The organism is Arenibacterium sp. CAU 1754 (assembly GCF_054482635.1).
In genome coordinates, this window is sequence record NZ_JBTLRG010000001.1 from 1223128 (window position 1) to 1335435 (window position 112308).

111 protein-coding genes, 1 other RNA gene and 1 pseudogene (2 of these 113 cut by a window edge) are annotated in these 112308 nt (G+C 60.7%); 48 read left to right on the forward strand and 65 right to left on the reverse strand.

Translation table 11 applies throughout. The annotated features are described in order from the left end of the window. Both ACXYMO_RS05955 and ppk2 read right to left on the reverse strand, forming a co-directional pair. Positions 1 to 1124, reverse strand: the 5' portion of a protein-coding gene (locus ACXYMO_RS05955; protein ID WP_458877898.1) for an MATE family efflux transporter. The gene continues 226 nt to the left of window position 1, outside the view; 1124 of the gene's 1350 nt are visible here — the first part of the coding sequence; it begins with the start codon at positions 1122 to 1124; its stop codon lies off the left edge, out of view. Between the two features lie 140 nt (positions 1125 to 1264). Then, complete coding sequence (gene ppk2 / locus ACXYMO_RS05960; RefSeq protein WP_458877899.1) at positions 1265 to 2143, reverse strand: polyphosphate kinase 2; 879 nt, start codon at positions 2141 to 2143, stop codon at positions 1265 to 1267. Positions 2144 to 2389: 246 nt separating this feature from the next. Between ppk2 and ACXYMO_RS05965 the strand changes: the two genes are divergently transcribed. After that, the gene (locus tag ACXYMO_RS05965) at positions 2390 to 3265 is read left to right on the forward strand and encodes an alpha/beta fold hydrolase (protein WP_458877736.1); all 876 of its coding nucleotides are present in this window, start codon (positions 2390 to 2392) and stop codon (positions 3263 to 3265) included. A gap of 12 nt (positions 3266 to 3277) precedes the next feature. On the opposite strand, the gene ACXYMO_RS05970 is transcribed toward ACXYMO_RS05965, so the two are convergent. Both ACXYMO_RS05970 and ACXYMO_RS05975 read right to left on the reverse strand, forming a co-directional pair. Continuing rightward, complete coding sequence (locus tag ACXYMO_RS05970) at positions 3278 to 3856, reverse strand: hypothetical protein (RefSeq protein ID WP_458877737.1); 579 nt, start codon at positions 3854 to 3856, stop codon at positions 3278 to 3280. Between the two features lie 123 nt (positions 3857 to 3979). Then, the gene (locus ACXYMO_RS05975; RefSeq protein ID WP_458877738.1) at positions 3980 to 4588 is read right to left on the reverse strand and encodes a carboxymuconolactone decarboxylase family protein; all 609 of its coding nucleotides are present in this window, start codon (positions 4586 to 4588) and stop codon (positions 3980 to 3982) included. A gap of 155 nt (positions 4589 to 4743) precedes the next feature. Here ACXYMO_RS05975 and parE point away from each other — a divergent pair, with 155 nt between their 5' ends. The 4 genes from parE (at position 4744) to ACXYMO_RS05995 (ending at position 8790) form a co-directional block, all read left to right on the forward strand. After that, entirely contained in the window at positions 4744 to 6699 is a 1956-nt protein-coding gene (gene parE, locus ACXYMO_RS05980) for a DNA topoisomerase IV subunit B (RefSeq protein WP_458877739.1), read from the forward strand. Positions 6700 to 6988: 289 nt separating this feature from the next. Beyond that, the gene (locus tag ACXYMO_RS05985) at positions 6989 to 7546 is read left to right on the forward strand and encodes a hypothetical protein (protein WP_458877740.1); all 558 of its coding nucleotides are present in this window, start codon (positions 6989 to 6991) and stop codon (positions 7544 to 7546) included. A 71-nt stretch (positions 7547 to 7617) separates the two neighbouring features. Continuing rightward, positions 7618 to 8022, forward strand: a complete 405-nt coding sequence (locus tag ACXYMO_RS05990; RefSeq protein WP_458877741.1) for a PaaI family thioesterase — start codon at positions 7618 to 7620, stop codon at positions 8020 to 8022. A gap of 78 nt (positions 8023 to 8100) precedes the next feature. Further along, positions 8101 to 8790 (forward strand): hypothetical protein, encoded by a 690-nt coding sequence (locus ACXYMO_RS05995; protein WP_458877742.1) that lies wholly within the window; start codon positions 8101 to 8103, stop codon positions 8788 to 8790. Here the strand turns inward: ACXYMO_RS05995 and ACXYMO_RS06000 are convergent, their stop codons facing one another. The 6 genes from ACXYMO_RS06000 to proS form a co-directional block, all read right to left on the reverse strand. Beyond that, positions 8791 to 9189, reverse strand: a complete 399-nt coding sequence (locus ACXYMO_RS06000; protein ID WP_458877743.1) for a c-type cytochrome — start codon at positions 9187 to 9189, stop codon at positions 8791 to 8793. Positions 9190 to 9204: 15 nt separating this feature from the next. Continuing rightward, the gene (locus tag ACXYMO_RS06005; RefSeq protein WP_458877744.1) at positions 9205 to 9621 is read right to left on the reverse strand and encodes a c-type cytochrome; all 417 of its coding nucleotides are present in this window, start codon (positions 9619 to 9621) and stop codon (positions 9205 to 9207) included. A 132-nt stretch (positions 9622 to 9753) separates the two neighbouring features. Continuing rightward, positions 9754 to 10737, reverse strand: a complete 984-nt coding sequence (locus ACXYMO_RS06010; RefSeq protein ID WP_458877745.1) for an Ldh family oxidoreductase — start codon at positions 10735 to 10737, stop codon at positions 9754 to 9756. Between the two features lie 12 nt (positions 10738 to 10749). Next, complete coding sequence (locus ACXYMO_RS06015; RefSeq protein WP_458877746.1) at positions 10750 to 11430, reverse strand: ABC transporter ATP-binding protein; 681 nt, start codon at positions 11428 to 11430, stop codon at positions 10750 to 10752. After that, positions 11423 to 12730: a lipoprotein-releasing ABC transporter permease subunit gene (locus ACXYMO_RS06020; RefSeq protein ID WP_458877747.1), complete on the reverse strand. Its 1308-nt coding sequence runs from the start codon at positions 12728 to 12730 to the stop codon at positions 11423 to 11425. Before ACXYMO_RS06020 ends, ACXYMO_RS06015 begins: the two co-directional genes overlap by 8 nt. Before the next feature lie 110 nt (positions 12731 to 12840). Then, entirely contained in the window at positions 12841 to 14196 is a 1356-nt protein-coding gene (proS, locus tag ACXYMO_RS06025) for a proline--tRNA ligase (RefSeq protein WP_458877748.1), read from the reverse strand. Between the two features lie 220 nt (positions 14197 to 14416). Between proS and ACXYMO_RS06030 the strand changes: the two genes are divergently transcribed. The 4 genes from ACXYMO_RS06030 (at position 14417) to ACXYMO_RS06045 (ending at position 20021) form a co-directional block, all read left to right on the forward strand. Beyond that, positions 14417 to 15484, forward strand: a complete 1068-nt coding sequence (locus tag ACXYMO_RS06030) for an AI-2E family transporter (protein ID WP_458877749.1) — start codon at positions 14417 to 14419, stop codon at positions 15482 to 15484. A gap of 1 nt (position 15485) precedes the next feature. Next, on the forward strand, positions 15486 to 16166 hold the full coding sequence (locus ACXYMO_RS06035; protein WP_458877750.1) for a P-loop NTPase family protein: 681 nt from the start codon (positions 15486 to 15488) through the stop codon (positions 16164 to 16166). Between the two features lie 44 nt (positions 16167 to 16210). Beyond that, positions 16211 to 18385, forward strand: coding sequence for an RNA degradosome polyphosphate kinase (locus tag ACXYMO_RS06040; RefSeq protein WP_458877751.1), 2175 nt, complete (start codon positions 16211 to 16213; stop codon positions 18383 to 18385). 76 nt (positions 18386 to 18461) lie between these two features. Then, on the forward strand, positions 18462 to 20021 hold the full coding sequence (locus tag ACXYMO_RS06045) for a Ppx/GppA family phosphatase (RefSeq protein ID WP_458877752.1): 1560 nt from the start codon (positions 18462 to 18464) through the stop codon (positions 20019 to 20021). On the opposite strand, the gene ACXYMO_RS06050 is transcribed toward ACXYMO_RS06045, so the two are convergent. The 8 genes from ACXYMO_RS06050 to ACXYMO_RS06085 all read right to left on the reverse strand — a co-directional run bounded on the left by ACXYMO_RS06050 (position 20022) and on the right by ACXYMO_RS06085 (position 26863). Continuing rightward, positions 20022 to 20408, reverse strand: a complete 387-nt coding sequence (locus ACXYMO_RS06050; protein WP_458877753.1) for a hypothetical protein — start codon at positions 20406 to 20408, stop codon at positions 20022 to 20024. A gap of 38 nt (positions 20409 to 20446) precedes the next feature. Then, positions 20447 to 21460: an endonuclease/exonuclease/phosphatase family protein gene (locus ACXYMO_RS06055; RefSeq protein ID WP_458877754.1), complete on the reverse strand. Its 1014-nt coding sequence runs from the start codon at positions 21458 to 21460 to the stop codon at positions 20447 to 20449. Then, positions 21460 to 22140 carry a TerB family tellurite resistance protein gene (locus ACXYMO_RS06060; RefSeq protein ID WP_458877755.1) on the reverse strand — a complete coding sequence of 227 codons (681 nt, stop codon included), beginning with the start codon at positions 22138 to 22140 and terminating at the stop codon, positions 21460 to 21462. Before ACXYMO_RS06060 ends, ACXYMO_RS06055 begins: the two co-directional genes overlap by 1 nt. Positions 22141 to 22149: 9 nt before the next feature. Continuing rightward, the gene (locus ACXYMO_RS06065) at positions 22150 to 22668 is read right to left on the reverse strand and encodes a GNAT family N-acetyltransferase (protein ID WP_458877756.1); all 519 of its coding nucleotides are present in this window, start codon (positions 22666 to 22668) and stop codon (positions 22150 to 22152) included. Then, the gene (locus ACXYMO_RS06070; RefSeq protein WP_458877757.1) at positions 22665 to 23276 is read right to left on the reverse strand and encodes a VOC family protein; all 612 of its coding nucleotides are present in this window, start codon (positions 23274 to 23276) and stop codon (positions 22665 to 22667) included. Before ACXYMO_RS06070 ends, ACXYMO_RS06065 begins: the two co-directional genes overlap by 4 nt. Positions 23277 to 23350: 74 nt before the next feature. Continuing rightward, positions 23351 to 23806, reverse strand: a complete 456-nt coding sequence (locus tag ACXYMO_RS06075) for an MAPEG family protein (RefSeq protein ID WP_458877758.1) — start codon at positions 23804 to 23806, stop codon at positions 23351 to 23353. 29 nt (positions 23807 to 23835) lie between these two features. Further along, positions 23836 to 25965: a methylmalonyl-CoA mutase gene (scpA, locus tag ACXYMO_RS06080; protein ID WP_458877759.1), complete on the reverse strand. Its 2130-nt coding sequence runs from the start codon at positions 25963 to 25965 to the stop codon at positions 23836 to 23838. Then, entirely contained in the window at positions 25928 to 26863 is a 936-nt protein-coding gene (locus ACXYMO_RS06085) for a hypothetical protein (RefSeq protein ID WP_458877760.1), read from the reverse strand. Before ACXYMO_RS06085 ends, scpA begins: the two co-directional genes overlap by 38 nt. Before the next feature lie 175 nt (positions 26864 to 27038). Between ACXYMO_RS06085 and ACXYMO_RS06090 the strand changes: the two genes are divergently transcribed. Then, complete coding sequence (locus ACXYMO_RS06090; RefSeq protein ID WP_458877761.1) at positions 27039 to 27485, forward strand: DUF4174 domain-containing protein; 447 nt, start codon at positions 27039 to 27041, stop codon at positions 27483 to 27485. Positions 27486 to 27489: 4 nt separating this feature from the next. On the opposite strand, the gene ACXYMO_RS06095 is transcribed toward ACXYMO_RS06090, so the two are convergent. The 9 genes from ACXYMO_RS06095 to ACXYMO_RS06135 form a co-directional block, all read right to left on the reverse strand. After that, on the reverse strand, positions 27490 to 27891 hold the full coding sequence (locus tag ACXYMO_RS06095; RefSeq protein WP_458877762.1) for a hypothetical protein: 402 nt from the start codon (positions 27889 to 27891) through the stop codon (positions 27490 to 27492). A gap of 4 nt (positions 27892 to 27895) precedes the next feature. Further along, positions 27896 to 29896, reverse strand: coding sequence for an acetyl-CoA carboxylase biotin carboxylase subunit (locus ACXYMO_RS06100; RefSeq protein ID WP_458877763.1), 2001 nt, complete (start codon positions 29894 to 29896; stop codon positions 27896 to 27898). A gap of 396 nt (positions 29897 to 30292) precedes the next feature. After that, the gene (locus tag ACXYMO_RS06105; protein WP_458877764.1) at positions 30293 to 30508 is read right to left on the reverse strand and encodes a hypothetical protein; all 216 of its coding nucleotides are present in this window, start codon (positions 30506 to 30508) and stop codon (positions 30293 to 30295) included. A gap of 367 nt (positions 30509 to 30875) precedes the next feature. Further along, positions 30876 to 31223 (reverse strand): hypothetical protein, encoded by a 348-nt coding sequence (locus ACXYMO_RS06110; RefSeq protein WP_458877765.1) that lies wholly within the window; start codon positions 31221 to 31223, stop codon positions 30876 to 30878. Between the two features lie 63 nt (positions 31224 to 31286). Further along, the gene (locus ACXYMO_RS06115; RefSeq protein WP_458877766.1) at positions 31287 to 31427 is read right to left on the reverse strand and encodes a hypothetical protein; all 141 of its coding nucleotides are present in this window, start codon (positions 31425 to 31427) and stop codon (positions 31287 to 31289) included. Between the two features lie 214 nt (positions 31428 to 31641). Next, complete coding sequence (locus ACXYMO_RS06120) at positions 31642 to 32124, reverse strand: DUF6497 family protein (RefSeq protein WP_458877767.1); 483 nt, start codon at positions 32122 to 32124, stop codon at positions 31642 to 31644. Beyond that, entirely contained in the window at positions 32121 to 32519 is a 399-nt protein-coding gene (locus tag ACXYMO_RS06125; RefSeq protein ID WP_458877768.1) for a cupin domain-containing protein, read from the reverse strand. Before ACXYMO_RS06125 ends, ACXYMO_RS06120 begins: the two co-directional genes overlap by 4 nt. After that, complete coding sequence (locus tag ACXYMO_RS06130) at positions 32516 to 33043, reverse strand: HNH endonuclease signature motif containing protein (protein WP_458877769.1); 528 nt, start codon at positions 33041 to 33043, stop codon at positions 32516 to 32518. The genes ACXYMO_RS06125 and ACXYMO_RS06130 overlap by 4 nt, the downstream gene beginning before the upstream one ends. Before the next feature lie 9 nt (positions 33044 to 33052). After that, on the reverse strand, positions 33053 to 34585 hold the full coding sequence (locus ACXYMO_RS06135; RefSeq protein WP_458877770.1) for an acyl-CoA carboxylase subunit beta: 1533 nt from the start codon (positions 34583 to 34585) through the stop codon (positions 33053 to 33055). Positions 34586 to 34765: 180 nt separating this feature from the next. Here ACXYMO_RS06135 and ACXYMO_RS06140 point away from each other — a divergent pair, with 180 nt between their 5' ends. The 3 genes from ACXYMO_RS06140 to ACXYMO_RS06150 all read left to right on the forward strand — a co-directional run bounded on the left by ACXYMO_RS06140 (position 34766) and on the right by ACXYMO_RS06150 (position 38266). Then, a complete protein-coding gene (locus ACXYMO_RS06140; RefSeq protein ID WP_458877771.1) occupies positions 34766 to 35983 on the forward strand; it encodes a multidrug effflux MFS transporter in 1218 nt (405 codons plus the stop codon). A gap of 64 nt (positions 35984 to 36047) precedes the next feature. Continuing rightward, positions 36048 to 37448: a helix-turn-helix domain-containing protein gene (locus ACXYMO_RS06145; protein ID WP_458877772.1), complete on the forward strand. Its 1401-nt coding sequence runs from the start codon at positions 36048 to 36050 to the stop codon at positions 37446 to 37448. Then, complete coding sequence (locus ACXYMO_RS06150; RefSeq protein WP_458877773.1) at positions 37448 to 38266, forward strand: alpha/beta hydrolase; 819 nt, start codon at positions 37448 to 37450, stop codon at positions 38264 to 38266. Before ACXYMO_RS06145 ends, ACXYMO_RS06150 begins: the two co-directional genes overlap by 1 nt. A gap of 64 nt (positions 38267 to 38330) precedes the next feature. On the opposite strand, the gene ACXYMO_RS06155 is transcribed toward ACXYMO_RS06150, so the two are convergent. From ACXYMO_RS06155 to ACXYMO_RS06190, 8 genes are all read right to left on the reverse strand, one after another. Continuing rightward, entirely contained in the window at positions 38331 to 38567 is a 237-nt protein-coding gene (locus tag ACXYMO_RS06155; protein WP_458877774.1) for a YdcH family protein, read from the reverse strand. A gap of 117 nt (positions 38568 to 38684) precedes the next feature. Continuing rightward, on the reverse strand, positions 38685 to 39341 hold the full coding sequence (locus ACXYMO_RS06160) for a thermonuclease family protein (protein ID WP_458877775.1): 657 nt from the start codon (positions 39339 to 39341) through the stop codon (positions 38685 to 38687). A 53-nt stretch (positions 39342 to 39394) separates the two neighbouring features. Next, a complete protein-coding gene (gene betA, locus ACXYMO_RS06165) occupies positions 39395 to 41053 on the reverse strand; it encodes a choline dehydrogenase (RefSeq protein ID WP_458877900.1) in 1659 nt (552 codons plus the stop codon). A gap of 94 nt (positions 41054 to 41147) precedes the next feature. Then, the gene (gene betB, locus ACXYMO_RS06170; RefSeq protein ID WP_458877776.1) at positions 41148 to 42605 is read right to left on the reverse strand and encodes a betaine-aldehyde dehydrogenase; all 1458 of its coding nucleotides are present in this window, start codon (positions 42603 to 42605) and stop codon (positions 41148 to 41150) included. 54 nt (positions 42606 to 42659) lie between these two features. Further along, on the reverse strand, positions 42660 to 44168 hold the full coding sequence (gene betC / locus ACXYMO_RS06175; RefSeq protein ID WP_458877777.1) for a choline-sulfatase: 1509 nt from the start codon (positions 44166 to 44168) through the stop codon (positions 42660 to 42662). Further along, complete coding sequence (gene betI, locus ACXYMO_RS06180; RefSeq protein ID WP_458877778.1) at positions 44165 to 44737, reverse strand: choline-binding transcriptional repressor BetI; 573 nt, start codon at positions 44735 to 44737, stop codon at positions 44165 to 44167. The genes betC and betI overlap by 4 nt, the downstream gene beginning before the upstream one ends. Before the next feature lie 114 nt (positions 44738 to 44851). Further along, positions 44852 to 45757 (reverse strand): DMT family transporter, encoded by a 906-nt coding sequence (locus tag ACXYMO_RS06185; protein WP_458877779.1) that lies wholly within the window; start codon positions 45755 to 45757, stop codon positions 44852 to 44854. A gap of 39 nt (positions 45758 to 45796) precedes the next feature. After that, a complete protein-coding gene (locus tag ACXYMO_RS06190; protein ID WP_458877780.1) occupies positions 45797 to 46396 on the reverse strand; it encodes a LysE/ArgO family amino acid transporter in 600 nt (199 codons plus the stop codon). Between the two features lie 87 nt (positions 46397 to 46483). Between ACXYMO_RS06190 and ACXYMO_RS06195 the strand changes: the two genes are divergently transcribed. The 3 genes from ACXYMO_RS06195 to ACXYMO_RS06205 all read left to right on the forward strand — a co-directional run bounded on the left by ACXYMO_RS06195 (position 46484) and on the right by ACXYMO_RS06205 (position 48927). Continuing rightward, positions 46484 to 47368 (forward strand): LysR family transcriptional regulator ArgP, encoded by an 885-nt coding sequence (locus tag ACXYMO_RS06195; RefSeq protein WP_458877781.1) that lies wholly within the window; start codon positions 46484 to 46486, stop codon positions 47366 to 47368. 18 nt (positions 47369 to 47386) lie between these two features. After that, positions 47387 to 48079, forward strand: coding sequence for a nitroreductase family protein (locus ACXYMO_RS06200; protein WP_458877782.1), 693 nt, complete (start codon positions 47387 to 47389; stop codon positions 48077 to 48079). Positions 48080 to 48147: 68 nt separating this feature from the next. Beyond that, on the forward strand, positions 48148 to 48927 hold the full coding sequence (locus tag ACXYMO_RS06205) for a short-chain dehydrogenase/reductase (protein WP_458877783.1): 780 nt from the start codon (positions 48148 to 48150) through the stop codon (positions 48925 to 48927). A 205-nt stretch (positions 48928 to 49132) separates the two neighbouring features. Here the strand turns inward: ACXYMO_RS06205 and ACXYMO_RS06210 are convergent, their stop codons facing one another. The 4 genes from ACXYMO_RS06210 to ACXYMO_RS06225 form a co-directional block, all read right to left on the reverse strand. Beyond that, positions 49133 to 50125 (reverse strand): formylglycine-generating enzyme family protein, encoded by a 993-nt coding sequence (locus tag ACXYMO_RS06210; RefSeq protein ID WP_458877784.1) that lies wholly within the window; start codon positions 50123 to 50125, stop codon positions 49133 to 49135. 864 nt (positions 50126 to 50989) lie between these two features. Further along, positions 50990 to 52153: a carbohydrate porin gene (locus tag ACXYMO_RS06215; RefSeq protein ID WP_458877785.1), complete on the reverse strand. Its 1164-nt coding sequence runs from the start codon at positions 52151 to 52153 to the stop codon at positions 50990 to 50992. Positions 52154 to 52198: 45 nt separating this feature from the next. Next, on the reverse strand, positions 52199 to 53965 hold the full coding sequence (locus ACXYMO_RS06220; protein WP_458877786.1) for an amidohydrolase: 1767 nt from the start codon (positions 53963 to 53965) through the stop codon (positions 52199 to 52201). 388 nt (positions 53966 to 54353) lie between these two features. Further along, the gene (locus ACXYMO_RS06225) at positions 54354 to 54713 is read right to left on the reverse strand and encodes a hypothetical protein (RefSeq protein ID WP_458877787.1); all 360 of its coding nucleotides are present in this window, start codon (positions 54711 to 54713) and stop codon (positions 54354 to 54356) included. Positions 54714 to 54915: 202 nt separating this feature from the next. Here ACXYMO_RS06225 and ACXYMO_RS06230 point away from each other — a divergent pair, with 202 nt between their 5' ends. The 3 genes from ACXYMO_RS06230 to ACXYMO_RS06240 all read left to right on the forward strand — a co-directional run bounded on the left by ACXYMO_RS06230 (position 54916) and on the right by ACXYMO_RS06240 (position 59543). After that, on the forward strand, positions 54916 to 55989 hold the full coding sequence (locus ACXYMO_RS06230) for an AI-2E family transporter (RefSeq protein ID WP_458877788.1): 1074 nt from the start codon (positions 54916 to 54918) through the stop codon (positions 55987 to 55989). A gap of 484 nt (positions 55990 to 56473) precedes the next feature. After that, a complete protein-coding gene (gene gltS, locus ACXYMO_RS06235) occupies positions 56474 to 57694 on the forward strand; it encodes a sodium/glutamate symporter (RefSeq protein WP_458877789.1) in 1221 nt (406 codons plus the stop codon). Between the two features lie 121 nt (positions 57695 to 57815). Then, positions 57816 to 59543: an alpha/beta hydrolase gene (locus ACXYMO_RS06240; protein WP_458877790.1), complete on the forward strand. Its 1728-nt coding sequence runs from the start codon at positions 57816 to 57818 to the stop codon at positions 59541 to 59543. 222 nt (positions 59544 to 59765) lie between these two features. Here the strand turns inward: ACXYMO_RS06240 and ACXYMO_RS06245 are convergent, their stop codons facing one another. After that, positions 59766 to 60398, reverse strand: a complete 633-nt coding sequence (locus ACXYMO_RS06245; protein WP_458877791.1) for a tyrosine-type recombinase/integrase — start codon at positions 60396 to 60398, stop codon at positions 59766 to 59768. Between the two features lie 572 nt (positions 60399 to 60970). Between ACXYMO_RS06245 and ACXYMO_RS06250 the strand changes: the two genes are divergently transcribed. Beyond that, positions 60971 to 61471 carry a glycosyltransferase family 2 protein gene (locus ACXYMO_RS06250; protein WP_458877792.1) on the forward strand — a complete coding sequence of 167 codons (501 nt, stop codon included), beginning with the start codon at positions 60971 to 60973 and terminating at the stop codon, positions 61469 to 61471. Between the two features lie 233 nt (positions 61472 to 61704). Then, positions 61705 to 61860 (forward strand): annotated as a pseudogene (locus ACXYMO_RS06255) (transposase); the annotation flags it as partial. A 165-nt stretch (positions 61861 to 62025) separates the two neighbouring features. On the opposite strand, the gene ACXYMO_RS06260 reads toward ACXYMO_RS06255, so the two are convergent. Both ACXYMO_RS06260 and ACXYMO_RS06265 read right to left on the reverse strand, forming a co-directional pair. Beyond that, positions 62026 to 64311 (reverse strand): Orn/Lys/Arg family decarboxylase, encoded by a 2286-nt coding sequence (locus ACXYMO_RS06260; protein WP_458877793.1) that lies wholly within the window; start codon positions 64309 to 64311, stop codon positions 62026 to 62028. A gap of 230 nt (positions 64312 to 64541) precedes the next feature. After that, positions 64542 to 65174 (reverse strand): tyrosine-type recombinase/integrase, encoded by a 633-nt coding sequence (locus ACXYMO_RS06265; protein WP_458877794.1) that lies wholly within the window; start codon positions 65172 to 65174, stop codon positions 64542 to 64544. Between the two features lie 210 nt (positions 65175 to 65384). On the opposite strand from ACXYMO_RS06265, the gene ACXYMO_RS06270 reads away from it, so the two are divergent. From ACXYMO_RS06270 to ACXYMO_RS06290, 5 genes are all read left to right on the forward strand, one after another. Next, positions 65385 to 66446, forward strand: a complete 1062-nt coding sequence (locus ACXYMO_RS06270; protein ID WP_458877795.1) for a LysR substrate-binding domain-containing protein — start codon at positions 65385 to 65387, stop codon at positions 66444 to 66446. 132 nt (positions 66447 to 66578) lie between these two features. Next, on the forward strand, positions 66579 to 68093 hold the full coding sequence (locus tag ACXYMO_RS06275; protein ID WP_458877901.1) for an amidase: 1515 nt from the start codon (positions 66579 to 66581) through the stop codon (positions 68091 to 68093). Between the two features lies 1 nt (position 68094). Then, positions 68095 to 69378: a TRAP transporter large permease gene (locus tag ACXYMO_RS06280; RefSeq protein ID WP_458877796.1), complete on the forward strand. Its 1284-nt coding sequence runs from the start codon at positions 68095 to 68097 to the stop codon at positions 69376 to 69378. A gap of 24 nt (positions 69379 to 69402) precedes the next feature. Next, entirely contained in the window at positions 69403 to 70377 is a 975-nt protein-coding gene (locus ACXYMO_RS06285; RefSeq protein WP_458877797.1) for a TRAP transporter substrate-binding protein, read from the forward strand. A 55-nt stretch (positions 70378 to 70432) separates the two neighbouring features. Then, positions 70433 to 70960 (forward strand): TRAP transporter small permease, encoded by a 528-nt coding sequence (locus ACXYMO_RS06290; protein WP_458877798.1) that lies wholly within the window; start codon positions 70433 to 70435, stop codon positions 70958 to 70960. Positions 70961 to 71468: 508 nt separating this feature from the next. Here the strand turns inward: ACXYMO_RS06290 and ACXYMO_RS06295 are convergent. Next, positions 71469 to 72209: a YebC/PmpR family DNA-binding transcriptional regulator gene (locus ACXYMO_RS06295; RefSeq protein ID WP_458877799.1), complete on the reverse strand. Its 741-nt coding sequence runs from the start codon at positions 72207 to 72209 to the stop codon at positions 71469 to 71471. Between the two features lie 187 nt (positions 72210 to 72396). On the opposite strand from ACXYMO_RS06295, the gene ACXYMO_RS06300 reads away from it, so the two are divergent. The 6 genes from ACXYMO_RS06300 to ACXYMO_RS06325 all read left to right on the forward strand — a co-directional run bounded on the left by ACXYMO_RS06300 (position 72397) and on the right by ACXYMO_RS06325 (position 80666). Beyond that, positions 72397 to 74169 (forward strand): SLC13 family permease, encoded by a 1773-nt coding sequence (locus tag ACXYMO_RS06300; protein WP_458877800.1) that lies wholly within the window; start codon positions 72397 to 72399, stop codon positions 74167 to 74169. A gap of 4 nt (positions 74170 to 74173) precedes the next feature. After that, on the forward strand, positions 74174 to 74914 hold the full coding sequence (locus ACXYMO_RS06305) for a glutamine amidotransferase (protein ID WP_458877801.1): 741 nt from the start codon (positions 74174 to 74176) through the stop codon (positions 74912 to 74914). Positions 74915 to 75125: 211 nt separating this feature from the next. Continuing rightward, positions 75126 to 75518: a hypothetical protein gene (locus tag ACXYMO_RS06310; RefSeq protein WP_458877802.1), complete on the forward strand. Its 393-nt coding sequence runs from the start codon at positions 75126 to 75128 to the stop codon at positions 75516 to 75518. After that, the gene (locus tag ACXYMO_RS06315; RefSeq protein ID WP_458877803.1) at positions 75506 to 76687 is read left to right on the forward strand and encodes a S1 family peptidase; all 1182 of its coding nucleotides are present in this window, start codon (positions 75506 to 75508) and stop codon (positions 76685 to 76687) included. The genes ACXYMO_RS06310 and ACXYMO_RS06315 overlap by 13 nt, the downstream gene beginning before the upstream one ends. A gap of 73 nt (positions 76688 to 76760) precedes the next feature. After that, positions 76761 to 78419 (forward strand): FAD-binding dehydrogenase, encoded by a 1659-nt coding sequence (locus ACXYMO_RS06320; protein WP_458877804.1) that lies wholly within the window; start codon positions 76761 to 76763, stop codon positions 78417 to 78419. A gap of 117 nt (positions 78420 to 78536) precedes the next feature. After that, a complete protein-coding gene (locus tag ACXYMO_RS06325) occupies positions 78537 to 80666 on the forward strand; it encodes a sterol desaturase family protein (RefSeq protein WP_458877805.1) in 2130 nt (709 codons plus the stop codon). Here ACXYMO_RS06325 and ACXYMO_RS06330 read toward each other — a convergent pair. The 6 genes from ACXYMO_RS06330 to mgtE form a co-directional block, all read right to left on the reverse strand. Then, complete coding sequence (locus ACXYMO_RS06330) at positions 80650 to 82428, reverse strand: SLC13 family permease (RefSeq protein ID WP_458877806.1); 1779 nt, start codon at positions 82426 to 82428, stop codon at positions 80650 to 80652. The two genes, ACXYMO_RS06325 and ACXYMO_RS06330, sit on opposite strands and share 17 nt — an antisense overlap. 39 nt (positions 82429 to 82467) lie before the next feature. Beyond that, on the reverse strand, positions 82468 to 83397 hold the full coding sequence (locus ACXYMO_RS06335) for a DMT family transporter (protein ID WP_458877807.1): 930 nt from the start codon (positions 83395 to 83397) through the stop codon (positions 82468 to 82470). Continuing rightward, positions 83394 to 84206, reverse strand: a complete 813-nt coding sequence (locus tag ACXYMO_RS06340) for a TIGR00282 family metallophosphoesterase (protein WP_458877808.1) — start codon at positions 84204 to 84206, stop codon at positions 83394 to 83396. Before ACXYMO_RS06340 ends, ACXYMO_RS06335 begins: the two co-directional genes overlap by 4 nt. Before the next feature lie 85 nt (positions 84207 to 84291). Next, a complete protein-coding gene (locus tag ACXYMO_RS06345; protein WP_458877809.1) occupies positions 84292 to 84771 on the reverse strand; it encodes a fasciclin domain-containing protein in 480 nt (159 codons plus the stop codon). 190 nt (positions 84772 to 84961) lie between these two features. Beyond that, positions 84962 to 85525 (reverse strand): 5-formyltetrahydrofolate cyclo-ligase, encoded by a 564-nt coding sequence (locus ACXYMO_RS06350; RefSeq protein ID WP_458877810.1) that lies wholly within the window; start codon positions 85523 to 85525, stop codon positions 84962 to 84964. Continuing rightward, positions 85522 to 86913, reverse strand: coding sequence for a magnesium transporter (gene mgtE, locus ACXYMO_RS06355; RefSeq protein ID WP_458877811.1), 1392 nt, complete (start codon positions 86911 to 86913; stop codon positions 85522 to 85524). The genes ACXYMO_RS06350 and mgtE overlap by 4 nt, the downstream gene beginning before the upstream one ends. A 135-nt stretch (positions 86914 to 87048) precedes the next feature. Here mgtE and guaD point away from each other — a divergent pair, with 135 nt between their 5' ends. Next, positions 87049 to 88335: a guanine deaminase gene (gene guaD, locus ACXYMO_RS06360; RefSeq protein ID WP_458877812.1), complete on the forward strand. Its 1287-nt coding sequence runs from the start codon at positions 87049 to 87051 to the stop codon at positions 88333 to 88335. Between the two features lie 173 nt (positions 88336 to 88508). On the opposite strand, the gene ACXYMO_RS06365 is transcribed toward guaD, so the two are convergent. The 3 genes from ACXYMO_RS06365 to ACXYMO_RS06375 all read right to left on the reverse strand — a co-directional run bounded on the left by ACXYMO_RS06365 (position 88509) and on the right by ACXYMO_RS06375 (position 91195). Next, positions 88509 to 89843: an 8-oxoguanine deaminase gene (locus ACXYMO_RS06365; RefSeq protein ID WP_458877902.1), complete on the reverse strand. Its 1335-nt coding sequence runs from the start codon at positions 89841 to 89843 to the stop codon at positions 88509 to 88511. Between the two features lie 116 nt (positions 89844 to 89959). Continuing rightward, positions 89960 to 90760 carry a histidinol-phosphatase gene (hisN, locus tag ACXYMO_RS06370; protein ID WP_458877813.1) on the reverse strand — a complete coding sequence of 267 codons (801 nt, stop codon included), beginning with the start codon at positions 90758 to 90760 and terminating at the stop codon, positions 89960 to 89962. A gap of 48 nt (positions 90761 to 90808) precedes the next feature. After that, positions 90809 to 91195 (reverse strand): helix-turn-helix domain-containing protein, encoded by a 387-nt coding sequence (locus tag ACXYMO_RS06375; protein WP_458877814.1) that lies wholly within the window; start codon positions 91193 to 91195, stop codon positions 90809 to 90811. A 340-nt stretch (positions 91196 to 91535) separates the two neighbouring features. Here ACXYMO_RS06375 and ACXYMO_RS06380 point away from each other — a divergent pair, with 340 nt between their 5' ends. Next, the gene (locus ACXYMO_RS06380) at positions 91536 to 92495 is read left to right on the forward strand and encodes an NADPH:quinone oxidoreductase family protein (RefSeq protein WP_458877815.1); all 960 of its coding nucleotides are present in this window, start codon (positions 91536 to 91538) and stop codon (positions 92493 to 92495) included. On the opposite strand, the gene ACXYMO_RS06385 is transcribed toward ACXYMO_RS06380, so the two are convergent. After that, the gene (locus tag ACXYMO_RS06385) at positions 92496 to 93374 is read right to left on the reverse strand and encodes a LysR family transcriptional regulator (RefSeq protein WP_458877816.1); all 879 of its coding nucleotides are present in this window, start codon (positions 93372 to 93374) and stop codon (positions 92496 to 92498) included. 126 nt (positions 93375 to 93500) lie between these two features. On the opposite strand from ACXYMO_RS06385, the gene ACXYMO_RS06390 reads away from it, so the two are divergent. Together ACXYMO_RS06390 and ACXYMO_RS06395 are read left to right on the forward strand one after the other, a co-directional pair. Then, a complete protein-coding gene (locus ACXYMO_RS06390; RefSeq protein ID WP_458877817.1) occupies positions 93501 to 93710 on the forward strand; it encodes a DUF1127 domain-containing protein in 210 nt (69 codons plus the stop codon). A gap of 174 nt (positions 93711 to 93884) precedes the next feature. Next, complete coding sequence (locus tag ACXYMO_RS06395) at positions 93885 to 94673, forward strand: Bax inhibitor-1/YccA family protein (RefSeq protein WP_458877818.1); 789 nt, start codon at positions 93885 to 93887, stop codon at positions 94671 to 94673. A 159-nt stretch (positions 94674 to 94832) separates the two neighbouring features. Here the strand turns inward: ACXYMO_RS06395 and ACXYMO_RS06400 are convergent, their stop codons facing one another. From ACXYMO_RS06400 to gatC, 7 genes are all read right to left on the reverse strand, one after another. Continuing rightward, positions 94833 to 95030, reverse strand: a complete 198-nt coding sequence (locus tag ACXYMO_RS06400) for a hypothetical protein (protein WP_458877819.1) — start codon at positions 95028 to 95030, stop codon at positions 94833 to 94835. Positions 95031 to 95228: 198 nt separating this feature from the next. Continuing rightward, the gene (gene rpmG, locus ACXYMO_RS06405) at positions 95229 to 95396 is read right to left on the reverse strand and encodes a 50S ribosomal protein L33 (protein WP_058275626.1); all 168 of its coding nucleotides are present in this window, start codon (positions 95394 to 95396) and stop codon (positions 95229 to 95231) included. A 289-nt stretch (positions 95397 to 95685) separates the two neighbouring features. Continuing rightward, positions 95686 to 96081, reverse strand: an RNA gene (gene rnpB, locus ACXYMO_RS06410) — RNase P RNA component class A. 62 nt (positions 96082 to 96143) lie between these two features. Then, positions 96144 to 96860 (reverse strand): N-acetylmuramoyl-L-alanine amidase, encoded by a 717-nt coding sequence (locus tag ACXYMO_RS06415; RefSeq protein WP_458877820.1) that lies wholly within the window; start codon positions 96858 to 96860, stop codon positions 96144 to 96146. After that, complete coding sequence (locus tag ACXYMO_RS06420) at positions 96821 to 97594, reverse strand: hypothetical protein (protein ID WP_458877821.1); 774 nt, start codon at positions 97592 to 97594, stop codon at positions 96821 to 96823. The genes ACXYMO_RS06415 and ACXYMO_RS06420 overlap by 40 nt, the downstream gene beginning before the upstream one ends. 41 nt (positions 97595 to 97635) lie before the next feature. After that, the gene (gene gatA / locus ACXYMO_RS06425) at positions 97636 to 99123 is read right to left on the reverse strand and encodes an Asp-tRNA(Asn)/Glu-tRNA(Gln) amidotransferase subunit GatA (protein WP_458877822.1); all 1488 of its coding nucleotides are present in this window, start codon (positions 99121 to 99123) and stop codon (positions 97636 to 97638) included. Between the two features lie 2 nt (positions 99124 to 99125). Then, entirely contained in the window at positions 99126 to 99413 is a 288-nt protein-coding gene (gatC, locus tag ACXYMO_RS06430) for an Asp-tRNA(Asn)/Glu-tRNA(Gln) amidotransferase subunit GatC (RefSeq protein ID WP_458877823.1), read from the reverse strand. Between the two features lie 162 nt (positions 99414 to 99575). Between gatC and ACXYMO_RS06435 the strand changes: the two genes are divergently transcribed. Next, positions 99576 to 99983, forward strand: a complete 408-nt coding sequence (locus tag ACXYMO_RS06435; RefSeq protein ID WP_458877824.1) for a VOC family protein — start codon at positions 99576 to 99578, stop codon at positions 99981 to 99983. Positions 99984 to 99992: 9 nt separating this feature from the next. On the opposite strand, the gene ACXYMO_RS06440 is transcribed toward ACXYMO_RS06435, so the two are convergent. Next, entirely contained in the window at positions 99993 to 101195 is a 1203-nt protein-coding gene (locus tag ACXYMO_RS06440; RefSeq protein WP_458877825.1) for an MFS transporter, read from the reverse strand. Between the two features lie 151 nt (positions 101196 to 101346). Here ACXYMO_RS06440 and ACXYMO_RS06445 point away from each other — a divergent pair, with 151 nt between their 5' ends. Then, positions 101347 to 102039, forward strand: coding sequence for a metal-dependent hydrolase (locus ACXYMO_RS06445; protein WP_458877826.1), 693 nt, complete (start codon positions 101347 to 101349; stop codon positions 102037 to 102039). 94 nt (positions 102040 to 102133) lie between these two features. Here ACXYMO_RS06445 and ACXYMO_RS06450 read toward each other — a convergent pair whose 3' ends face one another. The 3 genes from ACXYMO_RS06450 to ACXYMO_RS06460 are packed head-to-tail and all read right to left on the reverse strand — an operon-like array spanning position 102134 to position 103652. After that, positions 102134 to 102574: a hypothetical protein gene (locus tag ACXYMO_RS06450; protein WP_458877827.1), complete on the reverse strand. Its 441-nt coding sequence runs from the start codon at positions 102572 to 102574 to the stop codon at positions 102134 to 102136. Then, the gene (locus tag ACXYMO_RS06455) at positions 102571 to 103194 is read right to left on the reverse strand and encodes a DUF5671 domain-containing protein (RefSeq protein WP_458877828.1); all 624 of its coding nucleotides are present in this window, start codon (positions 103192 to 103194) and stop codon (positions 102571 to 102573) included. The genes ACXYMO_RS06450 and ACXYMO_RS06455 overlap by 4 nt, the downstream gene beginning before the upstream one ends. After that, entirely contained in the window at positions 103173 to 103652 is a 480-nt protein-coding gene (locus tag ACXYMO_RS06460; RefSeq protein WP_458877829.1) for a nucleoside deaminase, read from the reverse strand. Before ACXYMO_RS06460 ends, ACXYMO_RS06455 begins: the two co-directional genes overlap by 22 nt. Positions 103653 to 103714: 62 nt before the next feature. Between ACXYMO_RS06460 and ACXYMO_RS06465 the strand changes: the two genes are divergently transcribed. From ACXYMO_RS06465 to ACXYMO_RS06495, 7 genes are all read left to right on the forward strand, one after another. Beyond that, positions 103715 to 104551, forward strand: coding sequence for a pseudouridine synthase (locus ACXYMO_RS06465; protein WP_458877830.1), 837 nt, complete (start codon positions 103715 to 103717; stop codon positions 104549 to 104551). A 215-nt stretch (positions 104552 to 104766) separates the two neighbouring features. Further along, positions 104767 to 105654: a 5-bromo-4-chloroindolyl phosphate hydrolysis family protein gene (locus ACXYMO_RS06470; protein WP_458877831.1), complete on the forward strand. Its 888-nt coding sequence runs from the start codon at positions 104767 to 104769 to the stop codon at positions 105652 to 105654. Between the two features lie 31 nt (positions 105655 to 105685). Beyond that, on the forward strand, positions 105686 to 106876 hold the full coding sequence (locus tag ACXYMO_RS06475; RefSeq protein ID WP_458877832.1) for a toxic anion resistance protein: 1191 nt from the start codon (positions 105686 to 105688) through the stop codon (positions 106874 to 106876). Between the two features lie 18 nt (positions 106877 to 106894). Beyond that, the gene (locus ACXYMO_RS06480; protein ID WP_458877833.1) at positions 106895 to 107863 is read left to right on the forward strand and encodes a DUF2927 domain-containing protein; all 969 of its coding nucleotides are present in this window, start codon (positions 106895 to 106897) and stop codon (positions 107861 to 107863) included. A 38-nt stretch (positions 107864 to 107901) separates the two neighbouring features. Then, positions 107902 to 109011: an SPFH domain-containing protein gene (locus ACXYMO_RS06485; protein WP_458877834.1), complete on the forward strand. Its 1110-nt coding sequence runs from the start codon at positions 107902 to 107904 to the stop codon at positions 109009 to 109011. Then, positions 109008 to 109385 (forward strand): hypothetical protein, encoded by a 378-nt coding sequence (locus ACXYMO_RS06490; protein ID WP_458877835.1) that lies wholly within the window; start codon positions 109008 to 109010, stop codon positions 109383 to 109385. Before ACXYMO_RS06485 ends, ACXYMO_RS06490 begins: the two co-directional genes overlap by 4 nt. After that, on the forward strand, positions 109378 to 110484 hold the full coding sequence (locus ACXYMO_RS06495; RefSeq protein ID WP_458877836.1) for a TFIIB-type zinc finger domain-containing protein: 1107 nt from the start codon (positions 109378 to 109380) through the stop codon (positions 110482 to 110484). The genes ACXYMO_RS06490 and ACXYMO_RS06495 overlap by 8 nt, the downstream gene beginning before the upstream one ends. 19 nt (positions 110485 to 110503) lie before the next feature. Here ACXYMO_RS06495 and ACXYMO_RS06500 read toward each other — a convergent pair whose 3' ends face one another. Continuing rightward, entirely contained in the window at positions 110504 to 110923 is a 420-nt protein-coding gene (locus tag ACXYMO_RS06500; protein ID WP_458877837.1) for an Hsp20/alpha crystallin family protein, read from the reverse strand. A 146-nt stretch (positions 110924 to 111069) separates the two neighbouring features. Here ACXYMO_RS06500 and ACXYMO_RS06505 point away from each other — a divergent pair, with 146 nt between their 5' ends. The 3 genes in view from ACXYMO_RS06505 to ACXYMO_RS06515 are tightly spaced (each overlapping or abutting the next) and all read left to right on the forward strand, a layout consistent with a single transcriptional unit that may run on beyond the window. Next, positions 111070 to 111744 carry a nitroreductase gene (locus ACXYMO_RS06505; protein ID WP_458877903.1) on the forward strand — a complete coding sequence of 225 codons (675 nt, stop codon included), beginning with the start codon at positions 111070 to 111072 and terminating at the stop codon, positions 111742 to 111744. After that, positions 111744 to 112181 carry a D-aminoacyl-tRNA deacylase gene (dtd, locus tag ACXYMO_RS06510; protein WP_458877838.1) on the forward strand — a complete coding sequence of 146 codons (438 nt, stop codon included), beginning with the start codon at positions 111744 to 111746 and terminating at the stop codon, positions 112179 to 112181. Before ACXYMO_RS06505 ends, dtd begins: the two co-directional genes overlap by 1 nt. Then, positions 112178 to 112308, forward strand: the start of a protein-coding gene (locus tag ACXYMO_RS06515; RefSeq protein ID WP_458877839.1) for a DUF4147 domain-containing protein. It continues 976 nt past the right edge of the window; the window shows 131 of its 1107 coding nt (coding positions 1-131); it begins with the start codon at positions 112178 to 112180; the stop codon falls past the right edge of the window. The genes dtd and ACXYMO_RS06515 overlap by 4 nt, the downstream gene beginning before the upstream one ends.

A 112308-nucleotide genomic window follows, 5' to 3' on the forward strand; every position in this document is an offset into this window, starting at 1 on the left:
GCGATCACCTGCGCGCCGTCGACCAATTGGAAAATTGCCGCAATTGCCAACAGAACGACGCCGATCGACATGATCTGTGGCCGGGTCGGTTCGTCCGGGTCCAGAAACAGGCTTATGATCTGCTCGGGGATCAGCAAAAAGGCCGCAATGCTGCACAGGCCGACACCAAGGCTGAGAGCCGTGACGGCCCATGCCCCGCGCGCCATATTCACCCGATCGCCCCGCCCCAGCGCATTGCCGGTCCGGATCGTGGCGGCGTTGCTCAGCCCAAGGTGAACCATAAAGGCGCAGCTCGCCACGGTGATCACGATCCCATGTGCGGCCAGTGGCACCGCCCCCAGCCAGCCCATCATGACGGCCGAGGCTGAAAACAGGCTGACCTCGCTCAGGGATGTCAGGCCAATGGGCACGCCCAGCCGAAAAACGCGCGTGAAAACATCCCAATCCGGGTGCCAGAAGCGTTGGAACAGGTTGTGATCCGGCAAGACCCACATCGCATAGGCCACGACCGCAATCAGAGAAACCACCTGCGTCAGCAGTGATGAAATCGCCGCCCCCGCGATCCCCAGTTCCGGGGCGCCCCAGTTTCCAAAGATCAGGGCATAATTGCCCAGCGCGTTCACCGCTGCGGCCATGAGGGTGATCCACAAGACCACCTGCGTTTTTTCCAATGCGGCAAGATAGGATTTCAGCACCATCACCAGTAGCGCTGGAAGTAGGCCCCACCCCGCAATCCGCAGGTATTGCCCGGACAAATCCGCGATTGCCGGTTCCTGCCCGATGGCCAAAAGAATGGCGCCCGAAAACCACAGAAACGGCATCACCAGGATCGCAAAGATCAGGCTCAGCCAAAGGCCCATGCGGGTCGAGCGGCGAATGCCCTGCTCGTCACCGGACGCAGCGGCTGTGGCCACCAGAGGCATCACGGCCAGCGCAAAGCCTGAGCCGAGCATGAACAGTACAAAGAAATAGCTTGTTGCCAATGCTTCGGCGGCAAGGGCCTGTGCGCTGTACCAGCCCAGCATCACGACATCCGTTAGACCGATGGCAAATTGCGCGAGATGTCCGCCGACCAGCGGCAGACCCAGAACAGTAACCGCCCTGACATGGTCGCGAAAGCTCATCGGTGGTGTCATGATTTTCCAGTAGAAGGATACGCCTTCTGCGACAAGAAAAATCATGTGCTGCCCGTTCGACGACACATCGGCGAACGGGCCATTTAAATCGTCCTGATCACGCAGGACTGCAGAGGACAGTAAAGCCCCTACTTCACCCGTGCACCGGGATGCAGCGCCGTGCCCAGGATGTGATCGGACCGTTGAATGACGTGATGCGCCTGACCGACGATCAGCGGATCAGGCTGGCCAACCAGATCATAGTCCTTGTCAGGATAATCCAGCGTTGACAGGAAATGCCGCATGCAGTTGATCCGCGCGCGTTTCTTGTCGTTGGATTTCACGATCGTCCATGGCGCATCGGCGGTGTCCGTATAAAAGAACATCGCCTCCTTCGCCTCGGTATAATCGTCCCACTTGCTCAGGCTGGCCTTGTCGATCGGGCTTAGCTTCCAGCGTTTCAGCGGGTCGGTGGCGCGGCTGTCAAAGCGCCGTTTCTGTTCGGATTGCGTTACCGAGAACCAGTACTTGTACAACCGGATACCCGAGCGCACCAACATGCGTTCAAGTTCCGGCGTCTGGCGCATGAACTCCAGGTATTCGCTCGGCTCGCAAAAGCCCATCACCCGCTCAACGCCCGCCCGGTTGTACCAGGAGCGGTCATAGAACACCATTTCGCCGACCGTCGGCAGTTCCTTGATGTAACGCTGGAAGTACCACTGCCCTTTCTCTTCCCAGGTGGGTTTGTTCAATGCCACCACACGCGCCGAGCGGGGGTTGAGATGTTCCGTGTAGCGTTTGATCGTGCCGCCCTTGCCGGCAGCATCGCGCCCTTCGAACAGCAGCACGAATTTCTCTCCGGTCTCCTGCGCCCAATGCTGCACCTTCAAAAGTTCGGCCTGAAGCCGCGCCTTCTCATCCTCGTAGAACCGCTTGGACAATTTCTTGCGGTATGGATAGCGACCGCTTTCAAAGGCCTGTCTGATCCGCTCCAGCGAGGGGGCGTGCGACTCGTTCACGTTTTCCATTTCATGGACTTCGGCGGTTTCGGACGCCGTACTGTTTTCAGAAGATGATGTCGTAGGCTCTTTTGCGGGCCGGGTGGCGTCCGTCATTTGCGCGCTCCTGTTTTCTGGCTATGCAACAGTTCGTTATCGAAAACCGGGTCAAAGCGCCTTGATCAACGTCAAAAAGCTGTCACAAAAGCAAGGGAACTTCTGTCAGTGTGACCGCCGAGCCTGTCTGGTCGTGCCGCAACACAAGGAAACTGATCCATGCGCACCGAAACCCGAGAACTGAACGGCCACCCGTTTTACCTGCGCCACTGGGGCGACCCGGACAAACCAGTGTTGCTGATGTTGCACGGGTTCCCCGAATACGGCGGTGCATGGGGCGATCTCGCGCCTTTGTTGTCCGATCGGTTTCATTGCATCGCGCCGGATCAACGCGGATACGGCCGCAGCTGGGCGCCAGAGGGTGTCGAAAACTACTCCGGCGCCGCACTGTTGTCGGATATGGCGGCATTGATCGAGGATGTCGGCGGGCCCGTCACCGTACTCGGCCACGACTGGGGCGCGGCGGTTGCCTATGGTCTGGCCATGTTCAAACCCGATCTGGTCAGCCACCTGATCATTGCCAACGGCGTGCATCCGGTACCCTTTCAAAAGGCCATTGCCGCAGGTGGGGCACAGACCGAAGCCTCGCAATACATCCATTTCCTGCGCCGTCCCGATTCACATGAAATCCTGTCGGCCAATGATTTCGAGAAAATGCTCGACCTGTTTTCGGCCAAGATGGACCTGTCATGGCTGGCAGGTGAGCGCGCCGAGAGCTACAAGGCCGAATGGCGCCGCGGCGGGCGTCTGAATACCATGATCAACTGGTACCGCGCCTCACCACTTCTGGTGGCCGAGCCGGGCAAACCGATCACCGACTTGCCCGACCTACCCCTGGACAAGCTAAAGGTGCGCTGCCCGCACCTGTTGATCTGGGGCGAACAGGATACCGCTCTTTTGCCAGTGTCGACCGAAGGGCTTGAGGAATTTGCCCCCGATCTGACCCGCGTCACGATTCCGGATGCGGATCACTGGCTGTTTCACCAGAAACCCGAAGAGATCGCAAAGATCATTCTGGACTGGATCGGCTCCTGACCCGCGATCAGGTCATTTGCTCCAGTCGTGGACGTGAACATCGCGGCCAGAATGGCCCTTCATGATGTTGACGGCGAGTTTTTCCTTGTCCTTGTCCGGCACGCGCACCCACAAAAGAATACCACCGTTTTCGATCTGTTTCGCATAATATTCCTTGTGATGCTGTCCGGCGCGGCGGGCAAGGATCGCACCAATCGCACCGGCTGGGGCGCCGCCGATGGCGATGGCCGCGATCGAGGCCGCCAGGGTGCTGGCCGGGGTCAGCATCGCGGCCATTGCGATGTAGGATCCCAGGAAGAAGAAACCGCCAAAAATGGCCCCTTCCATTTCTCCGATCGCCTCTTCGGACACAAAGGCTGCGCGCGGCGCGGCCGGATCGTCTTCGAGCGTTTCCGAGCGCCAGTACGCATCGCCAAGGTGCTTTTTCAGCGCCTCCTCATCGCCAAGAAGGCTCAGATCATAGCGGCTGAACCCTACCATCCGCAGATCGTAAAAGGCCTTTTGAAAGCTTTCGAACGAATCAAAGACACCGACCGCTTCGGGGACTTTGACGACCGTGACATGGTCTTCCTTTGTGGCTGGTTCACCCATCTTGGGAAACTCCTCATCATGGCTTTGTTTGCATTTCTCAATGATCGCAATGTTAGAGGTGTTTTTACCCACCAACCTTGATTGCGATCAAAGGCGGCAAAGTGTTTTCACCGTGCAGCCTGCTTAGCGATGTCCCCAATCGTCGGGGTCGTCCGAATTGCCCGGACTGAGCCCGATGACATCGCCGTCGGTGGTGCACCCAAGGCCCAGAACGGTGCGATTGGCGTAGGCAAAATAGGCAACGACCTGATTGACCTCAAGAATCTTGCCATCGTCCAATCCGGCACTGCGCAGCCGGTCGATATCGGCCTTGGTCACGTCCTGCGGTGCCGTTGTCAGCAATTCGGCATAGGCCAGCATCTGCCGGATCGAGGCATCCACAATCGCATCGAACGTCCCCCCGGTCAGGACCGCCTCAAGAACGCGATCGGCAAGCGCATCATCGTCCAACAGCCGCCGCAGCCCTGCCGCATGATGGCGAACACAATAGTCACACCCGTTCAGCGCGCTGACACGCACCCCGATCAGTTCCAGCACCCATTTGGGCAGGCTGTTGCCCGTATGGTGCAGCACGTTTTTATAGAGCGCCATATGCCCTTCCATCGAATGGGGGCGCAGGGAATGGGCCATCATGATGTTATCGACATTGTTGCCGGGCCCGGTGACCCGAACATAGAGTTTGCGCAGCTTGCCGGTCGCGTCCTCGAACGGAATGGTTTTGATCCAGGTCATCGATGACTCCTTTTGCCTGGTGCCCAGCCTAGCGAGAATTGTCCAAACCGCACAGAATTTCCCCTGCCTCGGGTGGTTATCCGCGCTTTGCCACCTTCCCCCTCACGTTCCCCTCTGGCATAGTGCACGACAACAAAACCAAGAAGAGCAGCGGTATGAACGATCTCCTGTCAGGGCAACCCGACCCGTCGGACTATGATGCCTCCTCGATTCAGGTCCTGGAGGACATGGAGCACGTGCGCCTGCGCCCTGGCATGTATATCGGGGGCAAGGACGATCGCGCGCTGCACCACATGGTGGCGGAAATAATCGACAACTCGATGGACGAAGCGGTTGCCGGACACGCCACCTGGATCGAGGTTGAACTGCACGAAAACGGCCATGTGTCGGTGCGCGACAACGGGCGCGGTATTCCGACCGGGCCGCACCCCAAGGACCCGTCAAAATCGGCGTTGGAAATCATCTTTTGCACGCTGAACGCGGGCGGCAAGTTTTCCGGTGACAGCTATGAAACCTCGGGCGGTCTGCACGGGGTCGGGTCCTCGGTGGTGAACGCCCTGTCCGATCACCTGCGGGTCGAAGTGGCGCGCAACAAGGAACTGTTCGCCATGGAATTTTCCCGTGGCGTGCCGCAGGGCAAGCTGGAAAAGATCGGCGCAGCCCCCAACCGGCGCGGCACATCCGTGACCTTCCACCCGGATGCGGACATCTTTGGCTCGCTGAAACTGAAACCCGCGCGGCTGTTCAAGATGGCGCGCTCCAAGGCCTATCTTTTTTCAGGCGTCGAAATCCGCTGGAAGACCGGCATCAACGACGGAGAAACCCCGCAAGAGGCGAAATTTCATTTCCCCGGCGGTCTGGCCGATTACCTCACCGAGGCGATGGGCGGCGCGACCACCTATGCCGAGGCCCCTTTTGCCGGAAGCGTGTCGTTTGAAAAATTCAACGTTCCGGGCAAGGTGGAATGGGCGATCAACTGGACCCCGTCGCGCGACGGGTTCATCCAATCATACTGTAACACTGTCCCGACCCCCGAGGGCGGCACACACGAGGCCGGGTTCTGGGCCGCGATTCTCAAGGGTATCAAGGCCTATGGCGAGCTGGTCAGCAACAAGAAGGCCGCCACCATCACGCGCGAGGATTTGACAACCGGCGCCGGCGCGCTGGTCAGCTGTTTCATCCGCGACCCCGAGTTCGTCGGCCAGACCAAGGACCGGCTGGCCACCGTAGATGCCCAGCGCATGGTGGAAAATTCGGTGCGCGACCATTTTGACAACTGGCTGGCGGCTGACACGAAATCGGCTGGCGCGATCCTTGATTTCCTTGTCCTGCGGGCCGAGGAACGCCTGCGCCGCCGTCAGGAAAAAGAGACACAGCGCAAGTCCGCCACCAAGAAACTGCGCCTGCCCGGCAAGCTGGTCGATTGTTCGTCCAATGCGCGCGAAGGCACCGAGTTGTTTATCGTCGAGGGTGACAGCGCGGGCGGGTCCGCCAAGATGGCGCGCGATCGCAAGACACAGGCCCTGTTGCCCCTGCGCGGCAAAATCCTGAACGTTCTGGGCGCGGCCAGTTCAAAACTCGGCAGCAACGCGGAAATCTCGGACCTGACACAGGCACTGGGTGTCGGGCTGGGAAGCAAGTTCAACGTTGATGACCTGCGCTATGACAAGGTCATCATCATGACCGATGCGGACGTCGATGGCGCGCATATCGCCAGCCTGTTGATGACCTTCTTCTTCACCCAGATGCGCCCGATGATCGACACCGGGCACCTTTACCTGGCCTGCCCGCCGCTGTTCCGGCTGACCCAGGGGGCCAAGCGGGTTTATTGCCTGGACGAAGCGGAAAAGAACGCGATGCTGGAAAAGGGACTGGGCGGCAAAGGAAAGATCGACGTGTCCCGTTTCAAGGGTCTTGGCGAAATGGATGCCAAGGATCTCAAAGACACGACCATGAACCCCGCCACCCGCAAACTGATCCGCGTCACGATCGACGAGGATGAACCCGGCGAAACCGGCGATCTGGTGGAACGCCTGATGGGCAAGAAACCCGAAATGCGGTTCCAGTATATTCAGGAAAACGCGCGGTTCGTTGAGGAACTGGACGTCTGATCTCGGTTTGTCATGATCTGGCGACGAGGAAGGCGGACCACGGGTGGTCAGGGAACAATCAAATCACAAAACCTGATCCTGTCGCGGGTCCGGCAACAACGCGGGTTGACCGGACGCCTTGGAATCGATGCGTCGCCACCAATTCAACCTATTGAAATAAAATAATTTAAATCAATTTCCCGGCATTTACTTTTAAACTCTGCCATGCGCCTGCTCCACCTGCACTGGCTTGAAACTCACGAAATCGTCTATACTTGCCATCGTGTTAGGTTGAACGAGGACGCGAAAGTTGCGCAAAATCCGCATCGCATTGGTCACAGCGATGGCCGTTCTGGCAGGGTTTCCCGCCATGGCCGAGCGCGAACGCTGGAGCATGACCGACGGGTGGAACGTCTCGTTTTACCCTTCGCTTCAGGGATGTCTGGCCTACGCCTCGTTCGAGGGGACCGCGTTTTTCATCGGTTTTGACACCATCCAATCGGTCCCGGCACTGGATATCACCGTGCTGGACGAACGCTGGACCAGTTTCAAACAGGACGGGCTTTATCCGATATCCGTCAAGTTCGGGGACGAACCCGCCTGGACGCTGGAGATGCACGGCGTGTACATGGATGGCGCGCCCGGGCTCAACATCCTGATTGATGCGGGCATGGAAAAATCCGCCCATTTCGTCGAAGAATTCCAACGCGAGATGGAAATGATCTGGACCCACGGAGAAACCGAGCTGGGTCATTTCACACTGCGCGGATCGCGGCGCGCGTTTGATCAGGTCCTGGCCTGCCAGGATGCCCACTCGGCCGCCCTGACCGCGCAGAGCACAGCAGCCCCGGACCCCGCCAGCGAATAGTGTGCCGTAACCGGCTTTCCCTACTCTTGCGCCGGGGTTAGGCTGGCATCGGACAAGAGCGGGAGCAGACCATGACGCCGGACATCGCCCAAAAGATTCTGAACGAGAATTTTGCCCCGTGGGTACTGGCCCTGGATCTGAGCGTTCTGGAAATCGATGCCGAGCACGCGCTGATCAGAATGCCGCTGGGCGATCACCTCAGCCGCGTTGGCGGGATCGTATCGGGACAGGCGCTGGCCGCATTGGCCGATACGTCGATGGTTCTTGCCGCCGTTGCTCATGCGGGGGAATTCAAACTCTTTGCGACCACTGATTTGCACACTCAGTTCATGCGCCCCGGCGTCGGCAGCGCGGTATTGTGCCGGGCCCATGTGGTCCGCGCCGGACGCGCCCTGTCCTTTGCCCGCGCCGAGATGAGCGAGGCCGACAGCGGCAAGGCAATTGCCACCGCGACGGCCACCTTTTTTGCAACCTGATCCGGCACCGGTAAAAAAATTACGCGGCTAGCCCTGCCCGCCCTACCCGGATGCAAAAACATTGGCTAACGTCGCGCCATGATGATGCGTGTGTTTCTGTTTCTGGTTGTGATCCTTGCCGGATGCGGTCGCCCCCTGACCGATCCCGAGGCCGCTTTTGCACAAAGCCTGATGGGCGATGAGCTGAGCATGGACCGTGTGCGCCTGGTCGAGGGCGCTCCGGTGGGCAGCGTCACGTTCCGCCGCAAGGCCCGCCCGCGCGTCACCTGCCGTGAACGCATCCTTCCGCCGCACAAGGATGAAATCGTCACCGCCAAACCGGCGGCGCTCACGCTCTTCAACACCGTGTTTTTCACCAAAGATTGGTATGTGGAGAACTATGCCAGCGGGTATCCCGACCGCCTGTTTCTGGTCGAGGCGATGTTGCTGGCCCACGAACTGACCCATGTCTGGCAATGGCAAAACCGCAAACGGACCGGGTATTCGCCCCTGCGCGCGGCTTCGGAACATGGCAATTCCGACGATCCCTATCTGTTCGAACTGTCAGGCGCGCCCAATTTTCTGGACTACGGGTACGAACAGCAAGGCGCGATTGTCGAAGAATATGTCTGCTGCCGCGCATTGGCCCCGGATGCCGAGCGGACAAAGCGCATGCATGACATGCTGAAACGTGCCATGCCCGTTTCCGACCTTCCCCGAGATGGCAAACGCGAAAGCGACGTTTACCTGCCCTGGAAAGGCGCCAAAATCAAAGGCATCTGCGCCTGATCAGTTGACCTGAATATCCTCAAGATAGGCCAGCAGCGCCGCCAGGGGGCGCGGTGTCGGGGTCAGGGTTCCGTTCACATCGATCGGCACCAGCTCTCCTTTTAAAAGAGAACCGAACTCGGGCATGATGTCGGCGGAAACGCGACCGCGCCCATATCCGTCAATCTGCGTCAGCACGCGGGCGCGCGGAAACGTGCCCCCATTGCGCGCGCTGATACGCGTCAGGTCGGGGGCTTCCTGACCTCCGATCAGGTCCTCGCCCTCGGCCCTGTACCCGTGACAGGCGGTGCAATTATCGGCAAACAGCTTTTCCCCTTCCGAGGGTTCCGGCATGGAATTGACCGCACAGGCCGCTATCACGAAAACCGCCGGAATGGCCGTAAGTGCCGCAAATTTCATTGCCGTCGTCCTTTCTCAGCGGATTTGCATCGATTGCAGATAGGCCACCAGATCGACAATGGGCTGACTGGTCAGGATCGGTTGGCCATTTGGCGCCTTGAGCGAGGCATCCTTGCCTTCAAAGAAGAAACCGTAGACCGGCATCGGCGATCCGTGGCTTTGCAGCGGGTCGCGCCCGTCAATGCGCATGACCACATTCTCGGTCGGAAAGACACCGTCGTTGCGTTCGGTCAGTGTTGTCAGATCGGCGGGTTTGATCACCATCACACCGGCCATCGGTCCCTGCCCGGTGGCTTCGATCCCGTGGCAGGTCGCACAATGCAGGCGAAAGACCTCTGCACCGTCCTTGACACTTTGCGCTTCGTCCTGTGCCGACGCAGCGGTTGCGGCGCAGATCAGGGCCAAACCGCTCAGATAACGACTAAATTTCATGCCAACCTCCGATTTCGACTGAAACCCTTTTGGTCAAGGTTTCAATATGTTGCCCTCACTGTTTCAGGCTGGGGCGGGTGAGGCAAGACCGCAATGATCCAGATCAATCGTTCAGCGGGTTTTGGCAGCCCCCTATCCCCGCGCGGCCAGTTGCCCGACCAGCGCCCACAGCGCATCCGGGACCTCGACGGGGTCGGCCAACACCCGCCCCTGCCCGGGCATCCGCCCCCCGCCATCCTGGGCGACCGCGGTTTCGACCTCGGCCAGACGGTCGAAAAACGCGCCCGATGTGGCCGGATCGATCAACAGGTAATACTGGCCCAGATCATGGGGCGGCCCGTCGGGCGCCTTGAGCGGTTTGACGTTTTGCGAGGTGACGCTGCCGGTCATGCCGGCCGCCAGCAATTCGGCCATCAGACCGAAGCCCCAGCCTTTGTATCCGCCCATCGACACCAGCGACCCGGCCAGTGCCGCGTCCGGGTCGGTCGTGGGTCTGCCCTCGCTGTCCAGCGCCCATCCCTCGGGAATGGGTTCGCCTGCGGCCTTGGCCATGGTGATCTTGCCCAGCGCCACGGTGGTGGTCGACTGATCGAACTGCATCGCCACGCCGCCCTGCCCGTCCGGCGCCGAAAACGCCATCGGGTTGGTGCCGATCACGCGGCGTTTGCCGCCCGGCGGGGCCACGATGGGCGAGGCATTGGTCATGCCCAGCCCGATCAACCCGGCGCGCGCGATCTGGCCAGTGAAAAACCCCAGCGATGTGCAGGTGTGCGTATGCCCCACGGCCAGCGACGCGGTGCCGTTGGTCTGTGCGGCCTTGATCGCCGCGGGCAGCGCCCGGGCAAAGGCGGCCTGGGCAAACCCCATCTTTCCATCGACCGCGACACCCCCCGGTTTTGGGGTCGTAACAACCGGGTCCACCTGACCGTTGACCCGTCCGGTCAAAAGTTGCTGGCAATAGCTTTCGAGGTAATACAATCCGCAAATCTTGTTACATGTCGCCTCGGCCTCGACCACGGCGCGGGTCACTTCGGTTGCGATCCAGTCCGCAGCGCCATGGCCCGTCAGGGCGGCATGCGTCCGCTGTTCGATGTCTTTCAGCGTCACCTCGGCCAATGCGTGCCCCCTTCAGGTGGTCAGTGTTCCGTCCGTCAATCGTATGACACGATCCATACGTTGCGCCAGTTCAAGGTTATGGGTCGCGATCACCGCCGACAGGCCGGTGCCTTTGACCAGTTCCATCAGCGCGCCGAACACCTGATCCGACGTGCCCGGATCAAGGTTGCCGGTGGGTTCATCCGCGAGCAGCAGGCGCGGCGCGTTGGCCAGCGCCCGGCAAAAGGCGACCCGCTGCTGTTCTCCGCCCGACAGGGCGGCCGGGCGGTGGCTTGCCCGCGCCTCGACCCCGACGCGCGTCAAAAGCTCCATCGCCCGCGTTTTGGCCTGGCCGGCGGCGATCCCATTGGCCAGTTGCGGCAGGATCACGTTTTCCAGGGCGGAAAATTCAGGCAGCAGGTGATGAAACTGATAGATGAAGCCGACCTCGCGGCGCCGCACGGCGGTACGCGCGGCGTCAGGTTCACGTGTCATGTCCTGCCCCGCGATTTCAACACGGCCCGCGTCGGGCGTATCCAGCAGACCGGCGATATGCAGCAAGGTCGATTTCCCGGCGCCCGAGGGCGCGACAAGGGCGACCACCTCGCCCGGCTGCACGGCCAGGTCGATATCGCGCAGCACGCGCACCTCGCCCGGGGTGCCGGGGTTATATGTCTTGGCGATATCCTGCAGCAGAAGAACGGGATCACTCATATCGCAGGGCCTCAACTGGGTTCATCCGTGCCGCGCGTCTTGCGGGAAACAGGGTGACAAAGAACGACAGCCCTAGCGACAGGGCCACTGCCGACAGCACGTCAGACAGGTGCAATTCGGCGGGCAGCGCGTAGATACCCCGGATCGACGGATCCCAGACGCCGCCACCCATGGCGTAGTTCACGAAGGAAAAAATCGGGTCTATATAAAGCGCGAACAGGCACCCAAATATCACGCCCAGCGCCGTGCCGATCAGCCCGGTGAACGCGCCGCAGATGAAAAACACCCGCAGGATCGACCCCTCGCTCAGACCGATTGTGCGCAGGATGCCGATATCGCGCCCCTTGTTCTTGACCAGCATGATCAGCCCCGAAACGATGTTCATCGAAGCGATCAGCACAAGGATCGACAGGATGATGAACATCACGTTGTCCTCAACCTCAAGCGCCCTCAGGAACCCGCCGGAGGCATCGCGCCAGGTCCAGATGACCGCATTGTCACCGGCCGCGCGCAGGACCGACAGGCCCATCTGGTCGACGGTTTCCGGTTTGGCGACCATGACTTCGAGTTCGTCCGCCACGCCTTCACGGTTGAAATAGGACTGCGCTTCGGCAAATGGCATGTAAACGCGGGTGCGGTCGATATCATAACGCCCGGCGGTAAAGACATAGACCACCTCATAGGCGTTGACCCGCGGGCTGACCCCCATGGGTGTCTGGACCCCGTTGGGTGAAATCAGCTTGACCCTGTCGCCCACCGTGGCCCCGATCTGGCGCGCCACACCCGAGCCGATGGCGATGCCTTCGGAAAACCGGCTGAGGTCGCCTGCCGATTGTTCGGCCTGCGCAATGCCCGGAAGGCTCGCCAAATCTTCGGGCGCAATGCCGAACACTTCGGCACCCGAGCTGTTGTTTCGCTGTGAAATCAACACCTGGCCCCGCACCAGCGGCGCGACGCGGGTGACACCGGGGACCTGGGCCACGCGGTCGGCCATGGCGTCATAATCGGATATGGTGCGGTTGATGTTGCCCAGCGGATCAACCTCACCCGCGTTATAGACCGTCACATGGGCGTTTGCGCCCAGGATCGTGCCCACGAATTCCGACCGAAATCCCGAGCGCACGGCCAGCGTGGCAATCAGGGCGAACACGGCCAGGGTGATGCCGATCAGGCTGATCCAGGTCATGACGCTGACCCCGCCTTCGGCCCGACGGGCCCGCAGGTAGCGCCATGCGATTATCCATTCAAACGGGGCAAAGGGTTTGGGTGTTGACGCGGATCGGGTGTCTGGCTGCGTCATTTGTGCTCCTGCTCGGGCGTTTTGGGCAAACCTGCGGGTTTGGCATCACCGGGTCAAGGTGGGATCGCCGCCGACGCGCGCGGCGTCGGCGGGAAACCGTCAGTGCGGGGTCAGAGGCCAGCGCCACCACGGTGCGGCGCATAGATTTCAGCGACCTTCTTCACCGCGTCTTCCGGGCTCAGCTCCTCGCTTTCGCCGGTGCGACGACTGGTCAGTTCGACCACCCCGTTCTTGAGCCCGCGCGGACCAACCGTGATGCGCCACGGCAGACCGATCAGGTCCATGGTGGCAAACTTGCCTCCGGCCCGTTCTTTGCGGTCGTCATAAAGCGGCTCAAGCCCCAGTGCCGTCAGCGCGGCATAAAGCGCCTCGCACGCGGCGTCGGCTTCGTCGTCGCCCTGTTTCAGGTTCACGATACCGCAGTGGAACGGGGTCACGCCTTCGGGCCAGATGATGCCGTTGTCGTCATGGCTCGCCTCGATTATCGCGCCCAGCAGGCGCGACACGCCGATACCATGGCTGCCCATATGGACCGGAACCTTGGCGCCTTCGCTGTCCTGCACCACAGCATTCAGCGCTTCGGAATATTGCGTGCCGAAATAGAAGATCTGCCCCACCTCGATTCCGCGCGCCACGCGGCGACGGTCTTCCGGCAGTTCGTTGAACAGCGCTTCGTCATGGGTTTCGTCGGTGCGGGCATAGCGCGAGGTGAATTCTTCGAGAACCGCCTGGCATTGCACCTTGTCGTCGAAATCGATGTCGCGGTCGCCAAAGGTCAGATCGGTGATTTCGGCGTCATAGAACACTTCGGATTCGCCAGTGTCGGCCAGCACGAGGAATTCGTGCGTATAGTCGCCGCCGATGGGTCCGCTGTCGGCACGCATCGGGATGGCCTGCAGGCCCATCCGTTCATAGGTGCGCAGATAGCTAACCAAATGGCGGTTATAGGCGTGCAGCGCGTCTTCCTTGTTCAGGTCGAAATTGTAACCATCCTTCATCAGGAATTCGCGGCCGCGCATCACGCCGAAACGCGGGCGGATTTCATCCCGGAACTTCCACTGGATCTGATACAGCGTCAGGGGCAATTCCTTGTACGAGGTTACATGGCTGCGGAACACATCGGTGAACATTTCCTCGGCAGTAGGCGAGAACAGCATATCGCGGCCATGGCGGTCTTTCATGCGCAGCATTTCTTCGCCATAGCCGTCGTAACGACCGCTTTCGCGCCACAGGTCCGCCGATTGCAGGGTCGGCATCAGCATCGGGATATGCCCGGCGCGGATCTGCTCCTCGTGCACGATGTTTTCGATCTTGCGCAGCACTTTGAAACCCAGCGGCAGCCACGAATAGATCCCTGCACTGGCCTGTTTGATCATGCCCGCGCGCAGCATCAGGCGGTGGCTGACGATCTGTGCCTCGGCAGGGTTTTCTTTGAGAACAGGCAGGAAGTAGCGGGACAGGCGCATCTTTTGGACCTTTGTGAATACCGGTTATTTCCGGATGATCTATGCCAAAGGAACCGGTCAGGCAATCATGCATTGACGCATCCATCCTGGGTGATGCTTTTGGCGGCCAACGCGCGCGGGCTGCCTGACCCCATGAGAATTTCCCCGAACCTGCCCCTGCGCCCTTGAAACCCCGCCCCGCATGGGCAATGTGGTGAGGGTAGTCAGTTGAAGGGGTGGCATGGCGCTTCCGGTCAAGGATCAGCTTAGGTACTGGGGCTTTGCCGCCGCAGTCTTTGTCGTTGTCCTGTGGTTTCTGGGCGATGTGCTTTTGCCGTTCATTCTGGGCGGCGCTATTGCCTATTTCATCGACCCGGTGGCCGACAAGCTGGAAGAGGCCGGGCTGAGCCGTGTTGGCGCCACCGCGCTGATCACGGTGCTTGCGGTGCTGATCTTTGTGCTGATGGTGCTTTTGGTGGTGCCCACGCTGATTTCGCAAACCGCCGGCCTGATCGAAACGCTGCCCAAGGCTTTCAACGATCTGCAGGCCTTTCTGACCGCGAAATTCCCATCGGTCCTAGACAACGGATCGACCATGCGCAAAACGCTGGTGCAGATTGGCGAACTGATCCAAAGCCGGGGACCGGCCCTGATCAACACTCTTTTGGGCTCGGCCCAGTCGCTGGTTAACGTCGTGATCCTGATCATCGTGGTGCCGGTGGTGTCGGTTTACATGCTGCTGGACTGGGACCGGATGATCGCAAAGATCGACACACTGTTGCCGCGCGATCATGCGCCGGTCATCCGCCGCCTTGCCGCTGAAATCGATCAGACGCTGGCCGCGTTTATCCGGGGCATGGGCACTGTCAGCCTGATCCTGGGCACGTATTACGCCGTGGCGCTGATGATTGTCGGCTTGCAGTTTGGCCTGCTGGTCGGGTTCATCGCCGGGTTGATCACCTTCATCCCTTACCTCGGTGCCTTGATCGGCGGGGCGCTGGCGATCGGGCTGGCGCTGTTCCAGTTCTGGGGCGACTGGACATCCATCGGGCTGGTCGGGCTGATCTTTGTCATCGGGCAGGTGATCGAGGGCAACGTCCTGACCCCGAACCTGGTGGGCGGGTCGGTTGGCCTGCATCCGGTGTGGTTGCTGCTGGCGCTGACCGTGTTCGGCGCGTTGTTCGGATTTGTCGGCATGCTGGTCGCCGTTCCCGTGGCGGCGGCGCTGGGTGTGATCATTCGTTTTGCCGTCGATCAGTACATGGACAGCCGATTGTACACGGGCGTCTCGGGAAGGGACGACACCTGAAATGGCCGAACAGCTGAGTTTCGATTTGCCCGCCAAAGTGGTTCTGGGCCGAAGCGACTTTTTCGTCGCGCCCTCCAATGCCATGGCCGTGGCGATGATCGACGCCTCCGACACCTGGCCCACCCCATGTCTTGTGCTGACCGGGCCGGGCGGGTCGGGGAAGACCCATCTCACCCATGTCTGGGCGGACCGGACCGGCGCGCCCATCCTTCGGGCGCGGGACCTGCCCGATCAGGATATTGCCGCGCTGGCCGCTGGCCCCGTCTCAGTCGAGGACGTCCCAGACATCGCCACAGATGCCGCAGCGCTTGAGGCGCTGTTTCACCTCTACAACCTGTCGTTGGCCCGGCGCAGCCCGCTGTTGCTGACCGGGCGCGCGGCCCCCGCGCATTGGAACCTGGCCCTGCCCGACATACAAAGCCGGGTGCAGGCCGCGTGTCATGTCGCGCTTGAGGCACCGGATGACACGTTGTTGGCCGCGGTTCTGGCCAAGCTGTTTGCAGACCGCCAGATCATGCCAAAGACGGATGTGATCCCGTATCTCGTGCGCCATATGGAACGGTCGTTTCAAGCGGCCTCGGACATCGTGGCGCGGATGGACAAGGTTTCGCTGAGCCAGCGCAAGACGCTGTCGCGCGCACTGGCACGGCATTTGCTGGTCGATGAAGAGACGGGTGAATAAAGTGCTGTTACCTTCCGGTGACATCGTGGCAACATGAACCCATCATGACAAACGCAGATTTCCTAGAATCCCCGATTCCGCCCGCAACCGAAATGCCCGATCTGGACATCACCGGCCCGGGTCGTTTCTACAACCGAGAACTCAGTTGGCTGGGCTTTAACTGGCGTGTCCTGGAAGAGGCCGAGAACCCGCGTGTCCCCTTGCTTGAACGGCTGCGGTTCGTGTCGATTTCGGCCAACAATCTGGACGAATTCTTTACCGTCCGCGTCGCGGGCCTGCGCGAACTGGCCCATGCGGGTAACACCACCCCCGCCGCCGATGGGCTGACGCCGGCCGAACAGCTTGTTCTGATCAGTGAGGACGCGCGCAAGCTGATGCAATCCCAGCAGAGGGTGCTGACCGAACTGCGCAAGGAAATGAAAGAGGCCGGGATCGATGTTCTGACCCGATCCTCGCTGAGCGAGAGCGACGAAAGTTTTCTGGCCGATGTGTTCCTGAACAAGGTATTCCCGGTTCTGTCGCCGCTGGCGATCGACCCGGCGCACCCGTTCCCGTTCATTCCCAACACAGGATATTCACTGGCGCTGCAACTGGAACGCAGCAAGGACAAGCGCAGCCTGCAGGCGCTGTTGCCGATCCCGGGCCAGATCGACCGGTTCATCGCCCTGCCCTCAAAGCCGGGCGAAAACCGGTTCCTGCCGCTTGAGGAACTGTTGCTGCTGGAAATCGAGGTTCTGTTTCCGGGCTACAAGTTGAAGTCGCATTTCGAATTCCGGGTTCTGCGCGACAGCGACCTGGAAGTCGAGGAAGAGGCGGAGGACCTGGTGCGCGAATTCGAGGTGGCGCTGAAACGCCGCCGCCGCGGCGAAGTGGTACGCATGACCCATTCCGCCGGCGCCCCGGCCAAGTTGAAATCGACCATCATGGCCGAGCTTGGTGTCGATGGCAGCGAGGTGATCGAGGTCGACGGCATGATTGGCGTTGCCGATCTGAGCGAACTGGTGCTAGAGGATCGCCCCGATCTGCTGTGGCCCAGTTTCACGCCCCGGGTGCCTGAACGGGTAACCGATTTCGACGGCGACATGTTCGCCGCGATCCGGCAAAAAGACATGCTGTTGCATCACCCATATGAAACCTTCGACATGGTGGTGCGGTTCCTGCAACAGGCCGCACGCGACCCCGATGTGGTTGCGATCAAGCAGACGCTTTACCGAACCTCGAAATATTCCCCCATCGTCGAGGCCCTGTGCGAGGCCGCTGAAGACGGCAAATCCGTCACCGCGCTTGTCGAATTGAAGGCGCGGTTTGACGAGGCCGCCAATATCCGCCAGTCGCGCCGGCTTGAGCGGGCAGGCGCGCATGTGGTTTACGGGTTCATCGACCTCAAGACCCACGCCAAGATCAGCACCGTGGTGCGCCGCGAAGGCGACAATCTGGTGACCTATACCCACTACGGCACCGGCAATTATCATCCGATCACCGCGCGATTTTACACCGATCTATCGTTCTTTACCTGCGACTCGTCCCTCGGGCGGGATGCGACCAAGGTGTTCAACTACCTGTCGGGCTATGCGCAGCCGGATTCGCTGGAAAACCTCGCGATTTCGCCTCTGACCCTGAAACCCCGTCTTCTTGAGATGATCGAGGCCGAGATCGAACACGCCAAGGCGGGAAAACCGGCCGAGATCTGGGCCAAGATGAATTCACTGATCGACAGCGAAGTGATCGATGCACTGTACCGGGCCAGCCAGGGCGGCGTTAAAATCTCGCTGGTCATCCGCGGCATTTGCGGGCTACGGCCAGGCATCAAGGGCCTGAGCGAGAATATCCGCGTCAAATCCATTATCGGCAGGTTTCTGGAACATTCGCGGATCGTCTGTTTCGGCAACGGGTCCGGGCTGCCCAGCAAAAAGGCACGGGTGTACATTTCCTCAGCGGACTGGATGGGCCGCAACCTGAACCGCCGGGTGGAAACCTTGGTCGAGATCCAGAATGCCACCGTCAAGGCCCAGATCGTCAGTCAGATCATGGCCGCCAACCTGGCCGACGTGGCACAAAGCTGGGTCATGTCACCGGACGGCAGTTTCACCCGCGCTCAGATTCGCGAGGGCGAATTCGCGTTCAATTGCCACCGGTTTTTCATGGAAAATCCGTCGCTGTCCGGGCGTGGATCGGCCGGGGCATCGGATGTCCCTAAACTGACCCACACCGAAGACTGAGCCCATCCGGTGAATTGGAAACACGAGACCCACAGACAATTGACGCTCTTGCCGGCATGCCGCAAGTTGCGGCTGAATGACCGGGGATGACATGACTTTGCACGCCGAATCCGAAACGTCGGAATGGGGCCCGTTCGGCCGACCACTTTTTGAAGACGCCAGCGCGCGGGCCCTGTCGCGGGTCGGGGTGATCGACATCGGATCGAACTCGGTCCGACTTGTCGTGTTTGACGGGGCGGCCCGGTCACCGGCCTATTTCTATAACGAAAAAATCATGTGTGCGCTGGGGGCCGGAATGTCCGACACCGGGCACCTGAACCCGCAGGGGCGGGTCCGGGCGCTGAGCGCAATCCGGCGGTTTCAGCATCTTGCCCAGGGTCTGAACCTACCACCCCTGACAGCCGTGGCCACGGCGGCGGTGCGCGATGCAACCGACGGGCCGGAGTTCCGCGAAGAGGTGCTGCGCGAAACCGGATTGCGCATCTGGGTCATCGATGGCGAGGAAGAGGCGCGGCTGTCCGCGCAGGGGGTGCTTCTGGGCTGGCCAGGGGCCTATGGGCTGGTGTGTGACATTGGCGGGTCGTCCATGGAACTGGCCGAGATCGCCGATGGGCGCGTAGGCAAGCGTGTCACCTCGGAACTTGGTCCGCTGAAACTGGGCGCGGTCAAGGGCGGGCGCAAGGGCCGCAAGGCCCATGTCAAGGAAGTGATTACCCGGCTCAGCGACACGATGGGCCCCCAGCACAACCGCCTGTTTCTGGTCGGGGGCAGTTGGCGGGCCATTGCGCGGATCGACATGGCGCGGCGCGGCTATCCGCTGCGGGTGCTGCATGAATACCGAATGACCGCCAGCGCGGTGCGCGACACGGTGAACTATCTCAACACACGCGACCCCGAGGAATTGCGCAGCGAATGCAGAATATCTTCGGCCCGCATGGCGTTGGTTCCAATCGCCGCGGATGTGTTGACCCGGTTGGTCAGCACGTTCAAACCAAAGGACATCGCCGTTTCCAGCTATGGTATCCGCGAGGGGCTGCTTTACGAACAGATGCCCCAGCGTCTGCGCGACCGTGATCCGCTTGTCGAGGCGTGCCGCTTTGCCGAGGCCAAGGACGCCCGTCTGCCCGGGTTTGGCAAGACACTGTTCAACTTTGTCATGCCGCTGTTCAAATCTGCGCCCGAATCCACGAAACGGCTGATCAAGGCTGCGTGCCTGCTCCATGATGTCAGTTGGCGGGCGCACCCCGATTACCGGGCCGAGGTCTGTTTTGACAATGCCACGCGCGCCAACCTGGGCGGTCTGAAACATTCGGAACGGGTCTACCTTGGGCTGGCGTTGCTGCATCGCTATTCGAACAAACGCGAAGGCACGCGGTTCGACGATCTGTACGACCTACTGGACGAAAAACGCCAGACCGAGGCCGAGGTTCTGGGCAAGACGATGCGGTTTGGCGCGATGCTCTGGATGCAAAAGGATGCACCGATGGGCACGTTGAAATGGCAGCCCAAAAAGAAGGTGCTGACCTTTTATTTGCCCGACGCGGCCCGGCCGCTCTATGGCGAGGTGGCCGAGGCACGGCTGATGTCGCTCGGCAGCACGCTGGGGGCCGAGGTTCAGGTCATTCCGGCAAAGTAATCAGATGTCCGTCGGTCCGGCCGGTGCGTCAGGCTCAGGATCGGTTTCAGGACGCGGTTTTTCTTCGGGTTTACGGCGGATGATGATGTCGCCATTGGGCAGGATTTCGGGCGCCTCATACCGCGACCAATCCTTGACCTCGTTCAGGATTTCGCCAAACGCCGGACCCATTTCCTCGAAAAAGCTGCGCATTTGCGGACCAAACTGTTCCGACCAGGATTGCAGGTCTTTCAGTGCCGGCGACATTTCTTCCCGCAGACCTTCGAAAAACAGCTCCATCCCCTGTTCCATGAGGGACCGGCCATTCGGGTCGGCCTCCTCGTCCTCGGCATGGGCGGCGGGCGCAAGCAGCGCAAGACAGACAGCAAGGGGGGCAATGTGTTTCATGACCCTAATATAGGGTGCCTGACGGCCCGCGTTAAGGGTCACAGATCGATATCAATCGACAGCGGGAAGTGGTCCGAGGCCGTCAGCAGGGCATAGCGCAGTTCCGGCACCTCCCAACAGCGGGTGTCATCGAACGGGTGCCAGATGCGCCAGTGCGGGTTACGCTCCATTAGGTCGGGCGACACCATCGCGTAATCCAACAGCGCCTGAAGATAACGATTTTCGTCCTCCAGAAGAAAACGCGCGGTGGTCGGCATCGCCCCAAGACGACGCTGCAAGGCAAGACGCGCGTGCGGATCATAGAGGTCATCCCCCAGCAGGATTTCGACCGAGGAGCGCCCGAAAAGGTCTTCGTAGTCGTCCAGACCGGGGCCGTCATTCAGATCGCCCAGCAGGATCACCGGCATGCCGTCCTCGATGTGGGTGGTGATGCGGGCGCGCAGCCAGATCGCCTGCGCCAGTTGCTTGCGCCGGTTGGCGATCGAGGCGCGCATGATCTGATCGTGCCCCTTGGCGCCGTGGGGGGCCTTGGATTTCAGATGTGCCCCGATCAGACGCAATTCGGTTCCGCTTGCCGTGGTCACGGCCAGCTCAAGCGGCGGCTTGGAAAAGCGCACCAGATCTTCGGTCGCGTCGATATCCAGATCGATGCGGAACGTCCCGTCAAAGCGGGGGGCGTCGCGGCTGCCCTTTCGGCCCACCTCTTCGCCGATGGGATCATGCCGGGCCGTCAGCTTGTCAGGGTCATACATCAGGGCGATTTCCTGATGCGTTTCGTTGACAAAACCACAGACCGCCGCGCGCGTGCGCAGATCAAAGGCGGCGGCAAATGTTTCCAGCGCGGCAACCGTGTTTTGGCGGTGGCCCGAATTTGGCGCCTCGATCACCATCACCGCGTCTGCGTCCAGGGCGGTGAACACGATGCCCAGCGCCTCGATCTGCTGGGCGCGGGTGACGTCCTGGCGCCCGGACCAGCCGTCATCGACGATCAGCTGGTTATCCTTGTCAAAGAGGTTGGCAAACCACTCGACGTTATAGGTCGCCAGCCGCATCAGCCCGACGCTCCGCTGATTTCATCCCAGGCGCGGTTGATGTCGCGCATGCGTTTCTCGGCCAGTTTGATCGCCTCTTCGGGCACGCCGCGGGCCATCATGCGGTCGGGATGGGTTTCACGCACCAGTTGCCGCCAGACCGCGCGAATTTCGTCCCTGGACATGTCCGGTGTCACCCCCAGAACGGTGTAGGGATCGGGTTTCGCGTTGGGTACGAAACGGGCGCGCAATGCCTTGAAGTCCGCCGGATCGAGGCCGAAAATCTCGGCCACATCCTGCAGATACTGTTCCTCGCCGGGGTGATAATGCCCATCGGCCATGGCGATGTGAAACAACCCTTCCATCAGATCACACAGGGTTTTGGGATCATCCGCGAACATGGTCCGGACCGCGCGGGCATAGTCCTGATACCCGGCCACATCCGTGCGGGCCATGTTGAACACGCGGGCCGCCCCGGCCTCGTCCTCGCGGGCGATCTGGAACACTTCGCGAAAGGCGGTGACCTCATCCCGGGTGACCTGACCGTCGGCCTTGGCCATTTTGGCGCCCAGTGCGATCACCGCGATGGTAAAGGCGATGCTGCGCTCGGGCGGGGTGCGCAACCGGTCAAAGACCTGCGTCAGGGTTTCGCCCTTGGTCAGCGCAGACAGCGCATCGGTTATTCTGGTCCAGATCGACATGCGGCCAAACTAACGTGACCGACGATCCGTGTCAGGTGCGTTATCTGCGCGCAGAAGTTTTTGCATCAAGATCAGGTCAAGCCATTGGCCCTGCTTGCAGCCAACCTCTGACAGATGGCCGGACTTGGTGAAACCCAGCTTGCGATGAAAGGCAACGGCACCCGGATTGGCCGCACTGATCCCGGCCACCATCACGTGTTTCCCATCCGCGCGCGCGACCTGTTCCAGCCGCTCCATCAGCGCCCGCCCGACCCCGTGACCGCGCGCGCCCTGGGCCAGGTGAATGCTGTGCTCGCAGGTCGCGGCATAGCCCGGCCCGGCGCGGAAGGGGCCATAGCAGGCAAAGCCGACGACCTCACCCGCGATCTGGGCCACCTGAAATGCCGCTCCCAGCGTGTCGATGTCCGCAGTCACGTCTTCGATGGTTTTCTCGCGGGTGGTAAAGGTGATCAGCGTGTCGCGCACGATTGCATTGATGATGCTGGAAATTTCCGGCGCGTCCGCGTGCAGGGCGGCGCGAAGTCTCATTCCAAAATGCGCCGGCCGTGCGCGGTTTCAAATTCCGCACAAAGACCGGCATCGCCCGTTTCGAACACCACTCTGGCGTCGCTGAACTGCGGACTCAGATCACGCTCAAGCGCATCGGCCTTTGGGTGGCGCACCGTCAGGCGAAGCAGGCGGCACCCCGGATTGGTCAGGGCGGCGCTGGGATGCACCGCGCCCTGCCATTCAATCACCGCTGGGAACATATTGTCATAGGGCAATATCCCGTTGTCGGGGACCGCCATTTTCCAGCGCAGGTTGCCCCGTGTGATCGAAACCGGGTGCCCCGCCCCTTCGGGCAGATCGGCAAGGGCCGCCGCAGTATCGTCGGTGGCGCAAATCCAGTTGCTCAGACGTGCAGGCCCGGTGAACCGGTCCAGATCGAACCACCGCGGACGGGTTGGCGGAACCGCCTGCGGGTCAATTGAAATCGCTTCGAGATAGAGACCGTCGGCCAGGCCCATCAGCGTATTATGGGTGCCGAACATGTCATGCTGCCCGCCCGGCTGCATCGGCAGGCCCAGCGCCTCTTCGACCTTGGCCGCGGCCTCTGCCAGGGTGGTCGCGGCCACCGCGATATGATCCAGTTGCATGTGCGTCATCCCCCGACCAACGAAATCAGCCTAAAACGGGAAATCGGAGATGAAAAGACGGATCGTTACCCGCCTCAGTACGCCCAGACGACACCGGACCAAAGCGCAGCGAGGACCGTTGTGTAAAAGGTCGCGGCAAACCCAAAGGCCCGCAACGGCGGCGACAGGTGATAGCCCAGCCAAAAGGCAAGCCGCGCAATGAAAAACGCGGCCCCCATCACCAGAACCACCGCCCCGCCCAGTGTCACCGTCACGAAAGGCCAGATAAGCAGCGCCAGAACGCTTTGTTCCACCGTGTTGGAGAGCACCCGCTGGTCCAGCCAGGCGGGGGTGTGAGGCAGGAAATCCTGCCCGTCGGTGATCGTGTCATCGAAAAACCGGCGTTGCGCCAGCCGTCCGATCATCAGCAAAAGCGCAAGGCCCGGCCCCAGCATCGCGCCCGGCACCGCGATGGGCGCCGGTATGAACGGAAGATCAAGGGTTTGCGTGCCCCAGACAACGCCCAGGGCCCACAGCAGTCCGAGGGCCATTCCAATCAGGATTTTGGCCCTCTTGCCCATCAGCCGCGCGCCTCACGGATCAGTTGCAGGATGTCCTGCGCCGCTTCGGGAATGTTGGTGCCGGGCCCAAAGATCGCCTTGACCCCGTTCTTGTAAAGGAAATCGTAATCCTGCTGGGGAATGACCCCGCCGCATATGACGATGATATCCTCTGCACCCCTGTCCTTGAGCGCCTGAACCAGTTGCGGGGCCAGCGTTTTGTGACCCGCGGCCTGGGACGAGATGCCGACCACGTGCACGTCGTTGTCAATCGCGTCCTGCGCGGCCTCTTCCGGGGTCTGGAACAGCGGGCCGACATCCACGTCGAACCCGATGTCGGCAAAGGCGGTGGCGATCACCTTGGCGCCGCGGTCGTGACCGTCCTGACCCATCTTGACCACCAGCAGACGCGGGCGACGGCCCTCTTCCTCGGCAAAGGTTTCGATGGATTTTTGAATGGCGGCAAAGCCTTCGTCGCCCTCGTATGCGGCGCCATAGACCCCGGCGAGTGTCTTGACCTCGGCGCGGTGGCGGCCGAATTCCTTTTCCATTGCCATGCTGATTTCTCCAACGGTGGCGCGGGCGCGTGCCGCCTCGACAGCTGCCTCCAGCAGATTGCCCCCCTCACGCGCGCGGCGTGTCATTTCATTCAGCGCCTTCTGGCAGGCATCTTCGTCACGTGTTGCGCGGATTTTTTCGAGCCGGGCGATCTGGCTTTCGCGGACCGCCACGTTGTCGACATCCAGAATGTCGATCGGGTCTTCCTTGTCCTTGCGGTATTTGTTCACGCCGACGATCACCTCGTCGCCGCGGTCGATCATTGCCTGACGGCGGGCGGCGGATTCTTCGATCCGCAACTTGGGCATGCCGCTGGCCACGGCCTTGGTCATACCGCCCATTTCCTCGACTTCTTCGATCAGCTGCCACGCCTTGTCGGCGAGTTCCTTGGTCAGCGCCTCGACATAGTAGGAGCCGGCCAACGGATCGACCACGTTGGTCACACCGGTTTCTTCCTGAAGGATCAGCTGGGTGTTGCGCGCAATGCGGGCCGAGAATTCGGTTGGCAGGGCAATCGCCTCGTCCAGCGCGTTGGTATGGAGCGACTGGGTCCCGCCCAGCACCGCCGACATCGCCTCATACGCGGTGCGGATGACGTTGTTGTAAGGGTCCTGTTCCTGCAACGACACGCCCGAGGTCTGGCAATGTGTGCGCAGCATTTTCGAGCGTTCGTTCTTGGCCCCGAATTCGGTCATGATGCGATGCCAGAGCAGACGCGCGGCGCGCAGTTTCGCCGCCTCCATGAAAAAATTCATGCCGATGCAGAAGAAAAATGACAGCCGACCTGCAAACTTGTCCACGTCCATGCCGGCGTCCATCGCCGCGCGCACGTATTCGCGCCCGTCGGCCAGGGTATAGGCCAGTTCCTGCACCAGGTTCGCCCCGGCCTCTTGCATGTGATAGCCCGAGATCGAAATCGAGTTGAATTTCGGCATCTCGTTGCTGGTGTATTCGATGATGTCCGCAATGATCCGCATCGAGGGTTCGGGCGGATAGATATAGGTGTTGCGGACCATGAATTCCTTCAGAATGTCGTTTTGAATGGTCCCGGCGAGAACCGATTTATCGTGACCCTGTTCCTCGCCCGCGACGATAAAATTGGCGAGGATCGGGATCACCGCGCCGTTCATGGTCATCGACACCGAAACCTTGTCGAGCGGAATGCCGTCGAACAGGATTTTCATGTCCTCGATGCTGTCGATGGCGACGCCCGCCTTGCCCACATCGCCCATCACGCGGGGGTGGTCGCTGTCGTATCCCCGATGTGTGGCCAGATCGAAAGCGACCGAGACTCCCTGCTGACCGGCGGCGAGGTTCTTGCGGTAAAAGGCGTTGGATTCCTCGGCCGTGGAGAACCCGGCATACTGGCGGATGGTCCAGGGGCGCCCGGCGTACATGGTGGATTTCACGCCACGGGTGAACGGGGCCTCACCGGGCATGGTGCCCAGATGATCGACCTTGGCCATGTCGTCCTGAGAATAGACCGGCTGCACGTCGATCCCTTCCAGGGTTTTCCACGTCAGGTCGTCCAGCGGGCGACCGCGCAGTTCGGCCTCAGCGCGTTCTTGCCATTCGGCTTTTTTCGTCGTCATTGGGTCTTCCTCTTGTCAGGTCTGTCGCGGACGGGTTCGGGCCTGTCCGTATTTTATCGGGGTCTTTCATCAGATGGGCCAGCCCGTCGGCACCGGCAGCCAGCCACATAATGTCATCTGCATAGTTTTCGCGCAGGGTTGCCTTTTGTGCCAGGTCAAAGGGTTGCCAGCGGTCACCGCCCATGGGAAGGCGCGCGCGCATGGCCGGATCTGCCAGGGTGCGCAGGTCGGGCAGGCGCGGCGTTTGGTTCAGCCAGGCGCGCGCATGGACGCGCGGCACGGGGGGGCCGGTCACGGCCTGCAGCTGCGCATCCGGGCGTCCGCCAAAGGTTTCGAACGGCAGCACCGACACCCGCGCGCCGGGCACGGCGCAGCCCACATCCGTCAGGACATCGCGCCACGTGCGGGTTCCGTTGCCCAGCCGGCTGATCTGTCCTGCGCAGGGCACCTGCCCCCGACGCGACAGCCAGAAGCCGAGGACCGAGGCCCAGTACCGGTCAGGACTGCGCACATTTACGATCACATCGCTGAGCTGCCCCTCCAACGCCTCGTGATAGCGCGCCATACGTTCGCCCACCGACGGGTAGAGCATGCCCGAGATCAGGTTGTCGCGCATCGAGCCCATCATGTTTTCGTCGCTGATCACCAGGGTCTGGACCCCGCGGTCGGCGCAGCGCGCGAGGTTCAGTCGCACCCGACCGATGGCACGGCGGCGCGGGTCACGGCGGCCCGCGTTCAGAACCGGCGGGATCAGGCCCCGCAGCAACCCGCCGCGCGTGCGGTGCGGTCCCCAGAACCCGACGCCCTGCTGGCCCAGTTCGACGCTGTTCTGGCGCATGTAGTGTTGAAAGGTCGTGGTCGCGCAGCGGTGCGCGCCAATGTGCAATATGACTTTCATCGCTTTGTGGCTCCTTCGGCCCGGTCCGCGCAATGTGGCGGCGCGTCGGGCGTGGGCACGATGATCCCCCCCAACCCTGACAAAGCGATTAACGTTAAACTTTTTCCGGTCGGCGCGGGTTTCAGCGGTCGCATTCCCGGCGCGCAGGATTATATTCGACCTGACAGGAGGCCCAATGACCCGCATCTTATCCATTGTTCTGGCGGTATTTATCCCGCTTTGCGCTATCGCCGAAGAGGTGGCCGAAGACGTGACCGCCGATATGATCCGCCCTGCGGGCGACACCGGGCTGGACGAATTCCTGTGGATCAAGCGGCCCATCGTCGTCTTTGCCGACAGTCCGGCCGATCCGCGATACGGCCAGCAGATGCAGGAACTGACCCAGGGACTGACCCAGTTACGCGACCGCGACGTGGTGATCCTGACCGACACAGACCCGGCGGCCCGGTCGCCCTTGCGGCTGAAACTGCGGCCCCGCGGGTTCATGCTGGTGCTGATCGGAAAGGACGGCGGCGTCAAATTGCGCAAACCCCTGCCCTGGACGGTGCGCGAACTCACCAGGTCGATCGACAAGATGCCGAGCCGACAGCGTGAAATCGAGGACCGTCGCGGGCAGAGGTGAGAGGTCACTTTCCCGTCCCCCGATAGGTCTGGATCAGGCGCAGCAGAACAAAGCCCACGGTCAGGAACAGTATGCCAAACAGCGTGATGGCCTGCCCCCCGGTCATCGGCGAGCGGGCCGCGTAATAGGCCAGTGCCAGACACAGCAGCAGGAACCCGACCGCCCCGATGGCCATGGCAACCACATCGGGCCAGATCCCGGCGATGAACTTGAAACTGACCATGAACACCGGCACGGCAACAAGCGTTCCGACAAAGGCGGCTGTCTCAACCGTCCAGAAAGGCGACTGATGCCGATTGATCGGGTTCATTCCGTTCCACATCATCCAGGCGGGAATGCCGGCCACGAACAACGTGACCAGCGCCGCCATCAGATATTCGAAATATCCGTCCAGATATCGTTTCACAGGCTTATTCGAACTCCATGATCACATCATCCACCGCCAGGCTGTCGCCCGCAGCGGCGTTGATTTTGGACACCACGCCCTTTTTCTCGGCGCGCAGGATGTTTTCCATCTTCATCGCTTCGACGGTGCAAAGGGCCTGACCCTCCTGTACCTCGTCGCCGACCCCGACATCGACCTTCACGATCAGGCCGGGCATCGGGCAGAGCAGCATTTTCGACGTATCGGGCGGCAGTTTCTCAGGCATCAGCTCGGCCAGTTCGGCCTGACGCGGGGTCCGCACATGCACCTTGAGATCGGCGCCACGGGTGCGAATGCGGAAACCGCCGCTGACCTTGCCGACCTTCAGAACCAGCGGCTCGCCATCCACGGCCAGCGTTGCCAGTTGGTCGCCCGGCGTCCAGTCGCTGACGATGCGATGCCGACCGCCCCCTTCGAAGCTGACGGTAGAGCCGTCATGATCGGCGTCGATATGCGTGACGAATTTTTCGCCCTGCAGGTTCACGACCCATTCGGTGCCGACCTTGCGTTCATGGTTGTCCATCCGGCCCGACACGCGGGTGCGGCGGATTTCGGCAACCCGGTGCATGGCTGCACAGGCCGCCGCGATCCGGCGAAGTTCCTCTTCGGGCAGGGTCACACCGTCGAACCCTTCGGGATATTCCTCGGCGATAAAGGCCGTGGTCATGTCGCCCGAAACGAATTTGGGGTGATCCATCACCGCCGACAGGAACGGCAGGTTGTGACCGATGCCTTCGACCTCAAAACTGTCGAGCGCGACGCGCATGCGTTCGATGGCCTCGCTGCGGGTCGGGGCCCATGTGCACAGTTTGGCGATCATCGGGTCGTAATACATCGAGATTTCGCCGCCTTCGTAGACGCCGGTGTCGTTGCGCACCACGTGGCTGACGTCGGTCACCTCGGCCGGGGGACGATACCGGGTCAGACGGCCGATCGACGGCAGGAACCCGCGATAGGGGTCTTCGGCGTAAAGACGGTTTTCGATGGCCCAGCCATTCAGCTTGACGTCGTCCTGCGTGATGCTCAGCTTTTCGCCATTGGCAACCCGGATCATCTGTTCGACCAGATCAACACCGGTGATCAGCTCGGTCACGGGATGTTCCACCTGAAGGCGCGTATTCATTTCCAGGAAATAAAAGTTGCGGTCACCATCAACGATGAATTCCACGGTGCCTGCGCTGGTGTATCCCACCGCCTGCGCCAGCGCGACGGACTGTTCACCCATCGCCTTGCGGGTCGCTTCGTCGAGGAAGGGGCTGGGCGCCTCTTCGACAACCTTCTGGTTGCGGCGCTGGATCGAACATTCACGCTCGCCCAGATAGACGCCATTGCCATGGCTGTCACACAGCACCTGAATTTCGATGTGGCGCGGCTGGGTAACGAATTTCTCGATAAAGATACGGTCATCGCCAAAGCTGTTGGCGGCCTCGTTCTTGGAACTCTGGAAGCCTTCGCGCGCCTCGTCGTCGTTCCAGGCGATGCGCATGCCCTTGCCGCCGCCCCCGGCGGAGGCCTTGATCATCACCGGATAGCCGACCTGGTTTGAGATTTTTACCGCCTCTTCAGCATCCTCGATCAGGCCCATGTACCCGGGCACGGTCGAAACATTTGCTTCTTGCGCGATTTTCTTACTGGTGATCTTGTCGCCCATCGCCTCGATCGCGCCTTTGGGCGGGCCGACAAAGGCAACGCCCTCGGCCTCGAGCGCCTCGGCGAACTTGGCGTTTTCCGACAGGAAGCCGTAACCGGGGTGCACGGCCTCGGCACCGGTGGCGCGGATCGCCTCCATCACCTTGTCGATGACGATATAGGACTGGTTTGCCGGGGGCGGGCCAATGTGCACCGCCTCGTCCGCCATTTGCACGTGCAGCGCCTGCTTGTCCGCATCCGAATAGATGGCAACGGTGGCAATACCCATCTTGCGGGCGGTTTTGATAACGCGGCAGGCGATCTCGCCCCGGTTTGCGATCAGGATCTTTTTGAACATGTGCGGTCCTTTGTTGACATGTTGAGTGGCGCACCCACCGCGCGGCATAAGTCAATTGTGCGACATATGCCCGACGGGATGAAAACCGGTGAAAAAGGTGAAATATTGGCCCTGTGAGCAAACGTATGTGCCTTCGCACACACCGGATGGTCCAGGCCGAATACCAATTCTGCGCGCTTCAGAGCACTCAGGGAAGCGTGAACTGGCGCGTCGCTGATGCGTCGCGGGTGCCGGTGTTGGCTCAGTTCGGTTTCGGATCGGGTGACAGACCGGAATGACCCGTTTTTCTTAAGGTCAGTCGCGAATGCGGGCACACAAAGGCACAGGCGCCCCCGAGTGGTGCCCGCATTTTGGCTTTGAAACAGACCGTCAGTGTCCAGCCGCCGGAAAACTGCCTCAGCAGTTCTGCGGTTTCTCCGAACAGTAGATAACGTTGGCTGCGGCCCCGATGGCCGCACCGGTATAGACGTTGCCGTCCAGAACCGCCGATCCAACTGCGCCGGCACCCGCGCCATAAAGCGCCTGTTCGCCAAGGTTGTCGCCACAGGCCGACAGGCCGGCGCACAGCGCAACGGCAAGACCTGTTTTCGCAATGAGCGTAGATTTAAGCATGGGGATTTTCCTTCCCTTGTCGTTGTACCCGATAAGGAAACCCATGACCCTTTGGTAAAGTTCCGCAAGCGGAACATATCGGAACCCCGCATATCAGCGAAGTTGCGCCCATTTTCGCGCGCAAGCCGCAGATATCGCACAAAAAAATCGGGCAAGTCAGCGCCACTGACGCCGGCCTGCCCGATCAGGGAAGGGGTACGGAATGTGTAGTCTGCAGACCGCTGACCCATCGTCAAACCGTCTGCATGAACCACGCTGAACCGATCAGAGCGGCGCGCCAAGTCCGCGTGGAGCGGACGACGCGTTTGGGCCAAAATTGGCCGAAACGCAGCACCGTCTAGCGGTTTCCTGCCGACCACGAATACGCTCATCGGTCAAACACCTCGGGAAAGGAGGCCCGCGCGGTATCGACATCGATCCGCAGCAGCGCCTCATAGCTTTCGGGGTCGAACGGATCTTCGGCCGGAACGACCTCGCGTCCGAACAGCCAACTCAGCCGCCCGGCATCCAGATTGCCCCGCTCGAACGGTTCTTCTCCGAAATGCTCCCACAGGGCGGCAAAAAACCCCGCGTCGGCGCGCCGGTCTGCCGGTTTGCGATCGCGGAACCGTTCACGCCGGGTGATCGGCGTGACGCCCTTGGGGTTGGGGCGGCGAATGACGAACTGGAAATCTGTGCCGGGCAGTCGGCCCGGGAATCCACGATGTTTCAGCATGGGCGCACCTCGTGGCGGGGCGCGGCACGCAGGACCGGCCGCAGGGCCGGTCCTGCGAGTGTGTTACTTGTACTTGCCGGTAAAGGCCGGTTCGGTCGAAATCGGTTCCGGCTCGGCGACGACGTATTCGTCTTCGTTGCTGCCACAGGCAACGACCAGCGATGCAAAGCTGGCAAGCACAACAAATCTGATGGCTTTCGACATCTATTTCTCCTGTCTTTCGTTTTTTCACGAACAGGGCCAAATGGCCCCGACTGCTTCGTTTGCGAGGTAACGGTCACTTGGGTGCAACCAAATCCCATTTTACCCGAAAGACCGGGAAATTGATATGCGCCACCGGCCAGACGACCGGTTTGTGACTCCAAAGCCTCAAAATCCGTCGCGGATGAGCTTTGCGCCGCAAGATGTTGTGGCATGGTCAAAACTCCTCCCAGATGCAGCGCGCGTCTTCCAGCCGAAACGTCTCGAAAAACTGGGTCGCATCGGGGTCCGTGTCGCCAAATGGCACCGCGCGATCCGACAGCGAAATCACCACCCGCGCCGGGCTCAGGTCGTAATCATCGACATAAGGAATGACCAGTTCGTGACACAAATGCTCCATGTCGATCGCCGCCACATCATAGACAACGGCGCCCGCCCCCCGCGCGATCCGGGGCGCGATGAACCGGAACCGGAGCCATGTTTCGCCCGGAGTATCATCCAACAGCACTTCGTTCAGGGTGATCAACTGACCCGACGGCACCGACAGCGCCTCCTGCGCTTCGGCCAGTGTCGCGGCCAGCGCCAATACCACACCAAATCCGCAGCCCCGACCCCATTCTTGCGAACAGGCTCCTCCTGCCGGGGCCGCAGGCGCAGCGCCTATGGCGCGCGCTGTCTGGTATTGGGTATCGTGGATCATGGCGCAGTTTCATCCACCGTGTCAAACTCTGCGGGCGAGGTGATCTCGATCAGTTCCATATCATCGGAATGGCGCACCTCGCGGTGCTTGATGCCGGGGGGCTGAAGCACACAGGATCCTTCGCGCAGGATATGTTCGCCTTGCCCTTCGTATTCGAACACGACCCAGCCCTTGGTGACGTAAACCATCTGAAAATCCAGCTCATGGCTGTGCCAGGCACCGGGGCTTTCCATTCCCGGCACGGCCCGGATCACATGCGCGCCGAACTTGCCCTTGGTCGCCCCCTTGATCCCCAGATCGCGGTATTCAAAGAACGCACGCAGCCCCGCGCCGACGAACTTGCCATCGTCGGCGTGGGTGATCGTGAAGGCCTGGTTTTTGAAAGGGTGGGTCATGTCAAAGGATTGCCGCTATAATACTGTCTGACAAAATTTTTTCCCAGTTTCGTTGGAACCATTTTGATAGGTTGGGTTTCCAATCCACCTATCGAGGCCCTGATCTCGACACCGTCATAAATTTGGTCGGTCAAATTTACCAACCCGTCATCCACTAATCCTTTAACGTGCAACAAATCTGTTTTTGGCATGAGCCAACCTAACGGCTGCCCCATCTCCAATTGCTCATGAAAAAGCTCAAGAGCTCGAAACTCATACAATGAATACCTGCCATTAATGAGTGCCAAGTTTCGTTTGTAAGAACGTATCGCATCCTTGTGGATTTCTTTGCTCGTTACACGCTGATGGCAAGTCGCACATAGAACAATCATGTTGTCAAAATCATGCGCTTGCACTTTCGCCCAATCTTTAATGTGCTCAAGCTGCAGTGCTGAAGTTCCACGGCAAGTAGGAACCGAGCAACGGTAGCCAGCCTCTTGAAGAAGCTGCCTTTTTAATTGCTCCGGAACGTGCCGCGAAACCATGAATTCACCTCACAACGGAATATTATCGTGCTTCTTCCACGGGTTCTCCAACCGCTTGTTGCGCAGGGAGGCGAAGGCGCGGCTGACGCGTTTGCGCGTGCTGCGGGGTTGGATCACCTCGTCGATGAACCCCTTTTCCGCGGCCACGAACGGGTTGGCGAACCGGTCCTCGTAATCCTTGGTGTGGGCTGCGATCTTGTCCGCGTCGCCCAGGTCGGCGCGGTGGATGATCTCGGTCGCGCCCTTGGCACCCATCACGGCGATTTCGGCGGTGGGCCAGGCATAGTTGAAATCACCGCGCAGGTGCTTGGACGCCATCACGTCATAGGCCCCGCCATATGCCTTGCGGGTGATCACGGTGACCTTTGGCACTGTCGCCTCGCCATAGGCAAACAGCAGTTTCGCGCCGTGTTTGATGACCCCGCCATATTCCTGGCCGGTGCCGGGCAGGAAGCCGGGCACATCAACCAGCGTGAGGATCGGAATTTCAAAACAGTCGCAGAACCGCACGAACCGCGCGGCCTTGCGCGAACTGTCGATATCCAGACAACCGGCCAGAACCATCGGCTGGTTTGCCACAACGCCCACGGTCTGGCCCTCAAGCCGGATAAACCCGGTGATGATATTCTTGGCGAAATCTTCCTGAATCTCGTAGAAATCACCCTCGTCCGCGATTTTCTCGATCAACTCCTTCATATCGTAAGGCGTGTTAGCGTTTTCTGGGATTAGGGTGTCCAGGCTGTTTTCGATGCGGCCGGGTTCGTCAAAGAACGGGCGCACGGGCGGTTTTTCGCGGTTGTTGAGCGGCAGGAAATCCACAAGGCGGCGCACCTCGGCCAGTGCCTCGACGTCATTGTCGAACGCGCCGTCGGCGACCGAGGATTTCCGGGTGTGGGTCGAGGCCCCGCCCAGTTCCTCGGCGGTGACGACCTCGTTCGTGACGGTTTTCACCACGTCCGGGCCAGTGACGAACATATAGGACGTATCCTTGACCATGAAGATGAAGTCCGTCATCGCGGGCGAGTAGACCGCGCCGCCCGCACAGGGCCCCATGATCACGCTGATCTGGGGCACCACGCCGCTGGCCATCACGTTGCGCTGGAACACCTCGGCATATCCGGCCAGCGATGCAACGCCTTCCTGGATGCGCGCGCCGCCCGAGTCGTTGATGCCGATCACCGGCGCGCCGTTCTGCATGGCCATGTCCATGATCTTGCAAATCTTCTGGGCGTGGGTTTCCGACAGGGACCCGCCGAACACGGTGAAATCCTGGCTGAACACATAGACCATGCGCCCGTTGATCGTGCCCCACCCGGTCACCACGCCATCGCCGGCAGGGCGTTGTTTTTCCATGCCAAAATCGGTGCATCGGTGGGCAACGAACATGTCGAATTCTTCAAAGCTGTCTTCGTCCAGAAGCAACTCGATCCGTTCGCGGGCGGTCAGTTTTCCGCGTTTGTGCTGGGCGTCGATCCGTTTTTGACCCCCGCCCAGGCGGGCGTCGTTGCGGCGCGCTTCCAATTCTTCATGGATATCTTTCATGGACTTGTCCCCTTGGAATTTGCGGCGGACCTTATCGCGCCTGACCCCTAGGACAAAAGAGATTTTCCGCAAATTTGCAAACTCAATGCAATGCAGAAAAAGATAATTGCAAATCAGCTAATTAACACTTGAACTCGTCCGGCATTCGGTCATCTTGCTTTGGTCAACAGGAACCTCCTCATGCAACAGACCGTTCAGACCAAATTCTTGCATCGCGGATCACCGCCGCATGTGGGAACGCTCATCCTTTTGGCGGGGCTGTCGGCCATGGCGATGAACGTTTTCCTGCCCAGCCTGCCCAATATGACCGAGTATTTTCAGACCGATTACCGGCTGATGCAGCTGTCGGTCGCCCTGTATCTAGGGGTAAATGCCGGTCTGCAAATCCTGATCGGGCCGATTTCCGACAAGATGGGCCGCCGCCCGGTTATTCTGGGCGGGGTGGTCTTGTTCCTGGTGGCGACGCTGGGTTGTATCTTTGCACCCACCGCCGGGGTGTTCCTGTTCTTTCGCATGTGCCAGGCGGCGATTGCGGTGGCCATGGTCCTTAGCCGGGCCGCCGTGCGGGACATGTACGATCAGGACCGCGCGGCCAGCATGATCGGTTATGTCACCATGGGCATGGCCGTAGTGCCGATGATCGGCCCCGCCATCGGCGGGATCCTGGACGAGGCGTTTGGCTGGAAGTCGAACTTCTGGCTGTTGTTCGGTCTCGGGCTTATGACCCTGTGGCTGGCCTGGAGCGATTTCGGTGAAACCGCCCTCAAGAGCGGCAAAACCCTGAGCGCGCAGTTCCGCGAATACCCCGAATTGCTGCGCTCGCCCCGGTTCTGGGGCTATTCGCTGGCGTCGGGCCTGACCTCGGGGGCGTTCTTTGCCTACCTGGGCGGCGCCCCCTATGTCGGGAGCGAGGTCTATGGCCTGACCCCCAGTGAACTGGGCATCTATTTCGGCGCACCCGCTGTCGGATATTTCGCCGGCAACTTCCTGACCGGGCGCTATGCGGTGCGGTTCGGGATCAACAACATGGTCCTGTGGGGCAGCCTGCTGATCTGTGCCGGATTGCTGATGTCGGTCGCCCTCATGGCAACCGGGGCAGGATCGGCCGTGACCTTTTTCGGCTTCATGAGCTTTGTCGGTCTGGGCAACGGGATGACCATCCCCAATGCCACCGCCGGGTCGCTTTCGGTGCGCCCGCATCTGGCGGGCACCGCCTCGGGTCTGGGCGGCGCGATCATGCTGGGGGGCGGCGCCGCGCTCAGCGCGCTGGCGGGGATGATGCTGACCCCTGGGACAGGGCCGATGCCACTGCTCTACATCATGCTGATCACGTCGGTCCTCGGGGTTTTTTCGATCCTCTTCGTGATCCGGCGCGAGCGACAATTGGGCACGACTTGAGCCTCTTGTCCCGCGGGTTTTGCAAACCTATTCTGCGCGAGCCGCAAATTTGCAAAGGGGCGCCATGTCCACCCAGAAACTCTATGCCGGGGCCAAGCTGCGCGAAATGCGCACCCGCGTTGGCCTGACGCAAAAGGCCTTTGCCGCCAAGCTGGGCGTGTCCCTGCCCTATTTGAACCAGATGGAAAACAACAACCGCCCGGTCTCCACCACCGTGGTCCTGGCGCTGGCGCAGGAATTCGGGCTGGATGTGACCGAATTGTCTGCGGGGGACAGCGAGCGCCTTGTCAGCGACATGCGCGAGGCACTGGCGGACCCGTTCTTTGCCGATGCGATGCCCCCGATGGCCGATCTGCGCCTGACCGCCTCCAACGCCCCTGCACTGGCGCGGGCCTTCATCGAATTGCACCGCAGTTACCGACAGACGCATGAACGGCTGGCCTCGCTGGACGAGGCCCTGGGCCGCGACGATGCACGGGTACAGGCCAGCCCCTGGGACGAGGTGCGCGATTTCTTTCACTATTGCGACAATTACATCGACGCGGTGGACCGCGCGGCGGAGATGTTCGCCAATCAGGCCGGCAGCGGGCGCACGATCCGTGATGTGGCACAGGCCCGCCTGGCCGAGCGTGGCATCGTCGTGGAGATGGCCGACACCGAAGTGCTGCGCCGGTTCAACCCGAAAACCAAGGTGCTGCATCTGTCCAGCCGCACATCGCCCCAGACCCAAAGCTTTCAGATCCTGTTGCAGGTCGCTTTGCTGCAACAGGACGCGTTGCTTGAGGCAACACTGGATTTCGCACGGTTCCACAGCGACGAGGCGCGCGCCATCGCCAAGATCGGGCTGGCCAATTACTACGCGGGCGCGGCGCTGATGCCCTATGGCGCGTTTCTGTCCGCCGCGCAGGAATGCCGTCACGATCTGGAAATGCTGAGCGCCCGGTTCGGGGCCTCGGTCGAACAGGTGGCGCATCGCCTGTCTACCTTGCAGCGTCCCGGCGCCAAGGGCGTGCCGTTCTTTTTCGTACGCGTCGATCAGGCCGGTACCATCACCAAACGCCACAGCGCCACGCGCCTGCAATTTGCCCGCTTCGGTGGCGCCTGCCCGCTGTGGAACGTGCACCGGGCGTTCGAAACGCCCGGCCGGTTCCTGCGCCAACTGGCCGAAACGCCGGACGGGGTCCGCTATATCAGCCTCGCGCGGGACGTTTCCAAACCGGGTGGGTCCTATGGCGCGCCGGTGCGCCGCTATGCCATCGCACTGGGGTGCGAGGTGCGCCACGCCGGATCGCTGGTCTATGCGGACAATCTGGATGTGAACAACGCCAGCGCCTATGAACCCATTGGCATTTCCTGCCGGATTTGCGAGCGCAAGACCTGCCATCAGCGGTCGGTTCCTCCGCTGGAACGCCGCCTGACAATCGATGCCGACGAACGCGGCGTTCTGCCGTATCGCGTGGACTGATGCGCCGCGCGCTTTTTGGGCTGACCCTGCTGGGTGGGCTGGTCCTGGCCGCAACCGCGTGGTCACAGGCAGAACGCTGGCTGTTCTATCCCTTTGATGCGCGCCACGTCATCCCGGAACAGGCAGGATTGCCCGGGGTTACCGAAACTCGCCTACAAAGCGACGGCGCAACGCTGATCGTCTGGACCGCGCCACCGCGGCCCGGCAAACCGGTGATCCTGTATTTCCACGGCAACGCGGGCAACCTTGCTCTGCGCGCGGGGCGGTTTCGCCGGTTTCTCGACCGTGGGTATGGTCTGATCGCGCCGGCCTATCGCGGGTCTTCGGGCAGCACCGGCACCCCGTCCGAAGAGGCTCTGATCGCCGATGCGCTGCTGGTTTATGCGCACGGGATATGGCCAGACTGGCCCGCGACCCAAGGCCCGACCGTGATCTACGGCGAAAGTCTGGGCACCGCTGTGGCCATCGCATTGCTTGCCGTTGAGGACACGCAACACCCCGCTGCCCTGATCCTTGAAGCGCCGTTCACATCGATCAAAGGGCTTGCGGAACTCCATTATCCGGCGCTGGCCCCCTATGCCGACGCGCTGGAAAACAAGTGGCCCTCGCTGGAGCGGGCGCGCGCGCTGCGCCTGCCGCTATTCATACTTCATGGCACCGATGATCCACTGAACCGGCATGCCATGGGCCGCGCCATCCATGACGCCGCGCCCAGTCCGCGCAAGCAATTCCTGTCGGTCAGGGGTGCTGGGCACAATGACCTCTGGCGCAGTGATACCCTGCCCAAGCTTTGGCGTTTCATCGACGCGGTGAAATAGCAGCCACAAAAAAGATCGCCGGGCACATACCCGACGATCACTTTTTTCGTTCGGTCCTGACGGATTAGGCCGACAGCATACTCCAGATTTGATCTTTGAGAGCGGCGCGTTTCTTGCGCAATTCGACCTCGGCCAGTTCTTCCATCGGTTCAACATTTGTTTCGGCCCGATGCACGGCGCGGTTCACTTCGTGATATTCATCCGCCAGCTTGGCAAAATGCGCGTTCGATTGTTTCAGCGACTGGATCGTGTCCACCTTGTCGGGGAATTCTTCGGCCAGTTCATGGGGCGTATGGGTCATTCTTTTCGTTTCCTTCCGTATTGCGTTGCCTACAGGCTAGCCGCGCGCTGCGCCCCTCACTTTGACTCGGATCAAATCACACCGAAAAGATGCAATGGAAATGTTGAAAATCCGGCGCTATCGCGCGGCCCGTCGCCACCCTGCGGCCCGCGCCTCGGCCTCGGTGCAGAACCACCGCTCGCCCTTGCGTGGTGAAATTCTGGTGCGGGCATAGTTTTCCTGCCCCGGAAGGTGATAAATCCGCTCGTCCCTGGACGAGATATTGCCCTTGATCACACATGAATCCGGGGGCCGTTGCGCCGGGGCCGCCACCCGCCCAGCGCGAAAGGCATCGGGGCGCTGAACCTTACCGGCGTGCAAGCCCACCCCTTGCACCAGCGCCGTCTTTTCATCCAGATCGTAATCCATGGAATACTGGCGATAGGCAAAGGCCCAGCCGTTTTGCACCAGCACCCGGCCGACATCCTGCCCTGCGACCCGGCACCGCGCGACAATACGCAGATACCTGTCGCGCGTCACCTTGCGACAGGTGGCCTGCTGACCGTCAAACCGCGCCCTGACCTGGGCCGAGGCCCATTTCCCGCAGTCCCAGGTTTCCCCGCGCGCATCCTGACAGGGCTGGTCGATCTCGGGCGCATCAATGCCAAACAGGCGTACCCGCTGCCCGCCGACATCCCATGTGTCGGCATCGATGACACGGATCAAACCGCCGGGGTCCGCCACGGCAAAGGTGGGCAGGAAAACCAGAAAAAGGAAGGCAAAAAGTCTTAACATCCCCCCGGGTTACGGGCGAAGCCTGCCCTCATCAAGCAATTTGTTAACCAAGGTTAACGCTGCGCCTCTTGCCAGTTCGGGTGGATCCACGGGGCGTCATTGGCCGGGGCCAAAGGGTCACGACCCAGCAGGTGATCCGACATTTTCTCACCTACCATGATCGAGGGCGCATTCAGGTTGCCGTTGGTGATCCGGGGGAAGATGCTGCTGTCTGCAACGCTCAACCCCTCAACCCCGATCACCCGGCCCTGAGGATCGACAACCGCATGCGGATCCTCCGCGCGCCCCATCCGGCAGGTGCCGCACGGATGATAGGCGCTCTCCGCATGTTCGGCGATAAAGCCATCCAGCTCCGCGTCACTCTGCACATGCGCGCCGGGCTGGATTTCATGGCTGACAAAGGGTTCGAACGCCTTTTGTCCGAAAACCTCTCGCGTCAGGCGGATGCAGGTGCGGAATTCCTCCCAATCCTGCGGATCGGACATGTAATTGAACCGGATCGCTGGCGCCTCGACCGGATCGGCCGAGCGCAGGGTGACAGTGCCCCGGCTGACCGACCGCATCGGGCCGACATGGGCCTGAAATCCGTGCCCTTCGGCGGCCACCTTTCCATCATAGCGCACCGCGATGGGCAGGAAATGATACTGGATATCCGGATAAGGCACCCCGGCCCGGCTGCGGATGAAGGCCGCACTTTCAAACTGGTTCGATGCCCCCAGACCGGTTTTGGTGAACAGCCATTGCGCCCCGATCAGCGCCTTGCCGAACAGGTTCCAGTATTTGAACAGGGAAATCGGCTGACTGGCGGCCATCTGGACATAAAGCTCAAGATGATCCTGAAGGTTGCCGCCCACGCCGGGGCGGTCAGCCACCACGTCGATGCCATGATCACGCAGATGCGCCGCCGGGCCGACCCCCGACAACATGAGCAACTTGGGTGAATTGATCGAGGACGCCGCCAGAACCACGTTGCGGCGCGCGCGGATCACCTCGCTCCGGCCTCCACGCCGGACCGACACGCCCACGGCACGCCCCCCTTCGATCACCACCTTTTCGGCCAGGGCGCGGACAAGATCACAATTCTCGCGTTTCAGTGCCGGGCGCAGATAGGCATTGGCCCCCGACCAGCGCCGCCCTTTCCAAACGGTCTGTTCCATCGGGCCAAAGCCCTCTTGCTGATGGCCGTTGTAATCTCCTGTGACCGGGTATCCGGCCTGCCGCCCCGCCTCGACAAAGGCCTCAAACAGCGGGTTGTCACGTGGTCCGCGCGTGACATGCAGCGGCCCGTCCTTGCCACGCCACGCGGAATTCCCGCCGTGGCCGCCATCGTGCCAATGTTCCATCCGTTTGAAATAGGGCAGCACATCGGCATAGCCCCAACCCTGCGCGCCGCTGTCGGCCCAATGATCGAAATCCATCGCATGGCCACGCACATAGACCATGCCGTTGATACTGGAGGACCCGCCAATCACCTTGCCGCGCGGGCAGGCCAGACGGCGATTGTTCAGATGCGGTTCCGGTTCCGAACTGTACCCCCAGTCATAACGCGCCATGTTCATGGGGTAACTCAGCGCCGCAGGCATCTGGATGAACGGGCCGGCATCGGTGCCGCCGTGTTCGATGACCAGTACCGAGGCGCCTGCCGCGCTCAGCCGATAAGCCATCGAACACCCGGCCGAGCCGGCCCCGACAATGACGAAATCCGCCTCCATCATGTCAACGGCAGTCCACCGCGGGGCATTGCGTCGCCCATCCGCTGGCGGATCTGAAATGCGCGGTAGCGCACGATGTGTTCACGCCCAGCCATCAAAAGGGAGCTTCCAGATCGCCCATACGGACATAAACAGACTTCACCTGCGAATAATGTTCGATCGCGGCGGAAGAGTTTTCGCGCCCCACGCCCGATTGCTTGACCCCGCCAAAGGGGGCCTCGACCGGCGCGTCGTTATAGGTGTTGATGTAACAGGTGCCCGCCTCGAACCCGGCCACGAGACGGTGGGCGCGGGTCAGATCGCGGGTGAACACGCCTGCGGCAAGGCCGAATTCGGTGTCATTGGCACGGGCCATGACTTCGGATTCCTCCTCGAAATCAAGCACGGCCATCACCGGGCCAAAGATCTCCTCGCGCGCGATGGTCATATCGTCGGTCACATCGGCAAAGACCGTGGGTTCCAGGTAAAACCCGTCTCGGTTCAATCGTTTGCCGCCGGTGACAAGGCGCGCGCCTTCCTCCTGCCCCTTGGCGATATAGCCCAGAACGATGTCCATCTGGCGCTGGCTGACCATGGGGCCAAAGCTGGTCTCGGGGTCCATCGGGTCGCCGATTTTCGCTTGCGCCAACCGCTCGCTTAGCCGGGTCAGGAAGGCCTGCTTGATACCGCTTTGCACGAAGACCCGCGTGCCATTGGAACAGACCTGCCCCGAGGAATAGAAATTGCCCAGGATCGCGCCCGAGACGGCGTTTTCCACATCCGCGTCGTCAAAGATGATCAGAGGGGATTTCCCCCCCAGTTCCATCGTGACATGTTTCATACCCGCAGCTGCCGCCGCATAGACCTTGCGCCCGGTCGGCACCGATCCGGTCAGGGACACCTTGTTTACCCGCGGGTCAGTGACCAGTTTGGCCCCAACCTCGCCCAGCCCCTGCACCACGTTATAGGCCCCGACGGGTAGGCCCGCCTCGTGCAGGATTTCGGCCACTTTCAGCGCGCACAGCGGTGTGGTTTCCGACGGTTTGAAGACCATCGTGTTGCCGCAGGCCAGCGCCGGGGCCCCCTTCCAGCAGGCGATCTGGGTCGGGTAGTTCCATGCCCCGATCCCGACGCAAACGCCAAGGGGTTCGCGCACCGTGTAAACCCAATCCTCGCCCAGCTGGATGTGCTGGCCCGTCAGGGTCGCGGCCATGCCCCCGAAATATTCCAGCGCATCGGCGCCGCTGGTGGCATCTACGAGAGAGGTTTCCTGATAGGGTTTACCGGTGTCATGGGTTTCCAGCACGCTGAGATCATGGTTGCGATCCCGCATGATATCCGCCGCGCGGCGCAGGATGCGCCCGCGATCGGTGCCGGTCATCGCGGCCCATTCGCTTTGCGCCGCTTTGGCGCTGGCGATGGCCTGATCGACAATGGCCGGGGTTGCGGCATGAACGCAGGCGATCACCGCGCCAGTGGCGGGATAGATCACGTCGATGGGCGTCCCGTCGGTGTCTTCGACGTATTGGCCGTTAATGAAATGGCTGGCGGTGGGTTGGGTCGGATAGGTCATGTCAGAGATTTTTCGCCTCCGGCGGGAGTTTATTTGGCAAGATGAAGGTCAGGGTCATTCCCCGCGGGGGAAACGCTGGTTTTCTTCCAGAACGTTGAGATCCATGTGGTTGCGCATGTAGCGTTCCGAGGCCTTTTGCAGCGGCTGGTAATCCCAGGGGTAATAACCACCCTTGCGCAGGGCCTCGTAAACGACCCAGCGGCGGGCCTGGCTGGCGCGCACGTCGGCATCGAACTTGTCCAGATCCCAGCGGGCCTCGGATTTGGCGCGGAGCGTTTGCAAGGTGCCCTGATGGGCCGGGTCTTCGGCCAGGTTGGTCAGCTCGTGCGGGTCGGAGTCGAGATCGAAGAGTTGATCCGGATCCAGCGCGCAGCGGTTATATTTCCACTTGCCATAGCGCAGCGACACCAGCGGCGCGTCGGATCCTTCTGCGGCATATTCGATGGCGACGGGGCTAGTGCGTTCGGCCCCGTTGGCAAGATCGCTGAGGTTCTCGCCATCGGTCCAGGGCATCACCTCGGAGAGATCGATCCCGGCCAGCGCGGCCAGTGTCGGGGTGAGGTCGAGTGTGGAAACAGGCGTGTCTATCTTACCCGGGGCAAGGCCCGGCGCCGAAATCATCAGCGGGACGCGCGACGACCCCTCGTAGAAGGACATCTTGAACCAGAGGCCGCGGTCGCCCAGCATGTCGCCGTGGTCAGACACAAAGACGACAATCGCCTCTTGCCTGGTGTCCTCCATAACCTGAAGCAATTCGCCGATCTTGTCGTCGAGATAGGAGATATTGGCGAAATACGCGCGGCGCGAGCGGGTGATATCCTTGTTCGTGATATTGAATTCACGCCAGTTGTTGGCATCAAAGAGCCGTTTTGAGTGTTTGTCCTGCTGATCATAGGGGATGGCGGGCACCTGCGGTGCCAGATGTTCGCAATTCTCGTAAAGGTCCCAGTATTTGCGCCGCGCGACATATGGATCGTGCGGGTGCGTGAAGCTGACGGTGAGGCACCAGGGGCGGTCGTCCTGACCGCGGGCCAGATCGTAGAGCTTCATCTTGGCGAAATGGGCGACCTCGTCATCATATTCCATCTGATTGGAAATCTCGGCCACCCCGGCGCCGGTGACCGAGCCCATGTTGTGATACCACCAGTCGATGCGCTCGCCCGGTTTGCGGTAATCGGGGGTCCAGCCGAAATCGGCCGGATAGATATCGGTGGTCAGGCGGTCCTCGAACCCGTGCATCTGATCGGGGCCGACGAAATGCATCTTGCCCGACAGGCAGGTGTAATACCCCGCCCGGCGCAGGTGGTGGGCATAGGTCGGGATGTCGCTGCGGAATTCTGCGGCATTGTCATAGACCCCCGTGCGCGACGGCAGCTGCCCGGACATGAAGCTGGCCCGCCCCGGCGCGCAAAGCGGCGAAGCGGTATAGGCATTGGCAAACCGGGTCGAGCGCGCGGCCAGTTTTTTCAGATTGGGCGCGTGTAGCCAGTCGGCAGGGCCATCCGGAAACAGGGTACCGTTCAGCTGATCAACCATCACGATCAGGATATTCGGGGTGTTCATATACGGGCCTTTGTCAGCATATGCATCACGTCGAGCGCATGTGCGGTTGCACGCTCGGGCGTGTCGGGGTCATTCAGGGCGGCGCGGATATAGAGACCGTCGATCAGCGCCGCGAGGGTGCGCGCCGCCTGAACCGGGTCGACCGCATAGGGGCGCAGGGCGTGTGTCAGGTTCGAGCGCATCCGCGCCTGATAGATTTGCCACAGGCGCAGCGCCTCGGGGTTGGTCTGGGCCAACACATAGAATGTCATCCAGGCACTGATCGTTTCCGGCGTGAAACACGAGGGCGCGAAACAGGCGCGAATGATCGCTGTGGCGCGTTGATCAGGACGGGCCGTCGCCAGTTCCTGGCGTACCTCGTCGCCGAAATCGGACAGGATGCGGCGCATGGCGGCTAGGAATATCTGATCCTTACCGCCGAAATAGTGATGCGCCAGCGCGCTCGACATACCTGCGCGGCGCGCAATCTGGCTGACGGTGACGTCCAGCGACCCCGCCGCGCCGATTTCGGCGATCGTGGCCTTGACCAGCGCCTCGCGCCGGATCGGCTCCATTCCTAGTTTGGGCATCTGTCGCGCTCCGACTGGGTGTTTCAGTCAGGCTAGGAAGTGTAAATTGACCCGTCAATCAATAAACGCCACGCAGGCGTCGTAAATCGCCGTTCTGATCGCAAAAGCCTCAGGCTAGACCTTGGTCGCCGGGGCCGGAGGCGTGACCGGCTTGCGGTTCAGCGCCGCCTCGCGCCAGGTGATGAAACTGACCGAGCCGAGGATGACCGTGCCGCCCAGAACCACCCAGATGTCCACGGGTTCGGAAAACACCGCAGCGCCCAGCGCCGTGGCCCAGACCAGTTGCAGAAACGTTATCGGCTGAGTCACCGCCACCGGCGCGGCGGCAAAGGCTAGCGTCATAGTGTAATGGCCCGTCGTCGCAAAAAAGGCGACGGCGAACAGGATGCCGATTTCGGCCCATGTGGGGGGCACCCACACGGCCCAGGCAAAGGGGGCCAGCGCAATGGTGACCCAAAAGGACAGCATGCCGACCACGATGGCCGGATTGGCCTTGTCCACGGTCAGCTTGGCCAGAATATACGAGCCCCCGAACACGACCGCGGCCAGCATCATCGCCCAATGACCGATGCTGACCTCGCGAAATCCGGGGCGCAGGATGATGGCCGCCCCCACCAGCGCGGCAATCACCGCCGCGATGCGCCGAAAGGCCAGCCGTTCGCCCAGAAACACGGCCGCGCCCAGGGTCACATAGACCGGGGCCAGATAGTTGATCGCCGTGACATCAGCCAGGGGGATCTGGGTCATGGCAAAGAACCACAGCATCACGCCCATCGCATGCATCACGCCACGCGCGCCGAACTGCACCCAAAGGGTCGGGGTCATCTCCGTCGCCATCATCTGTTTGAGCAGCGGGATCATGAACACCAGCCCCAGAAGATAGCGCAGGAATGCCGCCTCTGGTGCGGGAATGCGATCTCCCATGTATTTGACAAGGGCCGTCACGGCGACAAAGCAGAGACCCGTGAACAGCATCCAGAATATGCCAACCAGGGGGCGCGGGGTGCGAGGTTCAATCATGCCTTTGTTGAACACCCATTCGACGGGTCGCGCAACCCTTCACATGACAACTAGTTTTGCGGCGATGGTCCACATCGTGACGCCGATCCCAGCGTCCAGAACCTGCCAGGCGCGCGGATTGGCAAAGATCGGCGCCACCAGGCGCGCGCCGTATCCCAGTGTGAAAAAGAACGTCATGCTGGACAGGGCCGCCCCAAGCCCGAAAAACAGGCGGCTTTCATACTGCGATGAGATCGAACCGATCAGAACCACCGTATCGAGGTAAACATGCGGGTTAAGCCAGGTCAGCGCCAACAGGGTCAGCAGCGCCCGTTTCAGGGTGGGCCGCGCCCCGCCGGTCAGGTCCATCGCGGCGCCGCCCGCCCAGGCGCTGCGCAGGTTCATGGCACCATAGACGATCAGAAAAGCCGCGCCGCCATAACGCATCACCGGTTCGAACCACGGCACCGCCTGCCCCAGCGCACCAAAGCCCGCCACCCCCGCCCCGATCAGGGCCGCATCAGACAGCGCACAGGTGGTGCAGACCCAGAACACATGCTCGCGCCGCAACCCTTGCCGCAGCACGAACGCATTTTGCGCCCCGATCGCAAGGATCAGCGAAAACCCAAGGGCAAAGCCCGCAAAAAATCCTGTCGTCATGCGTAATCCACTCCTGTACCCGGTTTGACTAAGCCGGGGCGGATATGTAATCCAGTTAAATAAGATCAGGCCAGATAAGGACAGCTAATGCACTTTGATCCCGATCACCTGAATGCGCTGGCGGCCATCCTGCGGCGCGGCAGCTTCGAGGCCGCTGCCGCCGATCTGTCGGTCACGCCCTCGGCGATTTCCCAGCGGATCAAGGCGTTTGAGGATCGCATCGGCGCCTCACTGATCAATCGCGGCAGCCCCTGCACAGCCACGCCCGTCGGCGCACGGCTGGCCAAACATGCCGAGGATGTCGGTCTGCTGGAAAACCAGCTGAGCCGCGAGCTGTCGCTGGATATGCCTGCGGGACAGACCATTTTGCGCATTGCCGTCAATGCCGACAGTCTGGCCACCTGGTTCGTCAATGCGATGGCCAATGTGCCCGATGTGCTGTTCGATCTCGTGATCGACGATCAGGACTACAGCGCAGATTGGCTGAAACGGGGCGAGGTCAGCGCCGCGATAACCGCAAGCGGCAAGCCGGTCGCGGGGTGCGACGCCATTGCGCTGGGGTCGCAACGCTATATCGCCACGGCAAGTCCGGCCTTTTTCAAACATTGGTTTGCCGACGGGGTCACACCCGAAACACTGGCGGTTGCCCCCTGCCTGACCTTCAACGCCAAGGATTCGCTGCAACGTGCCTGGATCGAGGCGCGGTTCGACCGGCGCCTGTCGCCACCGGCGCATTACCTACCCTCGACCCATGCCTTTGTCGATGCGGCACGCGCCGGGGTCGGATGGGGCATGAACCCCGAACCGCTGGTACGCGGGCCGGTGCGCAACGGCCGCCTTGTGCCGCTAATCCCCAAGACCCCGTTGGACGTCCCCCTGACATGGCAGGTCAGCCGCATCATGGCGCCTGCCCTTGCCCCGCTGACCCGCACGGTCCTTGCCGCCGCCGCCAAGCGTCTGGTCCAACCCTGACAATTTCAAAGGTTTTCGATGATCCGCAAAGACACGCTCAGCTACGAGGCACTCCCCCTGCCCGACCGCGCCGACATGAGTGACGCGGAAATGGCGCAGGCCGCACAGGATTTCCTGGCCAGGATGCGCACCCGCCACTCGGTCCGCGACTTTTCCGATCGCCCCGTGGCGCAGGACGTGATCGCCGATTGCATTCGCTCTGCGGGCAGCGCGCCGTCAGGGGCCAACCACCAGCCTTGGCATTTCGTGGCCATCGCCAACCCCGCCCTGAAACAGCGCATCCGCCACGAGGCCGAGGAAGAGGAACGCCGGTTTTACGCCGGCGGCGGTGGCGATGAATGGATCCGCGCGCTTGAACCCATTGGAACGGATGCCAACAAACCGCATCTGACCATCGCCCCCTGGCTGATCATCGTCTTTGCCCAGCGCTGGGGCGAATTTGACGACGGGACGCGGTACAAGAACTATTACGTGCCCGAAAGCGTGAACATCGCCACCGGGTTCCTTTTGGCGGCGCTGCATCACGCGGGGCTGTGCGCTCTGACGCATACGCCCAACCCGATGAAGTTCCTGAACGGTGCGCTCAACCGACCTGCCTCGGAAAAGCCGACGATGATCATCGCCGTTGGCCACCCGGCTTCGGATGCCACCGTGCCCGCCGTGGCCAAGATCAAGAAACCGCTGGACGAGATCGCGACATTTCTGACCTGAGCCTTCATCTTGCAACGGCCCCCGTTCGGGCGCAGCATGGCACCGTCATTCAAAGGGGGGAGCGGACCATGGATCTGCAACTGGGCGGAAAACACGTGCTGATCACCGGCGCGTCCAAGGGAATCGGATTTGCCAGCGCGATGTGTTTCGCGCGCGAAGGGGCGCGGGTAACACTTGTGGCGCGCACCCAAGACGCGTTGAAAGACGCGGCCGACAAAATCCGCAAGGACACCGGCGCCGAGGTCGATTACATGGCCGCCGACCTGTCACAGGACGCCGGGCGCGAAGCGGTTTTTGCCGCCTATCCCGATATCGACATCCTGCTGAACAATGCGGGCGCCATCAAGGGCGGCGCGCTGAAATCGCTAAGCATGCAGGACTGGCGCGACGGGTTCGACTTGAAATTCTGGGGCTATGTGCACCTGTGCAACCTCTATCTGCCGCAGATGACCGCCCGCCAGTCGGGCACGGTGATCAACATCATCGGCATGGGCGGACGGGCGGTCAAGCCCAGCTATATCATTGGTGCGGCCGGCAATGCCGCCCTGATCGGGTTCACCAATGCCATCGGTGCCGCCACGCCCAAGGACAATGTGCGCGTGTTCGGAATCAACCCGTCGCTGACCCTGACGGACCGCATGACCGACCGGCTGAAACATACCGCCGCCGAAACCCTTGGTGATGCGAACCGGTGGGAAGAGCTGATGAAAAAGCTCGATTTCCCGTTCGACCGCCCGAAATCCCCCGAAGAGGTCGCCGCGCTGGCGACCATGCTTGCTTCACCGCAGGTGCACTACCTCTCTGGTACAGTGGTCGACATGGACGGCGGAGGTCAATGGAGGGGGTGAGGGTTTTGCAGTCGGGTGTTTGTCTGCTTAGAGGCGGCCGATGAAGGTCAGTTCAAAAACTGAAGTTCAGTCCTGAAAAAGCGTTATATAGTACGGTATCAAAACTTGGTGGCCATATTTGGCACGGGGCTTTTGGGTTTGCCTGTGAACAAATTGTCATACAAAACCATTGCCCCGCCGGTATCATCATACCTTGCACTTGGCATTATTCTATTCCTTCCACTTTAAATTGTCTGACAATTCGAAACCCTGAATTGTCGGTCCGAAACGTTTCTCCTTTGCGTGCGCGCCCTGCTGGACGTGCGGCATCCATTGCACCCGTAAAAGAGCCGCCCTTGGTGACACGCATGCAATCCATCTGCGATTGTGCAAGCAGTAAATAGGCGCTGCTGGTCTTCAGCTCCAAATGTTTTGCCGACCAGCACGACTGGGTCAACTCGCGCACGTTTCCGGACATGTGTCGCAGGCCCCATGCATTTGCCGCATCAAGCGAGTCCACAGGCATCGTATAATAGCGGGACGGAAGATCTGGTCGTTCCACCTTACGCAACCATTCCGTTGCACCGCGTGAAAAATTCGCCTGCATTGCTGTCAATTCGTCGCCTTTAGAAAACCGCGTTTCTGTTCCGGCCCGGGCTGCGTACTCCCACTCCGCTTCGGTCGGCAGGCGGTAAACCTCGTCCCCGACTTGCGCGTTGAGCCATGCCACGTAGTCCCGAATGTCCAAATAGGACACGTTGATCACAGGATGGTTCGGGTCCAGAAATGTTTTTCCGTTTGGGCCAAGAATCCAGTGATCCGGAACATGTGCGCATCCGCCAGCCCCCACACAGGCCATCCATTCTGCATGGGTAATCTCATTGCGCCCCACCGCAAATGGAATGTCAATTTCGACCCGGTGGCGCGGATGTTCATGCGGGATGATATTCACCTCATCCGGGCCACGCCGCCGCAATTTTGCGTTTGCGCCATAGATGTCGAACGGATTACGGGACTCGCCGCGCTTGGCGCCCATCATGAAGGACCCGAGTGGAACAACGATCATCTCGGGGCAATGATCGCATTCACGAAACGACTCCAGCGGGGCCACAAGTCGCCCATCGACTATCTGGTAAGCACCGCTATCATCAGAGGCGCTCGGCTCGGGGACTAGGACAAGGCCGAAAATCAATGCTGACTGCATAAACTTTGCGAACAACGCTATTGCTCCCCCAAACAATTTCATATCTCACAAAACAGGGCTGATTTCGCACAACGAACGCACGGCAAATCTGTGAGTCACCGGAGTAAAGCCAGATTGGCTCTGAAAACGCCACCGCCGAATTCGGCGGCCATTTGTCTGTGGCAAATGTTGGGGTCGCGAGGCGTATTCCTGTGTGAAAGATCGGCCAAAAATCGGCTTTTGACCGCTTCGCGGCAATAATTTCAGCGAGGTGAAAAATTCAAATGATCCATAGAGACGGCTTTCAAACATAGTCCGCATCCACCAAAAAAACGCTGCGCCCGGTTTCCTCGGTGCGACGCTGAATGGAACCTGGATCAACCTTACAACTGTTCCGTAACCTCATCCGAGGCTTCGAAATTCGTTGCGACCTGCTGTACATCGCCGTCATCCTCAATTGCATTACCTGTCCGGCACAGTGATCGACATGGATGGCGGAGGTCAGTGGCGGGGGTGAGTGTTTCGGGGTTCGGTATTTCCGGTATCAAACTCAAAACGAACCTTAGGTTAGAGCGCAGCATTTGATGCCATGGGCGGGAAGCCGCCGTTCGCTGCTGGAGCAAGAGCGCCTCTCGCAAAGCAAGAAACGGCCATTCGCATCGTGTGCGAATTTCCCGCCTTCAAACGGCACACGTGATAAGCGCTCAGACGTTCACGTGTCCGTCGTTCGGTGCCGCCTTGGATCACATGGGATTTGCAGCGGCTTATTACGAATGCCTTGTAGCATTGTAGAAATGATTGCAGACCAAGCTGTTGTGCATGATTGGAATGGAACCGGGGCGCACATTGACCTCTGGGCGGAAAAGCCGCTTGGACGATGCCTTCGATGCCGTTGAGCGGTCAGAAGGACACACGCAACCGGATTCCGACTTGCAAGTAGTCTTCTGCGCCCGGCGTGGCCGGATCAAGGTACATTGCATTCACGCCCAGCCGCACTTTCTCGGAAATCTCAGCCTCATAGAATCCTTCGATGCCGATTTCGTTGTCGAGGTCGAGGCCGTTGGCATTCAGCGCCGCGATCAGGGCCCTGGACCAGTCGGTATAGGACATCGCAACGCCCCATCGGTCTCGGTTCCGGCCCGGAATGGGAGAACTTCCGCCGACACCAAGCACGTAGTTGGCGTCGAGTAGGTGCGGGTTTCCATCACCAATACCAATCTGACCGAATATGCCCCAGCCGCCGCCGGGTGTGTCAGGGTCCACGACAAGATATTGCTGGAACTTGAAAGCGACATAGGTCAGCCCTCGGGTCGTGCGTGCGAAATCGTCCGCATCCGGGGGCAGCAGAAGGCTGTCCAGATCGGTTGCCTCGGCGGTACTGTGCACAACGTTGAGTGTATAAAAGCCAGGGAGGTTGCCTATGGTCGCCTTGTAGGTAGCCGAGGCGTTGAAAACGATGCCTTCCGAAAACGGGTTCTTCCAAACATCGCTGCCCTGGGCGTTGCGCGCATCATAGACGAAAAAGCTGTAATTTACGGGATCGGTGGTAAATGAAAACTGCCCGCCCAATACATATGGCGGGAAGACAAGGCTCGGCGTGGTGGCAATGCCTGTGTAAAGAAATCCACCGAGGTCACCGCCCCCTGCAAGCGGCGTGCTGCGCGCGAGCTCGGTCGCGCTGAATTTCCCCAAACTCAGGCGTGCAGCGGGAGTGAGTTGCTGGGTCACGTTCACCGAAAGTGTCGCGTTCGTATCCGCCAAAGCGCGCGGAACGGCGGAATAGACATTCGCGGGCCAAGCCAGCCCCGATGACAGTCCATTTATGTTATTGCCGCCAACCATTTCGAGATGGGCGTTAAGCGTTGCGCCAAGCCAGATGTTATTCCAGGTCAGAAAGCTGTCGAGACGACCACTCATTTGAAGACTGCTGTCGGCATCTCCGGCCACGGCGCTGTCGGCATACAGCGTCGTACGAAACCGCAGATTTATGTCTTCGCTTTGCGCTAAGGCTGTCGCCGGGGATATCACGAGCGACATGAGAAGAAGGCTTGCCAGATTTTTCATGTCCAAACCTTTCTCATTTGGGGCACCCGGACGCTTATGCCGCCATCAGGCCACGTATGTTTGCTTTCCGTCCATCCACGTCTCCATCACCTTGATGTTCTTGATGTCGTCCGGGGTGACGTCGCGCGGGTCCTTGTCGAGGATTACCATGTCGGCAAGTTTGCCGGGTTCAAGACTGCCCACCTCGTGGTCCGAAAACAGCTGCCAGGCAGCTTCGGATGTCATGGCCCGGATCGCGGACTCGACCGAGACCGTTTCTTGCGGGGCCAGAACATAGTCTGGTTCCTTCCAGGTCGTGCGGGTCACGGCCATCTCGATCATATGCAGCGGGTCCGGGTCAATGACCATGAAATCCGAGTGAAGGGTATAGCCCACACCGGCCTCTTCGACGCTGCGGCAGCGGTCCAGCAACTGGGCCTTTTCCTCGCCGAAGACCTCGTCGCGCATGGCCACGCCCCAGTAGTGCACATGACCGATGAGAAAGCTGGCCGAGACGCCCAGTTCCTTCATCCGGGCGATCTGGTCATCGTGGAGGATCGAGCAGTGCTCGATGCGTGCGCGGACCTGCGACATGTCGATGCCTGCGTCGCGAAGGGCCTCGCAGGTATTCAGGATGTTGTCGATGGCCGCGTCGCCATTGCCGTGAAGCGCCAGGTGCCAACCTTTTTCGGCCCGCTCCATCGCAAGCTCTGTCAGTTCATCAGGCTCGATATAGGCAAGCCCGCGATCGTCGCTGTTCAGGTAGGGCTCGCGCTGAAACCCCGTGAAGCCCTGGTTCGACCCATCGGCGATCAGCTTGTACCCCGCGATGCGCGCCATGGCGTCGCCGTCGCCTTGGTTGACGCCGCCGGCATCCCAAGTCTCTGCCCCGATGCTATAAAGCGGATAGGCGCGGATACGCGCCGCCAGACGTCCGCTTTGCGACGCGGCCGCAAGCACTTCGGCGTCGGCGGGCGACTGCGTCAGCGCGCCGAGGCTTAATTCGCTGATCGTGGTCAGGCCGAGTGCACTCCATTTCTCCAGGAGCCCGATCAGCGCTTCGAGCGGCTCGGCCTCGGCAAGCGCAGGGTAGGCTCCGAGAACCCGCAGGTAGGCAATGTTGTTCTTTATCGTGCCGTTCAGTTTTCCGTCCGCGTCGCGGACGAACTCGGCACCTGGCGGGTTCTCGACGTCGGCCGGGATACCCGCGGCTTCGAATGCCGCAGAGTTCGCATAGGCCAGGTGACCCGAAGCATTCAGAACAAAAATTGGATGGTCCGTCGAGATCGGGTCGAGATCGGCGAAAGTCAGGGCATCCAGACCGTCCTGAACCGCGGGATCGAAATTGCGGAAAACAAGCCATTCGCCAGCCGGTGTTTGCGCCACGCGTGCGCGGATGTGATCCAGCACCTCGTCCGTGGTGCTAAATCGGATCATACCGACATAGTCCATAATGGCATCAACAACGCTGCCTGTGACGACATGTGTGTGTGCATCAATGAAACCGGGCAGCATGGTCTTGCCATTCAGATCGACCATACGGGCGTCATCGCCCGCAACTGCGCGAACCTCGCCTTTGGTTCCCACGCTCAGGATGCGGTTGCCGCGAATTGCAATCGCTTCGGCCTCGGAAAAATCATCGTCGACGGTCAGGATGGAACCATTGAAAAAGACAGTTGTAGCCTGTTCCTGCGCGCTTGCCTTTTCAGGAAGGGCCGCCACAAGTCCCGCCGTCGCCACGCCACCCTTCAGAAAGTCCCGCCGTCCGACGCTGGCCCAGTTGATCCCCCAGTTACAGGACCACCCTTTGCCGCTCTCTGCTTTTTCCTTCATTTCGCGAACTTGGTTGTTCTGCTGAAAAACCGTGTCCAACATCCCGCTGCAACAAGGACACCCAAACTTTTCCCGGCTCATTATTAATCTCCCCACAAATTTCTTCGTATCGTTGTTGATTTGGCGATTCCAATCAACCTTGGGCAAAAATCAGTGGAAGGCGCTGGTATAATGGTTGTCGCGTTTGTGCGGCGACCGTTACAGCCACGGGCGTCGATCAATCTTTGAATGGTGAGGCAAATTTATGCGCGAAAGTCAGGATGTGCACTGGTGGGGTACAGGCCAGACTGCCATAAAAATCTGTCAATCATGCTGATTTGCTACCGTCGCCGTCGATGCACATCTATTTCTGTCGGGTGTCACGCCGTGCCGGACAATCCGTCCATGATCATTCGGTCAGAACCCAGCGATTGTCTACAAGGCACCGTTTCAAGACGACCGAGCGGATACCCCTCTGTTTGAGCGTCTGGAACTTGTAGACCAATCCGACGCAATCGCCTTCGACGGACGTGACCTCGACCATTCCGAAAGCGCCCGTTTCCGGGTTCGACCAGATGGTATCGGCCCCGCTGACGGCGTTGCCGGACGCATAAAGCGTGGCAGCTGCCTGCGACATCGTATTGATGTCGTCCTGGGTGAGACCGGTCCGGCTGAGCTGTCTTACGATGGAGGTGGCATGGGCCGCGTTCGACGCCACGAATTGTAGAACCAGCAGGCCGGTGAATAAAACAGATAGCAAGCGCGGCATGCGTTCCCCCAATATTTCCGTGATCCCGTTCGGGCAGTCCGTCATTACAGCATTAACCCATTCAATCGGGCAATAAAACTCATTCCACGCCCAGCAGGCAATCCGCTCAGCAAGGACACGCCCGAATGTTCCTGTTTCAAGGGATTGACCTCTTCTTGAAAGGCGGAAACCCTGCGAGAGACATCAGAAAAGGGAAACGTCCATGCGGGACGCGCCGCTATTGAACCTTGTTCTAATCACCGTTCTGATCGTGATTGCAGGCACGCTGCTGGTTGTCGGCAAGGCCGTTTTGCTGCCGATTTTTGTCGCCGCCATTTCAATCTATGTCCTCACGTCGACCACCGAAGGACTACGCAGGATACCGGTTTTCAGAAACTTGCCCGTGCCTGTTCTGCGCGTATCTGTTCTGGCCGTTTTCACGGCCATCGTACTAGCAATCGCTGTTTTGTTCAGCGCAACCGTTCGCGAAATAGCGGCGGTCGCTCCACAGTACGAAGCAAATCTCGACCGTTTCGTCCTTCATCTGGCGGAGCGATACGGCTTTGAAACACACGAATTGTGGGACGAGATATTCGCCCTGACATTCGGTCAGATCGATTTGCAAAAGCTAGTTCTCGGGGCGCTCGGGGGGTTCACGTCCCTTGGGGCCGCGGTGTTTCTGACAGTAGTCTATGCTGCGTTCATGCTCAGCGAACGCGGCAAATTCGAACGCAAGATCGCCGCCGCTGCTGACAATGACGCACAAGCGCAGGAAGTCTTTCACCTTTTCGGCCGGATCAACCGGCAAATCCGCGGATACATCACGACGAAAACGCTGATCAACATCCTTCTCGCCGTGATGTCCTATGTCATTCTCTGGGCTTTTGGCGTCGATTTCGCCTTGTTCTGGGCGTTTCTGATTGGGCTGCTCAATTACATTCCCTATGTCGGTTCATACGTCGCTGTGGCCTTCCCGGTGCTGATTTCGGTCGGCCAATTTGGCGAGTTCACCCGACCTGCGATCCTTGTTGTCTTGTTGACCGTAGTGCAAACAATCATCGCCAATTACGTCGAACCGCGTGTTGTCGGTCGCCAACTGAATCTCAGCCCGTTCGTCGTGCTTGTTTCGCTGTCATTTTGGGCAACATTGTGGGGAATTCCCGGGGCGATTCTTGCCGTGCCGTTGACCTCCGTCCTTGCCATCATCCTGGCCAGTTTCGATACGACGCGGCCGGTCGCAATTCTGATGTCCGATCAGGTGGGGCCAGGGGCGGACAGTGACATTGACACTGACTGAATGCAGTTTGATCCACGAGGCTCCGGCTTTCACCCCCAAAAAAGATTCTTGGCAAGGAAGGCAAATCTTTACAGTTGATTGCGGACCAAATGGGCAGTTTGTGAACCTTGCAAAACAAGCCGCACATTTTGGATTGGCTTTCTGAACCAAGCTGCGGGATACATGATATCAGTTGGAAAGAATTGATCGCACAGAGATTGGAACTATGGATCTTGGGATAACAGGCACAATTTTTTCGATGGCGGTTATCTGGCTTTCGACCGTTGTGTTGGCGTTCAGGGCGGCACGATTGCCTGATGGCGCAAAAACGGGCTGGTCCGCCCACATACTGATCATAGTCATTCTGGTGTTGATCGCTGCGATCCTTGTCACGGACGCTTGGTATGTGGACGTGCTATAGGCAACCGGTGTCAAGGAAACGGCGCTGCGGTTTCCAGGTGATGCCGGTCCTAAACCGCGTTCCGATGGCTGTGCGGGAAGGGCCATGAACCTCGCATCGCAATCAACGCTGCTCGTCCCGGATTTTGTGACACTGACAATCGGAATGATTGTCTTCCTTTTTGGCGCCGTCCTGACGCGCCGCGTGGCGTTCCTGCGGAATCTGAATATTCCCGAACCTGTCTCAGGCGGCCTGGCAGTCGCTGTTTTGGCATGGGCAATTTTCGCCGCCACCGGTTTGGAAATCGCCTTCGAACTCGATACGCGTGACGAACTGCTGGTCATCTTCTTCGTTACTATCGGGTTGGATGCCCGGATTTCCGATCTGATTTCTGGCGGGCGCCTTCTGTTGCTTCTGCTTCTGGCGACGCTTGGTTTCATGGTGATCCAGAACCTGACCGGGCTGGCAGGGGCTGAGCTGTTCGACCTTCCCAGACCGATCGCCGTGCTACTCGGCTCGGCCTCGCTTATCGGCGGACACGGTACGGCACTGGCCTGGGGGCCGACCCTGCAGGAGGTTACCGGGTTTTCAGCTGCGAACGAAATCGGTATTGCCGCCGCGACCTTGGGTCTGGTCTTTGCAGCGCTGATCGGTGGCCCGATCGGCCGATATCTGATCGACCGCCACAAGCTTGAGGCGGAACCGGGCCAGGCCGATATCGTTGGGTTGCCCTATGAGGAAACGCGCGACACGCAAGAGGTGAACCACGTCAACCTGATCCGGGCGCTTCTGGCGATTAATATTGCCATCGTGCTGGGGTACATAGTCCATCGGGCACTCGTCTCATCGGGCCTGATGCTGCCGTTGTTCGTTCCGTGTCTGATGGTTGCCATCGTCATGTCGAATACCGTTCCGCAACTACTTCCCAGGATAAACTGGCCCGCCCGCACAAAGGCTCTGGCCGTCATTTCGGACTACAGCCTGTCGATCTTTCTTTCGATGTCATTGATGAGCATAAAGCTTTGGACATTGTCAGGGCTGGGTGGGCCATTGCTGGCTGTTCTGGGCGTACAGGCCCTTCTGACGGCCCTGTTCACGGTGTTCCTGTTCTTTCGGTTTGCAGGTGCCGATTATACCGCGGCAGTTCTAAGCGCAGGTTTCGCCGGTTTTACTTTGGGTTCAACGCCGACGGCCGTCGCAAACATGTCCGCTGTCACAAAGAAATATGGCCCGGCACCGCTTGCGTTTATCGTGCTGCCTCTTGTCGCTGCCTTCTTCGTGGACCTCGCGAACTCTCTGGTCATTACCCTGTTTTCCACGTTCTGAACCCGAAAGCTGCTTTCAAAACACGCATCCTGCCCGCGAATAACAGCTGCGATACGTGTGGTTCGAACCAGAAATGCAAGTCATCCGGACCATGATCGGGCGACTTGACCTCGTCCGGACCATGCGAAACTATGCTCGCAAGCTCATCCTAAAACAATGGCCGGTTAGCGGGATTTCGGTGAGACAGCTTACCTCGTTCATATCCATACCCGCGTTAGCGCTTGGCCTGCTCTTTTTTGCCGGTTCGCTGACACCTTCTCTCATTCCGCGCGACGCGTTCGAGCAGGGCATTCTTGGCGGGATAGTGATCGCGATCGGTTATCTTCTAATTCGGATCAGCGCGCTGGTCTGGCGCGCAGCTGAAATGCCGCAGCCGACAGGAAAATCCGCCCGCGTACTGACAGTTCTCTTTTGCAGTTCGTCTTTGATTACTGTCGGTATCGCCGTGGGGAACACGCTGAAATGGCAGAATGATCTTCGTACGAAGATGGGAATAGCGGAAGCCGATGCCTTGCATTTGCTCACCCTGCTGGGCGTAACCGTTCTGACATTCCTGTGTCTGTTTGCCGTCGGTGTGGCGGTGGCGTACCTGTTCAGGGTCATCCGTGCGCGGCTTTACCGTATCATGCCGGTGCGCCGGGCCAATGTGTTGGCACTCTTTACCGTTGCCGCTCTGTTGTTATTCGTGACCCGTGATGGCCTTCTGGATAGTGTTGTGGCGGTTCTGGACGAATCCTATGAGACGGCACAGCGCCTTTTTGAATCCGCACCACCGCGTCCCGCCAAGGCGAATGCGACCGGAAGTTCCGCATCTCTCATCGACTGGGCGGCGATGGGCGAGCCCGGCCGCGATTTCGTGACTTCCGGGCCCGATGCGCATGCGATTGCAGAGTTCCTTGGCGTGCCCGCGATGAATCCGATCCGCGTCTATGTCGGGCTTGCGAATGGGAACACCCCCGGGGAACGCGCCGACCTCGCCCTGGCTGAACTCAAAAGGCAGGGTGCATTCGAGCGAGAGGTTCTGATCGTCGCCAGCCCCACCGGAACCGGCTGGATGGATCCGGGGTCCCACGATCCCTTGGAGTACATGCATGGCGGGAATATCGCTACTGTCGCGGCGCAGTATTCCTATCTGCAATCGCCGCTTGCGCTGATCCTTGAAACGCGGGCGGGGCTGGACCAGGCGGCTGCGCTTCTTGAACGAGTGCATAGCTTTTGGAAAACCCTGCCTGCCAACAAACGGCCAAGACTCTACGTTCACGGTCTTAGTCTTGGCGCGTGGTCATCCATGTATGCAACCAATCTCTTCCGCCTCGTTGACGATCCGATCAACGGCGCATTCTGGGCAGGTCCGCCGTTTTCGTCGCAATTCTGGAACTATGTTCAGACCAGGCGAAAGGAAGGGTCGCCCTGGGTTCTGCCCACGATCGGAGACGGGTCCCTTGTGCGTTATGCGTCTCGATACGCGGATGCCAGCGAAGCAGAGACCGACTGGGGCGGTATGCGCATTGTCTTTCTGCAATATTCCAGCGACCCAATCGTTTTCTATGATCCACATTCGATCTGGCGTGCACCGCCCTGGATGCGCGATCCGCCAGCAGAAGACGCTTCGGAGTACCGGCGCTTTTATCCCATCGTGACCCACTTTCAGCTTGCTATCGACATGGCGCTGTCCTTCGGGTCTCCGCCGGGTCATGGTCATTCCTATTTTGCGCAGGACTACATAACACCCTGGGTAGAAGTCACCGATCCATCAGGCTGGACAACTGACCTTGCAGAGCGGTTGAAGGCCCACTGCAATCTCGGTTTTGGGAAAGGGTGCCGGAAGACCACTGACCCGTCACGATGACCTAAATCAATTCACCGTTTCCCTCACAGCAAGACCCGAACGAACGGGTTTCTTTGTCAAAAAGCCATGTCAACGCCACCGTTTCGCCGCGCATCAAGCAGTTGTACGACAGTGGCGGTTGCTGAGAAATGATGAACGTCCGGATTTAGGCCCCCGCACGGCAGCGTTGCCGAACAAAGCCGAAGGTCCTGTTTGGGCCGTCCTTGAAGACGGCCCAAGTCTTTAGATCTCAACGGCTTCCGAAATCGCCAGCGCATCTTCAAGTTCGACGCCAAGGTATCGAACGGTGCTATCCATCTTTGTATGGCCGAGTAACAGTTGAACCGCGCGCAGGTTGCCGGTCTTGCGATAAATGTGAGCAACCTTGGTTCGTCTCATGGAATGCGTTCCGAATGACGTGGGGTCGAGCCCGATGGATTTGACCCATTCACGGACAAGCCGCGCATACTGCCGAGTCGAAATATGTAGGCGTTCGTGAACTCGACCAGGCCAAAGGAATTCCGAGCCGATCATCAACGGCTCCTCCATCCATCGTAGAATTGACTTGCGAGTGCCCTCGGTGATCTCGAAACGCACCGGTCGCTGGGTCTTGCTCTGTATGATAGAGGCTCGTTCATTGACCTGGCCTGAAGCATAGATGTCTGCGACTTTCAGCTTCACCAGATCGCATCCACGAAGTTTGCTATCGATCGCGAGATTGAAGAGTGCCAAGTCGCGATGGTTCTCGGCAATTTCGAGACGCACACGTATTGCCCAGACATGTTTTGGCATCAGCGGGCGTTTTTGTCCGACGACGCGGCCTTTGTTCCAGGCAGGGCGACAAGCTCGAATGGCGGGTAAGTTTGCAATGGTCATGATGGTTCCTCCCATCCGCCACGTTCTACCACAGCGCCAACCAGAGGTTGGCATCTCAGCTTAGCATGCACATGTGCGCGAGCGGAGAAGGTCGGGTTTGAGTCCAGTTTGACCACCGCAAATGCCTCCCATGCGCAAACTCAAGGGGCGTCAGCCCCGCCGCGCGGCACCCGACCGCCCCCGGGCGGGCGCCTTACACCCGTGCGCCGACCTGTGGGAGAAGATGTACCTGGCACCATAAAGTACACCGTCCAACCGAACATGCGCCCACCCGCGGTCCGGCACCGCGCGGCTTAGCGGGAACGACGGCTTCGTCCCGCATTGTGTGAATTCTGGTCACGTGTACTTTTGCAAGTGCGGCGAATGTCGGCAATGACGGGCCGCATCGAAGCATTCAGTAGCCTAAATTAATGGCCGGTTTGGGCCGAAGCTGTGTGAAAACTCATTGTCGGAATGCAACCTTCCCCACCCTCAAACCTTGCCAAAGGGTTAAAACAGGTTTCGCCGCGAAACCTCCCGTCCTTGAGGTTGTCTTGACGAGGCGCCCCGCTCCCCCATTGGCACCAGCATCAGTGCCAGACCCATCACCGAGCTCGACCGGCCCCTTTGTCGGCATGAATGGTCGGAACCCCGGATTTGGCTGCATCCGGATCGCCCGTATGCTAAACTACAGTTTAGGTCCCAGTGCGCGCCCCACCCTCTGGCGGACCCGCACGCCCTCGGTCATCCGGTGGAAGGCCCTTCAGGATGTGGGCGGTTTCCCCGAAGAAAGCGTCACCGAAGATTTCATGATGACGCTGGTCCTGCGCGATGCCGGATGGCAGACCGCTTATCTGGATGAACCCCTGACCGAAAGGCTGACCCCCGAGGGCCTGAAGGAATACGTCACCCAGCGTGCCCGCTGGTGCCTTGGCATGATCCAGACCGCGCCGGAACAGAGAGATGCGCTGATCCTTCGGTTCCATACCGACGGCGGCGCACCGGGCATCCCCAGAGCGAAACTGAGCGCAATGCTCCACGGCATTGCGCTGCGCCTGTCCGATGCGCAGGTCATCCGAATTAGACAACGATAGAGCAGGATCTATCCTACTTTGTCTGGCAGCTTGCGCTGAAGCGGATTTTGCTGATCCCGCGACTGTCCCGAGGGCCGGGCCGAATCGAAATATCTCCAGAGGGCGGCCAAAGCCCACTGAAACTGTTCCGATCTTGTCTCGCCCCACGTGCTCGTTTGAGCGATCTTTCCTTCGAAGGCGACTGGGCTTTCCAGCCCAGAACTGAGCGATTGCATCGCGGAAAATGCGCCGGGCTGTTCGGCATGTCGCTCAGACAGACGGCTGGCTTTGTTGAGAACTTGCCAAAGTTTGCAGGGCTGGACTGGGCGGTGCCGGATTTCAGCACCCTTTACCGCCGTCAGAAGACCTGGGATGCCCGCGTACCGCATCGCTGTGTCGAACCGCTACACTGCTGTTGGAATACCCGTCACTGAGGCCACAGGAAAAGTCCGACCGCGCAACGGGGCAGCTTGCTCACCCCATTTGGTGCAACGAAGCCCTGCTGACGAAGAAGCAAGGCCCGCCTTCGAGGAGGATGGTTCTCCATTCTCACCGCGCGACGTTTACAGTTACATTCACTCAGCGACGCAGTCGGCGAAGTACCTGACTTCACCGGTCTCCCCGACTTCCTGAACCAAGCCGTGGATATCGGTTTCGAAGCCGGGGCATTCGCGGGCAAATTCGCGGTTGAACTGAAGATAGTCCACGATCTCCTTGCTGAAAATCTCGCCCGGAACAAGAAGCGGGATGCCCGGCGGATAGGGTGTGACGAGGCTTGTCGTTACACGGCCTTCGAGATCGTCGATCGCGACCCTCTCGGTCTTTCTCTGCGCGATATGAGAAAAAGCCTCCAACGGGGACATGGCCGGGCGATGGTCGCCGAGGTAAATCTCGGTCGACAGCCGGGCCACGTCGTATTTCGTATAGAGGTCATGTACGTGCTGGCACAGGTCCTTGAGCCCCATGTGTTCATAACGCGGGTGTTTGGCGCAAAATTCCGGCATGACGCGCCAGAGGGGCTGGTTCCGGTCGTAATCGTCCTTGCACTGCTGGAGCGCGGCGAGAAGCGTGTTCCAACGGCCCTTCGTGATGCCGATTGTGAACATGATGAAGAAACTGTAGAGACCGGTCTTCTCGACCACGACGCCATGTTCCGCCAGGTATTTCGAAACGATCGAGGCCGGGATACCGGTTTCCTCGAACCGACCATCGATGTTCAGTCCCGGCGTGATGATCGTCGCCTTGATCGGGTCGAGCATGTTGAAATTACGAGCCATGTCGCCAAAACCGTGCCAGGCGTCTTCGCCCGAGCTTTCGACGGCCTCGCTGTCGGTCTTTTTCAGCTCCCAGTCGTTCGCCCGCCCGATGCCGTCTTCGGCCAGCGTGTCGGGGCCCCAAACCTGGAACCACCAGTCGTTGCCGTATTCCTCGTCGACCTTGCGCATCGCGCGTCGAAAATCGAGCGCCTCCATCAAGCTTTCCTCGACCAATGCCGTCCCGCCCGGTGGTTCCATCATGGCCGCGGCAACATCGCAGCTCGCGATGATCGAGTATTGCGGGCTTGTCGACGTGTGCATGAGGTAGGATTCGTTAAAGAGATGCCGGTCGAGCCTTGCCTCTTCCGCATCCTTCACGAGAACATGGCTGGCCTGGCTAATGCCGGCCAAAAGCTTGTGGACCGACTGTGTCGCGTAGACCATCGAATTCTTGGTGCGGCCGCGCTTGCGCCCCATCGCGTGGTAGGTGCCGTAGAACGGGTGGAAGGCCGCGTGCGGCAGCCAGGCCTCGTCGAAATGCAGGGTATCAACATAGCCGTCGAGCATCTCTTTCACGACTTCGGTGTTGTAGAGCACCCCGTCATATGTCGATTGCGTAAGTGACAGGATACGCGGTTTGACCGTGTCGGGATCGACCCCGTCCAGAAGCGGATTTGCCCGGATCTTGGCCTTGATCGCTTCGGGTTCGAATTCGGATCGCTGGATCGGGCCGATGATCCCCCAATGGTTGCGCGTGGGCTTGAGGAAGATCGGGATGGCACCTGTCATGATGATCGAATGCAGGATCGACTTGTGGCAGTTGCGATCCACGAGCACGACATCGCCCGGAGCGACATTGTGGTGCCAGACCATCTTGTTCGAGGTCGAGGTGCCGTTCGTGACAAAAAAGCAGTGATCGGCGTTGAAGATCCTCGCCGCATTGCGCTCTGATGCCCCGATTGCACCATTATGGTCCAGCAGCTGGCCCAGTTCCTCGACCGAGTTGCACACATCGGCGCGCAACATGTTTTCTCCGTAGAACTGGTGATACATCTGCCCGATGGGCGATTTCAGAAAGGCAACCCCGCCCGAATGCCCGGGACAATGCCACGAGTATGAGCCGTCCTCGGCATAGTCGAGAAGCGCCTTGAAGAAAGGCGGTTGGATATACTCGAGATAGTTTTTTGCTTCGCGGATGATGTGGCGGGCGACGAATTCGGGGGTGTCCTCGAAGGCATGGATGAAGCCGTGCAACTCGCGCAGGACATCATTCGGCAAATGCCGCGACGTCTTGGTCTCGCCGTAGATGTAGATCGGGACATCTTCGTTCTTGTAACGAACTTCCTCAATGAAGCTGCGGAGGTTCAAAACCGCTGGGTCAAGGTCCGGGCCGGGGCTGAACTCTTCATCGTCGATCGACAGGACAAATGCTGCCGCACGGCTCTGTTGCTGCGCGAATTGCGATAGATCACCGTAACTTGTCGCGCCAAGCACTTCGAACCCTTCTGCTTCGATGGCCTGTGCAAGGGCACGAATTCCCAAGCCCGAAGTGTTTTCGGATCGGAAATCTTCGTCGATGATCACAATGGGGAAGCAAAACTTCATCTGTTCGTCCTTGATGTGGCTTTCGAACTCTGTCTGTTCTCGAAGCCTCGGGTAACGGCGTCAAGTCACAGAAAGGCGATTGTGAGGCCAAATTGCCCGCGCTTCGGTCTTTCTGCCATGCCATAAAGCTGCCTTTCGCATGAATGGCAGTTTTGGGGAAGCTGTCATGTGGCGAACGTAGAGCTGCGAACGGCTGTTATGGGCCGCCCGCGAAGACGACCCAAAAGTTGCTAGATTTCAATGGCCTCGGAAATTGCTAGAGCGTCCTCAAGTTCGACGCCCAAGTACCGGACTGTGCTGTCCATCTTGGTATGACCAAGAAGAAGCTGAACCGCCCGCAAGTTGCCTGTCTTCTTGTAGATCTGAGTGACCTTTGTTCGCCGCATCGAATGCGTGCCGTATGCACTGGCTTCCAGTCCGATCGACGTGACCCAATCCCGGACGATCCGCGCATACTGTCGCGTCGAGATGTGCAGGCGCTCATGAAACCGGCCAGGCCACAGGTATTCGGAGCCGATCATCAGCTCATCCTCCATCCACTTTTCGACGGAAGCGCGAGTGCCTTCAGATATCTCAAACCGCACCGGTTTCTGTGTTTTGCTCTGCAGCACTGAAGCCCGCTCTTTGATCTGACCCGACGCCATGACGTCGACGACCTTCATCTTGACCAGATCGCACCCGCGCAGTTTGCTGTCGATTGCCATGTTGAACAGTGCGAGATCGCGATGGTTTTCGGCCAGTTCAAGTCGAACCCGGATCGCCCAGACGTGCTTTGGTTTCAATGGTCGCTTCTGGCCGACGATGCGACCCTTGTTCCAAGCCGGGCGAAGTGCGCGAATTGCCGGTAAGTTTGGTGTTTGCATGACTGATCCTCCGATCCTCCATGCCCTCCCATAACGACAACCCGACGTTGACAAGGAACTATACCATTGGATCGCTGAGCTGCCTCAGAGTTCGGCTGTGAGTCCACTTTTTCGGATGCAGCAAAGAATTCCAATGGTCGGAAAGACTGATATCCTAACCCTGTGCCTCGTGCGCGGGTTACAGTATCGCGGACGAAGTGATCACCATGCATGACGAGCTACTTCCTATCGACAAAGTTGACTAATTTTCCATGCAAATCCAAACTTTGTCTCCTTGTGACAGCTACGATACAGTCATGTGAACTCAGCAAAGAGGTGCGGCAGATTTTCGGTAAGGGCTTTCAACAGGGCATCACACTTCGGCATTTGCGTGCTCTTGTAGCGCTCTCGGATTTGAAACTGGTCGCACGAGTGTCAGAGGCGCTTGGGGTGACTCAGCCAGCAGTCTCAAAACAGATCGCCGAACTGGAAAAGATCGTCGGCGTGCCTGTTGTCACGCGGGACCGAAACAGGCTCTACCTAACCCCCATTGGCGTTCGCCTTGCGGATCATGCGCGCCAGGCACTTAGTCAACTTGATCGCGCGGCTTTTGACATTGAAGCAATGACAAGTGGTGTCTCGGGGTCTGTCTCTATCGGCGTTGTCAGCTCGGTTGCATCCACCTTGTTGCCCGGCACCATTGCTCTGTTCAAGCGCAGCACCCCGCAAGCAAACGTATACGTTTCCGAAGGACATTTCGTTGAACTTTTGCCACAACTCGAGGCAGGAGCGTTAGACTTGGTGATCGCGAGAATTTGGCAGCCGCAGGAATTGGATGGGATCGACCAAATGGCTTTGGTTTCCGAACCTGTGGTGGTTGTCACTGGGCGAAATCATCCGCTTGCTCAGGCCGGTCATATAACATGGGTCGATGCCGCAACTTATCCTTGGATACTGCCGCAACCAAACTCTGTAGCGCGCCAAGCCGTCGAGGCACTTTTTGCGGCAAACGGGCTGCCGCCCCCAACCAACACCATTGCGTCTTTGTCGCTTGCGCTGAACCTTGAGCTTTTGCAGGCAATGCCTGCGCTCGGCTTTCTCCCGCAGCGACTGGCAAAGGCGCAGGCCGCCCGTGGTGAAACAGTGACATTATCGCTTGATACGCACGATCTGTTGTCAGAGGCCCGGTGTTTTTGGCGCAAAGACCAGATTGCACGAAATGCGACGTTGTCGTTGTTCTTGAAGTGCCTGCAACAAACAACCGAAGACGTTCCGACCATTCCTTTTGGTTAATGTATATGGCGTGAATTTCACTATTTTCTGCAAGATTCATTCATTACCTTAACCAAACACACAGTTTGGGAGGGCTTGGGTGTCTATTCGGATCATTGCCACTGCGGATAAAAGCCTTTGAGCCAGAAGGATTTGCTCTCACTCTCGGCGTGCGACGTACTTGCGGGCTTTCGCGCAAGACGCCTCACGCCTAGCGAATATCTGGCGGCCTGCCTTGAAGCGATTGCGCGTTTCAACCCCAAGATCAACGCACTGGCCGCGATGGACGCTGAGGCTGCAGTCGATCTTGCCGCCGCTGCGACGCTTCGCTGGGAGGCTGGATGCCCGATTGGGCCGCTCGATGGATTGCCGATTGGCGTCAAGGATTTGCAGAACACCAAGGGCCTGCTGACAACGCACGGCAGCGTCCGGGCAGGTGGTCATGTACCTGACGAGGATTTGCCGATGGTTGCGCGTTTGCGGGCGGCCGGAGCAATCATCCTCGCCAAAACAAATGTCCCCGAAATGGGGGCCGGAGGAAACACCCGCAATCCGGTCTGGGGTGCCACGGGCAACCCGTTTGATGCAAATCTGATTGCGGGAGGATCGTCTGGCGGCTCTGCTGCCGCGCTGGCAGCGAGTCTTCTGCCGCTTTGCACCGGGTCTGATACCGGCGGGTCGCTTCGGATGCCCGCAGCGCTTTGCGGTGTTGTTGGGTATCGTCCGTCCGTTGATGTGATCGCACACCCCACGCGGCCTCTGGGTTGGTCGGGCATTTCCGTGCTGGGGCCGATGGCACGCACTGTGGATGACATGACGTTGATGTTGGACGTGTGTCAGGGCCATGACCCTGACGATCCCTTGTCAGCCCCGTCGGCACCCGAACGCTTCAGGACCTTGCCTTCGGTGGCTTTGAAGAACTTGCGCGTTGGCTTCAGCGAAGACTTTGGTGGAGCACCTGTAGATCAGAGCATTCGCGATACTTTCCGCGACCGCCTGGATTTTCTGCGACCTCACGTTAAAGAGTGTCGCGCGGCAGACCTCAATCTGGGGGATATGGACCGTTGTTTTGATATTCTTCGCGCCGAAAGTTTTGGTGTCGCATTTGGCGAAGCGGTTCAGGAAGACCCGGACAGCTTCGGCGCTCACATCAAAGACAACGTCGCACTTGGGCACAACATGTCTTTGGCCGACCGAGGCTGGGCGCATGCCGAACAGAGCCGCATTCTGCGCAAGTTCAACCGGCTAATGGCCGATTTTGATGTGATCGTCCTGCCAACGTCACCGGTATCACCTTTTCTGTGGACCCAGTCCCACACCACTGAAGTCGACGGTCAGAAGATGGATATCTACTATCGCTGGCTGGCGCTCTGCTATCGCGGCTCCTTGGCGGCTGGACCGTCGATCACGCTGCCTTGTGGACGCGACGCCGCTGGAATGCCTTTCGGCCTTCAGATGTTGGGGCCTGTACGCGGTGATGACGGGTTGCTGGCAGCGGCAAAGGCATTTGAAACCCTCTTCAACAGCACTGCCAAGACAGCGCGCCCTCTTGCCAACATGGAAACCCTTGTCCCCTCGGCAGTGGATCTGCGGTCTATCGTAACGCATCCGCCCGAAGTGACAGCAAAGCCTGTTTCCAATGCGCGCCTTGTGCGCACGGCGGTGTGACATGTGGCTGATCCCCATCATCTTTGTTCTGCTGCTGATCAGCGGCACGGCATTTGCCTATCTGATGGGGGCGGTGTCCGTCCTGACCTTTGTCGCAGTGGACAAGACACAGTTTCTCTCGATCCTGCCACAACGCATTTTCGCCCAACTTGACGTCTTTGCCTTCATGGCGATGCCACTCTTTATCCTGACCGCCGAAATCATGAGCCGCGCGGGTGTGACGCGCAGCCTGATCGACTTTGCGATGGCGATTGTGGGCCGGTTTCGCGGCGGTTTGGGGCATGTAAACATTCTAACCAGCGTCTTCTTTGCAGGCATCTCGGGCTCTGCCATTGCCGACAGCGCCGCCTTGTCGCGCACATTCGTGCCGGAAATGAAGGCGCGTGGCTATGATCCTTACTATGCAGGGGCCATCACTGCGGCGTCCTCAATGATCGGGCCGATTATCCCGCCGTCGATCATCATGATCATCTATGGCGGCCTGACGGGCGCATCTGTCGCAGCTCTGTTCATCGCAGGTGTTGTCCCCGGACTGCTGCTTGCGGCAGCGCTGATGATCCTCAACGCGGTCATTGCGCATATCAAAGGACACCCCGGCGGTGCGTCTGACGATCTGCCGCAGTTCCTGCCGAGCCTGCTGAACGCGGCACCTGCATTGTGCTTGCCCGTAGTGATCCTCGGCTCACTTGTCTTCGGGTTAGCAACACCAACGGAAGGATCGGCAATCGCTGTGTTCTTCGCGCTCATGGCCGGACAATTCTATAAAGGCTTGAACTGGCGGATGATCTTTGACGCAGTGGAGGCCACTGCAAAGATGACCGGCACAATCTTCATCATTCTCGCAGCGATTTCGGTGCTGGGCTATCTGGCTGGGCAACTTGGCTGGTCACAGGCTCTTGCGACGTGGGTCGACTCTTTCGGACTGACGGGCACAAAATACCTGTTCTTCCTGGTGGCCATTTTCCTGATCGCGGGCATGTTCATGGATACGCCCGTGGCCCTGACCCTTCTGATTCCGCTATTTGCACCGCAAGCCTTGGAACAGGGCATAAGCCCAATCCAACTTGGCATCGTGTTGTGCTTTAACCTGTGCATCGGTCTGATTACGCCGCCACTTGGCAAATGTCTTGTGGTCGTATCGGCCCTGACCAACCTCAATTACTGGCGGCTGGCCTATGCTGCGCTGCCCTTCATTTTCGTTCAGGTGCTGTTGTTGCTGGCGCTGGTCTACTGGCCTGCGATCAGTCTCACGTTGCCGCGCCTGTTCGGATTTTCCGTGAACTAACCAATCCAAAAGGGAGGACAACCCGTGAAACTTAAAGCACTTACAATGGCGGCATTGTTTGCGATGGCTACATCTGCGTCAGCAGAGGTGAAAATTGCACTGGACAGCAAGCCGGATCTGGAAACATCAGGCTCGTACAACTGGGCATTCGCCTTTGGCAATGCGCTTAAGGAAGCGGGCATGGACGTGCGCGAGATGCCACGCGGTTCCGTTGGCAACGAAGCAGAGAAATTCGATCAGGTCTCTACCGGTTTGCTCGAAATCTCGCTGTCGGATGTGCGCGCTGTGGCGCAGGTAGATCCGTTTATCTATGGGGTCCGCTTGCCATACATCTTCGATGATATTGCGCATATGGACCGCGCGTTGGCTGCGGGCGATGTTTACACCCGCATCAATGAAAACCTTGCCAAACAAGATGCGGTTCTTTTGGCATTGGCCCCGCTTGGACCTGCGTCCGGCGTAATCACCACAACACAGGCCGTGCGCTCTCCGGCGGACATGGCCAGCCTGCGGATGCGCGCCTTGGATGACGCACAGATCGCGATGTACGAAGCTTGGGGCTCCAGCGGGACAATCGTACCTTGGGGAGAAGTCCCTGCCGGTCTGCAAACAGGCGTGATCGACGGCTACTTGAATTCGCCTTTCGTGCCAGTGATGTTCGGTCAAACAGATTTCATCAAAAACTTTGCGGATGCAGATGTGATCTGGCCATTGCGGGCGGTTATCGCGTCCAAAGACTGGTATGATGGTCTGTCAGACGCAGATCGCGCAAGCGTTGACGCAGCGGTTGAAACCGCAGATGCGGCAGCACGTGAATGGCTGGCGGCAGCATCGGTAAACGGACTTCTCGCGCTTGAAGAAAAGGGCGTTACAGTACAGCGCCTTACGCCAGAAGAGCGTGCAGTCTTCCGTGAAGCATCTCTGCCGGTTTATGATTCAGATCTGATGACCGCAGAGGATACGGCGCTGTGGAAGAAGCTGTCTGACGAGAATCGCTAAGCCAATGGGCGGGTCGCGCCTTGCGGCCCGCCTCCTTTCAGGTCGGAGTAAGACGATGCGCCACCTCATCATTAGCACCAGCGACAGCCTGCATCTGGTCATGCGCCGCGTCGCTATCTTTGCGGTCTGTCTGATGTTTATGACCGTCGTTGTGCAGATCATAGCGCGCTATGTATTTTCCTCGCCGCCTGTCTGGACCGAAGATGTCGCCCGCTATGCCATGGTTTGGACCGGACTGCTGGGCGCGACACTGTCCTTCAAAACTCAGTCGGATGCTGTGCTGATGCAAAGTATCTTTCCGGAACCGCCTCACATTCTGGCGATATTCGCAAAAGCGATCCAAAGCGCTGCCGTTCTGACTTTCATCTTACCTGTAATCTACTTCTGCTTCATTGGTTTGAAGGGTGGATTTGCGAAAGGATATCTTGCGCGGCAATCAGGCCTGACGGCAGATACGCTCGGAATACCAATGGTATGGATTTCTGTGGCGGTACCTTTGTCCATGATCATCATTCTATTTCACCTCTTTGCCAGATGGGCAGGCGATGACGTGACTGAAGATTCTGCCTCTCAGCTAGACTAAAACACTTGTGTTTTAGCATTTGGGCCCGTTCGCGGGGTTCAAGTTGTGTGATGCCCGATGTAGTGGCTGCCTCACGCTTGGAGCTGTTTTCCGTCGATCGGAAGGGCGAACCTCAACCTGTCAAACGAACTCCTTTTTCGAGAAGCATTGATTGTCTGCGAAGCGCCTGATTTCGAGACAAGCTCCGCACCAACAAGCGGACGGTGCAGGCAAAATTTCCATAGGAGAGGCCCTCGATCCGAAAGCGCCAAAAGTTTGAAGAATTCCGATATCGGTGAGTTCCGTTCGTTCGAGATCTTGCACCTGCAGCGAATGGCGACTCTGACGGGCCGCGTTGCAGCATCTTGACCCATTGGCCAACGGCAGGAATGGGCCGAACACGTCAGTCAGACTGATCCTGGCGAAGGCTCGGACAACACACAGCCAACACCCCCACTTATAGAAAATCCAACAAAAAACGCCGCGCCCGGTTTCTCCGGCGCGGCGCAATTCAGACTGAGGATCAGCCTTATAGCTGTTCCATCACCTCGTCCGAGGCTTCGAAATTGGTTGTGACACGCTGAACGTCGTCGTCATCCTCTAGCGCATCGATCAGCTTCATCAGCGTTTGCATGCCGTCAAGGTCCATTTCCGTCGTCGTGGTCGGACGCCAGACCAGTTTGGTGCTTTCGCTTTCGCCCAATTCGGCCTCAAGCGCGTTGGACACCTCGTTCAGATCGGTATCGGCGCACCAGATGACGTGACCGTCTTCGCTGCTTTCGACGTCCTCGGCCCCGGCTTCGATCGCGGCCATCATGACGGTATCAGCATCGCCCACGCTGGCGGGATAGGTGACCTCGCCCTTGCGGTCGAACATGAACCCGACGCTGCCGGTTTCACCAAGGTTGCCGCCGTTCTTGGAAAAGGTCGAGCGCACGGTGCTTGCCGTGCGGTTGCGATTGTCCGTCATCGCCTCGACGATCACGGCCACGCCATTCGGGCCATAGCCCTCATACCGGATTTCTTCGTAATCATCGCCCTCGCCGGCCTGCGATTTCTTGATCGCGCGTTCGATCACATCCTTGGGCAAGGACTGGCTCTTGCCTTCCTTGATGGCCATGCGCAGCCGCGGGTTCTTGTCCGGGTCCGGGTCGCCCATCTTGGCCGCAACGGTGATTTCCTTGCTCAGCTTGGAAAACAGTTTTGAACGCGCCGCATCCTGGCGCCCTTTGCGATGTTGGATGTTTGCCCATTTTGAATGGCCGGCCATGTCGTGCCTCCGAAAGTGCGAATTTGATTTAGCCTCTATATTGCAGCCTCCGGTTGGCCCGCAAGCCCGCTCTGGCCGCCTGGTGCGCGGCTTGCCCCCTGAGCGGCGACATCCGGAACGATGCCCCGTTGCAATTGCCGGTCCGGTAGGAAACTCTGTCCCGGCAGGAGTCAATGCAGGACAGTCCATGACCACCGACCAGATCATTCTTTTTTCGCTTTTCGGCGCGGTCTTTGGCCTGCTGCTGTGGGGTCGGTTCCGCTATGATCTGGTGGCGTTTTCCGCGCTGATGGTCGGGGTGATTCTGGGCGTCGTGCCAACCAAGGATGCGTTTTCCGGGTTTGGACATCCGGCCACCTTGATCGTGGCGTTTGTGCTGGTCGTGTCGGCCGGGCTGGTCCGCTCGGGCGCGGTGTTCCTGATCACCCGCACGCTGGTGGACAGTTCGCGCGCCCTGGGTGGACACATCGCGCTGATGGGCGGGATCGGTGCGGTGCTGTCGGCCTTCATGAACAATGTCGCAGCCCTTGCCCTGCTGATGCCGGTCGATATCCAGACCGCACGCAAGGCCGGGCGAAACCCGGGCCTGTCGCTGATGCCGCTCAGCTTTGCCACCATCCTTGGCGGCATGGCGACGCTGATCGGAACGCCGCCCAACATCATCATTGCCGCCATTCGCCAGGAATCGCTCGGCGCGCCGTTTCGCATGTTCGACTTTGCCCCGGTGGGTGCCATCACGGCGATTGCGGGCCTGATTTTTGTCGCGCTGATCGGCTGGCGGCTGATCCCCATTCGCGACGGCGATGGTGCCGACGGGGGCGATCTGGCCCAGTATATTGCGGAACTGACCGTGCCCGAAGACTCGGATCATATCGGAAAACGTCTGGCCGAACTCTATGAGGATGCCGAGAAAACGGACGTTGCCATTCTGGGCCTGATCCGCGACGAAAAACGCCGGTATGGGCGGGCAACGCATACCCTGTTGCGCGCAGGCGATGCGCTGGTCCTTGAGGCGACGCCCGAGGCGCTGGACGAGTTCCGCAGCGCGCTGAACCTCGATTTTTCCGATGCCGAGCGGCAGGGGCGTCTGACCGCAGCGGGCGAAGGGTTGGAGGTGGTCGAAGTCGTGGTGCCCGAAACCGCACGGATCGCGGGAAAGACCGCACAGGCCATCGGGCTGGCGTGGCGTCAAAGCGCGGTTCTGATGGGGATATCACGACAGGGCAAGCGGATCACCAAGCAGATGCGCAATACCGAGATCCAGCCCGGCGATCTTCTGCTGCTCCTCTGCCCCAAGGGGCGCGGCGCGGATGTGACCGAATGGCTCGGCTGTCTGCCGCTGGCCGAACGGGGGCTTTCGGTGACGGTCAACGAAAAGGTCTGGCTGGCCATTGGCCTGTTCGGCGGGGCGGTGGCGGCCGCGAGTTTCGGCCTGATCTACCTGCCCATCGCGCTGGGGCTGGTGGTGATCTCCTATGTTCTGACAAAGATCATGCCGGTTAGCGAAATCTACGATCATATCGAATGGCCCGTGGTGGTTTTACTGGGCTCGATGATCCCGCTCGGGGCGGCGCTGGAAACCTCGGGCGGGACCGAACTGATCGCCGGGGCGCTTGTGGGCATGACCGAAGGGTTGCCGGCCTGGGCCATCCTGACGGTTCTGATGGTGGTCACCATGACCCTGTCGGACGTTCTGAACAACACCGCCACGACCATCGTCGCCGCCCCCGTGGGTATCCAGATGGCGCAAACGCTGGGGGTGTCGCCCGACCCGTTCCTCATGGCGGTTGCGGTGGCGGCCTCGTCTGCCTATCTCACCCCGATCGGGCACAAGAACAATACGCTGATCCTGGGCCCCGGCGGATACCAGTTTGGCGATTACTGGCGCATGGGCCTGCCGCTTGAATTTCTGGTCGTTGCCGTGTCTATCCCGTCCATCCTGATATTCTGGCCTTTCTGAAGATATGACTGACAAACCCTTCCTGATCCTGCAATTGCGCCCCGAAACGGATGCGGCGGATGGTGAATTTGCCGCCCTGCTGGACAAAGGCGGTCTAAGTGCCGAGCGCGTGCACCGTATCCGTCTGGATTGCGAAAACCTGCCCGAGGCGCTGGATGTCACGGATTATGCCGGTGTGATCGTCGGCGGCGGGCCCGGATGCGTCAGCGACGCCCCCGAAGACAAGAGCGAGACCGAAGCCCGGATCGAAGCGCAGATCATGGGGCTGATGCCGCAGATCACCGCCCGCGATCACCCGTTCATGGGCTGTTGTTATGGGCTTGGCATCCTCGCCCAGCATCTGCAAGGCACTGTCAGCAAGGCGCGCTATGGCGAACCGGTTGGCGCAACCCAGTGCACCCTGACCGAGGAAGGCACCAAGGACCCGCTCACCGCCGGGCTGGAGCCGCGGTTCGAGGCATTCGTCGGGCACAAGGAGGCGGTGCAAGCCCTGCCACCCGGATGCACGCATCTGGTTGCCGCCGACACCTGCCCGATCCAGATGGTTCGGTTCGGGCGCAATGTTTACGCCACGCAGTTCCATCCCGAGGCGGACGCGGCCGAATTCGAGGCGCGGATCCGGATCTATCGCAATCACGGGTATTTTCCGCCCGAAGAGGCCGACACGCTGATTGCCGCCTGCCATGCGGCGGATGTCACAGTTCCGCCCGAGATCCTGCGCCGCTTCGCCGCGCGATACGGATAAGACCGCCCCTTCGATTTTGACCGACATCAAGGTACACCCGCCTAACGGGAGGCTACTCTGGATACAGGTGAGGCCCGAACGGGAGGGGAGCATGGACGGTCAAACCAAACCGGAGAATGCGGCTAGGCAGAACGGACTACCGCTCGCGATTACGGGCCTCGCCATCGGATGGCTCGTGGGGCTGTCGCTGTCCCCTATCGTCGGAGGTGTTGTGACAGCGCTGCTGGGCCTCATCGCCGGGCTGGGCGGTGCGCTCAGCACGACTGACCATGACAAGCTGCGGAACCTGACGCTCTGGCCCATCGCGCTCTTGGTGGTCGGCGTCGCGGTGGGCGCGTCGGCAGGAAATTTCGTGCGCGCCAACGACTACCTTGGCCGGGTCGGCGGACCCGAAGCAGGATCCAAACGGCCCGAGGGCGCAGACAGCACCGGCCTCTTCACCGGGACTCTCGAAGAATGCATCCGGTTGCGCGGCTCGGCAGAAGACCAACTGGCCCGCAACCTGCGCCTCTCGGCGGAGCCTTGGGCAAATCGGATCGAACAAGCCTTCGCGGATGACACCGACGCCATGCGCAAGGCAGTGGAGGCGTTATGCGGATCCTGATCGCTCTCCTATTGTTCGCGGCGCTCCTGCCTCAGAGCGCGCTGGCGCAGCAGGAACATGTCTACCGCATCAAAGCCTCACGCTGCATGACCCCGCCCGAAACGCGCGTCCAGACCGGGTTTCGCGTCAAGGGCTGGGAAGGTGGCCTTGTGACCGCCCTGCATGGCGTCGCGGGCTGCGATCACATCACCGCCGACCGTCCCGGAAGCAACGAGGAATATTCCGATCTCAACGACTATTCTATTGATCTCAAAAGGGATCTCGCTTTCGTCTCCGGCGCGAGCTTGCGTGGTCGGGAAGACGGGCTGGAATGGCATCCGCGCGGGCTCCCGGAGAACCCAAACCTTACGGTGATTGGTTTCCCTTCCAGCATGCAGGACTTCTGGGAAATGCAGGTGACTATGGAATCCCGCGCACTTTTCTCGCTTGAAGCCTTTGTTCCTTATGAAATTCGCATCGCGCTGGACCAACGCAAGAGCCCTGCCTTGGACGCCAAGGTATTGCGTCTGAACGGTAACCTGCAACCGGGGCATTCCGGTGCGCCCGTTCTCGACGATAAGGGGCGTTTGGTGGCGATGGGTCTTGGCGGTCTGCGCGATGGCACCGTAGGGATCGGCTGGGCCATGCCTTTGCGCGGCGTGGAATGGGTCCGTAAGAAAGACGTACTGAGCGAATATTACCGCATCGCATCCTTTCCGCCCGCCGCCGTCTTTGCGCAGGACGAGACGCGGAAGCAGGAATACCACTCGTCCGGGACCGCTTGCCTTGGACACTTTCGACCTGTCGATCTGGATGCGGGCCGTGTCACACGCGATTACAGCGCTTCCGACCTTTTCCTGAGCGTCCTATCGAATGGAATGTTCCTGCAACCCGGCCTGAACCCGTCACCCGCCAAGTTTTGGGTCCTTGGCCAGATTGACTACGACGCAGTCAGCGCGGAGCTCGCGAGTTTAAAAGGCGCGATCACAGGATCGCTGACGGTCCGAGGCGACGGCGCCGAGATCGGCCTCGGCTCTGTGATCATCGTCCAGACTTCCGACGGTCGTTTCGCAAAAATCCAGATCACCGGGTTGGGTCAAAAGGCCCTGAATTTTCACTGGGCCACCTTCATCAAACCTGGCGACACGCCGACCGACACCCGAACCTATATCGACGCGTGCGGCGGCTGACCCCAAGTCACCGCAATCAACGATTGCTTGGCATGGTGCAACGGTCCTAGTCTCGCTAAAGGGAGGACGGAATATGGATCAGGCAGACGCCATCATCGTGGGCGCGGGTCTGGCCGGTCTGACGGCGGCGGCGGAACTGGGAGACCGGGGCAAGCGGGTGATCCTGCTGGACCAGGAGCCCGAGGGGTTTCTGGGCGGGCAGGCCTTTTGGTCGCTGGGAGGGTTGTTCATGGTCGACACGCCCGAGCAGCGGCGCATGGGCATTCGCGACAGTCATGACCTTGCGTTGCTGGACTGGATGGGATCGGCGCAGTTTGACCGGGCCGAAGACGCCTGGCCGCGCAAATGGGCCGAGGCCTATGTGGATTTCGCCGCCACCGAGATGCGCCCCTGGCTGCATGACATGGGGCTGCGGTGGTTTCCAATCGTGGGCTGGGCCGAACGCGGCGGGTCTTTTGCCGATGGGCATGGCAATTCGGTGCCGCGCTTTCACATCACATGGGGCACCGGACCGGGCGTAATGGAGCATTTCGAGCGGCGCGTGCGCGAACATGTGGCCACAGGGCGGATCACTTTGAAGTTCCGTCACCGGGTCGATCGCATCGTGATGGAAAACGGCGCGGCCAAGGGGGTGTCAGGGGTGATCCTTGCCGATGACGGGGCATTGCGCGGGCAAAAGACCAACCGCGACGCCATGGCTGATTTCGAGATTTCGGCGCCATCGGTCCTTGTCACCTCGGGCGGGATCGGCGGGAATTTCGACCTGGTGCGCAAGGCCTGGCCGCAGGACCGGTTGGGACCGCCGCCTAAAACCATGGTGGCCGGCGTGCCCGCCCACGTGGACGGGCGCATGATTGCCATCAGCGAGGCGGCGGGCGGCCACGTGATCAATGGCGACCGGATGTGGCATTACACCGAAGGCGTGAAGAACTGGGATCCGATCTGGCCCGCCCATGGCATTCGCATTCTGCCGGGACCCTCGTCCATGTGGTTCGACGCGACGGGCAACCGATTGGCCGTACCCTGCCTGCCGGGGTTCGATACGCTGTCGACCCTGCGCGAAATATTGAAGACGGGTTATGAATACAGTTGGTTCGTGCTGAGCCAGAAGGTCATCGAAAAGGAATTCGCCCTGTCCGGATCGGAACAGAACCCCGATCTGACCTCGCAAAAATGGGCCGAGGTGATCAAGGCGCGACTGTTGTCGGGGGGCGGTGCGCCCAAACCGGTCGAGGCGTTCAAGGAAAAGGGCGAGGATTTCGTCGTTGCGGCGTCTCTGGGCGAACTGGTCGAGGGCATGAACCGTATCGCCGGGAATGATCTGATAGATGCCGCGCAACTGCATGCCCAGATCGCCGCGCGCGACGCGCAGGTGGACAACCCGTTTTCCAAGGACGCGCAGATCATGGCGATCCACGCGGCGCGCAATTACCGGGGCGACAGGCTGATCCGCACCGCCAAGCCGCACAAGTTTCTGGATCCGAAAAACGGCCCCCTCATCGCCGTGCGCCTGAACATCCTGACGCGCAAGACACTGGGCGGTCTGCACACGAACCTTGAGGGGCAGATGATCGGCGCCGACGGGCAGGTTGTGCCGGGCCTGTTCGCGGCCGGTGAGGTCGCGGGGTTCGGCGGCGGCGGGTATCACGGCTATAACGCGCTGGAAGGGACGTTTCTGGGCGGCTGCATCTTTTCGGGCCGCAACGCGGGCCGATCCGGCGAAATCGCCTGATTTCCGGGCCAGAAAGCCGGTTTTTCCCTGCAACCGTTCACAAGTTGGGCAAGGTCATGCCCCATTGTTGCCAATTTGGAACCATAGAGATTTGCCCAAAGGGGAAAGGGCAGGTCCATGGAAAGCGTTAGCGCGTTTGGCAATGAATTGATCGGCATGCTGTTCGACCCGGGTCAGCGCCTGTCGGCATTGTATCTGGTGACAGCCATCGGTCTTGGGGTTGTCTTGTGGCTGTTCAGCGGGCGCACCAAGTCTTTGCGCGACTGGCTGATCCCGCGTGAGGTGTACACACACCGCTCGAACCTTTTGGACATCAAGCTGTTCATCGCAAACAAGTTTTTCGCCTTTGTGGGCCTGTTCGGCGCGCTGTTTTTCCCGGCGGCCACGGCCTTTTCGACACTGACCCTGCTGAGCCGGGTGACCGGATCGGAACCCTCAAGCATGGCGGGGACCTGGACCCTTGGCCTGATCGCGACGGTCATCATCGTCATGGCCACGGATTTCTGCAAATACTGGGCGCATCGATGGCATCACGAGCTTAGGGCGCTGTGGCCCTTTCATGCGGTGCACCATTCGGCCGATGTGCTGACCCCGCTGACGGTGATGCGCAGCCATCCGGTGGAAACGATGATCCGCAACCTGCTGATCTCGGCCATCGTGGGCATGGTTCAGGGCATCGTCCTGTTCGTGCTGATCGGCAAGATCGACATCGTCACCATCGGCGGCGCAAATGCGCTCTATTTCATCTTCAACGCGCTGGGGGCGAACCTGCGCCACAGCCACATCTGGCTGAGCTATGGGCGGGTGATGGAGCATATTTTCATCTCGCCCGCGCAGCACCAGATTCACCATTCGGTCGCCGTTGAACACCACGACAAGAACTATGGGTCGATGTTCGCGCTTTGGGACTGGATGTTCGGCACGCTTTATATCCCCCAGCAGCGCGAGGAATTGCGGTTCGGCGTATCCGACGCCGAGGGCAACCCCAAGCCGCAACCCTACGAAACACTGGGGGCGGCGCTGTTCAAACCGTTCAAGGAAAGCTGGGTGTCCCTGCGCGGCGAAGCGGCGGAAAAACCGCCCGCCCCTGCCCCGGCAAGCGGCACGATGACGCCCGGGTTTTCCCTGTGGCTCGATGCTCTGCGCGCCGCGGCGGCGCTGCTGGTTCTGTTCGGCCATATGGCGCATATCCGGTTCACGCGTGGCGATTACTATTTCCTGCGTGACATCAACATCGCCAGCGATGCGGTGATCTTGTTCTTTGTGCTGTCCGGCGTGGTCATTGCCTATGCCGCCGGGCGCGACGGAACGCTTGCCCGCTTCGCCTTTAACCGCATGACGCGGCTCTATTCGGTGATCATTCCGGCGCTGATCCTGACAGTGATTTTTGACGCCATCGGCACCCGCATCACGATGGAGGCCTATCCCGAGGATTATTATCAGCCCCTGCCCCTGGCCGAGATGTTCTGGCGCGGGCTGTCCTTTACCAGCGAATGGCAAGGCGCGTTTTCCGACCGGTTGCGGCTGGGGACCAACGGGCCGCTGTGGTCGCTGAGTTACGAGGTCGGATTCTACCTGATGTTCGGTATCGCCATGTTCCTCACCGGCGTGCAGCGCATCGTTCTGCTGGCGTTGATGGCGGTTCTGGTTGGCCTGCCCATTCTTGCCTTGCTGCCGGCCTGGGCACTGGGTGTGTTCGTGTGGCGCTTTGTTCGGTCCGGCACCGTGATCAGCGACACCCGTGCCTGGATGCTCGCCATTGGCAGTGTCGTGGCGCTGGTCGTGCTCAGGGCGGCGGGTCTGCCCGCACTGCTGACCCAGATCACCATCGACGCCGTCGCGCCGATCTATCACCACGCGCTGCTGGGCTATTCGGACGAGGTTCTGTGGAACAGCATCATCGCCATTGCCGTTGCTTTGCACCTTGTCGGGGTTAGCCAGATCGCCGCCAGACGCGTCGCCCGCCCCGAAGGCGGCTTTGCCCGCGCCATTCGCTGGGTCGCCGGGGCCAGTTTCTCGCTCTATGTGATGCACTACCCCACGCTGCACCTGCTGGATGCGGCGCTGCCCGAAACGCTGCCGATGTATGACCTGTGGCTGCTGGGCCTGACACTGGCCATGTGTTTCGGTTTTGCCGCCCTGTTCGAACGCCCGCTGAAACAGCTCCGCCAGATGGTGCGTACCATCTGGGGCAGCATGACAACGCCCCGTCCGCGCGATGCGGATGCCGCTACAGGGGCCAGATAAACGGAATCAGGGCCGAAGCGAGCAGACCCACGCTCAGGTTCAGCGGAATTCCCACGCGCATGAAGTCGGTAAACCGGTAACCGCCGGGACCATAGACCAGCATATTGGTCTGATACCCGATCGGCGTCGCGAACGAGGCCGAGGCAGCAACCATCACCGCCACCACAAGCGGCCGTGGATCGATGCCCATGGCACCGGCCAGACCGATGGCGATGGGGGTGACCACCACCGCAACGGCGTTGTTGCTGACCAACTCGGTCAGGATCGAGGTCAAAAGATACACGGCCCAGATCACAAGGAAGGGCGGCAACATCCCCAGCGCCGGTGCAACCGCATCAACGATCAGACGCACGGCGCCCGACTCCTCCAGGGCTGCGCCAATCGCCAGCATCGAAAAGATCAGCGCCAGTAATCGACCGTCGACAAAGGAAAACGCCTCGTCCGCATCGATGCAGCGTGTCACCAGAACCAGGGCAACGGCCAGGATCGAAAGAAAAAGAATGGGCGCAACGCCCAAGGCTGCCAACACGACGATGGCCACAAGGCTGATAATGGCGATGGGGGCGTGCCCGCGTCGAAACGCACGCGCCGAAGGGTGGGACACATCCACCATTTCCATATCCGCCGCGAGACGCTGAATATCGGCAGGTGCCCCTTCCAGCAGCAGCGTGTCGCCCACCCGCACGACAAGTTCATCAAGCTGGCGACCAATGTTCTGATTGCGGCGGTGCACGGCCAGCACATAAACGCCATAGCGACGCCGCAGGCGCAGCGCGCCCAGCGCGCGACCGACCATCTTGCACCCCGGCGTGATCAGAACCTCGACGGTCGAGGTTTCGACCGCCGACACCTGATCGACCCGTTTCAGCGACTTGTTGCGTTGCAGGCCCAGCAGTTCGGTCATCTGCGTGCGCAGCACCACACGGTCCCCGACCTGCAGTTCGACCCCCTTGAGATTGCGCCGCAGCGAGACATCGCCCCGGATCACGTCGACCAGCCGCACACCTTCGCGTTTGAACAGTTGCACGCCCGTCACCTCGCGCCCGATCAGGTCGCTGTCGGGGGGGATCACCGCCTCGGTGAAAAACTTCATCCGGCTCTTGTCGCTCAGCAGGTTGGCCATGCTGTCGCGTTTCGGCAAAAGCCGCGGCGCGATGAACCGCAGATACACCATGCCCCAAGCCACCACGGCAACGCCCAGTGGCGTCACCTCGAAAATGGTAAAGGCCTTCAACCCCTGGGCGCGGGCCACACCATCGACCAGCAGGTTGGTCGAGGTCCCGATCAGGGTCAGCGTGCCGCCCATGATCGCGGCATAGCTGAGCGGGATCAGCATTTTGCTGGCCGGCGTATCCAGCGTGCGGGCCAGTTGGATGAACACCGGGATCATGACCACCACAACCGGCGTATTGGACACCACGGCCGAGGCCAGAACGACAAAGGCCATCAGCATCGCAACGGCAAAGCGGGGGCTCACGCTGGCCTTGCGCTGCGCCACGCTGGTAAAGGCATCCAGCGCCCCGGTGCGCACAAGGGCGCCCATGATGATGAACATGGCCGCAATCGTCCAGGGCGCGGGGTTGGCCAGCACCGGCAAGGCCGCCTCATAGGGCAGAACGCCGGTCACCAGCATCACGGCCACACCGGCAATCGCCACAACCTCGGTCGGGAAAACCTCGCGCAGGAACAGGGCGAACATTGTGGCGACGATCAGCAGGGACAACACGGCGCTGCCGGTGTCGGAGAGGTTAAGCAACTGCATATTTTTCTTTTCTTGCCGGGGCTTTGCGGGTCCGATTTGCTAAACCGCAGTTTCCCCGATTGCCGGGTCTTGAGCAACAGTATCCTTTCGGCGCGGTTGTACGAGCAATACACCCAGCAAAACCATGCCCATCGCCGCCCAGAAATAGGGTGAATAGCTTTCGTTCAGGATCAGCATCGCCCAGACCACGCCAAACCCGGTGACCAGATAGCTGACCTGCACCGCAAAGACCGGACCGGTTCGCCCCACCAGCCAGACATAGCTGGCATAGACCACCACATGCACCAGAGACGAGGCAATCAGCGACCATTCCGGCGCCCCATAGGTGCGGAACGGTGAAATGAACTGTCCCGACCCCACCGCCAGCGGCAGCGCTATGACCGCGCCAATCAGCGAGGCACCAAACAGCACCTGCATCGGGTCCAGCCCGCCGGTGCCCCACCTGGCCACGTAATTCCCCTCGAACGCATAGAAGAACGGTGCGACCAGCGCCACGGGGATCCATGCCAGCATGGCCGCGTCCGGCAGGCTCGCCTCGGGCAGAATCAACAGGCTGACACCACCCAGACCGGCCAAAAGGCCCAGGAACCGCCGCATCGAAAACCGTTCAAGCCCAAGGCCCAGCGCCATGGGAAAGGCGATCATCGGGATCAGCGACAACAGAACCGACATTACCCCGGACGGCAGATGCGCAATGGCCTGATAGGACGTGGAATTCGGGATCAGCGTTCCGATGAATGCGATCACCACATAGACCCTGAGCGCCCCGCGCGACCACGGCAGTCCCGACCCGCGCACAAGCGATGCGATACACATCGCGCCTGCCCCGATCACCAGTTGCCAAAAGATCAGCCCGAAATGACCATGCCCGGTGCTGACAGCTATTTTCGTCAGCGGCTGGGTCACGCCCCACCCCGCCCCAAGCAACAGCAAGAGGACGGTAAAGGTAAGCTTTTCGCCCCGGCTCACGGGACCGCCTGTTCCAGACGACCGCCAACGCGGATCATGCGCACCGATTTGGCCACACCCGATTTGTCATCGGTTTCAACGAAAACGCCCGACAGGGTCGCCTCACCCAAGGCCGGCGTGAACCGCGCCTTGGGCATGCCCGTGATAAACCGGCGCATCGGTTCCACCTTGTCCATGCCGATGACCGAATTGTAATCGCCGCACATCCCCGCATCGGTCAGGTACCCGGTGCCAGCCGGCAATACCTGCGCATCCCCTGTGGGCACATGCGTATGCGTGCCGACCACCAGACTGGCGCGCCCATCGCAATAATGGCCCATCGCCATCTTCTCCGAGGTCGCCTCGCAATGCATGTCGACGATCACCGCCGCCGCCTGCCCCCCCAGCGGGTGCGATTTCAAAACCGGTTCGATCGCGGAAAACGGATCGTCAAAGGGGCGTTTCATGAACACCTGACCCAGAACCTGCGCCACCAGAACCTTGCGCCCGTTCTGTGCGGTGAACATCCGATGCCCCCGCCCCGGCGCGACCTTGGCAAAATTGATCGGGCGGACGATGCGCGGTTCCGTTTCGATGAATTGCAACATCTCTTTCTGATCGAACGCATGATCGCCTAGCGTCACGCAATCGGCCCCTGCTTCAAGAAGGGCCTTGGCATGGTCGCCGGTCAGGCCCATGCCGTTTGACGCGTTTTCGCCATTGACCACAACAAAATCTGCCCGCCACTCGGCGCGCAGCCGGGGCAGGTTCTCGCTGATGGCCTTGCGTCCCGCGCGGCCCATCACATCACCCAGAAAAAGAAGTCTCATATTCGCGTGGTATGCTCAGCGTCGCGCAAGAGCAAGCGTCACGTGACGGCCCCACCCCGACGGGATGGGGCCAGCGTTCCATAAGTTACTTGGGCATGATGACTGCGTCGATGACGTGGATCACGCCGTTGTCGGCTTCGATATCGGCACTCACGACATTTGCGCCGTTCACCTTGACGCCACCGGTCGTGGTGATTGTAACGTCACCGCCTTGGGCCGTGGTGGCCATCATATTGTCGCTCAGATCGCCACTCATGACTTTGCCCGGCACCACGTGATAGGTCAGGATCGACACCAGCTGGTCCTTGTTTTCCGGTTTCAGCAGCGATTCAACCGTGCCTTCAGGCAGCGCGGCAAAGGCCTCGTCCGTGGGCGCGAACACAGTGAACGGTCCCTCGCCCTTCAAGGTATCAACCAGACCGGCGGCCTGCACCGCAGCCACCAGCGTTGTGAAGCTGCCCGCCTCGACAGCAGTATCGACGATGTCCTTGGAATGCCCCCCGGCAAATGCGGCCCCCGACAGGGCGGTTGCGGCGGTCAGGGCGAAAAAAGTACGACGTAGCATAATATGGTCTCCCGTTTTGATAAGGATCGCCTGCTGTGGCGACTGAACGTGCTACGGCCTTGATGCGGCGTTGGATGAGGTGATTTTCTGGATGCGCGGGGGTTGATTTCCGTCCCGGCCCGCTAAGCCGGGGGGAGAGCAGGTTTCCACACACATTTTTGTGACCGGTCGTGAGTGCCGAGGCGCCGGTTTACCCGCGCAGGGAGATGATCCGGGCCTCGGTCACGATCATGTCCAGCGGCTGATCCGTCGGCTCCAGCGGCAGTGCATCGTCCCGCTGCGCCTCGTAGGCAAATCCGATCGCCAGCGTCGGGCGCTGCGCGCGCAACTGCTCCAGCGTGCGGTCGTAAAACCCACCGCCATAGCCCAGACGCCCGCCATTCAGATCGAAGGCCACCAGCGGCACGATCAGGATTTCCGGATCAAAGAAATCATCCACCACCGGGATCATCGCGCCAAAGGGGCCGGGTTTCATGTCCCCCCCGGGCTCCCACCGGCTGAATTTCAGCGGTTGCGCCGCGCCCTGGATCACCGGCACGCCCACGGGCCCATGCGCGGCGGCCTCGGCCATGGCCGGGGTCGGGTCAATTTCGGTGCGGATCGGCATGTACCCGGCCAACGGCATACCGCGATAGCCGGCCAGAACCTCGCTCAGATGCCCCGCCGCGCCGGGGGCCACGGCTTCATGTGCGGCCTTGCGCCGGGCAAAGGCCGCCTTGCGCGCGGCCTGTTTCAGGGCGTCCAGATCGCTCACAGCAGGTACAACGCGGCAAAGCCCAGAAAGGCGAAAAACCCGACCACGTCCGTTACCGTCGTCACAAAGGCACCCGAGGCCAGCGCCGGATCGACGTTTAGCTTGTCCAGAATGATCGGAATGACCGTGCCCGCCAGCCCGGCCACCACAAGGTTGATGATCATCGCCGCCGATATCACCGCGGCAAGGCCGATCGAACCGAACCAGACATATCCGATCAGCCCCATGATGACGGCAAAGAAGATACCGTTGGCCAGCCCGACCAGAACCTCACGCCGGATCACCCGCCACACGTTCGACCCGGTCAGGTCGCGCGTCGCAAGCGCGCGCACCGCAACCGTGAGCGATTGTGTCCCTGCATTCCCCCCCATCGAGGCAACAATCGGCATCAGGATGGCCAACGCTACGAATTGCGCGATGACCTGATCGAACTCGGCAATAACCAGTGACGCCAGAATGGCCGTGACCAGGTTCACCGCCAGCCACGGGAATCGCCCGCGCACGGTTTCGATCACCCGGTCCGACAGCGAACTTTCCCCGACACCCGCCAGGCGCAGAATGTCCTCTTCGTGGCCTTCATCCAGAACGACCATGGCATCGTCGATGGTGATCTGCCCGACCAGCCGCCCCTCTTCGTTGACCACTGGCGCCGAAATCAGGTGGTACTGGTTGAACGCATAGGCGACGTCCTCTTCGTCCTGATCGACCGGGATCACCTGAAACACTTCTTCTGTCAGATCGGCCAGCGGCACGTCGCGCCGCGCGCCCATCAACTTGCCCAATGTGATGTTACCGATCGGATGCAGGCGCGGGTCGACCAGAACGACGTGATAGAACTGGTCGGGCAGATTTTCCGAGCTGCGCAAATAATCGATGGCCTGACCAACGTTCCAATGCTCGGGCGCCATGACCACTTCGCGCTGCATCAGACGACCGGCGGAATTCTCCGGATAGGACAGCGCCATTTCAACGGCGACACGGTCGGATTCTTCCAGCGCGTCCAGAATGGCTTCTTGCTGGGGCTCTTCCAGATCCTCGACCAGATCGACGACATCGTCGCTTTCCAGTTCGCGCACAGCCTCGGCCAGAACCTGCGGCGTCAGGATGCTGATCACCTCTTCGCGGATGCTTTCATCCAGTTCCGACAGGATATCCCCGTCGAATTCGCGGTCATAGAGACGAATCAGCCGCGTGCGGTCATACGCGTTGATTTGTTCCAGAAGGTCGGCAATGTCGGCCGCATGCAGCGGCTCCATCAACTCGATCAGCTTGTCACGGTCCTCGATGTCGACCGCATAGAGGATCGCCGCGACGGCCTTGCGATTCAGCGAATAAGCGTCATCCTCGCGGGTTTGGTCGATGACGCCCTCTTCGGTGCCTGTGCTCATGTCCCGTCCCCCTGCGCGATTGTCAGCAAACTAAAAGAAGCGGCTGGTAGAAAACAATGACAATAGCGCAATTTACCCCGGCAAATGCGCCGTTTATCGTGCCGATATGACCCGCGCCTGAAAGGACCCCACAAAATGAGCGCCCCGATCCTTCTCAAAGGGCAGGTTCTGTCCTTTGTCCAGTCTCCGTTTTCCTGCGATCCGGCCGAATCCGTGCGCATCGACGAGGCGGTTGTCCTGAAGGACGGGCATGTTCTGGCAACCGGGGCGTTTCAGGCCCTGCGCGCCGACCACCCGGATGTAACTGTGGTCGATCACAGCAATCACCTCATCACCGCCGGATTCGTGGATGCGCATGCGCATTATCCGCAGACCGCCATCATCGCTAGTTGGGGCAAACGGCTGATCGACTGGCTGAACACCTACACCTTCCCCGAGGAAATGCAATTTGAAGATCCCGGTTACGCGGCTGAAATCGCCGCGCGATACCTGGACCTGACCCGCGCAAACGGCACCACGACGGTCTGCAGCTTTTGCACCATCCACCCGACCAGCGTCGCGGCGATCATGACCGAGGCACAGCGCCGGGGGCAACGCATTGTCGCCGGCAAGACCTGCATGGACCGCAATGCGCCAGAGGGGCTGCGCGACACGGCGCAATCGGCCTATGACGACAGCAAGGCCCTGATCGAACACTGGCACGGGGTTGACCGGCTCAGCTATGCGATCACGCCGCGGTTTTCACCGACGTCCACGCCCGAACAGCTTGATGCGCTTGGCGCTCTTTGGGGCGAATACCCGGAGTGCCTGATGCAGACCCATCTGAGCGAGCAGACCGATGAAATCGAATGGGTGCGCGGGCTTTACCCCGAGGCGCGGGACTACCTCGACACCTATGAAACCCACGGCTTGCTGGGCGCGCGGGGTCTTTACGGGCATGCGATCCATCTTGAGCCCCGGGAACGGGACCGCCTGGCCGAAGTGGGCGCGGCGCTGATCCACTGCCCGACCTCAAACACGTTCATCGGATCGGGCCTGTTCGACATGTCCGGGCTTATGGCCCAGGGCCAGCGGATCGGGCTGGCCACCGATACCGGGGGCGGATCTTCATTTTCCATGCTGCGCACCATGGCGGCGGCCTATGAGATTGCCCAGCTGCGCGGCACCGCCCTGCACCCGGCGCAAATGCTCTGGCTGGGCACCCAAGGCTCGGCACAGGCGCTGCACATGGGCGATCGCATCGGCAATATCGCCCCGGGGATGGAGGCGGACCTTGTCGTTCTGGACCTTGCGTCGACGCCCGCCATCGCGCAGCGCATGGCGCGCGCGGACACCCTGTGGGAGGCACTGTTTCCCACCCTGATGATGGGCGATGACCGTGCCATCGCCCAGGTCTGGATCAACGGTCGCCCCGACCGTTGACCGGAGCGTCGCCTGTCAGATTTCAGAATCGAAAATGCGCGGTAGCGCACAATTTAGCCATGTCCCGCCCGAAAGGCGGCGCATGCCGCGCCATGTTCATTATCTTTGCGCCCGCTGCGCGGGCGCAGTGCCTCCGGCGAGAGTTTTCTTGGCAAGATGAAAAAAGGTTGGTGTTACTTGGCCAGTCGTTGGGCGAGTTTGTCCTGTCGTTCGATGACGCGGGGCAGATCGATGGTGGTGATCTGCCCGTCCGCGACCACCTGTCTGCCTTCGATGAACAGATGTTTCACGCGGCGCGGGCCGGCCAGCAGCAGCGCGGCCTTGTCCCAGCTGCCCGCGCTTTCAATTCCTGTGGTATCCCAGATGGCGATATCGGCACGCTTGCCAGCAGCGATCCGTCCGCAGTCGGGCCGGTTCAACACATCTGCCCCCCCGCGTGTTGCCAATTCCAGCGCCTCGCGCGGGCTCATCGCATCGGCCCCTTGCGTTACGCGCTGCAGCAGCATCGCCTGGCGCGCCTCATCGATCAGGTTGCCGCTGTCGTTGCTCGCCGATCCATCGACGCCCAGACCCACCGGCACGCCCCTGTCCCGCATCGCCCGCAACGGCGCGATACCGCTGCCGAGCCGACAGTTCGAGCAGGGGCAATGGGCCACGCCCGTCTGGCTGCGTGCGAAAAGGTCGATTTCCGCGCCGTCCAGCTTCACGCAATGCGCGTGCCACACGTCGGACCCGGTCCAGCCCAGATCCTCGGCATATTGCCCGGGGCGGCAGCCGAACTGGGCCTCGCTATAGGTGATATCCTCATCATTCTCGGCCAAGTGGGTGTGCAGCATCACGCCCTTGTCCCGCGCCAGCAGCGCCGCATCGCGCATCAACTCGCGGCTGACGGAGAACGGGGAACAAGGGGCAACGCCCACGCGCACCATCGCGCCCTCGGACGCGTCGTGGTGCGTGTCGATCACACGGATGCAATCCTCAAGAATGGCGCCATCTGCCTCGACCAGATGATCCGGGGGCAGACCGCCATTGCTTTCACCGATGCTCATCGACCCGCGCGTGGGGTGAAACCGCATCCCGATCTCACAGGCGGCGGCGATGGTATCATCCAGTCGCGCGCCATTGGGATAGAGATAGAGGTGGTCCGAACTGAGCGTGCAGCCCGACAGCGCCAGTTCCGCCAAGCCGACAAGGGCCGAAACATGCATTTCCTCGGGTCCGAACCGCGCCCAGATCGGGTAGAGCGTTTTCAACCAGTCAAACAGCAACGCATCCTGCCCGCCGGGCACCGCGCGCGTCAGGGTCTGAAACAGGTGATGGTGCGTGTTGACCAGCCCCGGTGTCACAACGCATCCGGTGGCCAGCACCGTATCGCCTGCCGTGGTCAGGCCGTGGCCGATTTCTGCGATCACGCCACCCCGGATCAGGATATCCGCGCCGCCGAGTTCGCGGCGGGCGGCGTCCATCGTCAGGATCATGTCAACATTTTTGATCAGGGTTTCGCGCATCATGGGTCATCCTTTGCCGGACCGACCCGTCTCGGGATGCAGATGATGCAACGCCAGACGGAAAACGGGGGAAAGAGCCTGACGCCACAGCATGTTAGCCCGGCGTTCGGCCCTGCTCAACTCGTTGCCGCGTCCTTTAGCAATTCCAGCGCCGCGGCGTGCAACTCCGGTGTAGCAGCCGCCACCGCCTGCCCGCCCTGGTGCACCGGGTCGCCGCGCCAGTTGGTGACAATGCCGCCCGCGGCTTCGATCACCGCGATCGGCGCCTGAATGTCATAGGCGTTGAGCCCCGCCTCGATCACCAGATCGATCTGCCCGGCCGCCAGCAGCGCATAGGCATAACAATCCATGCCATAGCGTGTCAGCTGCACCTGTTCCGACACGGCGCGAAAGGCCGCGCCCTCCGCGGCGGTGCCAACTTCGGGAAATGTGGAGAACAGGATCGCCTGATCCAGACGCGAGGTGCCGCGCACCTTCAACGCCCGCTCGCCATGCGGTCCGGACATGGTCGCACGCCCGTCGCCGCCGACGAACCGTTCGCCCGTGTAAGGCTGGTCGATCATGCCCAGAAATGGCCCGTTCTCATCGCTGAGCGCAATCAGAACGCCCCAGGTGGGCGTGCCCGAGATAAACCCGCGCGTGCCGTCAATCGGGTCCAGGACCCATTGACGTCCGCTGGGACCTTCGTGTTTTCCGAATTCTTCGCCCCAGATGCCATCGTCGGGGCGGTGCAGGGCCAGAATATCGCGCATCGCGGTTTCGGCGGCCCGGTCGGCCTCGGTCACCGGATCAAACCCGTCGACCAGCTTGTTGTCAGACATAAGCCCGGACTGGCGGAAATACGGCAAAATGGCCGCGCGGGCCGCGTCAGCCATGGTCTGAGCCACATCGAAATCTGAGAGCACTTGGGGTGTCATGCTCCCCAAGTGCCACTCGCAAGCTCAAGTTTCAAGATGTCGGCTGTATCAGGCCACGTCGCTCAGGACGCGCGCCAGATCAAACAGGCGGCGACGCTGGTTTTCCGGGATCGCATAGTAGGACCGGACAAGGTCCAATGCTTCCTTGTCGCCCATCAGGTCGGCAGGAACGTTCGACTTCGGGTTTTCCGCTCCGGCGTGCTCCTGGCTTTGTTCTTCGTCCAGACCTTCGAAAAAGAAGGCGACCGGAACATCCAGTGCATCCGCAATATCCCAGAGGCGAGACGCGCTGATCCGGTTGGCCCCGGTCTCGTACTTCTGGATTTGCTGGAACTTGATACCGACCTGTTCGGCTAGCTGCTGCTGGGTCATGCCAATCAGCCATCGACGATGCCGTACGCGCTTTCCGACGTGCACGTCTACTGGATGGGTCATGCTTCTCTCCTTTACTTACTGGCTACTTTTCGGGCCAAAAACGAAGGACCAGCACCCGCCGCCCAATGCGACATGTTTGATGGTTCGTATCGTTCCCAACATTGCGACCCCCGCCGCACCACAATCAAATACTACGTGCTTTTGGGTTGAATTCAAGAAGGTTGATTCCCCCGGCAAGCTATAATCCCTACGGTTGAGTGCGTCGATTGGCCTGTTTTCATTATTCGAGCCAAGTTTCACACGCTGCTACCAAAAGATGACCTGACGTTGCGTTAGTCGTTGACCATCGTCAAGAAAATCCCTGAATCAAATATGAAAATCCTTCATTTTCGGAGTTCCCATGCGCGCCTATCGACTGCTGAAAGCAGACCAACCCGCTGATTTTTACGATATTCCGGCGCCTCTACCAGGGGCAGATCAAATCCGGTTGGACATTTATGCCTGCGGTCTGAACTTTGCGGACCTTTTGATGCAAAATGGAACCTATCAGGACATTCCGGCCTTACCGTTTACGCTTGGGATGGAAGTGTCCGGAATCATCAACGCCGTGGGTGAGTCGGTTTCAGGCTTCAAAATCGGCGACAGGGTGGCGGTTTTTTCAGGTCAGGCGGGGCTGGCGGAACAGGGGGTGTTCGATGCCAACCGCGCCATCGCCCTGCCCGACGACATGGATTTCGAAACCGGCGCCGCGTTTCAGATCGCCTATGGCACCAGTCACATGGCCCTGGCGCACCGGGCGCGGCTGGCACCGGGCGAAACGCTGCTGGTCACCGGCGCGGCGGGCGGTGTCGGGCTGACGGCGGTCGAAATCGGCAAGCTGATGGGCGCGACGGTCATCGCCCATGCCCGCGGGGCCGACAAACTGGCCGTGGCACAGGCGGCCGGGGCCGATCACCTGATCGATGATTCCGAGGATTTGCGCCAACGGGTTCTGGATTTGGGCGGGGCGGATGTCGTCTATGATGCCGTCGGCGGCGCCGCGTTCAAGGCCGCCTTCCGCGCCTGCCGCCCCGAAGGCCGGCTGATCGCTATCGGATTTGCCAGCGGCGAGGTGCCGCAAATCCCGGCCAATCATCTGATGGTCAAGAACCTGGATGTGATCGGTTTCTACATCGGCGGATACATGAATTTCCGCCCCGACGTGGTGCGCAACAGCCTGGCCACCCTGACCAACTGGTATTCACAGGGCAAACTGCGCCCCCATGTCAGCCATGTCCTGCCCCTGGATCAGGTGCGCGAGGGGATGGACCTTTTGCGCACCCGCAAATCCACCGGCAAGGTGGTGATCAGGATCCGCTGATCAGCTTGCCGCCGCCAGACGCGGCTTGGACTGACCTTCGTTAAAGGCCTGCCGCAACAGTTTCGTCAGGGTTTCAAACACCTCGCCGCCCTTATCGCCGCCGTAGCAGTTGATGTGGTGCACCGGCAACGGCGGCAGCGCGCCGTCATGTTCGATCACTTCAAGATGCGGCGGCAAGGTCCCTTCCAACAGGGCCTGAACGCCCAGATCGGCCGAAACCGTCGCCTCAAGCGTGCGGTCCGAATCCGTGTCGACGGACATGTTCCATTCGATATCCGCCTCTTCCAGTGACTTCAGAACGAAGGGCCGAAAGATACAATGCCGCCCCTGCGCCAGATCCAGAGGGCGTTGCCGCCAGGCAGACCCGCCAATGGCCCCGACCCAATGCAGCGCCTTGCTGGTCAGGATTTCCGCCCCAGGCACTCGTTCGGCCTCGGTCGTGAGGATGACGTCGCATTCGCCGCGTTCAAATTTCTGCTTGAGAGCGGTGGTGTTCAGCGTCTGCAACTGAACCTTTACCCGCGGAAAGGCGGCGTTGAACTGCTGCAGGACACGCGGGATTGCCGGATAAACGATGTCATGGGGCACCCCCAGAACAACCTCGCCCTCAAAGGCCTGATCGGTCAGGCGGCCGATGACCTCGTCATTCAGCGCCACCATGCGCCGCGCATAGGTCAGCAACTGCTCGCCCGAGGCGGTCAGCGCGATGGTGCGCCCCGACCGGTCCAGCAATTGCAGCCCAAGCAGTTCCTCCAATCGTTTTAGCTGCATCGACACCGCAGACTGGGTCAGATGCAGAAATCCGGCCGCCCGGGTGACGCCGCCTGAATCCGCGACGGCCACAAAAGAACGCAGGGTGGTTATGTCCAAATTCCGCATCATCACAATCCTTGATGGGTAAGTTCAAAAACATTCGTTTTTCAAATGAACCACATTCCCCCATATACATCAAGGAAATTGATTGACCTCCAACTATCCATCACGGAAACAGAAAGGACCACGACCATGACATATGCCCTGCCCCGTCGCGCCACCTGTGGCGCCAGCCGGTTTTCCAAGCCAACCCTGTCGCAGTATTTCGGCCTGTGGCGTCAGCGCCAGGCGTTGAAATCGCTGGACAATGCCGCCCTGCGCGACGTCGGCCTGACACGCGAACAGGCCAACGCCGAGGCACAGCGCGGCTTTTGGGACGCGCCGTCCAACTGGTACTGCTGAACCCATGGCCTGCACAGATTGACCGCGTCCAAAACGGGCGCGGTCTTTTTTATGCATCTGGACCTCATTTTTGCCCTGAAATGCTTGAAAAAATGCCATTCCTGACCAATATGGTAGGGGAGATCCGCTGGCATGGGCCTGCGGGCATCATTTTGTGTTGTATGGAGACCACGAATGGCTGAATTTGACACGTCCCGCATGGCAGGCCGCGCCACGGTCGGTGCCCGCGCGGCGCAAATCGACGAGGGCCTGCGCGCCCACATGAACAAGGTCTACGGCACTATGTCCGTGGGCATGCTCATCACGTTTTTCGCCGCCTGGGCCATTGCCGGGCTGGCCGCAACGACCGATCCGTCCCAGGGCGTGGCGCAGATCGGCGCGAACAAGTACCTGACCGATCTGGGCATGACGCTGTATTCGTCACCGCTGAAATGGGTCATCATGTTTGCCCCGCTGGCATTCGTCTTCGGCTTCAGCGCCGCCATCAACCGCCTGTCGGCGGCCGGTGCGCAGCTGGTGTTCTACGCCTTTGCCGCCGTGATGGGCCTTTCGATCAGTTCGATCTTCCTGGTCTATACCGGGCAGTCGATCATCCAAGTCTTCCTGGTGACCTCGATCGCCTTCGCCGGTCTGTCGCTTTACGGCTACACGACCAAAAAGGACATCTCGGGTTGGGGCAGCTTCCTGATCATGGGTGTGATCGGCCTGATCGTTGCGATGATCATCAACATCTTTCTGGGCTCGCCTGCGATCACCTTCGCGATCTCGATCCTGGGTGTTCTGATCTTTGCAGGCCTCACCGCCTATGACACGCAGAATATCAAGAACACCTACCTGTCCCACGCACAGCACGGCGACAGCGAATGGCTGGGCAAGGCCGCCATCATGGGCGCACTGAACCTGTACTTGGACTTCATCAACATGTTCATGTTCTTGCTGCAGTTGCTGGGCAACCGCGAATAATCGCGCCACAGACAGTCAAAACGAACAAGGGCCGGTCGCAAGACCGGCCCTTTTTTGTTTTGGTACGCCCCACAACAGTGGATGTCAGCCCCGCCGTATGGCGTCACCCCACGCACAGGCAAAGCTGTCGGGAATTTGCCGGACGGTTCCCTGGCCGGGTCAGCGCGTGGCCTTGCCGCTCGGCTTGCTTGCCGACGTCGGAGCAGCAGGTGCCAGCCCTTTGAAGTCCAGCGCATATCCCGAATGGGACGATTGCGTCGACTCCTGACCGATACCGGTAAACCCGACACCCTTTTCCTTTTCACAGGCGGCAAGGCACAGGCCCAGCGCCAGCAGGCTGATTGCTTTGATTTTCATGGTCTGCTCATTTTCTTGTTTTTGTGACCGGAACGTTAGGTCAATCCGGTCTCCCCCGCCAAGGGCCGGCGTATAGCCAGCACGGCCAGTGGTGCCACTGTGCAACGCAGGGACCGGCGCATGACCAGGTCAAATGCGCAAAAGAAAAGGGCCGCGCACATGGCGGGCCCCTGTCATTCCGTCAAAGGTGGCGATCAGTTACTTGATCTTGCCTTCCTTGTATTCGACGTGCTTGCGCGCAACCGGATCGTATTTACGAACGATCATCTTTTCGGTCATTGTGCGGGCGTTTTTCTTGGTGACATAGAAGTGGCCCGTGCCTGCGGTCGAATTCAGGCGGATCTTGATGGTGGTTGGCTTCGCCATTATCGTTCTCCTGCACCGGGCATAGGTCTGGCCCGTGAAATCTCTTGAAGCCCGCCTTTTACCCAAGCACAGGTCCGAGTCAACCGCTTCCTTGCGGAATCCCCTGCTTTTGACGCCCCGGCGCCCAATGGCCGCACGAATCGTGCAAAAACCCGGTGGGACGGCCCCAATCGTTACACCCGCGCACGCTCCAAAGCATTCAACGGGTTACCGGAAAAATGTTTCGCGCGCGAAACATTTAAGGGGCAATCTGGCGCCCAAAAACGGTGGTTCCGGTGGGTGAATATTAACGCGCGGAGGGCCTGTAAGCCGGATTCTGTTCCCCGGGTTGCCCCGGTTCGATGACCATTCTTCTAGCGCCCCTGTTGCCAGAGGCGTCAAGCTGCCAACCCGACCCCTCTTGGCAAAAGCCAGCCTAGCGGCGGTATCCCGTTGCCGGGACCAGCCCGCGCGGGGGTCCTATTTGGCATTGCTCCCGGTGGGGCTTGCCGTGCCACCCCTGTTACCAGGGGCGCGGTGGGCTCTTACCCCACCGTTTCATCCTTACCGGCCCGTGGACCGGCGGTTTCATTTCTGTGGCGCTTTCCGTCGGGTTTCCCCGCCCGGGCGTTACCCGGCACCGTCGCTTTTTGGAGTCCGGACTTTCCTCGGAACCCAAGGGCCCCGCGGCCATCCGGCCCTCCGCGCAGAATCGCACTTATGCATGAATAGGTGCCCGGTCAAGCAGGCCGCGTTGCGCCAAGGGGTTCAGGACGCAGGCAAATCCGGGCACAGGGCGGCCAAAACGCCCATATCCGCCGCGCTGAGCGGGCCACGCCCCCACGGGCGATAGCGAAGGCGCACGGCCTCAAGCAGCGTCTGAGGCTCGGCCTGGGCGGTGAACCCCGCAGCGCGGGCCATGTCACGGAACCGGGCCATGTCGGGGCACGGGCACACCGCAGGCGCGGGCATCTCCGCCAGCCCACTCCGGGCCAGCCGCGCCCAGTCGAACCGCGCGCCGGGATCGAACTTGCGCCCCGGCGCCATGCAGGAATGGCCGATCACCCCGCGCGCCGGAATATCCCATCTCTGCATCACCCCGGCCAGCAGGTTCTCAAGCGCGCGCATCTGCGGCTCGGAAAACGGATGTGCGCCGGTATTGTCCAGTTCGATCCCGATCGAACGCGAATTGATGTCGTCCACTCCAGCCCACTCGCCCGCCCCGGCGTGCCAGGCGCGCATCTCTTCCTGCACCATCTGGAACAGGGTGCCGTCGCTGGAAATCAGGTAATGCGCCGAAACCTCGGCCTTGGGGTCGCACAGGCGGTCAAGCGCGGCCTGCGCCGAGTCCATCGCGGTGAAATGCAATACCACCAGCGACGGGGTCAGCCCGTCGCGGCGTTCGGTGAAATTTGGCGAAGGATGCCAGACAGCGGACACGCGGTTCAGTTGTTCACGGCCGCCCGGAAAGGGGCCGGGTTCCACGAACAGGCATATCCGTCCCCATCCGGGTCCAGCCCCAGACGGTCGCGTTCCGGGCCGCCCTTGGCCAGAAACGCGATCTGCGCCTGGTCCGCCGAGGGATAGCCTGCACAGGCGCGCTGTGCCCGCGCGGCCAGATTTATGCCCGACCGGCTGTAAAGGCGGGTGCCGCGGGCGTGTTTGGTTTCCAGCGCATAGGTCACGATGTTGGGTCCGCCGCTGCCAGACCGGCTGGGCAGCGCGGTCGGTTGGATCACCTGGTACTGTTCGCGGTTGCGCGCGATGCGTTCCGCGTCGCTTTCGATGGTCTGGCGGTTGGACACGGCGGCAAAGTCGTTTTCATCCGAAATGCCGGGATTGTTCAGGGTCACCGGCGCCGGGTTGGACGGGCTGGCATTGACCGGGGCCACGCCTGAATTGGCGCTTGAGGCCGCAAGGGCCGCCGCCGCCTCGGCCGCGAGGTCGGCCGAACTGTCCTGCGCGCTCGCCATCGGCATGGGGTCGCCCAGCGGGGCGGCCGTCACGGTCGAGGCGGCCGGCACGATGGTCACCGGGCGCGCTTCGTCCGACAGGGCGCCGGGTTGGACGATGTTCGCGGCCCCCTGCCCGGACAGCTGCAATTCACGCGCCTGGCGCGCCTCGGCAGAACTGTCGAAATAGGCGCCCGCGCCGCTGTCGGGGATTTCCCCACAGGCCGCAAGAACCCCCATCAGAAGGATCGAATGAATAGGACGCATAACCGCCGCCTCGCCGTTTTTGCTTTTGCTTGGGCGCGCTTTTACCACCATTTGCCCGGCTTGGCCACAAACTGGGCCGCGGATTCCAGCGCAAAGGCTGTGTTCAGCAAATCGCCCTCTTCCCAGGGACGCCCGATCAGTTGCAGACCCAGCGGCAGCCCCTGGCGATCCACACCCGCCGGAACGCTGATACCCGGCAGCCCGGCAAGGTTCACGGTCACGGTGAACACGTCGTTCAGGTACATCTGCACCGGATCGGCATCGGTCATCTCGCCCAGACCGAAAGCCGCCGACGGCGTGGCCGGCGTCAGGATCGCGTCGATGCCCTTGGCAAAGACATCTTCGAAATCCTTCTTGATCAGGGTGCGCACGCGACGCGCGCGGTTATAATAGGCGTCATAAAACCCGGCGGACAGAACATAAGTGCCCACCATCACGCGGCGCTGTACCTCGTGGCCGAACCCTTCGGCGCGGGTCTTTTCGTACATCTCGGTGATGCCATCGCCCTGCGCCAGTGTCGCGCGGTGGCCATAGCGCACCCCGTCATAGCGCGCGAGGTTCGAGGACGCCTCGGCCGGGGCAATCACGTAGTACGCCGGCAGCGCGTATTTGGTGTGCGGCAGCGAGATATCGATAATCTCGGCGCCTGCGTCGCGCAGCATGTCGGCGCCATCCGCCCACAGCTTTTCGATCTCTGCGGGCATGCCGTCCATGCGGTATTCCTGTGGAATGCCGATTTTCTTGCCCTTGATGTCTCCGGTCAGCATCGCCTCGAAATCCGGCACGGCCAGATCGGCGCTTGTGCTGTCCTTGGGGTCGTGGCCGCACATGGTTTCCAGCATGATCGCCGCGTCACGCACCGATTTCGTCATCGGCCCCGCCTGATCGAGAGAGGAGGCAAAAGCGATGATGCCCCAGCGCGAGCAGCGCCCATAGGTCGGCTTGATCCCAACGGTGCCGGTAAAGGCCGCAGGCTGGCGGATCGAGCCGCCGGTGTCGGTGCCGGTCGCGGCCAGGCACAGATCGGCCGCCACGGCCGAGGCCGATCCGCCCGATGATCCGCCCGGTGTCAGGTCGGCGGTGTCGCCATCACGTTTCCAGGGGCTGATCACGTTGCCATAGACGCTGGTTTCATTGGACGACCCCATGGCGAATTCGTCCATGTTCAGCTTGCCCAGCATGACTGCCCCCGCGTCGGCCAGATTCTGGCTGACGGTCGACTCATATTCGGGCTTGAACCCTTCCAGAATGCGGCTGGCCGCCTGGCTGGGCACACCCTGGGTGCAGAACAAATCCTTGATGCCGATCGGCAGACCACACATCGCGGGCGCATCGCCCGCCTTGATCCGCTCATCCGCCGCCGTGGCCCGCTCCATCGCGAGATCGGGCGTCTTGTGGACAAAGGCGTTCAGCGCATCGGCCGCGTCAATCGCATCCAGACAGGATTGGGTCAGCTCCCGGGATGTGGTTTCGCCCTTGCGCAGCAGGGCGCGGGCCTCGGCCAGGCCCAGTTTGTTCAGATCGCTCATGATTATTCCACCACCTTGGGGACCGCAAAGAACCCTTCGCGCGCATCGGGCGCATTGGACAGGATCTTGTCCTGCTGGTTTCCGTCCGTGACGACATCTTCGCGCCGCTTGAGCCGCATGGGCGTGACCGAGGTCATCGGTTCAACCCCTTCTACATCCACTTCGTTCAGCTGTTCGATGAACCCGAGAATGGTGTTGAATTCGCTGGCCAGCGCCGGCAGCGCGTCATCCTCGACCTTGATCCGGGCCAGTTTGGCCACCCGGGCGGCGGTGTTTTCGTCAATCGACATGGGGAACCCTCATCTGCGTTACCGCGCATTTACCCGCCCCTGCCCCGGCTCGCAAGCCTGTGGGGCCATTCACGCCCCGCTGCGGGCGGATAATTGACGCATGCCTTGTCTGGCCGGGGGATTTGCGTGCATGTTGCGCAAGGATTTGCCAAGGACGCCCAAATGAAACTGACCCTGCACCACATCAATCTCTGTACCGACAACGTCGACCGGATGGATCAGTTTTACCGCGATGTTCTGGGGCTGGACGCAGAGGCAAACGGCCTGCCGACGCTGGAAAAGAAAAAGGGATACGCGGGCGACGTCGCCTTTGTCACCGACGGGCATATCCAGACCCATCTGGCCCAGCGCGATGTTTTGGCCGGGTTCAATTCGGGCCAGACGGTCAACCCTGTCAGCCACGGGCATATCGCCTATCGCACCGACGACATCGCGGCCTTCAAGGCGCATCTTGAGGCCAATGGCGTGCCCTATTCGGATTGGGGCAACCAGGCGGTCGCAGGCTGGCACCAGATTTTCTTTTACGATCCCGACGGCAACGTCATCGAGGTGCATCAGGCGGTCGCATGACCTCCCCGCTTAGCCGATGACCGCGGATTCGGTCCTTTCTTGCGCGCGCCCCGGCAGGGTCAGCGTCAGCAGCAGCGACAGGCAGATCAGCGCGATCAGCGTGAGGAAGGCGTAAAAATAACTGCCCGTCGTATCGAACAGCCGCCCGGCTAGAATCGGCCCGACCGAGGCGCCGAGCGTGCCAAAGAACAGGACCAGCCCAAAAATCGCGCCATGCGCGCGCATGCCGAAATATTCGGCCACCGTGGGTGAGACCACCACAAACAGCGCCCCGTGCGAAAACCCGTAGATCGCCACCACCGCATAAAGAGGCCCCGGCGTGACGACGAAGGTCAGCCCGATCAGGGCGATGATCATTCCGCTCAGACAGATCAGATAAGCCATGCGCCCGCCGATCACGTCGATCAGCCGGCCCAGCGCCAGACGGCCAAAGATACTGGCCGCGCCAATCACCGAGAGCAGCGTCGCGGCCCCCGTGGCGGTCATGCCAAGGTCCATGGCATGGGCCGGCAGGTGCAGCGGCACGGTCACAAGCGTGGGGAAGAACAGGAACTGTATGGCGCAGACGGTCCAGAGAAGCCGCCCGCTGCGGGCCTGCGCAAAGGTGACGCCGTCATGGTCGGGCTGCGGCGCGCCCATCTGGGCCACCTTGACGACGGGCGGCGCTTTCATCGACAGCGCCCCGATCAGCAGCAAGACCGCCGCCGCGACGCCCAGCGCCGTAACGGCCGAACGCCATCCCAGCCAGGCGATCAGCGCCGCCACGATCGGGGGCACGACGATCTGCCCCACGGCGGTGCCCACCTTGACCACCGCGGTCATCATCCCGCGGCGCGCCTGGAACCAGCGCGCGACGGTCGACAGGGTCACCACGTCATGGGTGCCCAGGCCCGCCCCGATCAGCGTGCCGAATATCAGGAACAGCTGCCAGGGCGCCGAAATTTGCGACAGCAACGCGTACCCCAGCCCATAGGCCAGTCCCGTCGCCGCCAACACCCGGCGCGGGCCATAGCGGTCGCTGAGCCGCCCGCCCAGAATGGCCAGCGTGCCCATCATGAAGAACGACAGGGCCGAACTGGCCGAAAACAGGGTACGCGACCAGCCGAATTCGGCCTCGAACACCTTGAAGAACAGACCGAAGGAAAACAGCAATCCGATGACGGTGAACTGGGTCAGACACGCCCCGAATACGACCATATACCGTGAGCTCATCTGTTTCCTCCCCCGGATGCGGACGCGCCTTGACCCCAAGTGATAGCGGCAGGCCGAACCCCGGTCCACAAGATTGCGACAGCGGCAAATGCAGCGTGGCAATTTGAAAATGCGGTGCTAGGCTCTGAGCCTGAGCAAAGGGGAGAAGATCATGAAAATCATTTGGCTGGGACATGGCAGTTTCCGTCTGGAAAGCGAAAACAGGGTGATCCTGATCGATCCCTGGCTGACCGGAAACCCGATGTTGAGCGAAGATCAGCATGCCGCAGCGGTTGAGGGCGCCAGTCACATCCTGCTGACCCACGCGCATTTCGATCACGTGGCCGATGTCGTGTCGCTGTGCAAGAAACTGGGCGCGGTGGCCGTGGGTCAATACGACCTGATGGGGTATTGGCAAGAGACCCAAGGCATCGAAACCATCGGCTTCAACAAGGGCGGCACCGTCGACCTGAACGGGATCAAGGTTTCGATGGTCAAGGCCGAGCATTCATCGACCTTTTCCACCCCCGAAGGGCCGCGCACCGGCGGGTCCGAAGTCGGGTTCATGATCCGCGCCGAGGGCAAGACGATCTATGTCAGCGGGGATACGGACATCATGGCCGACATGGAGTGGTTCGGGGACTACTATAAACCGGACATCGGCATTCTGAGTGCGGGCGGCCATTTCACCATGGACATGAAGGCCGTGGCCTATGCGTCCAAGCGGTATTTCAATTTCAAGACGGTGATCCCGTGCCACTATCGCACTTTTCCGCTGCTGGAACAGTCGGCGGATGCCTTGAAAGACGCGCTGCCGGGGGTCGATGTGATCGAGCCCCAGGTCTTGGAACCGATCGAGGTTTAAGGGGGCGCTGCCCCCGTCGCCCGCTGGGCGACTCCCCCGGAGTTTATCTGGCAAGATGAAGGGGTGGTCCGGAATGTGGCCGGACCGCCCGGCTTTATTCTGACGTGTTCACGCGCCCGTTGAAACAGACCAGGTCGCCGTCCACCACATGGCCGAACTGCGCGTTGCGCCGGTTGTTTCGGTGGGGATTCCTGGCACTTTCGAAGTCGTGAAATCGCGCGCAGATCTGAAAGGTCGTCGGCGAGGTGACGCGGTATTCATATGGCGCCTTGGTTTCGGGATCGTTGAACCGATCGTCGGAAATATGAGTCCCCCCGCTGCAAAACGCCTGCATCGTTTCTATGATGAGGCTCTCAGGCAAATCCCCCCTGGGGTTCTTGCAGTTCATTTGGTTCACGACGGACGTGAGGTCCGACCAGCGCGTCAGGTCGTATTTCTCCATCCGCGCCTGGTACGGGCCACCCGTGATAAAAAAGCCGCCGATCACGGCAAGCGCGACCAGTGCAACGGACAGGATCAGAAGGGCCTTGTTCATGCGCTGTCCCCTTTGCGGATATCGGAGAGGTAATAAAGGAAAATGCCGCCGGCCACGACCGCAACGGCAAGCGCCTTGAGCAGGAACTGCGCCGTCACATCGCCTTTGAGGAACGTATAGATGACATATACGAGATCCCCCAGAAGCGTCGCTGCCGCCGCCAGGAGTGCGAGGTAGATCATCCATTTCCGGATGGACGAGCGATAGAGCGCCGGGTCAACGGCCAGCTTGGCCCGTTCGCGCAGTGTGAGCCAGAGATAAAGCGGAGCGCTGACGATCAGGACAGACATCGCCCAGCGCATATTGTTGCGCTGCCAGTGACCGGGGCTGTCTTCGAACATGATGTCGATCAGCTGGTGAAATAGAACGACCAGATAGCTGGCCGCGAAGATCAGCGCGCCGAAGGTCAGCGCGTAGACAAAGAAATCACGGGCCGAAACCACCGCCTGTGGCCGGGGGACGGGAGGCGTGAAATCGGTGTCGGCCCAGCCGTCCATGGCCTGATCGACCTCGGATTTGGTCCATCCCGAACTGGCTAATGCGTCGCGGATGCTGGCGCGATCCTTGCCCGCTATCAAAGCATCACGGACAAATTGGCCTAAGTCTTGTTTGGCGGACATGGGGAACCTTCCCTTTTGGACTGAAAGAACTGTTTCAAAAGCGCCTCGGATTCGGCGGCGCCGATGCCGTCGTAAACCTCGGGCGTGTGATGGGCCTGTGGGTGGGTGAACACCCGCGCACCGTGATCGACGCCGCCGGATTTTGGATCGGATGCACCGTAATAGACGCGGGCGATGCGGGCCGCGGAAATGGCGGCGGCGCACATGGCACAGGGTTCGAGCGTGACGTAAAGGTCATGACCGGTCAGGCGTTCCGATCCGAGGGCGGCACAGGCGGCCCGGATCACCAGCATTTCCGCATGGGCGGTGGGATCGTTCCTTTCCCGCGTGCGGTTGCCATCGGCGGCCACCACGTGACCGTCGGGCGCGACAAGAACCGCGCCAACCGGCACCTCGCCGCGGTCTGCGGCGGCGCGCGCCTGGTCAAGCGCCTGATTCATATGGGATTTGAACACCATGCCCCAACCTGCCCGCCAAAGGGTGCTTTCGCAAGGTTGCGATTTGGTCTAAGCGCTGGGACATGAGCACATCGACACCCCCACCCGGCGACCGGATCGCCAAGGTCCTGGCCCGCGCGGGCGTTGCCTCGCGCCGTGAAGCGGAGCGCATGATCGAAGCGGGCCGGGTCAAGGTGAACGGCAAGCAGATCGACAGCCCGGCCCTGAACGTGACGCCAGCCGACAAGATCCTGGTCGACGGCAAGCCGGTGAAAGAGCCCGAGCCCGCACGGCTGTGGCTGTATCACAAGCCCGCGGGGCTGGTGACGACGGCGCGCGACGAACAGGGGCGCAAGACGATTTTCGATGCCCTGCCCGAGGATATGCCCCGGGTGATGAGCGTTGGGCGGCTTGACCTCAATTCCGAAGGGTTGCTGTTGTTGACCAATGACGGCGGTATCAAGCGCAAGCTGGAACTGCCCAGCACCGGATGGCTGCGCAAATACCGCGTGCGCATCAACGGGCGGCCCAGGGACGAAGACCTGGAACCGCTGCGCAAGGGGTTGACCGTGGACGGCGAGCGGTTTCAGCCGATGACCGTGACGCTGGATCGCCAGCAAGGCGCAAATGCCTGGCTGACCGTGGGCCTGCGCGAGGGCAAGAATCGCGAAATCCGTCGTGCGATCGAAGCGATCGGGTTCACCGTGAACCGGTTGCTGCGGGTGTCTTATGGCCCGTTCCAACTGGGCACATTGAAACAGGGCGAGGTGGAAGAGATCCGCCGCCGCGTGATGCTGGATCAGCTGGGGATGCAGGATGATGCGCCACAGGCCGGGAAACCGGCCGGGGGCAAGCCGGGCAAAGGCAAACCGCCCACCCGCGCCAAGGTCGTGCGCAACCGCCCGCAAAAACGGCGTTAGGTCGCAAGTCGCGGGGATATGTGCGCAATCCCCGCCCGTGCGACATCGGGCGCATTGTTCCCCCTAGCAAGAAGCGCCTGCATCGCTTAGGTTTTTTGTGAACGGGTAAGTGGGGGTCCGCCATGTCGGCGAGCGGCGTGCAGAAAGTTGCCTATGTGGCATTGATCATCCTGATGTTCGGGGTATGCACCGGCTTGCTTGGGGGGCTTTGAGGCATGGCCAAACGGTTCAGCGGAAAATTCAGCCCCGACGGGCAACCCAGCGATCTGAGCCTGCCTGAGCGTGGCGCCTATGACGGCGTGCGGGTTGAACCCGCGGGTCTGCGGGCGAATGCGCTGTTTTTGCCTGCGATTCCCTTGGTTTTTCTGTCTTTGAATGACGGCGCCATCGGATTGGCCCTTGGGCTGATCGCGGCGGGTGTTCTGACGTTGGCCGCGTGGCTGCTGCGCGGCGGGTTGCGGGCCGAGGCGGCCTATAACGCCCGCAAGGTGGCGCGCCGCCCTGCGTTTCCGCGCAAGATGGTGGCGACCGCGCTGACCGGGATCGGCGTGGCGATTGCGGCCTACAAGAATGACCCCGGCGTGATTGCGCCGGTCCTTTACGGCGCGGTGGCGGCGGCGCTGCATGTGACTGCCTTTGGCATCGACCCGTTGAAAAGCAAGGGCATGGAAGGGATCGACACCTTTCAGCAGGACCGCGTCGCACGTGTGGTGGACGAGGCCGAAACCCATCTTGCCGCGATGACCGATGCCATCAAACGCGCTGGCGACCGCAAGATCGAGGCGCGCGTCGAACGGTTCCAGACCACCGCGCGCGAATTGTTCCGCACGGTCGAAGAAGACCCGCGCGACCTGACCGCGGCGCGCAAGTATCTGACGGTGTATCTGCTGGGTGCACGCGATGCGACGATAAAGTTCGCCGACATCTATTCGCGCACGCCCGACCAGAAAGCGCGGGCCGACTATGAAACGCTGCTGGACGATCTTGAACAGAATTTCGCCGCACGCACACGCAAGATGCTGCTGGATGACCACAGCGATCTGACCGTAGAAATCGAAGTGTTGCGCGAAAGGTTGCAACGCGAGGGTGTCCGCGCCGACTGAGGCACGGAGCAAATCAGTGAGGAAGTAAAGAATGTCAGACACAGTTCGCAAGAAAGCCGAAGACACGCTGGCGATGGTGGATGAATTGAACGCCGTGATTCTCCCCGAACCGACCGCCGAAGTGGTTCCGCTGGCCAAGGCCGATGCGCCGCTGGGGATGGAAATCCGCAAGCGTATGGACGAAATCGACATGAGTAACACCAACTCGATCGTCGGCTTCGGGTCGGGCGCTCAGGCCGAGTTGCAGGAAATCAGCCAGGCGATGTTGCAGGACGTGCGCAACAAGGATGTTGGCCCGGCAGGCGACAGCCTGCGCAACATCGTGACCACGATCCGTGGCTTTTCGGTCAGCGAACTGGACGTCCGCCGCGAGCGCAGCTGGTGGGAGCGCCTGTTGGGCCGCGCCGCGCCTTTTGCCAAGTTCACTGCCCGCTTCGAGGAAGTACAGGGCCAGATCGACCATGTCACCGACGACCTGCTTGGGCACGAGCACAAGCTGATGAAAGATATCAAATCGCTGGATATGCTCTATGAAAAGACGCTGCAGTTCTACGATGAACTGGCGCTTTACATTTCCGCCGGCGAGGAAAAGCTGGGCGAGCTGGACACGACCACCATCCCGACCAAGGAAAGCGCCGTGTCGGCCGCGCCCGAGGGCGATCAGGTCATGGTGGCGCAGGAACTGCGCGACCTGCGCGCCGCGCGTGACGATCTTGAGCGCCGGGTGCACGATCTGAAACTGACCCGCCAGGTGACGATGCAGTCGCTGCCCTCGATCCGCCTGGTTCAGGAAAACGACAAATCGCTGGTGACCAAGATCAATTCGACCCTGGTGAACACCGTGCCGCTCTGGGAAACCCAGCTGGCCCAGGCGGTCACGATCCAGCGCAGCTCCGAAGCGGCGGCCGCCGTGCGCGACGCCAATGATCTGACCAACGAATTACTGACCGCGAATGCCCGGAACCTGCGCGAAAGCAACAAGATGATCCGCGAGGAAATGGAACGCGGCGTGTTCGACATCGAAGCGGTGAAAAAGGCCAATGCCGATCTGATCGGCACCATTCAGGACAGCCTGAAGATTGCCGATGAAGGCAAGGCCAAGCGCGCTGCCGCCGAAGAAGAGCTGAAGAAGATGGAAGCCGAACTGCGCGAAACGCTGGCGGCGGCCAAGGCGCGCCGCGATGGCGTGGGCGACAATTCGGGTACGGCGGTACCCGGTTAAGGACGCCACATGGGGGCAATGACACAGGCCGTTCGCGGCATGAAAATGGCGCTGGCCCTGGCCGGCGCCGTTTGGCTGTCCGCCTGTGTCGAGCCCAGCCCGCGAACCTCCCTTCCCCCGCAGGTCCGCCCGGCCGGGTTGGTGCCTGCGGCGCCCAAACCGGTGACCCCCTCGGCCAAAAGCATGGAACTGGCGCGCTATTACACCAAGGTTCAGAATGATCTGCTGACCCAAGGGTTGTTGCGCACCGATGGCGGCGGGCCCGATACGCCCTATTCCGCCGACGATGTGGCCTCCAATTTCGAACGGATCGTGTTCTTTGACGAATACCGCCGTGGCGCCGGGACCAGTCTGCGCGCAGGCGATGAGCCAGGCGGAAGGCTGAGCCGCTGGAGCGGTCCGGTGCGCATCGGTGTCGAATTCGGCGCCAGCGTTCCCGAAGCCCGCCGCAAAATGGATACCGGGCGCATAAACCAGTATGCCGGGCGCCTGGCCCGCATTACCGGCCATCCCATCAGCACCGGTCGGGCAGGTGCGAATTTCCATGTCTTTGTGGCTGGTGAGGATGACGGCGCCTTTGTCCAGACGCGCCTGCAACAGTTGATCCCGAACATCAGCCAGACGGAACTGGATTTGTTCCGCAACTTGCCGCGGTCGTTCTATTGCCTTGTGGTGGCGGTGTCGGGGGCGCGATCGCCTTATGACTATACCCGCGCGGTGGCGCTGATCCGGGCCGAACACCCGGATCTGGTCCGCCTGAGTTGTGTGCACGAGGAAATCTCGCAAGGTCTGGGCCTGCCCAATGACAGCCCCTCGGCGCGCCCGTCGATCTTCAACGACGACGACGAATTCGCGCTATTGACCAGCCATGACGAAATGATCCTGAAAATGCTGTATGATCCGCGTCTGAAACAGGGCATGACCGCAGACGAGGCGCGCCCGGTGACAAGGATCATCGCACGTGAGATGATGGGGCAGTCGCTGTGACAAGCGGCCCCCGGAACAGACCTGAAGAGGACCAGTAGATGGGTATTTTCGATTTCCTGACCGGTGAATTCATCGATGTCATTCATTGGGTGGACGACACCCGCGATACGATGGTCTGGCGGTTCGAGCGCGAAGGCCACGAGATCAAGTATGGCGCCAAGCTGACCGTGCGCGAAGGCCAGGCGGCGGTGTTCGTGCACGAAGGGCAGCTGGCGGATGTGTTCACGCCCGGTCTGTACATGCTTGAAACCAACAACATGCCCGTTCTGACCACGCTGAACCATTGGGATCACGGGTTTCAGAGCCCGTTCAAATCGGAAATCTATTTCGTCAACACGACCCGGTTCAACGATCTGAAATGGGGCACCAAGAACCCGATCATTGCGCGCGATCCCGAATTCGGCCCGGTGCGCCTGCGCGCCTATGGCACCTATTCCGTCCGCGTGACCGACCCGGCCCGCTTCCTGACCGAGATCGTCGGCACCGACGGCGAATTCACCATGGACGAGATCAGCTATCAGATCCGCAACATCATCGTGCAGGAATTTTCCCGCGTGATCGCCTCCAGCGGCATTCCGGTTCTGGACATGGCCGCCAACACCGCCGATCTGGGCAAGCTGGTTGCAACGGCGATTTCTGACACAATTGCGGCCTATGGCCTGACGATCCCCGAACTTTATATCGAGAACATCTCGCTCCCCGAGGCGGTCGAGGCCGCGCTGGATAAACGCACGTCGATGGGCATGGCGGGCGATCTGGGCAAATTCACGCAATATTCCGCGGCCGAGGCCATGACATCGGCGGCCAACAATCCCGCAGGCGGTGGCATGGCGGCCGGTCTCGGCGCGGGCATGGGCATGGCGATGGCGGGCCAGATGGCGCGCGGCCCCTGGGGCGCGGCCCCGGCGCCTGCTGCGGCGGCACCGGCACCCCCGCCCCCGCCGGTTGAACACGTCTGGCACATTGCCGAAGGCGGGCAAACCAAGGGGCCGTTTTCACGGGCCTCGCTGGGCCGGATGGCGAGTGACGGGGCGCTGACGCGGGACACCTATGTCTGGACCGAAGGTCAGGACGGATGGAAGCGCGCCGAAGACGTGGCCGAACTTGCACGCCTGTTCACCGTGATGCCACCCCCGCCCCCCGCATGACCGAGGTGCGCCGTGAAAACAGCAACGCGACCTCGCCCAAGAACCAGACCACCGAAGACATCGCCCTTGCCCTGATGGGCGTGGGGGAACTGCCGGGCGACATGATCGCGGAAAACGCTGTCTGGGACAGCGCCAATGGCGCTGTGACGGGCCGCAACGCCATTCGTGCGGCGCAGGCGGCCCTGCCTGCGGCCGACCTGATCGAGGTGAAAGAGGTTGTGACCCACGGCAAGGCAGGCGCTGTTTCCGGCCGGGTGACGCGCAAGGGCGGACGCCCGCGCCTGTTTTGTCACGTGATCCGCTATACCTCGGCCGCAGGGCATCAGATTGCCCAGTTGGTCACCATCGAACATGCCGGGGGCAAACATGGCTGATGCCGGCCTCATGATCGAAGAGCACCGCTTTCCCTGCGAACAATGCGGGGCGGATTACCGGTTCGATCCCGCAACCGGCCAGTTGATGTGCGATCATTGCGGCAACACCCAGCCCATCGCCAGCCGCGCAAGGGGCCGGTCGTCGCTGCGCGAGCTGGATTTCGACACGGCGCTGGCGCATCAGCTCCCCGAGGCCGAGATCGAACAGACCCGCGTGCTGCAATGCCCTAATTGCGCGGCCCTGGTCGAGTTCGACCCCGACACTCATTCCGCCGAATGTCCGTTCTGCGCGACCCCGGTTGTCACCGACACCGGCATGCACCGCCATATCAAACCGCGCGGGGTGCTACCCTTTGAACTGGATGAACGCACGGCCCGCAACGCGATGGCAGATTGGCTGGGGCGGCTGTGGTTCGCCCCCAACGGGTTACAGGAATACGCGCGCAAAGGGCGCAAGATGCAGGGCATCTATGTGCCCTACTGGACCTTTGATGCGGATACCAAATCACGATACCAGGGCGAACGCGGCACCATCTATTACGTGAATGAAACCGTGAAAATCGACGGTAAGACCACGGTGAAACGTGTCCCAAAAATCCGCTGGAGCCCCGCGTCGGGCCGCGTTGCGAGGTTCTTTGACGATGTTCTGGTGCTCGCCTCGCGCAGCCTGCCAAAACGGTATACCGACGCGCTGGAACCGTGGGACCTGTCGGCACTCGAACCCTATCAGCCCGAATACCTCGCCGGGTTCCGGGCCGAGGCTTATACCGTCGAACTGTCCGAAGGGTATGACGAGGCCGGTGTGAAAATGGCCCGCGTGATCGAACGGGATGTGCGGTTTGACATCGGCGGCGACCGCCAGCGCATTCACGACATCGACACAACGATCAGCGATGTGACCTTCAAACACATCCTGCTGCCCGTGTGGCTGGCGGCCTACAAATATCGCGGCAAGACCTATCGCTTTGTGGTCAATGGCCAATCGGGCCGCGTTCAGGGGGAACGCCCCTGGTCGGCGATCAAGATCGCCATTGCGGTCGTTCTGGGGCTGATCCTGGCGGCAGGGTTCGGTTACATTGCGGCGCTGCAACAACAGTGACCCCTGCGCGCCCGCGTCCTCAGCCGCGGTTGATTTCGATCCGGTTGCCGGTTCTGGCGGGTTTGGGCGCCAGTTTGGGCACGGTGATATGCAGAACCCCGTCTTTCATGCTGGCGCTGGCCCCGGTTTCGTCAGCATCGCCAGGCAGTCGGAAAGACCGACGGAACGCGCCGTACTGGCGTTCGCTGAAAAACCAGGTATCGCCCTTTTTTTCGGTTTGAGTCTTTTTCTCACCGCGGATGGTGACGACGCCATCCTCAATTGTCAGCTCCACGTCATCCTCGGATACGCCGGGCAATTCCATGCTGATCTCATAACTGTTGTCATTGCCCGATGCCTCGGACGCCGGGTTCAGCCAGTCGGCCAGCCGCGCGCCAATATTGCGCAACGGATCATATAGAGATGGCCAAAGGCCAGCGTGTTCGGTTTTTTCGACCATGTCCGGTCCTCCTTTGATGATGTCACAAACATCTTCGCACGGGTCGCGCGGCGCTGCCTTGATCCGGCGCAATATCCGGGTTGCAGATTGGCGTGCGGCTGCGCATCCTGCGGGCGAACACGCATGACAAGGCCAACGTGATGACCATGACCCTGACCCAACTGGATGATCTGATGGCTGCGCGCCATTCCTGCCGGGCCTTTCGCCCCGACCCGGTGCCGCGCGACGTGATCGAACAGATCGTGCGCACCGCGCGCCGGGTGCCGTCGTGGTGCAACGCGCAGCCCTGGAAACTGACCATCACCAGCGGGGCCGAAACCGACCGGTTCCGCGATGCGTTGAAGGCCGAGGTCGCAACAGGCAGCGCCGCGCCGGATCTGCCGTTTCCGACGGGCTATTCCGGGGACTATCAAGACCGCCGCCGCACCTGCGGCTGGCAGCTGTACGAGGCAGTCGGCGTCGAAAAAGGCGACCGCGCCGGATCGGGCGCGCAGATGATGCGCAATTTCGATCTGTTCGATGCACCCCATTGCGCGATCCTGTCGAGCCCGGCGGAACTGGGCCCTTATGGCGCGATGGACAGCGGCGGGTTTGTCACCGCCTTCACCCTCGCCGCACAGGCTCAGGGCGTGGCAACAATCGCGCAGGCCGCTGTGGCCGGGTACAGCCCCTTTTTGCACCGCTATTTCGATATTCCGGATGACCGGCTGGTGCTCTGTGCCATCTCGTTCGGCTATGCGGACACGGATCACCCCGCCAACAGTTTCCGCACCGCGCGCGCGCCGCTTGCAGAGATCATAGACTGGAAGGGAGAGACCTGATGCGCGCCCTGATCCAACGGGTGAGCGAGGCCGCAGTGCGTTTCGAGGGCGCGGTGATCGGCGAGATCGGCCCCGGCATGCTGATCTTGATCTGTGCGATGCAGGGCGATGGTGAGGCGCAGGCCGATCAGCTGGCCGCCAAGATCGCCAAACTGCGCATTTTCCGGGACGATGAGGGCCGCATGAACCGGAGCCTACTGGACGTGGGCGGCGCGGCGCTGGTGGTCAGCCAATTTACCCTGGCCGCCGATACGTCACGCGGAAACCGCCCCGGGTTTTCCACCGCCGCCCCACCCGCCGAGGGCGAGGCACTGTATGAGGTTTTCGCCAGGGCCATCGCCGATCAGGGAATTCCCGTTCAGACCGGCCGGTTCGGTGCGGACATGGCCGTATCACTGATCAATGACGGCCCGGTGACGATCTGGATGGAAACATGACCAGACGCGCGGACGCCATCGCCATCTGGCAGGCCGGGGTCGACCGCGTGGGCGGCTATGCCGCGGTTTCGGCCGCCCTGAAGAACGATGGCCCATGGCCCGACCAGATCATTGCCGTGGGCAAGGC

Bases quoted from the DNA above. Each gene is read 5' to 3' on its own strand.
- ppk2 (WP_458877899.1), bottom strand. From the start codon at position 2,143: ATGGAAAACGTGAACGAGTCGCACGCCCCCTCGCTGGAGCGGATCAGA.
- ACXYMO_RS05965 (WP_458877736.1), top strand. From the start codon at position 2,390: ATGCGCACCGAAACCCGAGAACTGAACGGCCACCCGTTTTACCTGCGC.
- ACXYMO_RS05970 (WP_458877737.1), bottom strand. From the start codon at position 3,856: ATGGGTGAACCAGCCACAAAGGAAGACCATGTCACGGTCGTCAAAGTC.
- ACXYMO_RS05975 (WP_458877738.1), bottom strand. From the start codon at position 4,588: ATGACCTGGATCAAAACCATTCCGTTCGAGGACGCGACCGGCAAGCTG.
- parE (WP_458877739.1), top strand. From the start codon at position 4,744: ATGAACGATCTCCTGTCAGGGCAACCCGACCCGTCGGACTATGATGCC.
- ACXYMO_RS05990 (WP_458877741.1), top strand. From the start codon at position 7,618: ATGACGCCGGACATCGCCCAAAAGATTCTGAACGAGAATTTTGCCCCG.
- ACXYMO_RS05995 (WP_458877742.1), top strand. From the start codon at position 8,101: ATGATGATGCGTGTGTTTCTGTTTCTGGTTGTGATCCTTGCCGGATGC.
- ACXYMO_RS06000 (WP_458877743.1), bottom strand. From the start codon at position 9,189: ATGAAATTTGCGGCACTTACGGCCATTCCGGCGGTTTTCGTGATAGCG.
- ACXYMO_RS06005 (WP_458877744.1), bottom strand. From the start codon at position 9,621: ATGAAATTTAGTCGTTATCTGAGCGGTTTGGCCCTGATCTGCGCCGCA.
- ACXYMO_RS06015 (WP_458877746.1), bottom strand. From the start codon at position 11,430: ATGAGTGATCCCGTTCTTCTGCTGCAGGATATCGCCAAGACATATAAC.
- ACXYMO_RS06020 (WP_458877747.1), bottom strand. From the start codon at position 12,730: ATGACGCAGCCAGACACCCGATCCGCGTCAACACCCAAACCCTTTGCC.
- proS (WP_458877748.1), bottom strand. From the start codon at position 14,196: ATGCGCCTGTCCCGCTACTTCCTGCCTGTTCTCAAAGAAAACCCTGCC.
- ACXYMO_RS06030 (WP_458877749.1), top strand. From the start codon at position 14,417: ATGGCGCTTCCGGTCAAGGATCAGCTTAGGTACTGGGGCTTTGCCGCC.
- ACXYMO_RS06035 (WP_458877750.1), top strand. From the start codon at position 15,486: ATGGCCGAACAGCTGAGTTTCGATTTGCCCGCCAAAGTGGTTCTGGGC.
- ACXYMO_RS06040 (WP_458877751.1), top strand. From the start codon at position 16,211: ATGACAAACGCAGATTTCCTAGAATCCCCGATTCCGCCCGCAACCGAA.
- ACXYMO_RS06045 (WP_458877752.1), top strand. From the start codon at position 18,462: ATGACCGGGGATGACATGACTTTGCACGCCGAATCCGAAACGTCGGAA.
- ACXYMO_RS06050 (WP_458877753.1), bottom strand. From the start codon at position 20,408: ATGAAACACATTGCCCCCCTTGCTGTCTGTCTTGCGCTGCTTGCGCCC.
- ACXYMO_RS06055 (WP_458877754.1), bottom strand. From the start codon at position 21,460: ATGCGGCTGGCGACCTATAACGTCGAGTGGTTTGCCAACCTCTTTGAC.
- ACXYMO_RS06060 (WP_458877755.1), bottom strand. From the start codon at position 22,140: ATGTCGATCTGGACCAGAATAACCGATGCGCTGTCTGCGCTGACCAAG.
- ACXYMO_RS06065 (WP_458877756.1), bottom strand. From the start codon at position 22,668: ATGAGACTTCGCGCCGCCCTGCACGCGGACGCGCCGGAAATTTCCAGC.
- ACXYMO_RS06070 (WP_458877757.1), bottom strand. From the start codon at position 23,276: ATGCAACTGGATCATATCGCGGTGGCCGCGACCACCCTGGCAGAGGCC.
- ACXYMO_RS06075 (WP_458877758.1), bottom strand. From the start codon at position 23,806: ATGGCCCTCGGACTGCTGTGGGCCCTGGGCGTTGTCTGGGGCACGCAA.
- scpA (WP_458877759.1), bottom strand. From the start codon at position 25,965: ATGACGACGAAAAAAGCCGAATGGCAAGAACGCGCTGAGGCCGAACTG.
- ACXYMO_RS06085 (WP_458877760.1), bottom strand. From the start codon at position 26,863: ATGAAAGTCATATTGCACATTGGCGCGCACCGCTGCGCGACCACGACC.
- ACXYMO_RS06090 (WP_458877761.1), top strand. From the start codon at position 27,039: ATGACCCGCATCTTATCCATTGTTCTGGCGGTATTTATCCCGCTTTGC.
- ACXYMO_RS06100 (WP_458877763.1), bottom strand. From the start codon at position 29,896: ATGTTCAAAAAGATCCTGATCGCAAACCGGGGCGAGATCGCCTGCCGC.
- ACXYMO_RS06105 (WP_458877764.1), bottom strand. From the start codon at position 30,508: ATGCTTAAATCTACGCTCATTGCGAAAACAGGTCTTGCCGTTGCGCTG.
- ACXYMO_RS06110 (WP_458877765.1), bottom strand. From the start codon at position 31,223: ATGCTGAAACATCGTGGATTCCCGGGCCGACTGCCCGGCACAGATTTC.
- ACXYMO_RS06115 (WP_458877766.1), bottom strand. From the start codon at position 31,427: ATGTCGAAAGCCATCAGATTTGTTGTGCTTGCCAGCTTTGCATCGCTG.
- ACXYMO_RS06120 (WP_458877767.1), bottom strand. From the start codon at position 32,124: ATGATCCACGATACCCAATACCAGACAGCGCGCGCCATAGGCGCTGCG.
- ACXYMO_RS06125 (WP_458877768.1), bottom strand. From the start codon at position 32,519: ATGACCCACCCTTTCAAAAACCAGGCCTTCACGATCACCCACGCCGAC.
- ACXYMO_RS06130 (WP_458877769.1), bottom strand. From the start codon at position 33,043: ATGGTTTCGCGGCACGTTCCGGAGCAATTAAAAAGGCAGCTTCTTCAA.
- ACXYMO_RS06135 (WP_458877770.1), bottom strand. From the start codon at position 34,585: ATGAAAGATATCCATGAAGAATTGGAAGCGCGCCGCAACGACGCCCGC.
- ACXYMO_RS06140 (WP_458877771.1), top strand. From the start codon at position 34,766: ATGCAACAGACCGTTCAGACCAAATTCTTGCATCGCGGATCACCGCCG.
- ACXYMO_RS06145 (WP_458877772.1), top strand. From the start codon at position 36,048: ATGTCCACCCAGAAACTCTATGCCGGGGCCAAGCTGCGCGAAATGCGC.
- ACXYMO_RS06150 (WP_458877773.1), top strand. From the start codon at position 37,448: ATGCGCCGCGCGCTTTTTGGGCTGACCCTGCTGGGTGGGCTGGTCCTG.
- ACXYMO_RS06155 (WP_458877774.1), bottom strand. From the start codon at position 38,567: ATGACCCATACGCCCCATGAACTGGCCGAAGAATTCCCCGACAAGGTG.
- ACXYMO_RS06160 (WP_458877775.1), bottom strand. From the start codon at position 39,341: ATGTTAAGACTTTTTGCCTTCCTTTTTCTGGTTTTCCTGCCCACCTTT.
- betA (WP_458877900.1), bottom strand. From the start codon at position 41,053: ATGGAGGCGGATTTCGTCATTGTCGGGGCCGGCTCGGCCGGGTGTTCG.
- betB (WP_458877776.1), bottom strand. From the start codon at position 42,605: ATGACCTATCCGACCCAACCCACCGCCAGCCATTTCATTAACGGCCAA.
- betC (WP_458877777.1), bottom strand. From the start codon at position 44,168: ATGAACACCCCGAATATCCTGATCGTGATGGTTGATCAGCTGAACGGT.
- betI (WP_458877778.1), bottom strand. From the start codon at position 44,737: ATGCCCAAACTAGGAATGGAGCCGATCCGGCGCGAGGCGCTGGTCAAG.
- ACXYMO_RS06185 (WP_458877779.1), bottom strand. From the start codon at position 45,757: ATGATTGAACCTCGCACCCCGCGCCCCCTGGTTGGCATATTCTGGATG.
- ACXYMO_RS06190 (WP_458877780.1), bottom strand. From the start codon at position 46,396: ATGACGACAGGATTTTTTGCGGGCTTTGCCCTTGGGTTTTCGCTGATC.
- ACXYMO_RS06195 (WP_458877781.1), top strand. From the start codon at position 46,484: ATGCACTTTGATCCCGATCACCTGAATGCGCTGGCGGCCATCCTGCGG.
- ACXYMO_RS06200 (WP_458877782.1), top strand. From the start codon at position 47,387: ATGATCCGCAAAGACACGCTCAGCTACGAGGCACTCCCCCTGCCCGAC.
- ACXYMO_RS06205 (WP_458877783.1), top strand. From the start codon at position 48,148: ATGGATCTGCAACTGGGCGGAAAACACGTGCTGATCACCGGCGCGTCC.
- ACXYMO_RS06215 (WP_458877785.1), bottom strand. From the start codon at position 52,153: ATGAAAAATCTGGCAAGCCTTCTTCTCATGTCGCTCGTGATATCCCCG.
- ACXYMO_RS06220 (WP_458877786.1), bottom strand. From the start codon at position 53,965: ATGAAGGAAAAAGCAGAGAGCGGCAAAGGGTGGTCCTGTAACTGGGGG.
- ACXYMO_RS06225 (WP_458877787.1), bottom strand. From the start codon at position 54,713: ATGCCGCGCTTGCTATCTGTTTTATTCACCGGCCTGCTGGTTCTACAA.
- ACXYMO_RS06230 (WP_458877788.1), top strand. From the start codon at position 54,916: ATGCGGGACGCGCCGCTATTGAACCTTGTTCTAATCACCGTTCTGATC.
- gltS (WP_458877789.1), top strand. From the start codon at position 56,474: ATGAACCTCGCATCGCAATCAACGCTGCTCGTCCCGGATTTTGTGACA.
- ACXYMO_RS06240 (WP_458877790.1), top strand. From the start codon at position 57,816: ATGCGAAACTATGCTCGCAAGCTCATCCTAAAACAATGGCCGGTTAGC.
- ACXYMO_RS06245 (WP_458877791.1), bottom strand. From the start codon at position 60,398: ATGACCATTGCAAACTTACCCGCCATTCGAGCTTGTCGCCCTGCCTGG.
- ACXYMO_RS06260 (WP_458877793.1), bottom strand. From the start codon at position 64,311: ATGAAGTTTTGCTTCCCCATTGTGATCATCGACGAAGATTTCCGATCC.
- ACXYMO_RS06265 (WP_458877794.1), bottom strand. From the start codon at position 65,174: ATGCAAACACCAAACTTACCGGCAATTCGCGCACTTCGCCCGGCTTGG.
- ACXYMO_RS06270 (WP_458877795.1), top strand. From the start codon at position 65,385: ATGACGAGCTACTTCCTATCGACAAAGTTGACTAATTTTCCATGCAAA.
- ACXYMO_RS06280 (WP_458877796.1), top strand. From the start codon at position 68,095: ATGTGGCTGATCCCCATCATCTTTGTTCTGCTGCTGATCAGCGGCACG.
- ACXYMO_RS06290 (WP_458877798.1), top strand. From the start codon at position 70,433: ATGCGCCACCTCATCATTAGCACCAGCGACAGCCTGCATCTGGTCATG.
- ACXYMO_RS06295 (WP_458877799.1), bottom strand. From the start codon at position 72,209: ATGGCCGGCCATTCAAAATGGGCAAACATCCAACATCGCAAAGGGCGC.
- ACXYMO_RS06300 (WP_458877800.1), top strand. From the start codon at position 72,397: ATGACCACCGACCAGATCATTCTTTTTTCGCTTTTCGGCGCGGTCTTT.
- ACXYMO_RS06305 (WP_458877801.1), top strand. From the start codon at position 74,174: ATGACTGACAAACCCTTCCTGATCCTGCAATTGCGCCCCGAAACGGAT.
- ACXYMO_RS06315 (WP_458877803.1), top strand. From the start codon at position 75,506: ATGCGGATCCTGATCGCTCTCCTATTGTTCGCGGCGCTCCTGCCTCAG.
- ACXYMO_RS06320 (WP_458877804.1), top strand. From the start codon at position 76,761: ATGGATCAGGCAGACGCCATCATCGTGGGCGCGGGTCTGGCCGGTCTG.
- ACXYMO_RS06325 (WP_458877805.1), top strand. From the start codon at position 78,537: ATGGAAAGCGTTAGCGCGTTTGGCAATGAATTGATCGGCATGCTGTTC.
- ACXYMO_RS06330 (WP_458877806.1), bottom strand. From the start codon at position 82,428: ATGCAGTTGCTTAACCTCTCCGACACCGGCAGCGCCGTGTTGTCCCTG.
- ACXYMO_RS06340 (WP_458877808.1), bottom strand. From the start codon at position 84,206: ATGAGACTTCTTTTTCTGGGTGATGTGATGGGCCGCGCGGGACGCAAG.
- ACXYMO_RS06345 (WP_458877809.1), bottom strand. From the start codon at position 84,771: ATGCTACGTCGTACTTTTTTCGCCCTGACCGCCGCAACCGCCCTGTCG.
- mgtE (WP_458877811.1), bottom strand. From the start codon at position 86,913: ATGAGCACAGGCACCGAAGAGGGCGTCATCGACCAAACCCGCGAGGAT.
- guaD (WP_458877812.1), top strand. From the start codon at position 87,049: ATGAGCGCCCCGATCCTTCTCAAAGGGCAGGTTCTGTCCTTTGTCCAG.
- ACXYMO_RS06365 (WP_458877902.1), bottom strand. From the start codon at position 89,843: ATGCGCGAAACCCTGATCAAAAATGTTGACATGATCCTGACGATGGAC.
- hisN (WP_458877813.1), bottom strand. From the start codon at position 90,760: ATGACACCCCAAGTGCTCTCAGATTTCGATGTGGCTCAGACCATGGCT.
- ACXYMO_RS06375 (WP_458877814.1), bottom strand. From the start codon at position 91,195: ATGACCCATCCAGTAGACGTGCACGTCGGAAAGCGCGTACGGCATCGT.
- ACXYMO_RS06380 (WP_458877815.1), top strand. From the start codon at position 91,536: ATGCGCGCCTATCGACTGCTGAAAGCAGACCAACCCGCTGATTTTTAC.
- ACXYMO_RS06385 (WP_458877816.1), bottom strand. From the start codon at position 93,374: ATGCGGAATTTGGACATAACCACCCTGCGTTCTTTTGTGGCCGTCGCG.
- ACXYMO_RS06390 (WP_458877817.1), top strand. From the start codon at position 93,501: ATGACATATGCCCTGCCCCGTCGCGCCACCTGTGGCGCCAGCCGGTTT.
- ACXYMO_RS06395 (WP_458877818.1), top strand. From the start codon at position 93,885: ATGGCTGAATTTGACACGTCCCGCATGGCAGGCCGCGCCACGGTCGGT.
- ACXYMO_RS06400 (WP_458877819.1), bottom strand. From the start codon at position 95,030: ATGAAAATCAAAGCAATCAGCCTGCTGGCGCTGGGCCTGTGCCTTGCC.
- rpmG (WP_058275626.1), bottom strand. From the start codon at position 95,396: ATGGCGAAGCCAACCACCATCAAGATCCGCCTGAATTCGACCGCAGGC.
- ACXYMO_RS06420 (WP_458877821.1), bottom strand. From the start codon at position 97,594: ATGCGTCCTATTCATTCGATCCTTCTGATGGGGGTTCTTGCGGCCTGT.
- gatA (WP_458877822.1), bottom strand. From the start codon at position 99,123: ATGAGCGATCTGAACAAACTGGGCCTGGCCGAGGCCCGCGCCCTGCTG.
- gatC (WP_458877823.1), bottom strand. From the start codon at position 99,413: ATGTCGATTGACGAAAACACCGCCGCCCGGGTGGCCAAACTGGCCCGG.
- ACXYMO_RS06435 (WP_458877824.1), top strand. From the start codon at position 99,576: ATGAAACTGACCCTGCACCACATCAATCTCTGTACCGACAACGTCGAC.
- ACXYMO_RS06440 (WP_458877825.1), bottom strand. From the start codon at position 101,195: ATGAGCTCACGGTATATGGTCGTATTCGGGGCGTGTCTGACCCAGTTC.
- ACXYMO_RS06445 (WP_458877826.1), top strand. From the start codon at position 101,347: ATGAAAATCATTTGGCTGGGACATGGCAGTTTCCGTCTGGAAAGCGAA.
- ACXYMO_RS06450 (WP_458877827.1), bottom strand. From the start codon at position 102,574: ATGAACAAGGCCCTTCTGATCCTGTCCGTTGCACTGGTCGCGCTTGCC.
- ACXYMO_RS06455 (WP_458877828.1), bottom strand. From the start codon at position 103,194: ATGTCCGCCAAACAAGACTTAGGCCAATTTGTCCGTGATGCTTTGATA.
- ACXYMO_RS06460 (WP_458877829.1), bottom strand. From the start codon at position 103,652: ATGGTGTTCAAATCCCATATGAATCAGGCGCTTGACCAGGCGCGCGCC.
- ACXYMO_RS06465 (WP_458877830.1), top strand. From the start codon at position 103,715: ATGAGCACATCGACACCCCCACCCGGCGACCGGATCGCCAAGGTCCTG.
- ACXYMO_RS06470 (WP_458877831.1), top strand. From the start codon at position 104,767: ATGGCCAAACGGTTCAGCGGAAAATTCAGCCCCGACGGGCAACCCAGC.
- ACXYMO_RS06475 (WP_458877832.1), top strand. From the start codon at position 105,686: ATGTCAGACACAGTTCGCAAGAAAGCCGAAGACACGCTGGCGATGGTG.
- ACXYMO_RS06480 (WP_458877833.1), top strand. From the start codon at position 106,895: ATGACACAGGCCGTTCGCGGCATGAAAATGGCGCTGGCCCTGGCCGGC.
- ACXYMO_RS06485 (WP_458877834.1), top strand. From the start codon at position 107,902: ATGGGTATTTTCGATTTCCTGACCGGTGAATTCATCGATGTCATTCAT.
- ACXYMO_RS06490 (WP_458877835.1), top strand. From the start codon at position 109,008: ATGACCGAGGTGCGCCGTGAAAACAGCAACGCGACCTCGCCCAAGAAC.
- ACXYMO_RS06495 (WP_458877836.1), top strand. From the start codon at position 109,378: ATGGCTGATGCCGGCCTCATGATCGAAGAGCACCGCTTTCCCTGCGAA.
- ACXYMO_RS06500 (WP_458877837.1), bottom strand. From the start codon at position 110,923: ATGGTCGAAAAAACCGAACACGCTGGCCTTTGGCCATCTCTATATGAT.
- ACXYMO_RS06505 (WP_458877903.1), top strand. From the start codon at position 111,070: ATGACCCTGACCCAACTGGATGATCTGATGGCTGCGCGCCATTCCTGC.
- dtd (WP_458877838.1), top strand. From the start codon at position 111,744: ATGCGCGCCCTGATCCAACGGGTGAGCGAGGCCGCAGTGCGTTTCGAG.